Source organism: Gillisella vitis, from assembly GCF_021559775.1.
GTDB lineage: Bacteria > Pseudomonadota > Alphaproteobacteria > Rhizobiales > Rhizobiaceae > Allorhizobium > Allorhizobium ampelinum.
The window spans coordinates 287,735-403,077 of sequence record NZ_CP056047.1 but is presented as its reverse complement, the minus strand read 5'-3'; the positions used below and the strand labels follow the sequence as shown (position 1 = coordinate 403,077).

99 protein-coding genes, 2 tRNA genes and 1 pseudogene (1 of these 102 cut by a window edge) are annotated in these 115,343 nt (G+C 58.7%); 44 read left to right on the top strand and 58 right to left on the bottom strand.

The window, feature by feature from the left end; all coding sequences use genetic code 11:
* Window positions 1-323: the 5' portion of a BA14K family protein gene (locus AVCG78_RS01820; protein WP_015915118.1), read on the bottom strand. 136 nt of this gene lie to the left of the window's left edge; only the first 323 of its 459 coding nucleotides appear in the window; it begins with the start codon at window positions 321-323; its stop codon lies off the left edge, out of view.
* Between the two features lie 325 nt (window positions 324-648).
* Between AVCG78_RS01820 and AVCG78_RS01815 the strand changes: the two genes are divergently transcribed.
* The gene (locus AVCG78_RS01815; protein ID WP_071202547.1) at window positions 649-1,254 is read left to right on the top strand and encodes a DUF6656 family protein; all 606 of its coding nucleotides are present in this window, start codon (window positions 649-651) and stop codon (window positions 1,252-1,254) included.
* Window positions 1,255-1,279: 25 nt separating this feature from the next.
* Here the strand turns inward: AVCG78_RS01815 and AVCG78_RS01810 are convergent, their stop codons facing one another.
* The 4 genes from AVCG78_RS01810 to AVCG78_RS01795 form a co-directional block, all read right to left on the bottom strand.
* Window positions 1,280-2,359 (bottom strand): hybrid-cluster NAD(P)-dependent oxidoreductase, encoded by a 1,080-nt coding sequence (locus tag AVCG78_RS01810; RefSeq protein ID WP_071202545.1) that lies wholly within the window; start codon window positions 2,357-2,359, stop codon window positions 1,280-1,282.
* A gap of 2 nt (window positions 2,360-2,361) precedes the next feature.
* A complete protein-coding gene (locus tag AVCG78_RS01805; RefSeq protein ID WP_071202543.1) occupies window positions 2,362-3,618 on the bottom strand; it encodes an aromatic ring-hydroxylating oxygenase subunit alpha in 1,257 nt (418 codons plus the stop codon).
* A 471-nt stretch (window positions 3,619-4,089) separates the two neighbouring features.
* Window positions 4,090-5,925, bottom strand: a complete 1,836-nt coding sequence (locus AVCG78_RS01800; protein ID WP_071202541.1) for a methyl-accepting chemotaxis protein — start codon at window positions 5,923-5,925, stop codon at window positions 4,090-4,092.
* A gap of 875 nt (window positions 5,926-6,800) precedes the next feature.
* On the bottom strand, window positions 6,801-7,871 hold the full coding sequence (locus AVCG78_RS01795) for a GGDEF domain-containing protein (RefSeq protein WP_015915113.1): 1,071 nt from the start codon (window positions 7,869-7,871) through the stop codon (window positions 6,801-6,803).
* Window positions 7,872-8,079: 208 nt separating this feature from the next.
* Here AVCG78_RS01795 and AVCG78_RS01790 point away from each other — a divergent pair, with 208 nt between their 5' ends.
* The 4 genes from AVCG78_RS01790 to AVCG78_RS01775 all read left to right on the top strand — a co-directional run bounded on the left by AVCG78_RS01790 (window position 8,080) and on the right by AVCG78_RS01775 (window position 11,939).
* Complete coding sequence (locus tag AVCG78_RS01790; RefSeq protein ID WP_071202539.1) at window positions 8,080-9,051, top strand: L-threonylcarbamoyladenylate synthase; 972 nt, start codon at window positions 8,080-8,082, stop codon at window positions 9,049-9,051.
* Between the two features lie 55 nt (window positions 9,052-9,106).
* On the top strand, window positions 9,107-10,537 hold the full coding sequence (locus AVCG78_RS01785) for an FAD-binding oxidoreductase (RefSeq protein WP_071202537.1): 1,431 nt from the start codon (window positions 9,107-9,109) through the stop codon (window positions 10,535-10,537).
* Window positions 10,537-10,935 carry a winged helix-turn-helix domain-containing protein gene (locus tag AVCG78_RS01780; protein ID WP_071584984.1) on the top strand — a complete coding sequence of 133 codons (399 nt, stop codon included), beginning with the start codon at window positions 10,537-10,539 and terminating at the stop codon, window positions 10,933-10,935. Before AVCG78_RS01785 ends, AVCG78_RS01780 begins: the two co-directional genes overlap by 1 nt.
* Before the next feature lie 239 nt (window positions 10,936-11,174).
* Complete coding sequence (locus AVCG78_RS01775) at window positions 11,175-11,939, top strand: class I SAM-dependent methyltransferase (protein WP_139191238.1); 765 nt, start codon at window positions 11,175-11,177, stop codon at window positions 11,937-11,939.
* Window positions 11,940-12,021: 82 nt separating this feature from the next.
* Here AVCG78_RS01775 and modC read toward each other — a convergent pair whose 3' ends face one another.
* From modC to AVCG78_RS01755, 4 genes are all read right to left on the bottom strand, one after another.
* Complete coding sequence (gene modC / locus AVCG78_RS01770) at window positions 12,022-13,119, bottom strand: molybdenum ABC transporter ATP-binding protein (RefSeq protein ID WP_409065468.1); 1,098 nt, start codon at window positions 13,117-13,119, stop codon at window positions 12,022-12,024.
* Window positions 13,119-13,814 carry a molybdate ABC transporter permease subunit gene (gene modB / locus AVCG78_RS01765; protein WP_071202529.1) on the bottom strand — a complete coding sequence of 232 codons (696 nt, stop codon included), beginning with the start codon at window positions 13,812-13,814 and terminating at the stop codon, window positions 13,119-13,121. The genes modC and modB overlap by 1 nt, the downstream gene beginning before the upstream one ends.
* Before the next feature lie 31 nt (window positions 13,815-13,845).
* Window positions 13,846-14,664 carry a molybdate ABC transporter substrate-binding protein gene (gene modA, locus AVCG78_RS01760; protein WP_081355428.1) on the bottom strand — a complete coding sequence of 273 codons (819 nt, stop codon included), beginning with the start codon at window positions 14,662-14,664 and terminating at the stop codon, window positions 13,846-13,848.
* Window positions 14,665-14,796: 132 nt separating this feature from the next.
* The gene (locus AVCG78_RS01755) at window positions 14,797-16,980 is read right to left on the bottom strand and encodes a DUF1217 domain-containing protein (RefSeq protein ID WP_071202922.1); all 2,184 of its coding nucleotides are present in this window, start codon (window positions 16,978-16,980) and stop codon (window positions 14,797-14,799) included.
* Window positions 16,981-17,573: 593 nt separating this feature from the next.
* Here AVCG78_RS01755 and AVCG78_RS01750 point away from each other — a divergent pair.
* Window positions 17,574-18,155, top strand: coding sequence for a DUF6101 family protein (locus AVCG78_RS01750; RefSeq protein WP_015915105.1), 582 nt, complete (start codon window positions 17,574-17,576; stop codon window positions 18,153-18,155).
* Window positions 18,156-18,276: 121 nt separating this feature from the next.
* Here the strand turns inward: AVCG78_RS01750 and dmeF are convergent, their stop codons facing one another.
* From dmeF to AVCG78_RS01725, 5 genes are all read right to left on the bottom strand, one after another.
* Window positions 18,277-19,338 carry a CDF family Co(II)/Ni(II) efflux transporter DmeF gene (gene dmeF / locus AVCG78_RS01745; protein ID WP_071202527.1) on the bottom strand — a complete coding sequence of 354 codons (1,062 nt, stop codon included), beginning with the start codon at window positions 19,336-19,338 and terminating at the stop codon, window positions 18,277-18,279.
* Window positions 19,335-19,610 carry a metal/formaldehyde-sensitive transcriptional repressor gene (locus AVCG78_RS01740; protein WP_071202526.1) on the bottom strand — a complete coding sequence of 92 codons (276 nt, stop codon included), beginning with the start codon at window positions 19,608-19,610 and terminating at the stop codon, window positions 19,335-19,337. Before AVCG78_RS01740 ends, dmeF begins: the two co-directional genes overlap by 4 nt.
* A 74-nt stretch (window positions 19,611-19,684) precedes the next feature.
* Window positions 19,685-20,638, bottom strand: coding sequence for a 4-hydroxybenzoate octaprenyltransferase (gene ubiA / locus AVCG78_RS01735; protein ID WP_071202524.1), 954 nt, complete (start codon window positions 20,636-20,638; stop codon window positions 19,685-19,687).
* 72 nt (window positions 20,639-20,710) lie between these two features.
* Window positions 20,711-21,967, bottom strand: coding sequence for an SAM-dependent methyltransferase (locus tag AVCG78_RS01730; protein ID WP_071202522.1), 1,257 nt, complete (start codon window positions 21,965-21,967; stop codon window positions 20,711-20,713).
* 234 nt (window positions 21,968-22,201) lie between these two features.
* Complete coding sequence (locus tag AVCG78_RS01725; protein WP_071202520.1) at window positions 22,202-24,514, bottom strand: Tex family protein; 2,313 nt, start codon at window positions 24,512-24,514, stop codon at window positions 22,202-22,204.
* A gap of 232 nt (window positions 24,515-24,746) precedes the next feature.
* Between AVCG78_RS01725 and AVCG78_RS01720 the strand changes: the two genes are divergently transcribed.
* The 4 genes from AVCG78_RS01720 (at window position 24,747) to AVCG78_RS01705 (ending at window position 29,706) form a co-directional block, all read left to right on the top strand.
* A complete protein-coding gene (locus AVCG78_RS01720; protein WP_071202518.1) occupies window positions 24,747-25,814 on the top strand; it encodes an acyltransferase family protein in 1,068 nt (355 codons plus the stop codon).
* A gap of 53 nt (window positions 25,815-25,867) precedes the next feature.
* On the top strand, window positions 25,868-27,148 hold the full coding sequence (gene purD, locus AVCG78_RS01715; protein WP_071202920.1) for a phosphoribosylamine--glycine ligase: 1,281 nt from the start codon (window positions 25,868-25,870) through the stop codon (window positions 27,146-27,148).
* Window positions 27,149-27,244: 96 nt separating this feature from the next.
* Complete coding sequence (locus tag AVCG78_RS01710) at window positions 27,245-27,664, top strand: plant virulence effector HPE1-like domain-containing protein (protein WP_071202517.1); 420 nt, start codon at window positions 27,245-27,247, stop codon at window positions 27,662-27,664.
* A gap of 209 nt (window positions 27,665-27,873) precedes the next feature.
* Window positions 27,874-29,706: a methyl-accepting chemotaxis protein gene (locus AVCG78_RS01705; RefSeq protein WP_071202515.1), complete on the top strand. Its 1,833-nt coding sequence runs from the start codon at window positions 27,874-27,876 to the stop codon at window positions 29,704-29,706.
* A 246-nt stretch (window positions 29,707-29,952) separates the two neighbouring features.
* On the opposite strand, the gene AVCG78_RS01700 is transcribed toward AVCG78_RS01705, so the two are convergent.
* From AVCG78_RS01700 to AVCG78_RS01655, 10 genes are all read right to left on the bottom strand, one after another.
* Complete coding sequence (locus AVCG78_RS01700; protein ID WP_071584982.1) at window positions 29,953-30,444, bottom strand: DUF523 domain-containing protein; 492 nt, start codon at window positions 30,442-30,444, stop codon at window positions 29,953-29,955.
* Between the two features lie 17 nt (window positions 30,445-30,461).
* Window positions 30,462-32,999 (bottom strand): glycine--tRNA ligase subunit beta, encoded by a 2,538-nt coding sequence (glyS, locus tag AVCG78_RS01695; RefSeq protein ID WP_071584981.1) that lies wholly within the window; start codon window positions 32,997-32,999, stop codon window positions 30,462-30,464.
* Between the two features lie 107 nt (window positions 33,000-33,106).
* Window positions 33,107-34,378, bottom strand: coding sequence for a 3-phosphoshikimate 1-carboxyvinyltransferase (locus AVCG78_RS01690; protein ID WP_071585011.1), 1,272 nt, complete (start codon window positions 34,376-34,378; stop codon window positions 33,107-33,109).
* A 123-nt stretch (window positions 34,379-34,501) separates the two neighbouring features.
* Window positions 34,502-35,242, bottom strand: a complete 741-nt coding sequence (locus AVCG78_RS01685; protein ID WP_071202508.1) for a DUF4328 domain-containing protein — start codon at window positions 35,240-35,242, stop codon at window positions 34,502-34,504.
* A gap of 33 nt (window positions 35,243-35,275) precedes the next feature.
* Window positions 35,276-36,208, bottom strand: a complete 933-nt coding sequence (locus AVCG78_RS01680; RefSeq protein ID WP_041697566.1) for a glycine--tRNA ligase subunit alpha — start codon at window positions 36,206-36,208, stop codon at window positions 35,276-35,278.
* Between the two features lie 255 nt (window positions 36,209-36,463).
* Window positions 36,464-37,648, bottom strand: a complete 1,185-nt coding sequence (locus AVCG78_RS01675) for a PAS domain-containing sensor histidine kinase (RefSeq protein ID WP_234643795.1) — start codon at window positions 37,646-37,648, stop codon at window positions 36,464-36,466.
* A gap of 372 nt (window positions 37,649-38,020) precedes the next feature.
* On the bottom strand, window positions 38,021-38,209 hold the full coding sequence (locus AVCG78_RS01670) for a hypothetical protein (RefSeq protein WP_041696273.1): 189 nt from the start codon (window positions 38,207-38,209) through the stop codon (window positions 38,021-38,023).
* Window positions 38,210-38,335: 126 nt separating this feature from the next.
* On the bottom strand, window positions 38,336-39,202 hold the full coding sequence (locus AVCG78_RS01665) for a S49 family peptidase (RefSeq protein ID WP_071202506.1): 867 nt from the start codon (window positions 39,200-39,202) through the stop codon (window positions 38,336-38,338).
* Between the two features lie 106 nt (window positions 39,203-39,308).
* Window positions 39,309-40,112, bottom strand: a complete 804-nt coding sequence (locus tag AVCG78_RS01660; protein ID WP_071202504.1) for a tRNA1(Val) (adenine(37)-N6)-methyltransferase — start codon at window positions 40,110-40,112, stop codon at window positions 39,309-39,311.
* 21 nt (window positions 40,113-40,133) lie between these two features.
* Window positions 40,134-40,364 carry a putative signal transducing protein gene (locus AVCG78_RS01655; RefSeq protein WP_071202502.1) on the bottom strand — a complete coding sequence of 77 codons (231 nt, stop codon included), beginning with the start codon at window positions 40,362-40,364 and terminating at the stop codon, window positions 40,134-40,136.
* Between the two features lie 326 nt (window positions 40,365-40,690).
* Between AVCG78_RS01655 and AVCG78_RS01650 the strand changes: the two genes are divergently transcribed.
* The 4 genes from AVCG78_RS01650 (at window position 40,691) to moaB (ending at window position 45,521) form a co-directional block, all read left to right on the top strand.
* Window positions 40,691-41,707 (top strand): polyprenyl synthetase family protein, encoded by a 1,017-nt coding sequence (locus AVCG78_RS01650; RefSeq protein ID WP_015915086.1) that lies wholly within the window; start codon window positions 40,691-40,693, stop codon window positions 41,705-41,707.
* Window positions 41,708-42,081: 374 nt separating this feature from the next.
* A complete protein-coding gene (locus tag AVCG78_RS01645) occupies window positions 42,082-43,941 on the top strand; it encodes a tetratricopeptide repeat protein (RefSeq protein WP_071584979.1) in 1,860 nt (619 codons plus the stop codon).
* A 47-nt stretch (window positions 43,942-43,988) separates the two neighbouring features.
* Window positions 43,989-44,861: a 4-(cytidine 5'-diphospho)-2-C-methyl-D-erythritol kinase gene (locus tag AVCG78_RS01640; RefSeq protein ID WP_071202498.1), complete on the top strand. Its 873-nt coding sequence runs from the start codon at window positions 43,989-43,991 to the stop codon at window positions 44,859-44,861.
* 111 nt (window positions 44,862-44,972) lie between these two features.
* Window positions 44,973-45,521, top strand: coding sequence for a molybdenum cofactor biosynthesis protein B (gene moaB / locus AVCG78_RS01635; RefSeq protein WP_071202496.1), 549 nt, complete (start codon window positions 44,973-44,975; stop codon window positions 45,519-45,521).
* Between the two features lie 77 nt (window positions 45,522-45,598).
* Here moaB and AVCG78_RS01630 read toward each other — a convergent pair whose 3' ends face one another.
* Window positions 45,599-46,120, bottom strand: coding sequence for a glycosyltransferase family 2 protein (locus AVCG78_RS01630; RefSeq protein ID WP_071202494.1), 522 nt, complete (start codon window positions 46,118-46,120; stop codon window positions 45,599-45,601).
* A gap of 270 nt (window positions 46,121-46,390) precedes the next feature.
* Here AVCG78_RS01630 and AVCG78_RS01625 point away from each other — a divergent pair, with 270 nt between their 5' ends.
* Together AVCG78_RS01625 and AVCG78_RS01620 are read left to right on the top strand one after the other, a co-directional pair.
* Entirely contained in the window at window positions 46,391-47,548 is a 1,158-nt protein-coding gene (locus AVCG78_RS01625) for a PA0069 family radical SAM protein (protein ID WP_071202492.1), read from the top strand.
* 557 nt (window positions 47,549-48,105) lie between these two features.
* Complete coding sequence (locus AVCG78_RS01620) at window positions 48,106-48,786, top strand: ribonuclease HII (RefSeq protein ID WP_071584978.1); 681 nt, start codon at window positions 48,106-48,108, stop codon at window positions 48,784-48,786.
* Window positions 48,787-48,942: 156 nt separating this feature from the next.
* Here AVCG78_RS01620 and AVCG78_RS01615 read toward each other — a convergent pair whose 3' ends face one another.
* The 10 genes from AVCG78_RS01615 to AVCG78_RS01570 form a co-directional block, all read right to left on the bottom strand.
* Window positions 48,943-49,428 carry a F0F1 ATP synthase subunit B gene (locus AVCG78_RS01615; RefSeq protein ID WP_071202488.1) on the bottom strand — a complete coding sequence of 162 codons (486 nt, stop codon included), beginning with the start codon at window positions 49,426-49,428 and terminating at the stop codon, window positions 48,943-48,945.
* 4 nt (window positions 49,429-49,432) lie between these two features.
* Window positions 49,433-50,017 carry a F0F1 ATP synthase subunit B gene (locus tag AVCG78_RS01610; RefSeq protein ID WP_071584976.1) on the bottom strand — a complete coding sequence of 195 codons (585 nt, stop codon included), beginning with the start codon at window positions 50,015-50,017 and terminating at the stop codon, window positions 49,433-49,435.
* A 79-nt stretch (window positions 50,018-50,096) separates the two neighbouring features.
* Window positions 50,097-50,324 (bottom strand): F0F1 ATP synthase subunit C, encoded by a 228-nt coding sequence (locus AVCG78_RS01605; RefSeq protein ID WP_003588243.1) that lies wholly within the window; start codon window positions 50,322-50,324, stop codon window positions 50,097-50,099.
* Window positions 50,325-50,391: 67 nt separating this feature from the next.
* A complete protein-coding gene (locus tag AVCG78_RS01600; protein WP_015915077.1) occupies window positions 50,392-51,144 on the bottom strand; it encodes a F0F1 ATP synthase subunit A in 753 nt (250 codons plus the stop codon).
* Between the two features lie 77 nt (window positions 51,145-51,221).
* Complete coding sequence (locus tag AVCG78_RS01595) at window positions 51,222-51,569, bottom strand: AtpZ/AtpI family protein (protein ID WP_015915076.1); 348 nt, start codon at window positions 51,567-51,569, stop codon at window positions 51,222-51,224.
* A gap of 308 nt (window positions 51,570-51,877) precedes the next feature.
* A complete protein-coding gene (locus tag AVCG78_RS01590; protein WP_071202484.1) occupies window positions 51,878-53,782 on the bottom strand; it encodes a potassium transporter Kup in 1,905 nt (634 codons plus the stop codon).
* 15 nt (window positions 53,783-53,797) lie between these two features.
* Window positions 53,798-54,775 (bottom strand): magnesium transporter CorA family protein, encoded by a 978-nt coding sequence (locus AVCG78_RS01585; RefSeq protein WP_060719157.1) that lies wholly within the window; start codon window positions 54,773-54,775, stop codon window positions 53,798-53,800.
* Between the two features lie 359 nt (window positions 54,776-55,134).
* Window positions 55,135-56,301: an iron-sulfur cluster carrier protein ApbC gene (gene apbC / locus AVCG78_RS01580; protein WP_071202482.1), complete on the bottom strand. Its 1,167-nt coding sequence runs from the start codon at window positions 56,299-56,301 to the stop codon at window positions 55,135-55,137.
* A 586-nt stretch (window positions 56,302-56,887) separates the two neighbouring features.
* Window positions 56,888-58,135, bottom strand: a complete 1,248-nt coding sequence (locus tag AVCG78_RS01575) for a CmpA/NrtA family ABC transporter substrate-binding protein (RefSeq protein WP_234665094.1) — start codon at window positions 58,133-58,135, stop codon at window positions 56,888-56,890.
* A 107-nt stretch (window positions 58,136-58,242) separates the two neighbouring features.
* Entirely contained in the window at window positions 58,243-58,983 is a 741-nt protein-coding gene (locus AVCG78_RS01570; protein WP_409065487.1) for a LuxR family transcriptional regulator, read from the bottom strand.
* A 778-nt stretch (window positions 58,984-59,761) separates the two neighbouring features.
* Here AVCG78_RS01570 and AVCG78_RS01565 point away from each other — a divergent pair.
* Both AVCG78_RS01565 and AVCG78_RS01560 read left to right on the top strand, forming a co-directional pair.
* A complete protein-coding gene (locus tag AVCG78_RS01565) occupies window positions 59,762-60,658 on the top strand; it encodes an SMP-30/gluconolactonase/LRE family protein (RefSeq protein WP_071202479.1) in 897 nt (298 codons plus the stop codon).
* A gap of 249 nt (window positions 60,659-60,907) precedes the next feature.
* Window positions 60,908-61,441, top strand: coding sequence for a PRC-barrel domain-containing protein (locus tag AVCG78_RS01560; protein ID WP_071202477.1), 534 nt, complete (start codon window positions 60,908-60,910; stop codon window positions 61,439-61,441).
* Window positions 61,442-61,524: 83 nt separating this feature from the next.
* Here the strand turns inward: AVCG78_RS01560 and AVCG78_RS01555 are convergent, their stop codons facing one another.
* On the bottom strand, window positions 61,525-62,946 hold the full coding sequence (locus AVCG78_RS01555; protein WP_015915068.1) for a DHA2 family efflux MFS transporter permease subunit: 1,422 nt from the start codon (window positions 62,944-62,946) through the stop codon (window positions 61,525-61,527).
* Between the two features lie 398 nt (window positions 62,947-63,344).
* Here AVCG78_RS01555 and AVCG78_RS01550 point away from each other — a divergent pair, with 398 nt between their 5' ends.
* Window positions 63,345-64,322 carry an MBL fold metallo-hydrolase gene (locus AVCG78_RS01550; protein ID WP_071202473.1) on the top strand — a complete coding sequence of 326 codons (978 nt, stop codon included), beginning with the start codon at window positions 63,345-63,347 and terminating at the stop codon, window positions 64,320-64,322.
* A 55-nt stretch (window positions 64,323-64,377) separates the two neighbouring features.
* On the opposite strand, the gene AVCG78_RS01545 is transcribed toward AVCG78_RS01550, so the two are convergent.
* Window positions 64,378-64,827, bottom strand: coding sequence for a nucleoside deaminase (locus AVCG78_RS01545; RefSeq protein WP_071202471.1), 450 nt, complete (start codon window positions 64,825-64,827; stop codon window positions 64,378-64,380).
* A gap of 72 nt (window positions 64,828-64,899) precedes the next feature.
* Between AVCG78_RS01545 and AVCG78_RS01540 the strand changes: the two genes are divergently transcribed.
* From AVCG78_RS01540 to AVCG78_RS01530, 3 genes are all read left to right on the top strand, one after another.
* On the top strand, window positions 64,900-66,930 hold the full coding sequence (locus AVCG78_RS01540; RefSeq protein ID WP_071202469.1) for a pseudouridine synthase: 2,031 nt from the start codon (window positions 64,900-64,902) through the stop codon (window positions 66,928-66,930).
* A 6-nt stretch (window positions 66,931-66,936) separates the two neighbouring features.
* Window positions 66,937-67,497 (top strand): 16S rRNA (guanine(966)-N(2))-methyltransferase RsmD, encoded by a 561-nt coding sequence (rsmD, locus tag AVCG78_RS01535; RefSeq protein WP_071202467.1) that lies wholly within the window; start codon window positions 66,937-66,939, stop codon window positions 67,495-67,497.
* Window positions 67,498-67,666: 169 nt separating this feature from the next.
* Window positions 67,667-68,545, top strand: a complete 879-nt coding sequence (locus tag AVCG78_RS01530; RefSeq protein WP_071202464.1) for a patatin-like phospholipase family protein — start codon at window positions 67,667-67,669, stop codon at window positions 68,543-68,545.
* A gap of 150 nt (window positions 68,546-68,695) precedes the next feature.
* On the opposite strand, the gene AVCG78_RS01525 is transcribed toward AVCG78_RS01530, so the two are convergent.
* Entirely contained in the window at window positions 68,696-70,516 is a 1,821-nt protein-coding gene (locus AVCG78_RS01525) for a monovalent cation:proton antiporter-2 (CPA2) family protein (RefSeq protein ID WP_071202462.1), read from the bottom strand.
* A 211-nt stretch (window positions 70,517-70,727) separates the two neighbouring features.
* Between AVCG78_RS01525 and AVCG78_RS01520 the strand changes: the two genes are divergently transcribed.
* From AVCG78_RS01520 to lpxK, 6 genes are all read left to right on the top strand, one after another.
* Window positions 70,728-72,074: a TldD/PmbA family protein gene (locus tag AVCG78_RS01520; protein ID WP_071202460.1), complete on the top strand. Its 1,347-nt coding sequence runs from the start codon at window positions 70,728-70,730 to the stop codon at window positions 72,072-72,074.
* Window positions 72,075-72,116: 42 nt separating this feature from the next.
* Window positions 72,117-72,929, top strand: a complete 813-nt coding sequence (locus AVCG78_RS01515) for a 3'(2'),5'-bisphosphate nucleotidase CysQ (RefSeq protein ID WP_071202459.1) — start codon at window positions 72,117-72,119, stop codon at window positions 72,927-72,929.
* Window positions 72,930-73,043: 114 nt separating this feature from the next.
* On the top strand, window positions 73,044-73,280 hold the full coding sequence (locus tag AVCG78_RS01510) for a DUF4170 domain-containing protein (RefSeq protein ID WP_015915059.1): 237 nt from the start codon (window positions 73,044-73,046) through the stop codon (window positions 73,278-73,280).
* 166 nt (window positions 73,281-73,446) lie between these two features.
* The gene (gene waaA / locus AVCG78_RS01505; protein ID WP_071202457.1) at window positions 73,447-74,766 is read left to right on the top strand and encodes a lipid IV(A) 3-deoxy-D-manno-octulosonic acid transferase; all 1,320 of its coding nucleotides are present in this window, start codon (window positions 73,447-73,449) and stop codon (window positions 74,764-74,766) included.
* Complete coding sequence (locus AVCG78_RS01500) at window positions 74,763-75,503, top strand: HAD family hydrolase (RefSeq protein WP_071202455.1); 741 nt, start codon at window positions 74,763-74,765, stop codon at window positions 75,501-75,503. The genes waaA and AVCG78_RS01500 overlap by 4 nt, the downstream gene beginning before the upstream one ends.
* A gap of 10 nt (window positions 75,504-75,513) precedes the next feature.
* Window positions 75,514-76,554 (top strand): tetraacyldisaccharide 4'-kinase, encoded by a 1,041-nt coding sequence (lpxK, locus tag AVCG78_RS01495; protein ID WP_071584974.1) that lies wholly within the window; start codon window positions 75,514-75,516, stop codon window positions 76,552-76,554.
* 17 nt (window positions 76,555-76,571) lie between these two features.
* Here the strand turns inward: lpxK and AVCG78_RS01490 are convergent, their stop codons facing one another.
* Window positions 76,572-76,802, bottom strand: a complete 231-nt coding sequence (locus AVCG78_RS01490) for a DUF2093 domain-containing protein (RefSeq protein ID WP_015915055.1) — start codon at window positions 76,800-76,802, stop codon at window positions 76,572-76,574.
* Between the two features lie 116 nt (window positions 76,803-76,918).
* On the bottom strand, window positions 76,919-78,772 hold the full coding sequence (gene mutL / locus AVCG78_RS01485) for a DNA mismatch repair endonuclease MutL (protein WP_071202909.1): 1,854 nt from the start codon (window positions 78,770-78,772) through the stop codon (window positions 76,919-76,921).
* 363 nt (window positions 78,773-79,135) lie between these two features.
* Between mutL and AVCG78_RS01480 the strand changes: the two genes are divergently transcribed.
* Both AVCG78_RS01480 and AVCG78_RS01475 read left to right on the top strand, forming a co-directional pair.
* Window positions 79,136-80,800, top strand: coding sequence for a response regulator (locus tag AVCG78_RS01480; protein WP_071202452.1), 1,665 nt, complete (start codon window positions 79,136-79,138; stop codon window positions 80,798-80,800).
* A 260-nt stretch (window positions 80,801-81,060) separates the two neighbouring features.
* The gene (locus AVCG78_RS01475) at window positions 81,061-82,428 is read left to right on the top strand and encodes a putative bifunctional diguanylate cyclase/phosphodiesterase (protein WP_041696256.1); all 1,368 of its coding nucleotides are present in this window, start codon (window positions 81,061-81,063) and stop codon (window positions 82,426-82,428) included.
* A 27-nt stretch (window positions 82,429-82,455) separates the two neighbouring features.
* On the opposite strand, the gene AVCG78_RS01470 is transcribed toward AVCG78_RS01475, so the two are convergent.
* From AVCG78_RS01470 to AVCG78_RS01460, 3 genes are all read right to left on the bottom strand, one after another.
* Window positions 82,456-82,839, bottom strand: coding sequence for a VOC family protein (locus tag AVCG78_RS01470; RefSeq protein WP_071202450.1), 384 nt, complete (start codon window positions 82,837-82,839; stop codon window positions 82,456-82,458).
* 40 nt (window positions 82,840-82,879) lie between these two features.
* The gene (locus tag AVCG78_RS01465) at window positions 82,880-83,665 is read right to left on the bottom strand and encodes an RlmE family RNA methyltransferase (protein ID WP_015915050.1); all 786 of its coding nucleotides are present in this window, start codon (window positions 83,663-83,665) and stop codon (window positions 82,880-82,882) included.
* Between the two features lie 84 nt (window positions 83,666-83,749).
* Window positions 83,750-85,270, bottom strand: coding sequence for a Ppx/GppA phosphatase family protein (locus tag AVCG78_RS01460; protein ID WP_457548403.1), 1,521 nt, complete (start codon window positions 85,268-85,270; stop codon window positions 83,750-83,752).
* On the opposite strand from AVCG78_RS01460, the gene AVCG78_RS27285 reads away from it, so the two are divergent.
* From AVCG78_RS27285 to AVCG78_RS01445, 4 genes are all read left to right on the top strand, one after another.
* Window positions 85,193-85,510, top strand: coding sequence for a hypothetical protein (locus tag AVCG78_RS27285; RefSeq protein WP_409065495.1), 318 nt, complete (start codon window positions 85,193-85,195; stop codon window positions 85,508-85,510). The genes AVCG78_RS01460 and AVCG78_RS27285 overlap by 78 nt on opposite strands.
* Before the next feature lie 356 nt (window positions 85,511-85,866).
* A tRNA-Gln gene (locus tag AVCG78_RS01455) sits at window positions 85,867-85,940 on the top strand.
* Between the two features lie 163 nt (window positions 85,941-86,103).
* Entirely contained in the window at window positions 86,104-86,535 is a 432-nt protein-coding gene (locus tag AVCG78_RS01450; protein WP_015915028.1) for a hypothetical protein, read from the top strand.
* A gap of 30 nt (window positions 86,536-86,565) precedes the next feature.
* Window positions 86,566-87,588 (top strand): hypothetical protein, encoded by a 1,023-nt coding sequence (locus tag AVCG78_RS01445; protein WP_071202444.1) that lies wholly within the window; start codon window positions 86,566-86,568, stop codon window positions 87,586-87,588.
* 113 nt (window positions 87,589-87,701) lie between these two features.
* Here AVCG78_RS01445 and AVCG78_RS01440 read toward each other — a convergent pair.
* The 3 genes and pseudogenes from AVCG78_RS01440 to mqo form a co-directional block, all read right to left on the bottom strand.
* Window positions 87,702-87,854: pseudogene (locus AVCG78_RS01440) on the bottom strand (IS3 family transposase); the annotation flags it as partial.
* Between the two features lie 63 nt (window positions 87,855-87,917).
* Window positions 87,918-89,195 (bottom strand): NAD(P)/FAD-dependent oxidoreductase, encoded by a 1,278-nt coding sequence (locus tag AVCG78_RS01435; RefSeq protein ID WP_071202442.1) that lies wholly within the window; start codon window positions 89,193-89,195, stop codon window positions 87,918-87,920.
* A gap of 242 nt (window positions 89,196-89,437) precedes the next feature.
* Window positions 89,438-91,150, bottom strand: a complete 1,713-nt coding sequence (gene mqo / locus AVCG78_RS01430; protein ID WP_071202440.1) for a malate dehydrogenase (quinone) — start codon at window positions 91,148-91,150, stop codon at window positions 89,438-89,440.
* A 440-nt stretch (window positions 91,151-91,590) separates the two neighbouring features.
* Between mqo and AVCG78_RS01425 the strand changes: the two genes are divergently transcribed.
* Together AVCG78_RS01425 and AVCG78_RS01420 are read left to right on the top strand one after the other, a co-directional pair.
* A complete protein-coding gene (locus tag AVCG78_RS01425) occupies window positions 91,591-92,268 on the top strand; it encodes a response regulator transcription factor (protein ID WP_015915024.1) in 678 nt (225 codons plus the stop codon).
* Entirely contained in the window at window positions 92,246-93,625 is a 1,380-nt protein-coding gene (locus tag AVCG78_RS01420) for a sensor histidine kinase (RefSeq protein WP_234665095.1), read from the top strand. Before AVCG78_RS01425 ends, AVCG78_RS01420 begins: the two co-directional genes overlap by 23 nt.
* 97 nt (window positions 93,626-93,722) lie before the next feature.
* On the opposite strand, the gene AVCG78_RS01415 is transcribed toward AVCG78_RS01420, so the two are convergent.
* A complete protein-coding gene (locus tag AVCG78_RS01415; RefSeq protein WP_071202905.1) occupies window positions 93,723-94,121 on the bottom strand; it encodes a (R)-mandelonitrile lyase in 399 nt (132 codons plus the stop codon).
* Between the two features lie 188 nt (window positions 94,122-94,309).
* Here AVCG78_RS01415 and bglB point away from each other — a divergent pair, with 188 nt between their 5' ends.
* From bglB to AVCG78_RS01400, 3 genes are all read left to right on the top strand, one after another.
* The gene (bglB, locus tag AVCG78_RS01410; protein WP_071584971.1) at window positions 94,310-95,434 is read left to right on the top strand and encodes a beta-galactosidase BglB; all 1,125 of its coding nucleotides are present in this window, start codon (window positions 94,310-94,312) and stop codon (window positions 95,432-95,434) included.
* 134 nt (window positions 95,435-95,568) lie between these two features.
* On the top strand, window positions 95,569-96,816 hold the full coding sequence (locus AVCG78_RS01405) for an NAD(P)/FAD-dependent oxidoreductase (protein WP_071205721.1): 1,248 nt from the start codon (window positions 95,569-95,571) through the stop codon (window positions 96,814-96,816).
* A gap of 108 nt (window positions 96,817-96,924) precedes the next feature.
* Window positions 96,925-97,662 (top strand): CDP-diacylglycerol diphosphatase, encoded by a 738-nt coding sequence (locus tag AVCG78_RS01400; protein WP_071205671.1) that lies wholly within the window; start codon window positions 96,925-96,927, stop codon window positions 97,660-97,662.
* A 16-nt stretch (window positions 97,663-97,678) separates the two neighbouring features.
* Here AVCG78_RS01400 and AVCG78_RS01395 read toward each other — a convergent pair whose 3' ends face one another.
* The 3 genes from AVCG78_RS01395 to AVCG78_RS01385 form a co-directional block, all read right to left on the bottom strand.
* Window positions 97,679-98,224, bottom strand: a complete 546-nt coding sequence (locus AVCG78_RS01395) for a gluconokinase (RefSeq protein WP_071205673.1) — start codon at window positions 98,222-98,224, stop codon at window positions 97,679-97,681.
* Window positions 98,225-98,373: 149 nt separating this feature from the next.
* Window positions 98,374-98,844 carry an iron-responsive transcriptional regulator RirA gene (gene rirA, locus AVCG78_RS01390; RefSeq protein ID WP_015915017.1) on the bottom strand — a complete coding sequence of 157 codons (471 nt, stop codon included), beginning with the start codon at window positions 98,842-98,844 and terminating at the stop codon, window positions 98,374-98,376.
* Window positions 98,845-99,206: 362 nt separating this feature from the next.
* Complete coding sequence (locus AVCG78_RS01385; RefSeq protein ID WP_071205675.1) at window positions 99,207-100,703, bottom strand: CoA-acylating methylmalonate-semialdehyde dehydrogenase; 1,497 nt, start codon at window positions 100,701-100,703, stop codon at window positions 99,207-99,209.
* A gap of 102 nt (window positions 100,704-100,805) precedes the next feature.
* Here AVCG78_RS01385 and AVCG78_RS01380 point away from each other — a divergent pair, with 102 nt between their 5' ends.
* Window positions 100,806-101,687 carry a LysR family transcriptional regulator gene (locus tag AVCG78_RS01380; RefSeq protein WP_071205723.1) on the top strand — a complete coding sequence of 294 codons (882 nt, stop codon included), beginning with the start codon at window positions 100,806-100,808 and terminating at the stop codon, window positions 101,685-101,687.
* Window positions 101,688-101,701: 14 nt separating this feature from the next.
* On the top strand, window positions 101,702-102,130 hold the full coding sequence (locus tag AVCG78_RS01375; protein ID WP_071205677.1) for an OsmC family protein: 429 nt from the start codon (window positions 101,702-101,704) through the stop codon (window positions 102,128-102,130).
* 9 nt (window positions 102,131-102,139) lie between these two features.
* Here the strand turns inward: AVCG78_RS01375 and AVCG78_RS01370 are convergent, their stop codons facing one another.
* Genes AVCG78_RS01370 through AVCG78_RS01360 form a run of 3 tightly spaced genes read right to left on the bottom strand, consistent with a single transcriptional unit; the run spans window position 102,140 to window position 104,156 of the window.
* Entirely contained in the window at window positions 102,140-102,760 is a 621-nt protein-coding gene (locus AVCG78_RS01370) for a DUF1007 family protein (RefSeq protein WP_071205679.1), read from the bottom strand.
* A complete protein-coding gene (locus AVCG78_RS01365) occupies window positions 102,757-103,548 on the bottom strand; it encodes a hypothetical protein (RefSeq protein WP_071205681.1) in 792 nt (263 codons plus the stop codon). The genes AVCG78_RS01370 and AVCG78_RS01365 overlap by 4 nt, the downstream gene beginning before the upstream one ends.
* Complete coding sequence (locus tag AVCG78_RS01360; RefSeq protein WP_071584970.1) at window positions 103,548-104,156, bottom strand: HupE/UreJ family protein; 609 nt, start codon at window positions 104,154-104,156, stop codon at window positions 103,548-103,550. The genes AVCG78_RS01365 and AVCG78_RS01360 overlap by 1 nt, the downstream gene beginning before the upstream one ends.
* Window positions 104,157-104,442: 286 nt before the next feature.
* Here AVCG78_RS01360 and AVCG78_RS01355 point away from each other — a divergent pair, with 286 nt between their 5' ends.
* Window positions 104,443-105,111, top strand: coding sequence for a HupE/UreJ family protein (locus tag AVCG78_RS01355; protein ID WP_081355425.1), 669 nt, complete (start codon window positions 104,443-104,445; stop codon window positions 105,109-105,111).
* Window positions 105,112-105,174: 63 nt separating this feature from the next.
* Here the strand turns inward: AVCG78_RS01355 and AVCG78_RS01350 are convergent.
* Window positions 105,175-105,251 (bottom strand) — tRNA-His (locus AVCG78_RS01350).
* Between the two features lie 165 nt (window positions 105,252-105,416).
* Window positions 105,417-105,866: a phasin gene (locus tag AVCG78_RS01345; protein WP_071205685.1), complete on the bottom strand. Its 450-nt coding sequence runs from the start codon at window positions 105,864-105,866 to the stop codon at window positions 105,417-105,419.
* Between the two features lie 234 nt (window positions 105,867-106,100).
* On the opposite strand from AVCG78_RS01345, the gene AVCG78_RS01340 reads away from it, so the two are divergent.
* Window positions 106,101-110,321, top strand: coding sequence for a PAS domain-containing sensor histidine kinase (locus AVCG78_RS01340; protein WP_156582811.1), 4,221 nt, complete (start codon window positions 106,101-106,103; stop codon window positions 110,319-110,321).
* A gap of 157 nt (window positions 110,322-110,478) precedes the next feature.
* Window positions 110,479-112,374 carry an AsmA family protein gene (locus AVCG78_RS01335; protein ID WP_071205687.1) on the top strand — a complete coding sequence of 632 codons (1,896 nt, stop codon included), beginning with the start codon at window positions 110,479-110,481 and terminating at the stop codon, window positions 112,372-112,374.
* A gap of 10 nt (window positions 112,375-112,384) precedes the next feature.
* On the opposite strand, the gene AVCG78_RS01330 is transcribed toward AVCG78_RS01335, so the two are convergent.
* The 3 genes from AVCG78_RS01330 to AVCG78_RS01320 are packed head-to-tail and all read right to left on the bottom strand — an operon-like array spanning window position 112,385 to window position 115,304.
* Window positions 112,385-113,200 (bottom strand): ABC transporter permease, encoded by an 816-nt coding sequence (locus tag AVCG78_RS01330; protein WP_156582807.1) that lies wholly within the window; start codon window positions 113,198-113,200, stop codon window positions 112,385-112,387.
* A gap of 9 nt (window positions 113,201-113,209) precedes the next feature.
* Window positions 113,210-114,151, bottom strand: coding sequence for an ABC transporter permease subunit (locus tag AVCG78_RS01325; protein ID WP_071205690.1), 942 nt, complete (start codon window positions 114,149-114,151; stop codon window positions 113,210-113,212).
* 4 nt (window positions 114,152-114,155) lie between these two features.
* Window positions 114,156-115,304 carry an ABC transporter ATP-binding protein gene (locus tag AVCG78_RS01320; RefSeq protein WP_071205692.1) on the bottom strand — a complete coding sequence of 383 codons (1,149 nt, stop codon included), beginning with the start codon at window positions 115,302-115,304 and terminating at the stop codon, window positions 114,156-114,158.
* Window positions 115,305-115,343 lie beyond the last annotated feature (39 nt).

The following is a 115,343-nucleotide window of genomic DNA, read 5'->3' as shown; positions in this document are numbered from 1 at the left end:
GCAGCGGGTGCCGGGCGTGGCTGCGAGGCGATGGCGCCACCAATCAGCGCACCGGCGGCAAAGGCTGCCAGCGGATACCAATGACCGTCATGATGACGGCGATAGCCGGGGCGCGGGCCATCGTAACCCCGGTAGCCACGGTAATAGCCACCGCCTCGTCCATAACCATCGTCATAGCCGCGCCACTGAACCTGTTCCACTGGAACAGCAGATTGCGCCGTCGGCTGTAAAGTGTTCAGAGGCATGGCGTCGGCGGATATAAAAGAGGTTGCCAGAACTGCCAATGCCGTACCGGCCACTGCAATGCGCTTGGTAAGGGTCATGATCGTCGTCTCCATATGATCAATAGAGATAGGGAGGGGAAGCTCGCCTGTCCAGATCACGTCTCATCACACTTGTTGGACACATGATACGGAACGGCAATACTTGCCCTTATTGCCCTCACCCTAGCCAGGTGCGGATGAACCGGCGATTAATACATCTGCCACTCGCCTGTCCGCTGTCAGACAAGCCTCGCGAAACGCAGCCGGCCTAAAGCTTGGGAAAGTTTCTTTTAACAAGCATCCGGTAATTTACTTGTATCCGGTCATTCACTTGGGCGACAGCCAATGCGGCAGCTCGTCATCCTTTGTGTGGAGAGTGCGTTCGATGTCCAAACTGAGATATTATGCGGCCCCCAAAACGACGGCTCTCGAAAACAAGCCTCCCAAGGCCGTCCACAGCGAATTCCTGCGGACCGGCAAGATCATCCGCGACGAGGATGACTGGCTGGCCGACGAGAAGCGCTATCTGACCCACGAGGAAGTGGCAGTGCGCACCGCACGGCGGCTGGAAGTGGCGGCAGAGACCACCCATCAGCGCATCAACGGCTTTCACAAGTCCATCCGCTTTCCCAAACTGTTGTTTCATCAGACACTTCAGGATATTCCGCATCTGGGTTACTGTCATGTCACGGCATCGAGGTCAAATTTCGCCCAATATGCCGATGTGAAATGGGCTTTCTACTTCGCCAATTTTAATGCCGAGGTCGGCGGCGAGGATAGTTTCTTCCGCAAGATCACCCCGCAATATGGCCGGATGTATTTTGCCGTGGCGCTAAAACCCGACAGGGCCAAACGCGCAATGACCGTGGATCGCTCGATCCGCGAAGACGGCCTGCTGTTTCGCACCAGCGATCCGAAAGTGGCGCTGAAAAACGTGCTGCTCTTGGGCGCGCGCACCTCGGCACTGCGCAAGATCATCGCCAGCATGTGACACAAGCGAGGCCTGATCCTTCGGATCAGACCTCGATTTCAACATCGCCTGTCGGGCGTGAACAGCAGGCAAGGATGTAACCTTCCTCGATTTCGTCATCGAGAATGCCGCCATTGTGGTTCATTTCCACGTCGCCCGACAGCTTCATCACCCGGCAGGTGCCGCAGAGGCCGGATTCGCAGGCGGCACCGATGCGCACGCCGATAGAGCGGGCAGCTTGCAGCACGGTAAAGCCCGGCTCGCACAGCGCTTCCTTGCCCGCCAGCGTGAAGGCGACCTTATGCGGCTTCACCTCGCCCGTGGGATCGGCCACCACCACCATCGGCTCTGGCGCGACCGGCTGGAAGGTTTCCTCGTGGTAGCGGCTCATATCGAAACCGGCACCGGCCAGCGATTCCCGGACCGTTGCCATGAACGGTTCCGGCCCGCAGCAAAACACCGTGCGGTCCAGAAAATCCGGTGCCAACAGGCCGATTTTCGCCTTGTCGATAAAGCCGCGCAGGCCCGACCAGAGCTGTGAGCGCTGCAATTGCTCGACAATGAAGCCAAGCTGGAAGAAGGGCAGATAACGGGCCTTATATTCCAGTTCCCAGCGGAAAATAATGTCGTCAGGCGAGCGGGCGCAGTGGATGAAGGCGATGTCGCTATCGGGCTGGCGGTCGGCCATGTCGCGGGTCATCGACATCATCGGGGTAATGCCGGAGCCTGCCGAGATGAACAAATATTTCTCGCCCGGATGCTTCACATAGGAAAAATCACCGAGCGGCCCGAAGGCCTTGATCTTCATGCCCGGCTTGAGGTTTTCAAACATCCAGCGGGTGCCGATACTGTCCTTCTGCGCCTTGACCGTGACAGCCACCGTATAGGGCCGCGACGGGCTGGAGGACAGCGTATAGGTGCGCATCACAGGCTCCGGTCCAACCGGCAGTTCCAGCGTCACGAACTGGCCAGGCAGATAGCGGAACCAATGGCCCGGCCGGTCCGGCTTGAACGTGAAGGTCATCACGTCAGGCGCTTCCGGCGTCCAGGCGACGCATTCCAGCAGATGCTCCCGGTCCGACCAGGGCCGCATCTCATCGACATGCCGATAGATCTTGTCCACCATGGTCACGCGACGACCGACAAGGGGGATTTCTGCGCGGATTTATCGCCCTGCAAGCGATCCACCATGAAATTCGCATACCATTCGACGAACTGCATCACGCCGCCCTCATGATCGGGCGAATAGGGGCCGGGCTCGTAAGCGGGAGAGCGGATGCCGAAGGCATTTTCCTCGACAATCGACCGGTCCTGGTCGTTGGTCATGTTCCATACATGGGTGAGGTCGTGGAGATTGTAATCCACGCCTTCCACCGCATCCTTATGCACCAGCCAGGTGGTGGTGACGGCGGTTTCCTCGGCACTCAAGGGCAGAACGCGGAAGGTGATAGCGTGGTCGCCAAGCAGATGGTTCCAGGTGGTCGGGTAGTGGAACATCAGCATCGTGCCGATATGGGAGATGGTCACATCATCCGACAGCGGGCGCTTGACGGCCCGCTTGCCGTCCATCGTATAGCTTTCAGCATCCTGCACCAGCGGCATTCGGGCGACACGGAACTGGCCGCTCTGATGCATGGTGAAGGCGCTGGGCAGGTTAGCCGCCTCGCAACGCTGCCAGTGCTCAGTAATCACAGGATCATCGCCCGCGCCTTGAACACCGGTGGCGCTTGGCGCTTCCGGGTAGGTGCGGCACAGTTCCGGGTGATTGCCGGCGCAATGGTAGCATTCCCGGTTGTTTTCCCAGACCAGCTTCCAATTGCCCTTTTCGACAATGGTGTTGCGATGGGCAATCTTGGCTTCGCTGAGCCGGTGCGGCTGAAGATAGGGCAAGGCTGTGGCGCGGAAGCTGGCAAAATCCTCCGGCACCTCTGCCAGACAGACGAAGATATAGCCGCCAAAGCTTTCGCAGGCGACCGGCTTCATCCCATGCTGGCTCTTGTCGAAATCCTCGCCCATCTGGCGGGCAAACACCAGCGAGCCATCCAGATCATAGGTCCACTGGTGATAGGGACAGACGAGCTTGGCCGACGCGCCACGCTCCTGCGTGCAGACCCGGTGGCCGCGGTGACGACAGGTATTATGGAACGCACGGATCACTCCATCGCGCCCGCGCACGACCACGACAGGATAATCACCGATCTGCACGGTAAAATAATTGCCCGCTCTCGGAATTTCGCAATCATGGCCCATGAACAGCCAGTCACGATACCAGATCAGCTCCATATCGAGCTTGAAGTAATCTTTGTCGATATAGAAGGGCTGTTCCAGACTATAGCCTTCGCGGCGATTTTTCAGCTGGCGCAGAACGGTGCTGTGAATATCCATGATACCCTCGTTTTCCAACCGGCGCGGGAGCATCGAAAGAAAGGGGACATACCCGCCTACCTGCGACAGCACAGCGCGACCTATGCCTCATAACCCGCCCATACCTTCAAACCTCGATTCTAACCCATCAATCAGATCAGAACCATTGTTTTTCAGAGGATTTGAGCTTTTTCCCATCTAGCCACAAGCGCGCCACCCACGCCGCCTTGGGCTACGACATCGCAGATATGGATTGCGACATGGGGTGATTTGGGTGGGGAGTGTATTGGGGGGATAGGATTGCGGCCGCCTTAACATCCGCAAGATAGACATCACGAGACCGGCAAATATCAGCAGGCTACCCGCAACGACAAGACCCGCCAATCCGATAGCATCGGATAGCGAGTCAATTGTTGCCATTTTTGGGAACGTCATCAGCGCATTATAGCGGCATCAAAAAACGCCCCGACGTTTCCGCCCTTCACACCACCCTCACGCCGCATAGGACATGCCGGAATTCCCGGCACCGCGGCCAATCTGGAACTGCCCCAGCAATTGGCGAAGCTTGTTGACCTCACCGGCCAGTGATGCACTGGCGGCAGTAGTTTCTTCGACCATGGCGGCGTTTTGTTGGGTCATCTGGTCCATATGGTTGACGGCGCTGTTGACCTGGGTGAGGCCCACGGATTGTTCCTGCGCAGAGGTCGCGATGGCATCCATGTGGCCGTTGGCGGTGGAGACGTAATCCTCGATGGTCTTGAGGACATTGCCCGTATCACGCACGAGCGTAACGCCATTGCCCACTTCGTCGGAGGAATTGCGGATCAGTTCCTTGATTTCCTTGGCGGCCTGCGCGGAGCGTTGCGCCAGTTCGCGCACTTCCTGTGCGACAACCGCAAAGCCCTTGCCCGCCTCGCCTGCACGGGCGGCTTCAACGCCGGCGTTCAGGGCCAGAAGGTTGGTCTGGAAAGCAATTTCGTCAATCACCCCGATGATGTTGGAGATCTGGCTGGAAGATGCCTCGATGCGCTGCATGGCATCGACGGCGTTGGCCACCACCTGGCCGGATTGACGCGCGGCTTTGTTGGCCTCGATCACCACGGCGCGGGCTTCTTGGGTGCGCTTGGCCGAGTTGGAGACATTCACGGTGATTTCATCCAGCGCGGCAGAGGTTTCTTCAAGGGCTGCCGCCTGCTGTTCCGTGCGTTTAGAGAGATCACCTGCGCCAGACGCAATCTCAGTGGAACCGTTATTGATGTTGCTGACAGAGTCGAGGATAGCGCCCATGGTTTCACCCAGCGTGCGCACCGATTGATTAAAGTCCTGCCGCAGGCTTTCAAACTCTTCTGAAAAGGCTTCGCGCAGCTCAACCGTCAGATCGCCGCTGGCCAAGCGCCGCAGACCTGCGGCCAGACCGGAGGTTGCAATCATCAAGCGTTCGCGGGCATCTTCCTCGGCCTTCAGCTGCGTCTGGATACGCTCCTGTTCGGCACGGCGGCGGTTGGTTTCCGCCTCTGCCTCCAGCTGGCGCTTGGCAACGGCATCTTCGCGGAAAACCTCAACGGCATCGCACATCAGGCCAATTTCATCGCCCCGTGGGCCAAAATCCGCCCTACGGCTTGTATCGCCCGAGGAGAGCCTGTTCATGGCTTCAACCAGCAATTTGATCGGTATCACCACGGTGCTGCGCAACACAAAGGCCGTTGCAATCAGCACCAGCACAATCAGGATCTGGATCGTGCCATTGATGGTCTCGGAGCGTGCTTCCGTCGCTTGAAGAGAGTTGCGGGCATCCGTCGTTACCTTGCGGGACGCCGCAACCGCGCTTTGAATGGACTCGTTGAGTTTCGAGGTGATTGGTCTGGTATATTGGTCACGGCGGGCGGTCAGCGCGATGAGGTCCTGACTTTGTTGCGCCCGCTGCTCTTTGACGAAATCCTTGATCTTGATGGAAGCCGTTGCGTAGTCGCCGAGACCTGTCGAAATGGCCTGCAACGCGCTCGGATTTTCAGCAACGCGCATCGCCTCTTTCAGACTGTTTTGACCGTTGAGGGCTGATTTATTGACCGCGGCCAGCTCGTCATCCACCTCCTTGACGGTGGGTGCGAGCATGATGTTGCGTACACCGCTCTTCATCTCCACAAATGCTTTCTCGCTGGCACTAATACCATCGAGAACCGTCTGCTCACGCGCGACAATGTCCTGCGCTGCCTTGATCGTGCTGTTCGTCCACTGCTGGTTGGCAACCATGCCCACAACCATGGCCACGCCAAGCCCCGAGGCAATGTAGATCTTCTTTGCGATGGTGATATTTGATAAAAACGACATTGTCTCTCCCCGTATAGGGCTTTCCGCCCCCACCCATGATGACAAAAGCTAGCCCCGCGACTGCGACCACAGACGAACGGTGCGATGCGTGAAAGACCCGCAAAATCAGAAAATCACAGCATAGAGATATCCGCTGGCCCCCAGCCAAACGGATCATCAAACGCACATGATGGTTCAAGGCCGATAGAGCCTCTTTGCCGATTTGCCGTTGCGGGCTGGCTCTCATTCCATCCGGACAACAGGGTGCCTGCATTGTCATAAAGCAGGCCACTCAATTTCAAGAAACGCTCAAAACGTGCAGATGCATCTGCAACAACCCAATATTGGAAACATTAACTTAAGCATCTCTTAATTTAATGCACTCAAAACAGGAGATGCTAAATTATTTTGCACTTATAACGTTATTTGCTGCGGGAGCGATGCGCAGCAAACTGAATACCCTCTGAAATGAGGACGTATCGCGATACAGAAGAAACAAGCCGCAAATATCCGGGCGAATAGAGTTTCGTCGGGAAAAATTGGCAACCGGTCTTCTCGAAAAGACAACCGAAACAAAGAAACCTAAAGTCTGTCAGGTTCAATCTGAACCTGACAGACTTTAGGTTGGCACATCGACTTTTCAGCCTGATGCTATAGGCAATTGCTCTGTTACCCGCCGTTTAAGCGGGGGTTTTACAGTCTGTTCAAGAATTGCTGCTGGCCTGGCGAAAATGGTGATTTTGAGAACCGGAACGGAGCGTACTTAACGTACGTGAGTACAAGCATTCCAGGAAAAGTGCGAAGCGGTTTTCCGTTTGGAAATGCGAATGAAGCAATCAAGCGCAGAAATTGCCATTTGCAGACGGCCAGCGGCGATTCTTGGATAGACTGTTACATCACACCACATGCGGCTTGTAGATCAGCCAATCCTTCGGCACATAGCTGTTTTCTGTCACGCCATAGAGCGTCACCGTATCGCCACCGGAGGATTTTGAGGCCGTGAGGGCGCGTTCAGAATAGCTCATCAGATCGAAGGCATTGGGGGCCTGTTCGGAAAGGCAGATGCCGAAGGACATGGTGAGTGCGGCGAGTGAGCCGTTAGAGCCGGCATTGACCACGGCGGTGGCCTTCAGCTTGACGCGGACTGCGTTGACGATGCGGCTGATTTCGTCCTGGTCGGAGGTGTAGAACAACAGGCCGAAACGGCTGCCGTCGAAGCGGCAGGCGAGGTCGTCCTTGCCGGCCACGGCCTTCACCACCTTGGCGATCTGCTTGATGAAGCGCTCGGTCACCGTCGGGCCAAGATGATCGGCAAGCTTGGCGAAATCGTCGATTTCACCGACCGCCAGACCGCACAGCGTCGGCAGGGCCGGATTGGCATAGACCTTTGCCAAGGCTTTATTAAAGGCACGGCGGCTGCCCATGCCGGTCAGCGGATCGACGAATTTCGCCTGTTCCACCTGATCGGCCTCGCGCTGCACATCGGCGAGCTGCTCGGTCTTTTCCACCACGGTTTTGACGACATTGCTGTTTTCGGCAACGCGCTGGTCGGTGGCGGCTTTCAGCGCCTGGATGGAGCGGCTCAGTTCCGGGTTGCCGAGGTCGGTGTCGGTCAGGATGCCCTTGGTGGCATCGCCAATCAGGCGGCCATAATCGGTCAGCGACAGTTTTTCCTGGTTGAGCAGACTGATGAAGCTGCTCATTTCGGCACGTACCTTGTTATTATGACGGGCCAGAAGACCGTCTTCATGGTGATGGGGCAGGTATTTGCGACCGAGCGCGTCCAGCGCATCCTGGGTCTTGACCTTGCCGAGCGCAATGAACTCGCGCACCAGATCCGGGTTGCTGCCGGAATAGGCTTCATAGACCAGTTCGTAATTGCGTGGCAGACCCTCGATCCCCATCTGATGCATGGCTGTCGCTACACGCAGCGCAATGCTGGAGGCCGGATTTTTCATAGGCTGCATCGGATGCTTCCCCACATCGAATCATTGATTGAACGCAGAGTAGCGCGACACTTCTTTCTTTCGGTTACAGCTGTATTTAAAATTTTATGGATTGGTGAAGAGACTGTGAAAAGCAGGCCTGCAAGATGGAGGCACGTTCATAAAAGTCATTTGCTCCGGGGGCCGGGTCAGGCTATTTCACCGGGGAAACAGCGGTAATCAGGCAGGCATGGCACAGCGTCTCTCCGTCATCACATCCCCCGAACCGGCCATCCGCGCCGCCCTGCCCCTGCTAGAGGCCGGGGAAGTCATCGCAATGCCGACAGAAACCGTCTATGGCCTGGCGGCGGATGCCACCAATCCGCAGGCCATCACCCGGATCTATGAGACCAAGGGCCGCCCGCAGTTCAACCCGTTGATCTGCCATGTCGCCGATCTCGCCATGGCAGAGCGCTACGGCGTCTTCGATCCCTTGTCGCGGCAATTGGCGGAGCGGTTCTGGCCGGGGCCGCTGACGCTGATCGTGCCGCTTGCCCCAGACTGCGCCATACATCCGCTGGCAACTGCCGGGCTGAACACGGTTGGCCTGCGCATGCCCCTGGGCTTTGCCGCAAGGCTGATTGCCGCCTTTGGCAAGCCGCTGGCCGCCCCCAGCGCCAATACGTCGGGCAAGATCAGCCCGACAACGGCTGACCATGTCGAGGAAGATCTGGGGGCGAAAATCCCACTGATCCTCGATGCCGAAGCGGCAGGCGTCGGGGTCGAATCCACCATCCTGAAAGTGGAAGACGGCCAGATCCGGCTGCTGCGGCCCGGCGGGCTTTCCGTTGAAGCGGTGGAAGAGGCGACAGGATTGCGGGTGATCCGCCCGCAAAAGGCGGGCGCGATCATTGAGGCGCCGGGCATGTTGGCCTCCCATTATGCCCCGGAGGCTGCTGTCCGGCTGAATGTAACCTCGGTTTATGCCGATGAGGCGGTGATCACTTTTGGCTCCGCCGTCCCGCAAGGGCTTGAAAAGGCTGCCCTCGTGCTCAATTTGAGTGCAGATGGCGACCTCACTGAAGCCGCCGCCAATCTGTTCAGCTTCATGAAACGGGCCGATGCCAGCGGCGCTGCCCGCATTGCCTTCACCGCCATTCCCACCCATGGGCTGGGAGATGCAATCAATGACCGGCTGGAGCGAGCCGCTGCACCACGATGATGGCTGCACCACGTGATGATGGTGTGCGGCGATAGAATAACAAGGACGAGACGCCATGACTGACATGCCCCTTTCCGCCGCCCTGCTCGAGCGGTTCATCGCCATTGTCGGCCCCACCAATGCCTTGACCAATCAGGCTGACATCACCCCCTATCTCACCGAAAACCGTGGCCTTTACCATGGCGCCTCACCACTGGTGCTGAAGCCCGGCTCCACTGAAGAAGTCTCCAGAATCCTGGCACTGGCCAGCGAGACGAAAAGCCCGATCGTGCCAGTCAGTGGCGGCACCGGTCTGGTTGGCGGACAGGTGCCACGCGACAATTCCAGCGATATTCTTCTGTCGCTGGAGCGGATGAACACGGTGCGCGAGGTTGATCCGGTCGGCAATGTCATCGTCGCCGATGCGGGTTGCATCCTGGCCGATATCCAGAAGGCAGCCGCCGACGTCAACCGGCTGTTTCCGCTGTCGCTCGGTTCGGAAGGCTCCTGCCGGATCGGCGGCAATCTCGCCACCAATGCCGGCGGCACCGCCGTGCTGGTCTATGGCAATATGCGCCAACTATGCCTGGGGCTTGAAGTGGTGCTGCCAACCGGCGAGATCTGGAATGGCTTGCGGCGATTGAAAAAGGACAATAGCGGCTATGACCTGCGCGACCTGTTTATCGGCGCGGAAGGCACGCTTGGGGTAATCACGGGTGCCGTGCTGAAACTCTATCCGCAACCCCTTGGCCATGAAGTCGCCTTCGTCGGGCTGAAATCGCCGGTGGAAGCTTTGGCGCTGTTTGAAAAGGCCGGTGCGCTCTGCGGTCCGGCACTGACCGGCTTCGAGCTGATCCCGCGCATCGGCATCGACTTCACCAGCCGTCATATTCCAGGCGTGCGCGATCCGCTGAGTTCTGCCCATGAGTGGTATGTGCTGATCGATATCTCCACCTCCGATGCGGCGGAGACGGCGAAAACCATACTGCATGACGTGCTGGAACAGGGCGTAGAGGCCGGGCTGATTGAAGATGCCGTGGTCGCCGGTTCGGTCGCCCAGCAAAAGGCGCTCTGGCACATGCGCGAAAGCATGTCGGATGCGCAAAAGCCGGAAGGCGGCTCGATCAAGCATGATATTTCCGTGCCAATTGCCCAGGTTCCGGCCTTCATGCGGCAAGCGGAAGAGGCGGTGCTCGCCGCCATGCCTGGCGCGCGGGTCTGCGCGTTCGGCCATCTCGGCGATGGTAATATTCACTATAATATCAGCCAGCCGGTCGGGGCAGACAAAGCGCAGTTCATCAGTCGCTGGCGCGAAATCAATAAGGTCGTGCATGATATCGTCCGCGCCCATGGCGGCTCGATTTCCGCCGAACATGGCGTCGGCCAGCTGAAACGCCAGGAATTGGCGCAGACAAGGCCGGACATCGAAACCGTATTGATGACCCGCATCAAACAGGCCTTCGACCCGGCTGGCATCATGAACCCCGGCAAGGTGGTGCCCGGCTGATGGCGGACACAGTGCCTTCCCACGACGATCCGCACCCGGCATCAGACAAGGTGCTGTTTCGGATCGATCTGGCCAATGGCGCACGGCTTGGACCGGGCAAGGTGCAATTGCTGCGGCTGATCGGCCAGCATGGATCGATCCGCTCGGCGGGGGCTGCCATGGGCATGTCCTACCGCCGCGCCTGGCTTTTGGCCGACGAAATCAACCGGATGTTTAGGGAGCCGTCCATCGCCACCCGCCACGGCGGCAAAAGCGGCGGCGGCGCTGTTCTTACACCCTTTGGTGCGGCCCTGCTGGCGCGGGCGCAAGCCATGGATGCCGCTATCCGCAACACACTGGCTGAGGACCTCGCCTGGCTGGAAGCCATGGCGGCGAAGCCTATGCCAACGTCCGGGTGATGGAGACGCATACCCGCTATCGGTCATTGCCATTTTATACCGAACAACAAAGCTACCGCAGGCAAAGTCTAAATTTTCGTCAGCGACCTCAGTCAACTGATCCAATATCTCTTCTATATTCGTTCTTTTCACTTCAATGCAATTGATTATAAATCATAACTACACTTCAATTATCAAAAACCTCACTTCACCTCGAACCATTCGAATGATAAATCATCGGACAACAGAGGGGGATTGTAATGGGCTTGCTGAGAACATTGACTGGAAAACTCCGCGATACCGAAAATATGGAAACTATCTCCCAATCGCTTCGCGATGCCGGGCGCGAGGACGAAATTAACTTTTGGCGCGAGTTTTGCCGAAGCGAGAGGTTCATCGATAACTTTTGCGTCCGTGAACCTAACCCTGAAATTGATGCGGATGTAGAGCTGTTCATCAAAGGATACGCGGTTGCACAGAATGTGCACGGTCTTGTGCCGAAGGTGCTCGACATCGGGTCAGGTCCAGTGAGCATGTTCTCGCGTAGCTTTGCCGGAGAGAAGGTCGAGTTGCACGCGGCAGACCCTCTCGCAGATGATTATATCACGCTATGGGACCCGACCAAATATACGGGGCTCGTTCTGCCGGTGGCGTGTCCTGTCGAGGAACTCAGTCAGACGTTCGGCGCTGATGAGTTCGACGTCACGCATATTCGCAATGCGCTCGATCACGTCGCCAATCCTTTCGTCGGATTGAACGAGATGTTGGCTGTGACCAAGCCCGGAGGCTTCCTGATCGTCCACGGCTTTGCCAACGAGGCAGTCGAAGAGCAATGGCAGGGTTTCCACCAATGGAACCTGTGCTGGGCGGAAGGCAACGATTTTACTGTCGGCGGAAAGGATGGTGTAACCCATAGCCTCGCGCAGTTCTTCGGCAAACGGGCAAGGATCATGCGTCCATGGATGCGTTTCCCGAAAGAGGGTAAAGCGTTGTGTGGCTTCATCGCCCAAAAGACTGCGGTCTGAAGAACAGGTTCTGGGCAAAGCTAAGAAAGCCAAGGCCGTAAAGATCACCGAGGCGCTACAAAGGGGCAAGATCGCTACCAATTCAGCGATCATTTCCCTGTGCCGCCTCACGATAAAGACCTCCGGCATCCACCGAGACCGCCTTGAACAGCACTGAAACCGGCTTGCCGGGTGCCAGATCCAGGGCGGCCAGCGAGCGGCGGGTGATTTCGGCGTCGATGACCTGGCCGGAGCAGTCGACCCTGACGACGATGCCGGGGCCTGTCTCGAAAATCGCCTTCACCCGGCCTGACAAGCGATTGAGGGTAGAGAGCTGGCCTGTCTCGCCTGTCGCCAACACCAGATCGCTGGCGGCAATGAACAGGCGGATCGGGGTGCCGACCGGTAGATCGGCATATTTCAGGTAGAGCGGACCCGCAGGGCTTGTTGCCAGCGTCAGGCCTTCCTCGCGGGCGTGGCCGCTGACCTCTGCATGCAGGAAGCTGCCGGGGCGGCTGTCGCCGAGCCTAGGGAGATGAAGCAAAGCACCCTCGCCTGCGTCCACCCTTGCTGCGCGGCCTTTGCTCATCGTGACCACCCGGCTGGCCAGCCGGGTGACTTCCTCAACCGCATGGCTGACATAGAGGATCGGCACCCCCGCCTCATCGCGAATCCGCTCGATATAAGGCAGGATCTGTGCCTTGAGGGCGGCGTCCAGCGCCGAGAGCGGTTCGTCCATCAGCAGAAGTTTCGGGCTGGCCATCAGGGCGCGGGCAATGGCCACCCGCTGCTTTTCTCCACCCGACAGCCCATTAGGCGCACGGTCCAGCAAATCGGTAATCCCGAGCAGATCGCAGATCCGGGACAAGTCTTCGCGCCGTTCGGCTTTCGGGGTGAAATACCGGCCATAGGTGAGATTGGCCCGCACGCTCAAGTGTGGGAAAAGCCGCGCCTCCTGGAAGACATAGCCGATCCGGCGGCGATGCGGTGGCAGGAAAGTGCCGTTTTGCGCATCGCTCCAGACCCTACCGTCGAAGGTGATCCTTCCGTGATCGGGGCGGATCAATCCGGCCACGGCATTGATCATCGTGGTCTTGCCCGATCCGGATGGGCCAAACAGTGCCGTCAACCCCGGCCCCAGTTGAAGATCAGCTTCAAGGTCAAACGTTCCCTGGCGGTGGCGGATATCGATTTCCAGCATCAGCCCGCCATCCGCACGGTCAACCGCCGGGTCAGCAGCTCGGAGGCAAGCAGCGCCAGCAGTGACAGGACGACAGAGACCAGCGTCAGCCGCAAAGCCCCGGCATCGCCGCCAGGCACCTGGGTATAGGTGTAAATGGCGGCGGACAGGGTCTGGGTTTCGCCGGGAATATTCGACACGAAGGTAATCGTCGCGCCAAACTCACCCATTGCCTTGGCAAAGGCCAACACGGCACCAGCCGCGATACCAGGCAGGATCAGCGGCAGGGTCACGGTGAAGAACACCATGATCGGCGATGCGCCGAGCGTGGCTGCTGCCGTTTCCAGCTTGCGGTCCACCCCGTCCAATGACAGGCGGATGGCACGCACCATCAAGGGAAAACCCATAATGCCGGAGGCGAGCGCCGCCCCTGTCCAGCGAAAGGAAAACACCAGGCCGAACCATTGATCCAGAAAGGCGCCGACCGCGCCGCGCCGCCCAAAGGTGATCAGCAGCAGATAGCCGGTGACAACAGGCGGCAGGATCAACGGTAGATGCACCAGCCCGTCCAGCAGGCTGCGGCCTAGGAAAGAGGTGCGCGACAACAACCAGGCCATGCCGATACCAAGCGGCAGCGAGACGGCAACAGCCGTCAGCGCCACTTTCAGGCTGAGCAGGATCGCGGTGATTTCATCAGCGGAGAGCGCGTCAATCATGGCTCAACGGGCCACAGGTCGACAGGATTTGTCAATTGATCTTCGCCAACACCGTAAATCCGGCAGTCCGGAACACATTCGAAGCTGTCACCGATTGCAGATAGGCGAGAAACGCCTTGGCATCGGGATTGGTGGAGACCTTCAGCACCGCGGCTGGATAGACGATGGCCGGATGGGAATTTTCCGGGAAACGGTCGAGGATCTTCACGCCTGGATCAACCCTGGCATCTGTTTCATAGACAATGCCGAGCGGCGCTTCCTGACGCGACACCAGCAGCAATGCGGCGCGGACATTATCGGCCTGTGCAACCTTGTCCTTGACGCTTTCCCAAACGCCGAGATTTTCCAGCGCCGCTTTGCCGTAGACCCCGGCTGGCACGGAGGAAACATTGCCCATGGCCAGCCGCTCATCCCCCAAAAGCCCGGCCAGATCGAAACCAGGGGCAATTTTTGTCGTCACCGTGGAAGAAGACGCCCCCACCAGCACGATCCGGTTGCCCAGCAGGTTGACACGGCTGCCGGGCACAAGTTCGCCGCCCTTGTCGAGATGGTCCATCCAGTTGAGGTCAGCGGAGATGAACAGGTCGGCGGGGGCGCCTTCATCAATCTGTTTTGCCAGCGCCGAGGAGGCGGCGAAGGACAGCTTGACCTCCCGACCGGTCTCGGCTTTCCAGTCATCGGCAATCTTGCTCATCGTTTCTTTCAGGCTGGCGGCGGCGAATACCGTCAGGCTACGGTCGGCGGCAAACGCCTGGGGAGCGACAAAGAGCATCAAAGCCGTCAAGATTACTGGCAGCCGATCCATGATTGTTGTTCTGGCTTTGGCCATCATTTCCCAACCCACTTGCATCTCATGCTCCCTTTTGCTCGATATATCTGATGGGATATATCGAGTGCGACAGACGAGAGCAAGCGGGAACGACTGTATAAATCCCCTAAATCGGAAGGATCTAGGGGATTTACATAACAGATAGCGTAGTCTTTACAGGCTGTTGACAGATTCCAGCAGGCTGGCACTGATACCGCTGGTCGAGGAGCTGCCACCCAGAATGGTCAGCGCGGCATTGGCCGAGGAACCGGTATTGTTCTCCAGATCGTACATGGCCGTAAAGCGTTGCAGGAATTTCTTCTGCTTTTCAGGATCACTCAGATCCTTCAGGTCCATTTTCTTCTCGATGACCTTTTTCTGCTGCTCGATATCCATATTGCTCATGTCGCTGGGCAGACTATAGGCGGTGCGGAACACTTCCAGCAGCGCTGTATCGCCGAGAATGTCATAGGCCGAGGTAATGGTCGACGACATGCGATCCCAGTAAAGGGCAAGGCGCACACCCTGGTCGCTTTCGCCCTGTTCGTTTTCAAGGGTCTGGTGCAGATAGAGATTTTCGGTGTTAAAGGTCTCACTACGGTTCTGCACACCATCGGCATTTTCCTGGGAAATCTTGCCGCTACTGTCAAAATTATAGGAGGCGACGAATTTCGCATAGCCCTCGTCGGCCTGGGTGTTGGCAAAGCTCTTCGGATCGGTGAGATCAGATGAAAACAACTGCTTGAGCATGTCGTCGCTGACATCTTTCGGGTCAAGCCCCTGCGCTGTCAGGGCAAAATCCACCAGTTTGCGATCCTTGAGCAAATCCGTGACGGATGACACCTTGACGATGTTTTCCTGGTAATATTTGGAATCCTCCTCCGCCGCGGTCTTGGCGTCGGTCTGCTCCTTGCCTTCGAGAAAGCGGGTCTTCTGGACGATATAATCCTTGGCCACTTCGGTAATGGTGCGCTCCGATTGGGCCAGAAGCGGCACGTCAGCGGTCCCATCCTCCTTGAAATTGAAGGCGGAAGCCAGGCTGATCAGCCGCTCATCCCGGGTCTTGTTGGCATAGCTCTTGGGATCATTCATATCGCTGGTCAGAACCTTTTTCAGGTCCGCCTTGGAAAACTCGTCCGTTTCGATACCATAGGCCTTCATCACCATATCGTAGATTTTCTCATTGCCGAGCAGGTCATCAACCTTGGTAATGGATTTCATCTGCGTGGAATAATAGGTGGTCAGGGAACTGAGATTGGCCTGGTCCTCGTCATCGTAATTGGTCATGTAGGCAGTCGCCGTCTGGGAAAGCTGGGTCTCGCTCTGGGCGTTACCCGCGGTGGCATTACCGCTGGTGTCGAAGTTAAACATCGCGGCGATCTTGGCGTACTCTCCCTTCACCTTGCCCTGGGTATTGGCATAGCTGTTGGCATCGTTGAGATCGCTGCTGACGATGTTCTCAAAGGTGGATTTCAGTGTGTTCTTGTCCATGCCAAGGGCAGTCTTCACATAGCTGAACAGCCGCGAATCCCCCGTAATATCCGAGGACTTGGTGACGGTAGCAATCTTTTCCTTGTAGTAGGCGGCTTCGCGCTCGGCCTGGTAGGCGGTCTCGGTGCTGGGGACTTCCTCCAGATAAAGATCTTCCATCGCCGTTTTCTGATCGGAGGTCTGGGCCGTGGCATTTTTCAGCGAACCGTCGGTATTGAAGGAAAATGCTTTGGCGATATTCACGTAATCCGACTTGTTGGTGGTCAGCGTATTGACGTAACTGGTACTGTCGTTGACATCGCTGGTCAGGACCTTTTTCAAATGGTCGGTGGAATAATATTTGGTGTCGAGCCCATAGGATTCGAGCACGAATTTGGTCAGGCGGCTGTTCTTCAAGAGGTCATCGACATTGGTGACCTTGTCGATGGCGGAATCGTAATATTGCACCTCTTCCTTGGCATCGTCGCCTTCGGTGACAAGCGATTGCTTGTAAAGGCCAATCACATCCTCTTCCTGCTTGTCGGTCTGAATGTCAGCGGTCTCGGCGGAAAAATTGAAGGACCGGGCAAAATCGCGATAACGGTCGTCGGCCAGTTTGTTGGCATAGCTGTTTTCGTCGGACAGATCGCTTTCCAGCACCTTTTTCATGAAGGCCTTGGCATAGGTCATGTCTTCCAGGCCGTTGGCCTTCATCGTATATTGGTAGAGCCGGTCGTCGTTCATGAAGTCGTCGACGGTTTTGACCTTGCCGATATTCTCCTGGTAATATTTCTGCTCGCGGGCCACCTCAGGCTCCTGAGACACACGCTTCAGGCTCGCTTTCATATCGCGATTGACAAGATCATAACCGATATAAGTAGACACCATGGCACTGCGTTCCTCGATAAGCTCCAAAAGCGCTGCCCGCCACGTCCCTGGCTGCAACGCCCTCAATCACCGCATGACCCTGCCCCTGACCACCCCTGGCCGGTTGCGTCATGCGGATGTCGGGTAACCCATCATGGCCTACCTGCCTTGCTCCTGGCTTTTGCCGCAAGGCAGAATGGCGTCAAGCCAGAGATACTCACAAGCCCGTCGCCCGCCGCATTCCATTCGCGGCATTCACACTACAACCTGCCAAACACAACCCGAAAGCAATTTTATGGCAGTTCTACACGTATCGTAACATTCACCGATCATACCAATAAAGGTTGGTGACCGACGCAGGTTGTCGTAGCATTATCATTCAAACATAGTAGAATACTCTTAACTAATCCTTCACAATTTTACAAAAGCCGTTCACCAAATCGAAACCGTTAGCGCTGGCAATTCGATAACCATCTGGAACGGCAAAGTTTTCTTAACCGCGATTTTTAAGCGGTCCGGAACCCGGCAAGGCTATCTTTGGCCTCAGAGGACGAAAAGTCCCAGTGAAAAGAGCAGATGCAATAACGGCTCTCAGGTAAAACAAGGGTAGTAAGATGACGAACACGGTTATGAAGCCCGTCTGGGCTGGAGCAACGTTTCGACTGGAACCATCACGGTTTCCGCAACATGTGACTTATACGTTGCGCGATGCTTCCGGCCCTGGTGCTTCCGGAAATGTCTCCGTTACACTCGACGAGCGCGGTGCCGTGCTGCGCAAGATCCTGCCGGCCAGCGGCTTGCCAATGTCCTTTGCCCTTCCGGCCCGGGCTTTCAAAGGGATTGCCGCCCGTGCCATCGACCATGGCAATGGCGAAGTGACCGTGACGCTGGAACTGCATCACGCTGATCCGGATCTGTGCATTCCGCTGCTGGTTGCCCATGATCTCTGCGATATTGCCGCCGATTGGCGCAGCTGGGCTGAAACCTTCCGCATTCCGATGCTGATGGTCGAGGCCGATGGTGTTGCCCGGCCACTGGAAGAGCATCTGGGCGAATTGCGCGCCGAACCGCCGCGCAGCCGCCGCCGCCATTCCTATTTCGCAGAGCGCCGTCCGCGCTTCCTGGTCCGCCGCACCACCGGTTCGCTGGGTGTTGCGATGAAAATTTCCGGCAAGGAAATCATCGCCCGCCGTTAATAGAACGGTTGCCGATACGTGAATATTTTAACATGGCTCGCCGGAAAAGGCGGGCCATGTTTCGTTTTGAGGCGACGCACCCCGGAAAATGTCCTCCGCCATGTCTGAACGTTGGCGGCAATTATGCCGCCTCGGCGCGCTCAACCTCGACAGTCACATGGGATAGAGCGGCAATCTGGGACAATTTTTCACGGTACCAGGCTGGAGATTGCGGCTCGCGCGCCACCAGCGAAACGATGGCGCCGTGATGACCGGGGCCCAATTGCCAGACGTGGAGATCGGCAATATCGACCCCCTCCGCTTCGATCACCCGGCGGATAGTGCCGGAGAGGTCTTCGCCATCCGAGACATGATCAAGCAAAACCATGCCGCTATCGCGCATCAGGCCGAAGGCCCAACTGCCGATGACCAGCGCACCGACCACACCGATCAGCGGATCGAGCCAGAGCCAGCCGAAAAGACTGCCAAGCAGCAATGCCGCTATCGCCATCACCGATGTCAACGCATCCGCCAGCACATGAATATAGGCGGCGCGCAAATTACGGTCGCCGCCAGCATGGCTGCCGATGGCTTCTGAATGGGCGTGATGGCCGTGCTCGTGATGCCCATGGTCATGTTTATGCCCATGTCCATGCCCGTGATGATGATCTTCCTGAAGCAGCAGCGCGCAGACCAGATTAACGGCCAGACCGATAATCGCGATGACGATGGCTTCGCTAAAGTCGATGGCGACCGGCTGAAACACCCGCCAGAGGCTTTCCCAGGCAATGATAACAGCCACGAGGCCGAGAAAGATCGCGCTGGAAAAGGCGGCCAGATCACCAAATTTGCCGGTCCCGAAGGTAAAACCACTGTTATCAGCATGGCGCCGCGCCAGGCTATAGGCCAGCGCCGACACAAAAATCGCCCCCGCATGGGTGGCCATATGCCAGCCATCCGCCGTCAGCGCCATGGAGCCGAACAGATTGCCCGCGACGATTTCCACCACCATCATCACCGTAGTCACGCCAATCACAGCCCAGGTACGACGCTCATTGCGCTGATGGTTTCGGCCTAAGAAGACATGGCTGTGGCGATTGCCCGACCCATGCGGATGAGCATGACCCTCTTGCCCGTGTGGATGGTGCTCATGAGGGTGATGCTGATGAGAATCGTGGCCGTGAGACGTCGGGTCCGGGGTCATTTCAGGTAGCTCCTGATCACGTCGATAAGTTCGTCGGCGCCTTGATGACGCTCGGATGCATCGAGATTTTCGGCAACGATATGTTCGCGGATATGCTCTTCGGCCAGTTCGGTCATCAGCCCGGTCAGGGCTCCCCGCACCGAGGCCGTCAGGTTCATGATATCGCCGCAAGGCTTTTCAGCCAGAAGCGCGGTTTCGATGGCCTCCATCTGTCCCTTCATCCGGCGGATGCGGGCGAGAAGCTTGGCCTGGTGTTTGATTGTGTGACTCATAGCATAGGGGGGTACCCTATTTTGACATGGAATGCAAGAAGGTTCTTATATTCCGCAGCCGTCGGGCCGAGTGATCAGGCGAAGGGAATAGCAGCAACCAGACCGATGAACAGGATCAGCCCGACCTTGCCATTCAGCTTGAACAGCGCATGGCATTGCAGCGGATTATGGATATCCAGCACCTTGATCTGGTAGCCGAGCAGAACCAGCGCCACAAGCAGTCCGAGATAGGCGGGGAAACCGGCACCGGCCAGCACGAAGGACAAGGCCAGCAACAGGCCCATCGCGCCGTAAAATCCGGTGAGCCAGATCTTGGTGTCCTCGGCAAACAGCCTTGCGGTGGAGCGCACACCGATCAGGGCGTCGTCCTCCTTGTCCTGATGGGCATAGATCGTGTCATAGCCAATGGTCCAGACCACGGCGGCGACATAGAGCAGCACGGCCGCCAAAGACAGCGACCCTGTCAGGCCCGCCCAGCCCATCAACCCACCCCAGGAAAAAGCCAGACCAAGGAAAAACTGCGGCCAATCGGTAAACCGCTTGGCGAAGGGATAGATCACCACGATGGCCAGCGACGCCAGCCCAAGCAGGATGGAAAAGCCGTTGAAGCAGAACAGCACGGCAGCGCCCACCACCAACTGCGCGACGATGAACAGCTTGGCTTGGCCCCGCGTCACCCGCCCGGAGGGCAAGGGACGCGAACGGGTGCGGGCCACCTCCATATCGATCTTCTCATCGACCAGATCATTATAGGTGCAGCCAGCACCGCGCATGGCAACGGCGCCAACAAAGAACAGCAGGAGGTGGGCGATGAAGGTCCAGACCGGCAGCGCGCCGTTGGAGGCAAGAAAATTAGCTGCCAGCGCCGATGACCAGAAGCATGGCCACATCAGCAATTCCCAGCCGATTGGCCTGTCCCAGCGGGCCAGCTGCGCATAGGGCCAGACCGCCCGTGGCAGCAGGCGGTAGACCCAATTATCAGAAAGCGCGTCCTGGACGCGGGCGGTGGTGTCGCTGGCGGTGCTCATGTCTGACGTGATAGCCCAAATTCGCGACCAAGAAAACTGTCCTTAAGCCTTGGCCAACAGACACCCGCTCGTTCAGAACAGCACCTTTTCCAAGGGCGCACGCAACGCTTCCACCGCCCTCAGCGCCTCTTCACGTGCGGCGATATAGTCGCGATTGTCGGGTACGCTCATCCGCTTCTTGGTGATTTGCAGTTGGAAAATGAAAAAATCCTCATGGGTGAAGGCCATTTCGGAGCCTGCGAGGTAAAACTCCCACATCCGCACGAAGCGTTCGTCATAAAGCCGCGCCGCCTCTTCGCGGCGTGCCATGAACCGGTTTCGCCAATGGCGCAGCGTATGCGCGTAATGCATCGGCAGAATTTCGCAATCGGCCACCAGCAGGCCGGATTTTTCGATGGCCGGAAGGACTTCGGCAAGCGAGGGAATATAGCCGCCGGGGAAGATATATTTCTCGAAAAACGGATTGTTGTAGAGCGCCGGATAAGGCTGGCCGATCGAATGCAGGATCATCACCCCATCATCCTGCATCAACTCGTGGACCTTGCGGAAATAATGCCGGTAATGGGTTGGGCCGACATGCTCGAACATGCCAACCGACACCAGCCGATCAAAAGGCTGAGACTTCAGTGTGCGGTAATCCTGCAAGTCGAAACGCAATCTGTCACCGAGACCGCGCTTGCGCGCCCGTTCGCGCGACACCTTCAACTGTTCTTCACTAAGCGTGATACCGCTGACATCGACCCCGCAGGTTTCCGCCAGATAGATCGCCATGCCGCCCCAACCGGAGCCGATTTCCAACACCCGCTGGCCGGGCTCGGCCATCAGCTTTGCGGCGATGTGGCGTTTCTTCGCCAGTTGCGCCTCTTCCAGCGAAATGCCCGGCGGATTGAAATAGGCGCAGGAATATTGCCAGTCTTCGTCCAGAAACAGGTCGAACAGCTTGGCGCTGAGATCGTAATGGTGGGCGACATTGCGCCGGTTGCGATTGACCGGCAAAGCCCCCCGCGCTTTCGCCGCCACCACCCGCAGCAGGCCGCGCCAGACCATCGGAAAGGTCAGGTCGGAGACCAGCGTATTGGTTTTCACCAGCGCCAACAGATCGTAAATATCGCCTTTTTCGAAGGCCATCCGGCCCTGCATGTAGATCTCGCCCAGCTTCAGCTGTGCGTCACGATAGATCTCGTCTTCCGCCTGGTCATCGAAGAAATGGATCGCAATCGGCGATCCCGAACCATCTCCGAAACGCTGCGTCTGGCCATCGGCCCCGATGACCTCCAGCGTGCCTTTTCGGATGATTCTCGTCAACATGCCACGAAGAGACGATGCCATTGACACCTCCTGAAAGGAAAGAGATTGCCTGTCCGCTAACGGCAACCCTATCCTCTCCAATGGCGCTGACAAGTATGCTTTTGTCACATAATCTTCAAAAACCCAGGGAACTTTTCCGAAAAGCAAAACACGCGTTCACCTCAGGATGTGCGCGTGTTTTGTGTTCCCGCAATAGTTTACAGTCCATCGGATCGAAAAACGGACATCGGTTTGCGGGCGAATGCTGGTGAGGCGTTATTTCTTACGCATCGCCTCGGCCAGTGCCGCACCCAAGCCACCCATCGCGGGCTTTTCATCACGGGCCGGTTTCGGGTTGGCATTGCGCATAACCGCCGGGCCGCGATTGTCGCGGGCGGATGGCGGCGGGGCTTCGCCACCATCCTTGCGCATGGTCAGGGCAATCCGCTTGCGCTTCACATCCACTTCCACCACCCGGACCTTGACCACATCACCGGCCTTGACCACCTCATGCGGGTCCTTGACGAACTTGTCGGCCAGTTGCGACACATGCACCAAGCCATCCTGATGCACGCCGATATCGACAAAGGCCCCGAAGGCCGCGACATTGGTGACAGTTCCTTCCAGCAACATGCCGGGTTTCAGGTCGGTGATTTCCTCCACCCCATCGGCAAAGGTGGCAGTCTTGAAGCTCGGGCGTGGGTCACGGCCCGGCTTTTCCAGCTCGGCCAGAATGTCCTTCACCGTGGGCAGACCGAATTGCTCATCAACGAACTGGCGCGGGTCCAGCCCTTTCAACAGACTGCTGTCACCCATTAGCGTGCGCAGATCCCGCCCGCAGGCAGCAACGATTTTCTTGGCAACCCCATAAGCTTCCGGGTGAACAGACGAAGCATCCAGCGGCTCCTTGCCATCGGAAATGCGCAGGAATCCGGCGCATTGCTCAAACGTGCGCGCACCCAGCCGGGCCACTTTCAGCAATTCCTTGCGGCTGGAAAACGGACCGGTCTGGTCACGATGCGCAACGATTGCTTCGGCTATTGAGCCGCCGAGACCCGAAACCCGCGCCAGCAGCGGAGCCGATGCGGTGTTGAGATCGACACCCACCGCATTAACCGCATCTTCAACCACGGCATCCAGCGAACGGCCTAGACGGCCCTGATCGACATCATGCTGATACTGGCCAACGCCGATGGATTTCGGATCGATTTTCACCAGTTCCGCCAATGGATCTTGCAGACGACGGGCAATGGACACGGCCCCGCGCAAGGAGACATCGAGATTGGGGAATTCCTTGGCGGCCAGTTCCGACGCCGAATAGACCGACGCCCCGGCTTCCGAGACGATGACCTTGGTGGGCTTTTTGCCAGTCGCGGGCAATTGCGTCAGCATATCGGCCACCAGCTTTTCCGTCTCGCGGCTGCCGGTGCCATTGCCGATGGAAATCAGATCAACGCCATGCTTGCGGATCAAGCCCGCCAGTTCGGCCTGCGTGCCGCGAATGTCATTCTTGGGTGGGAAAGGATAGACGGTCGTCGTCTCCAGCACCTTGCCAGTGCCATCGACCACAGCGACTTTCACGCCGGTGCGGATGCCCGGATCAAGCCCCATGGTGGGCCGCGAACCAGCAGGGGCTGCCAGCAGCAAATCCTTGAGATTGCGGGCAAAAACGTGAATGGCCTCTTCCTCGGCCCGCTCCCGCAGATCACGCATCAAATCCAGCGACAGCGACATGGACAGTTTTACGCGCCAGGTCCAGCCAGCCACCTCCATCAGCCATTGATCGGCGGGGCCTTTTTGGCCGATCTGATAAGCTGACGCAATCATCCGATGGGTGGGCTTGATCAGTGAAGTGTCGTCCTTATCCGCCTCGATGGCCAGCGTCAGAATTTCTTCGTTCCAGCCACGCAGCATGGCCAAGGCCCGGTGGCCCGGCACCGTCGCCCATCGCTCGAAATGGTCGAAATAATCGGCGAATTTCTCGCCAGACGCCTGTTTGCCATCGACCACCTTGGCATAGAGAATGGCCTTGTCTTTCAAATAATTGCGCAGGCTCTTCAACAGGTCGGCATTTTCCGCCATGGCTTCAGCCACGATATCGCGCGCGCCTTCCAGTGCCGCTTTGACGTCCGCCACTTCGCCCTTCACATAGGCCTCTGCCAGCTTGGCCGGATCGCTGGTACGATCCTCCCAAATCGCATTGGCCAGAGGCTCCAGGCCTTTTTCGCGGGCGATTTCGGCGCGGGTGCGGCGCTTGGGCTTATAGGGCAGATAGATGTCTTCCAGCTCGGCCTTGGTGGTGGTGCGGGCAATCTTGATGGCCAGTTCATCGGTCATCTTGTCTTGCGAGGTGATGCTGTCGACAATCGCCTTGCGGCGCGCACCAAGCTCCCGCAGATAGGTCAAACGCTCGGCCAGATTGCGCAATTGCGTATCATCCAGCCCACCGGTGACTTCCTTGCGGTAGCGGGCGATGAACGGAACCGTAGCACCGCCATCCAGCAAATCCACCGCAGAGATCACCTGATCGGCTCGGGCATTGATCTCGCTCGCAATCAGTGCGGCAATGGATTTGATATCGTCGGCCATGAAACTTCCTTCTTGATCGTGCGGCGCGCACTGTAGCCAGCCAATCGGGCAACACAACAGCCAAGCAGCGCGACTCCACAGGAAAGCCGCCAGAAGATCAACCTGTGGGTTAACCATTCCGTCAGGAAAACACACACCGAATAAGGTTAACCATTTATGACCATTCACTTTTTCTCCGCTGCCCCTATAGTTCGAAATGGAGCAGGCACACCCTGCCAGGAACAGGTCAGCGATGAATAAAAGCCAATATATCCAGAGTCTTGACGGGTTGCGCGGCCTTGCGGCCTTTGCCGTGGTGCTCTCGCATATGCCCTTGCTGCTTGACGTCAGCCTTCCGGCCCTAATGGTCGGCGACCCCTCAGTGGCGCTGTTCTTCTCGCTCAGTGGCTTCCTGATGGCCCATCTCTACGGCACAAAGCCCTTCACCCGCGCCAGTGTGGCCGATTATCTCGTGCATCGCTTCGTGCGGATCTATCCGGTCTATCTGGTCGCTGTGCTGCTGGTCATCCTGCTGTCGGCCATTCCGGCGCTGCACTATATCCAGCCGGTTACAGGTCTGGTGGAGATCTTCCGCCATATCGCCATGATCGGCTCCAGCGGCGTGTTCTGGTCGGTGCCACCGGAAATCCAGTTCTATCTGTTTTTCCTGCTGCTCTGGCTGTGTTTCGAAAATCCGGCCAAGCGCCCCGGCCTTTGCGCGGCCATCGCTGGTGGGTTTGCCGTCGCCATGTATCTCGGCTTTCCCGGCCCCGGCATCGTGCTGCTGTCGAAAATTCCCTATTTCCTGTTCGGCGCTCTGGCAGGCCGGGTGTTTTCCGCTGGCTATTGTCGGCCCGCAACGGCGCTGTCCGGTCTCGTGGTCCTTGGGCTGATCGCCCTGTTCTTTCTCGGCCAAAGCTTTTATGCCGCCGCCAATGCCTTCTGGGGCACGTCAACGGCGCTGATTGCCACAATCATCGTCTATCTGGCCGCCTGTGAAGCCCCGATCTCCAAAGCGGTGCTGGCCTCGGCTCCGCTGCGCTTTGCGGGGCGGATCAGCTTTTCGCTCTATCTTTTTCACATGCCGGTCAGTTTCCTGACACTCACGGCGCTACGGCATGCATTTGACACCGCCCTTCCCGGCTGGCTTGCCGCCCTTGTGATGATTTTTGCCAGCCTTGCAGCGGCAACACTCAGCTATAGCGTGATTGAAAAACCTTCCCGCCGTGTCTTTCTCGGCCTGTGGAAGGCACGTTTTCCAGCCTTGTCCTCCGCAACGGGCAAACCGGACATTCCCGCTGCCACGCACCTTTCCTCTTGACCTTTTCGGCTGCCCGCCTTAACCGCCGGGCAGGTTTTCCAGAGGGCTGTGCCATGAATATTCTGCTGATCGGTTCGGGTGGACGTGAACATGCGCTGGCTTGGAAGCTTGCCCAATCGCCGCTGATCGGTGCGTTCTACGCCGCGCCCGGCAATCCCGGCATTGCCGAACATGCCGAACTGGTCAACGTCAATATCGACGACCACAGCGCTGTCATCGCCTTCTGCAAGGACAAGGCGGTGGATTTCGTCGTGGTCGGACCGGAAGCACCCCTGGTGGCCGGGCTTGCCGATGCGCTGCGCGCCGCGGGCCTCACCGTTTTCGGCCCTTCGGCGGCAGCCGCGCAACTGGAAGGCTCCAAGGGCTTTACCAAGGATGTCTGCGCCCGCTTCAACATTCCGACCGGCGCTTACCAGCGCTTCAACAATGCCCCGAAAGCCAAGGTCTATGTGCGCCAGCAGGGCGCGCCGATCGTCATCAAGGCCGATGGTTTGGCGGCTGGCAAGGGCGTGACCGTGGCGATGACGCTGGACGAGGCGCTGTCGGCCATTGATGATTGTTTCGAAGGCGCGTTTGGGGCCGCAGGCGCCGAGGTGGTGGTAGAAGCGTTTCTGGATGGCGAGGAAGCCAGCTTCTTCTGCCTTTGCGATGGCAAGACGCTGTTGCCGCTGGCCACCGCCCAGGACCATAAGCGGGTCGGCGATGGCGATACCGGCCCCAATACCGGCGGCATGGGTGCCTATTCCCCTGCCCCTGTGATGACGCCTGACATGGTGGAGCGCACCTTGCGCGAGATCATCGAACCGACCATGCGCGGCATGGCGGAACTGGGCATGCCGTTTTCTGGCGTGTTTTTCGCAGGGCTGATGATAACCGAAAAAGGCCCCGAATTGATCGAATACAATGTCCGCTTTGGCGACCCGGAATGCCAGGTGCTGATGATGCGGCTGAAAAGCGATCTCCTGCCGCTGCTGCATGCCTGCGCGTCAGGCACGCTGGATCAGGTTTCCGCCGAGTGGCACGACGATCCGGCGCTGACTGTGGTTCTGGCCTCGAAAGGCTATCCGGGCAGTTTCACCAAGAACACCCCCATCGCCGCCATCCCTGCCGCCAGCGACGAGGCAAAGGTGTTCCATGCCGGCACCGCCGTGAAGGATGGCCAATTGATTGCCACTGGCGGACGGGTTCTGAACGCCACGGCCCGCGGCAAGACGGTGGCTGAAGCCCAGGCCAAGGCCTATGCGCTGGCCCATCAGGTGGAATGGGACAATGGTTTCAGCCGCAGCGATATCGGCTGGCAGGCGATTGCCCGCGAAAAGCCGTCGGAATCCTGATCCAAAACGAGCAATCGATAAAATTTGAACATTCCAGATTACGGCGCGACAACATCCTTTGGCTAATCTCTCCCTATGAATTTGAGGAGCCAGTCAATGCGTGCCGTGATCGCCACTCTTGCCACCCTGTTGCTGTCACAGACGGCGCAGGCCTCGTCCATCGAAATAATCCGTGGTGGCGACGTGGCGACACCCAGCATTTCGGCTATGGCCTGCACAACCTGCCCGCCCAGCGTCCCGATAAAAGCGCCGGAACAGGCCCAGGAAATCCTAGCGGAAGGCACCCAGCGGATCGAGCTTCGCGATAGCAACGGCCATAAACAGCTGGTACGCACCGAGGCCTGGCTGGGCGGCTCGCCCGTCACTTACGTCCAGAAGGCGGATGGCTGGCTGGACCATGACAATCAATTGGTGGGGCTGGCCGGAGACGGGCTCGATACGGCAACGACCACCGCTGCCGTCGGCGATGATCATCACCCTCTCGATGCAGATAGAATGCAACTACGCCTGAAATAATCCCTCCGCTACCGGCCCCTTGGTGTTGATGAGGCGACAATCTGAGACTGTGACGTTGCGTTTGCCATTTGCGACATAACGAAGACCCACAACCCACTCGTCAGCCATTGATAAAATACAACCAAAAAACTGCCAAGGGACTGTCTTTAGGCTTTTTTTAGCAAATGCCACTATACTCCTTGAAAATTGATCGGGGCTGGAAGACACCTATGAAAAATCTCAGGATTTCGCTGCAACTGTTCCTGTTGGTTGGCGGATTGATGGCGGCTTTCGCAATCGCGACATTCTTCCAGATCCGCTCCTCAGAGCAAACCATCTATACCCAACGCTATGAAATGCTGCGCACCGAGGTGGAAACCGCTATTTCGGTGATGAAGCTTTACAATGCCAAGGAAGTGGCGGGCACCCTGTCGCGGGCCGATGCGCAAAAGCAGGCCTATGAGACGATCAATGCGCTGAAATTCGACCCGGACGGCTATTTCTTCGGCTACGACTATGATGTGAACATGCTGTTTCATCCCGATCCGAAGCGCGTCGGGCAGAATTTCAAGGGCAAGGCCGACAGCAAGGGCTTTGCCTATCGCGACGAACTGGTCAAGCTTGGCCGCGAAGGCGGCGGGCGCACCGATTTCTACGGTCCAAAGCCTGGCCTGGAGGGTAATGATTTCCGCAAGAGTTCCTACGCCAAGGCCTTTGAGCCCTGGGGTGTGGTCGTCGTGACAGGTCTTTACATGGACGATCTCGATGCGGAAGTGAATGCGGCCATCTTCAAGGCCATTTCCATGGGCCTGATCGTTTTCGTCATCGGTCTTGCCGCTGCTTATGTGGTGATCCGTGGCATTTCGCGGCCGCTGACGGCCATTCACGATGCGCTGCGAGCCGTGGCCGATGAAAATGTCACGCTGACCATTCCCCATACCAATATGAGCAATGAAGTGGGCATGATGGCCAAGGCCACCAAATCCTTGCAGGAAAAGGTGCGCGAACGCCATGCCATGGTGGCCCGCCAGGAGGAACAGCAGCGCGAACTGGACAGCGAGCGCCAGCAAAATGCGGACCGGCAGGCTGAAGAAGCCCGCGCCCAGGCGCATGTGGTCGCCACCATCGGCGCCTCGCTGGAAAAGCTGGCGACCGGCGATCTGACCGTGCGCTGCGCCGATCTCGGCGCCAAATATGAGGATCTGCGCCATAATTTCAACGATGCCCTGACCCGGCTGGAGCAGGCCATGGCCCGCGTCAACCTGAAGGGCAACGATATCAGCGTCAGCAAGGAAGAAATCCGCCGCGCCTCCGGCGAGCTTGCGACCCGCACCGAGCGCCAGGCCGCCAATCTGGAGGAAACCTCGGCAGCGCTGGACGAATTGACCGTGGCGATCCGCCAGACCGCCGATGGCGCCCGCGAAGCGGCAAGCCGGGTGAAATCGGTCAGCCAGGAAGCCCAGCAGAGCGACGGCATTGTCGGCCACGCCATCGAGGCGATGAGTGGCATCGAAAAATCCTCCGAGGAAATCACCAAGATCATCGGGGTGATCGACGAAATCGCCTTCCAGACCAACCTTCTCGCCCTGAATGCCGGTGTGGAAGCCGCGCGTGCCGGTGAAAGCGGCAAGGGGTTTGCAGTCGTCGCCCAGGAAGTGCGCGAACTGGCACAACGCTCGGCGGCAGCAGCCAAGGAAATCAAGGCGCAGATCGCTCGCTCGTCGGCCCAGGTCAATGAAGGCGTGCAGCTGGTGGGACGCACCGGCGAAGCCCTGAAGCGGATCTCCACCCAGATCACCGAGGCCAACGAGGTGGTGGCGCGGATTGCCGCCAGTGCCCAGGAACAGGATACCACGCTCCGCTCGATCTCGTCCGCGCTCAACGTGCTCGACACCACCACCCAGCAGAATGCCGCCATGGCCGAGGAAACCACCGCCTCAGCCGAGGTTCTCGCCAATGACACCGGCGACCTTCTCAACCTGATCCAGGGTTTTCGCGTCAACCAGCCGGGTGATGGCGGAGCGCTCAGTGGCATGGCCCAGCAGATGCGCCGGGCTGGCTGAAACAGATCACTCCCGAGACAAAAGCCGTCGGAGCAATCCGGCGGCCAGTTTATTGGCAAATCCCGATCTCGGCATTTCGTCACCCTCGGGCCTGTCCCGAGGGTCTACTATCGCTAAATAACTCATTGACGTTGTTGGATTAAATTAACCTGCTTAGATGCTCGGCACAAGGCCGAGCATGACGTCGAGGATAAACGCGGACTTTGTCAGCAGTCTGACCGCCAGAGCGATCCGGCGGCCTTTCTGTTAAGAGCCGCTTGAAATCCCTGCCTCCAGCGCCTCGATATCCCTGTCTGAAAACACTGCAACACCCGCCTGTTTCAACAGGGCCGCAGTCACGCCGAAGCCCGGATGGCGTTTTCCCGAAAACGAGCCGTCATAGATAAAGCCGGAGCCGCAGGACGGGCTGCCATCGATCAGCAGCGCGTAACGACAGCCCTGTTCCAAGGCCACATCCACCGCCTTGCTGCCCCCGGCGATAAACTCTGCGGTGACGTCGCCGCCGGTCACTTCCAGCACCCGGGCGCGGCCATGCAGCACATCCTCACCAGTGCCGCCCTGCTCGATTTCCGCTGGCGGACGCGGCGTCGGCAAGCCACCGGCCTGTTCCGGGCAAAACGCCACCAGCCGCCCCTCGTCTTGCCAGCGGGCAATAGCAGAATGATGCAACGGCTTGCCCTTGCCATCATAGCGCACCGGGCGACCCATCAGGCAGGCGCTGATCAGGATTTTATCCATGTCTGCGCCTGCTTTCCTTACCCGGCAATTTTGGAGAAATCCGCCACCGTGCCGGTTGCCTCGCGGATGGCCTTCAACAGCGCCAGGCGATTGGCGCGGATGGCGGCGTCCTCGTCATTGACCAACACATCCTCGAAGAATGTATCGACCGGGGCGCGCAGGGTGGAAAGCGCCTGCATGGCGGAGCGGAAATCCTCTTTTGCGACGGCCTCGGCTGCGGATTGGGTGGCTTGCACGATGGCGGCGTAAAGCGCCTTTTCGGCGTCGAGTGTCAGCAGCGCCTCGGACACGCCATCGGCCACCACCGTCCCCTTCTTCTCCTCCGCCGCCAACAGCTGCGTGGCGCGCTTGGTACCGGCCAACAGGTTCTTGCCGTCTTCGGAGGTGATGAAGGCGGTGAGTGCCTCTGCGCGGCGGGCGACCATCAACAGGTCGTCGGCGGCAGAGAAAGCCCCCTCACCCTGCGCTGTCTCGCCCTGCCGAACAGCCGCGTTGCCCTCTCCCCGCTGGGGAGAGGAGGCCGACACCACATCGCCAAGCTCCCTCTTCTCCCCAGCGGGGAGAAGGTGGCCCGCAGGGCCGGATGAGGGGGCGGCGAGCACAGCGTCTATGATGTCGTGACGTGCACCTTGGTCGCGGAGGTAGACTTTGAGGCGGTCGTGGAAGAACTCAATAATCGAGACACATACGTCAGATAAAGCTGCAATATTCCACCCACCCTGGGTCCCTGTCATGATGACGGTCGCTTTTTCTGCCCGCGCTCTAAAACGCTCATGTAGAACAGCTTCGGCGTACTCTTCCCACTCGGTTTCGTGAGACGTTATGTCATGCGGAACAACACTGGAATTGAAATAGACGAAACCCTCTTCTCGTCCAACGACCCACGTTGATTTCTGGACTTGGTGAAGCGCAACATATGCTGTTGTTATAACATCCAACAACGGCAACCGCACATTCTTCTCCAACAAAATCCGCACCACACCCAACGCAGCCCGTCGCAGTGCAAACGGATCCTTCGATCCCGTCGGCTTTTCATCAATCGCCCAGAAACCAACCAGCGTATCCAGCTTGTCGGCCAGTGCCACCGTAATTGCCACCTTGTCTTCCGGCAGGCGATCCGATGGCCCTTGTGGCTTGTAGTGATCCTCGATGGCTGCGGCGACGCTTTCGTGCTCGCCCTGAAGCGTCGCATATTTGCGGCCCATCAAGCCTTGCAGTTCGGGGAATTCGCCGACCGCTTCGGTGCGCAAATCGGCCTTGGCCAGCACCACGGCGCGGTCCACCAAAGCTTCATCTGCACCGACAATCGGAGCCAGAACCTTGGCCAAAGCGCGGATGCGGGCCACACGCTCGCCCTGGCTTCCCAGCTTGGCATGGAACGTGACGTTCAGCGCATCCAGCTTGGCCATCCGCTGGTCGAGCGGCTTTTTCAGGTCGAGGCCGAATTTTGCGGCAGAGGCTTCAAGCGTTTCCAGATCCGGCAGGTTGCCCTGGTCGCGTTTCCAGAAATGCAGGGCATCGGACAGGCGGGCGCGGACCACCTTGCCATTACCATGAATGATTTCCGCGCCGCCATCATGGGCAGCGATGTTGGAGATCAGGATGAAATGGTTGGAGAGCTTTTCACTCTCGCCAATTGGCCGGGTGACGAAGCACTTCTGGTTGGTCTTGATGGTCAGCCGGATGATTTCCGAGGGGATCGACAGGTAATCGGCCTCAAACGTGCCAAGCAGGACCTGCGGATATTCCACCAGGCCGGACACTTCTTCCAGCAGGCCCTCGTCTTCCACCAGATCCAGCCCGTTGGCAAAGGCGATGTCGCGGGCGTCGTGCAGGATGATGTCCTTGCGCCGCTCGGCATCGAGGATCACCTTGGCCTTTTCCAGGCTCGACACATAATCGTCGAAGCGCCGCACGGTGATGGCATCCGGCGCGTGGAAGCGGTGGCCATAGGTCACGTTGGAAGCGGTGATCCCGTCGATTTCGAAGGGAATGATCGCCACTTCGTCATGCTCGGAGCCGAAAGTACAGAGAATGGATTGCAGCGGCCGCACCCAGCGCAGGCTTTCCGACCCCTTGCCCTCGATGCCGCCATAGCGTGAACCCTTTGGCATGGACGCCGCACCGGAGCGCATGTCAACAGGCCAAGGGAAATTGCGGATGATACGCGGCATCACCTCGGTGATGATCTCTTCGGCTGACCGGCCCGGCTTGTCGATCATCGCGACGTAGAAATCACCCTTCTTGGGATCGGTCTTGACCACGGCCTGATCGATGGAGGCAAGCCCCGCGCCGCGCAAAAAGCCCTCGATGGCCTTTTCTGGCGCCGAGACGCTCGGTCCCTTCTTTTCTTCCTTCACATCGGCGGACCGGGCCGTCAGGCCGCGAATGTCCAGCACCAAGCGGCGCGGCGTCCAATATTCCCGCGCGCCTTCATAGGTCAGGCCCGCATCGACAAGTGCATCCGTGACCAGCTTTTTCAGATCACCCGCCGCCTTGCGCTGCATGCGTGCGGGGATTTCCTCGGAGCGAAGTTCAAGCAGAAGATCGGGCATATTAACTTTCCTTGCCTCAGCAGGATGAGGCGAGCGTTTTTACAGGTAGACACCTGCTAGCAAAATTTTCCGGGGGCTTACAATGGCAAACTGCCATCTTAAGCGGATCAGTCGTTCTGATAGTCCACCCCAAGCGAGGCCAGCGCGTCCCAATAGCCGGGATAGGTTTTCGCCACGCAGCCGGGATCGAGAATGGTGATGCCGGAGATTTTCAAGCCAGCCAGCGCAAAGCTCATGGCGATGCGGTGATCGGCGAAGGTGTCGATGCTGGCTGGCAGGGTCTGTCCCACCAGCGTCGGATCGGAGGCGATGATCAGGTCGTCGCCCTCTTCCGTGGCAAGGCCGGGGCGGATGGCGTTGAGGCCGGTCGAGAGCGCCCGGATACGGTCGCACTCCTTGACACGCAGATTGGCGATGCCGACGAAACGCACCGGCGTTTCGTTGAAGGCCGCCAGCACGGCGATGGTCGGAATGGCGTCCTGCATCTGGCTGCCGTCGATCACAGCGGGCATGGTCGGGAAGGCAGAAATGACAGCATGGGCCTTGGCATCGGGCTGGGTAAACTGCCCGGCGGGCGTGCCGATATCAACCTTGCCACCGGTCAGCACTTCCGCAGCCCAGAGATAGGTGGCGGCGGAGGCATCCGGCTCGATGTGGAAATCGCTTGCCTTGTAGCCGGTCGGCTCGACCCGCCAGATTGTCTCGGACGGCTGCTCAATGCGGGCGCCAAAGGCGCGCATGGCAGCAAGTGTCAGGTCGATATAGCCGCGCGCGCCGATCTCGCTGCCGGCCAGTTCCACCTCGAATGCCGCGCCCGCCATCGGCGCGGCCATCAGCAGCGCCGAAACATATTGGCTGGAGAGACCGGCATCGATCACCACCCGGTTTTTGGTAAACGCGCCCTTGGCATCGATGGCAACCGGCGGGCAGCCGCTTGGGGCGGCAATTGCCACGCCCAGCGAGTGCAGCGCATCGACCAGCGGCTGGATCGGCCGTTTGCGCATATGCTCGTCGCCGTCGATGGTGAAACGGCCATTGGCCAGCGCCACCGCCGCCGTCAGGAAGCGGGTCGCCGTACCGGCATTGCCGAGAAACAACGCCTCCTCAGGGGCGCGCCACAGGCCTGTGCCGGTCACGACGAAGGTGGTCTCATCCGGCTCCTCGACGGTGACGCCCATGGCTCTCAGCGCATCCGCCATATAGCGGGTATCATCGCTTTTCAGCGCGCCAGTCAACCGGCTGGTGCCATTGGCCAGACCCGCCAACAGCAGAACCCGGTTGGTGATCGACTTTGAGCCGGGCGGGCTGACATGGCCGGTTAGCGGCTTTGCGGGCGGCAGGATGGTGAGGGCGTCGGCGGTCTGGGCGGTAAGGGTCATGAGCATGTCCGTGGGTTTAACCGGGCTTTTGCCTGCTGCATAATTCCTTAAATCGTTTCCGGCTTAAGGGCTTATGCAAGTAGCGCGCCGCCGTTTCCATTGCAATCTTCAATGTGCCAACCTTCAAGCTTCAGGCAGATCGCGATCCAGGAACAACCGTGCCAGCCTGGTTTCCTGGGCTTTCGCCATCGTACGGGCATAGGCATCCATGGCCAAAAGCGACAGCAGGGTCGCAACACCACCGGCAGCGGCAAGATGCAGGATGTGTTGACTATGGGCCGAGAACTGCAACCGGTCGGCCACAGCCTGCGATACGACATTCATCACCGTCAGGCTCACCAGATTGCAGACCAGAATGGATGGGACGAGCCAGTACAAATCCCGAACATTCAGAGCTGGCAGATCATGATCCGGCGCTTGTCCTTCCGGCGGAGCGTGGTCATCGCGCATGGTGATGCGGGCAATTTCCATCATCACCACCTGGGGAAATATATATTTGATGATCGGCACGAACCAGCAGATCACCGAGACCCAGGGGCCAAGTCGTGGCGGCGCATCGGGTGAAAGACGGATGGCGAAGTGAACGGCAAACCACAGCCAGGCCAACCAGAAACAGGCGCTTGCAACCCGAAAGACGACGGCGCCAACCTCGATGAAAGCCGCCCACCGGCCAACACCCTGCGCCAGCCAGCTGGTGACGCCGGTATAGGTCGCAAAGCCGGTGGCCGCCACCACATATTGAACCCAGGCGGTGTAGAGAAAAAACGGCACCAGAATGAAATAAAACACCCCGCAGAGAGCTGCGAGAATCAGCCAGCCGCGCCGCATCCATGTCATTCGCCGGAGAAGGGTGTCCAGCGTCATGCCCGTGCCCTCTCCCCAGCCGTTTCCAAGCTCTTACGCGGCCTTGCCGAAATTCGCGCCACCGGCATCGGTCTGCAAAAACGCCTCGCCGCAGGCCTTGGCCAGCGTGCGCACCCGCAGGATATAGCTCTGGCGCTCGGTGACGGAAATCACCCCGCGCGCATCAAGCAGGTTGAAGACGTGGCTTGCCTTGATGCACTGATCGTAAGCCGGAAACACGCACTTGTGCAGAACCTGATTGGCGCTTTCGCCCGGCGCACCGGCATCCAGCAGCGCCTGGCATTCCTTCTCGGCATCGGTAAAATGCCGCAGCAACATCTCGGTATTGGCATATTCGAAATTATGGCGGGAATATTCCTGCTCGGCTTGCAGGAAAACATCGCCATAGGAGATCTTTTCCTCGCCTTCGCGGCCATTGAAGTTCAGGTCATAGACATTATCGACGCCCTGCACATACATGGCCAGACGCTCCAGACCATAGGTCAGCTCGCCCGCCACCGGCGAGCATTCGATGCCGCAGACCTGCTGGAAATAGGTGAATTGCGAGACTTCCATGCCGTCGCACCAGCATTCCCAGCCAAGCCCCCAGGCGCCCAGCGTCGGGCTTTCCCAATCGTCTTCCACAAAGCGCACGTCATGCAGCAGCGGGTCGAGACCGATGGCCTTTAGCGAGCCGAGATAAAGCTCCTGCAGGTTGGAGGGGTTGGGCTTCAGGATCACCTGATATTGGTAGTAATGCTGCAAGCGATTGGGATTTTCGCCATAGCGGCCATCGGACGGACGGCGCGAGGGCTGCACGTAAGCAGCCTTCCAGGGCTTGGGGCCAAGCGCACGCAGCGTCGTTGCCGGGTGAAACGTACCAGCACCGACTTCCATGTCATAGGGTTGCAGCACGGCGCAGCCCTTGTCGGCCCAGTAATTGTGCAGCGTCAGGATCAGCGCCTGAAAGGAGCGCTTCGGGTCCATATGCGGGGCGGAAGCCGAAGGAGCGAGAGGAAGCGTCATGAGAACCTGCATTTATCATCGAAATCAAAGGGTCAGTCTGACCTGCCATGCGCGGCCTTTGCGGTCAAGAGTGGCGTCGCTTGCTAGAGCATGTCGCGCAAAAGTGTGCAGCGGTTTTGCGGTAACGACATGCGTAAAAACAAAAACTTAAAGCGTGTTGCTTGAGGCTGATAAGCCGCAACAGGCTTTAGGAGCGGCGCGGCGGGCCTTGGCCGCTCAGTGACCGGCAACCTGATCCAATTGCCCGCGCAGCAGAAACACCACGCCTTCGGGCGCAAAATCAATCTTCGCCTCGCCGCGAAACAGATCCGCCACAACGCGCTCCGTCAGCTTGGAGCCGAAGCCACGACGCTCCGGCTCAGACACCGGCGGCCCACCGCGCTCGCTCCAGCGCAGGAAAAAACGGCCATCGTCATCCTTGCCCCATTCCACTCGCACCTGACCCTCCGTCACCGATAGCGATCCATATTTTGTGGCATTGGTGGCAAGCTCATGCAGGGCCAGCGACAGGCCAAGCGCCTGACGCGAAGACGCTTGTAAAGACGGTCCAACAGCCTGAAAACGGTCAGGCCTGTCACGATGCGGCTCGATGGCATTTTCGACCACTTCGGCGATATCCGCCGAGGCCACGCTTTTGCCGGTCAACAGGTCCTGCGCCTTGGACAAGGCCTGAATGCGGGCCGAAACCAGGCTCGCCGCCTGCGGCAGCGATTGCGCGCCGCGCATGGTCTGGCCGACTATGGATTGCACCATGGCCAGCATGTTTTTCACCCGATGCGCGAGTTCGCCGTTCAGCAGGCGCAATTCCTGCTCGAATGCTTCTTTTTGACGAAGATGCTGGCGGGTTTCCTCATGGTTCGTCTCCAACGCCTGGCGGTCAAGCACGGCCTGCGTGGTCTCCGTAACGATGTTCAGCAGCCCATGCACAGCACCATCATCGCCGTAAAGCGGGCTATAGGAAAATGTCCAATAGGTCTGTTCGGCAAAACCGTTGCGGGTCATCACCAGCGGCATATTTTCTTCCCATGTCGCCTTGCCGGCCAGGGCGCTGCGCACATAGGGCAGGACCCCGTCCCAGACATCCGCCCAGATTTCGGTAAAGGGAAGGCCCAGCGCCTTGTCCTTGCGCAGGCCCAGTATCGGCTCATAGGCATCGTTATAGAATTGTAGCAGGTCCGGCCCCCACCAGAAGCACATCGGCTGGCGAGAGGCTAACACCATTCGCATGGTGATTTTCAGCGATAGCGGCCATGTGTTGATCGGACCGAGCGAGGTCGCTGCCCAGTCGAAATGACGGATCATCTCGCCAATTTTGCCGCCGCCAGCCAGAAAATCATCGGTGCTGATAGAGACATGAGAGGATGGCCAGGCGTGTTTCGCCTCCGGAAAAGACAATGCCAAGATCCCCCAGGTTCATAATATTACATCATAGGATTACAGTGGCGAGCGCTCTTCGGGCGCATTCCGGTTCACTGTAACAGTTTATAGGCTTTGTATAATCCCTGTCCTGACCCATAGGGGATCAGGCAGACGCACCGCCAAGGCAGTGAAACAGGTTTCACCAACAGGTTGTTCCCGATTATAAAATCATAATTCCAGCATGATGCAAGCGGAGCTGCACAACCGACCTGTTTTTGGCACACTTTATCTTGGTCGATAAGTATCTTGGTCGATAAGTGTCCCTGCACCAAGGTCGCCGTCAACGCACCATGTATACAGGCTGGCATTTCATACCGGTGCCCGAATAGGGGGGATCACCTTCGCCCCTTCTTGTCAGTCGTCCTGCTTCACCCGGTATTCGCCGGTCTTCGGATCCTTGACCAGAGTGGTGACCGCATCGCTGTCGCGCCCACTTCGGCGATGGGCATTAACCGCCTTGCGTTGCGCCACCGACGCCGTCCAGCGCCGGTAATACCATACGGCAAGGCCGATCAGGATGATAAAAAAGAGAATGCGCGTCATGCTGCCTGCTCGCCCACGGATTACTACGTCCGTTGGAAAACCGACAGGACATCCCTCTCCTTTATCAGGTCACCCGCATGTCCGAAAGCCCCGGCTTTCCCAAAAGACAAAGGACATCAAGGATATCTAAAGCCCATAGCGCGCCCAGAGCGCCCGATCTTCCAGCGTCTCCACAAGGCCGGCGGCGGCGGCGCTGCCGATATCACTGGGAGCAGAGAGCGCCGTATCAACCCCCGACAGACGCCTGCCGAACAGGCCGCGCGCACCCGATATCAATTCCAGCCGGGCTGTCTTGCCGTAACGCGCCTTGATCTCCTCGCGCATACTGCCCAGTCCATCGACCAGACCAAGCTCGAAACCCTTGCGGCCCGTCCAGAACAGGCCGGAAAACAGCTCCGGATTGTCGCCAAGCCTGATGCCGCGCCGTGTCTTGACCATGTCGATGAAAACATCGTGAATATCCAGCTGAAGGGTCTTGAGATACTCGATATCGCTCTGTTTTTCCGGTTGGAACGGATCGAGCATCACCTTGTTTTCGCCCGCCGTATAAACGCGCCGCTCAACGCCGATCTTCTTCAGCAACTCGGGAAAGCCGAAACCGCCGGACACGACGCCGATCGAGCCGACAATCGAGGTCGGGTCGGCAATGATTTCGTCGCCGGCAAGGGCGATCATATAGCCGCCGGAGGCTGCCACATCTTCCACGAACACCAGCACGGTCTTGCTGTGTTCATCGGCCAGTGTCCGGATGCGCTGAAAGATCATCCGCGATTGCACCGGCGAGCCGCCCGGCGAATTGAGCGACAGAACCACAGCCGGACTGTCCTTCAACTTGAAGGCTTTTTCCAGAAGTGGTGCGATAGCCGCGAGGTTCAGCGCCGGGCGAAACCGGCTGCCGCCGCTCATGATCGCGCCATGCAGCCGCACGACGGGAATGACGATTTCCTGCTTGCGAAACCGCTTCGGCACCCACCGCTTCCATAGACCCGCCATGCGTCACATCCTTTGCTGTTTCAAACCAAACAGACATGTAAGTCCTGACGGCGCAAACGCAATGGCAGGGGTATTTTTTGCCGGATGATCCCGCCGCAGCGACCTGTCACATCGCCTTGATGTCCAGCCGCGGATAGGCACCTCGGCCATTGTTGAGCGCATCGACCTGCGGCAGGAAGGCATGGCCTTCAGGCCCATGCATGATCAGCGGGCTGCGGAAGGTGAGCCGGGCACGCGAGCCTTTAATCGCCGTCAGCAGCAGGCGGATCGCACTTTCGCCCTCCCTTGGATGGATGAGGGTGATCTCGATGCCGCCAAAGCGTTTGCCGCAGGCAGCGATGATCTCGGCCACCGATTGCGGTCGGGCAATCAGCGACAATTGCCCACCGGGTTTCATGATTGCACCCGCGGTGCGCAGCCAGCGCTCAAACATATCCCCATCCATGGCATGCGCCTCGGCCTTCAGGCTGTCAGGCGTTGTCCGGTCGCGCCCGTCATTGAAGGGTGGGTTCATGATCACATGATCGAAAGCATCGTCCGGCAATCCCGCCGCCCGGCGCGCCCGCCCCGTCAGCGTTACATCCGCCGCGACCAGCTGGACCCGTCCGGCCAGATGGGTGTTCTCCGCCAGGTCGAGGGTCTTTTGTGCAAAGGACAACATGTCAGGGGAGCGCTCGACCAGCGTCACCACGGCCGTCGGCAGACGCGAGGCAACAGCCAAACCCGCGCCACCGGCGCCAGCGCCCAGATCTGCAACCGTGCCACCCTCCCCCACCAACGCTGCCAAGAGCATGGCATCCATGCCAGCGCGATGACCACGGCCTTTTGGTTGCACAAGGAAAAAGCCGCCGCGATGAAAGGCATCGACGGTTTCGTTGATGATATCGGAGGCAGTCCCCTCAAACGCCATGGGCTTCTGTCCCGATCTCGCTTATGCCGTGCCGTCGCGCAATTCTGCGCCAAGACCGGCATCGATCAGGATGCGCCGCGCTTCCTCTGCCCGGCCCGGCTCGACCAGGAAACGGCGTGGCAAAAGCCCGAGCGATCCTTCCAGAATGCTCATCGACTGGTCGGCAATCAGGCTCTCGATACCGGCATCCTTCATCAGGCTCTGGGCAAAGGACAGTAAAACGGCGTCATTGGTGCGAATGAGTTCATGCATGCGATGATGAGTCCTATCAAATCTGCGGGATAGAGAAATTCCGCTCTTGCCGGGTCGCCAACGGCTTTTTATGTTTGTTTGAGCATTATGTCTCGAATTTTCGCGCAAACACCGCTTGATGACGCGACAGTCAGGCAAAAAAACCGTAAGTTGGGTCGAAGCGACGACAATTGCCCGATCCGGTTAGGCCAAATCCGGTTGGGCTAGGCCCGGTTGGGATTGAGATGACATTGAGCCTTGGATATAAGGGGCCAACGCGGTCTTGTGGTGTGTTAATCCACACGCTATCGCAGTCCTGATACAGGAATAAACAGGAGTCCGGACAGTTGGGCGCAGTGATACCGCTTGGTGACAAGAAAAACAAACAGGCCTCGGTGCAACCCCTGGTGGACCTGACCCGCAACGGCATGGAGCGGGTCAATCAACTGATCCTGTCCAAGGCAGGCTCCGATGTCCAGATGATCCCGGAAGTCGCCAATCACCTGATTTCCTCTGGTGGCAAGCGCCTGCGCCCGATGCTGACGCTGGCCTCCGCCGCGATGTTCGGCTATGAAGGCGAAGGCCATATCAAGCTCGCCACCAGCGTCGAATTCATGCACACTGCCACGCTGCTGCACGACGACGTGGTGGATGAGAGCGACCTCAGGCGCGGCAAATCCACCGCCCGGATGATCTGGGGCAACCAGGCCAGTGTGTTGGTCGGCGATTTCCTGCTTGGCCAGGCCTTCCGGATGATGGTCGAAGTCGGCTCGCTGGAAGCGCTGGATGTCTTGTCAACGGCAGCCTCGGTGATTGCCGAGGGCGAAGTGCTTCAGCTTTCGGTCGCCAAGAATATGGAAACCACCGAGGACGACTATCAGGCGGTCATTCGTGCCAAGACGGCGGCGCTGTTTGCCGCCGCTGCCGAGGTCGGTCCTATCGTGGCGGGAACGGACAAGGCCGCGCGCAACGCGCTCAAATCCTACGGCATGAATTTGGGCCTGGCCTTCCAGCTGGTCGATGATGCCCTGGATTACGGCGGCAAGGTCGCCGATCTCGGCAAGAATACCGGTGACGATTTCCGCGAGGGCAAGATCACCCTGCCAGTCATTCTCGCCTACCGGCGCGGCAACGAGGCCGAGCGGGGTTTCTGGCGCGAAGCGCTGGAAGGCGGCAGGCATGACGATGCCAATCTGGAAAAGGCCATGGGGCTGATTACCAAATATAACGGTCTTTCCGATACAGTGGCGCGGGCCATTCACTATGGCGACGTCGCCCGCGATGCCTTGGCGCCGGTGCCTGACGGCGTCTGGAAAGATGCCCTGATGGACGTGATCGATTTCTGCATCGAACGGGTCAGTTAAAACATTTCCAGCCAGACCATGTTGCGGTTTGGCATCTGGAAATACATCCACCAAAGACACCCGGTTTTCTTGAAACGCTGAAATGCTCCGACGTTCCTCCGGAAAACCGGGAGCCATTGCCGCTAACACGTTCCGGGAGGTTTTTATGTCACTTACGCAAAAAAGCCATTCTGTTGCCATCACATTGACTGGTCACGTGGGGGCAAGGCTCTTACATATCATGTTCCGGTCTCAGCGACCTGGCTGGCAGCGAGCCTCGCAGCCTTCTGATTCGCTGGCCTGATGTTGAATTTTCCGATCCGGCCAGAATGGCCGGTGACCCTGGTTGCCCGATCCGGTCGAATGACCGGTGATCTTGGTTGAAAGGCTTCTTCATGCGGCAGATCTTTGCCAAACGCTTCCTCTCGGGCACAGCGCTCCTGCTTCTGGTGTCCTTCAGCGGGGGCGTCCTCCCGTCCTTCCTGGCTCCGCCGGTAGCGATGGCGGCAGAAACGGCAAAACAGCCGGTCGATGGCTTCGATCTTGATGAGGTCGATACTCTGTCCGGCGCGTATCTGGCGGCCCGCACGGCCAATACCGACCGCGATTTCACAACCGCCGTGACCCTTTACGAGAAGGCGCTGCGTTTCGAACCGCAGGATCTGGAAATCCGCGAAAGCCTGATGCTGTCGCTGCTGATGGCTGGCCGCTTCGAGGAAGGCGCGAAATACGCCAACGAGCTGCGCAAGGATCAGGCCGTTGAGCGCATTACTGCCATTGTCCGCGGTCTGGAGGCTATCAAAGGCAAGAAATACCGCACGGCGGAAAAAGTCCTTGCCTATAAGGGGCCGAACGATCTCGACCGGTTGACCAATGCGCTGCTGACCGCCTGGGCGAAAATGGGCGCCGGGCGTGGCAAGGAAGCCCTTGCCGATCTCGACAAGATGAAAGGCCCGGACTGGTACGGCATTTTCAAAAACTACAATGCGGGCGTGATGGCTGCCGCCATTGGCGACGAGACCAAGGCCCGCAGCTATCTGAGCGGCGTTATCACCGACCGCGAGGGCGGCGCGACCGCGCCCGACACGTTCCTGCGGGCTGTCATGGCCCTGGCGACGCTGGAAGCCAAGACCGGCAACAAGCAGAAAGCGCTCGATGCGCTGGCGGCTGGCGACGAAGTGTTGAACAATTATCCGCCCTTCAAGGCGATGCGCGAGCGGATCGAAAAGGGCGAGGTTCCCAAGCCGCAGGCGGCCACCGCCGATGAAGGAGCAGCCTCAGTGCTGTTTTCGATCGGTGGCGCCCTGAACCGCCAGGGAACCCAGGACACCGTTGCGCTCTATCTGCAATTGTCGCGGGCGCTCGATCCCGACAGTGCCGATACGCTGATCATGCTGGGTGGCATTGCCGAGGGCAACAAGCAGACTGATCTGGCCATTTCCTTCTACAAGCAGGTGCCGGCCGAATCGCCGATGCGGCGGATTTCCGAAATGCAGCTGGGTCTGGCGCTGGCCGAAACCGGCAAGGTCGAGGAATCCAAGGCCCATCTCAAATCGCTGATCGCCTCCGATCCGCAGGATATCCGCTCCTATCTGGCCTATGGCAGCGTGCTGTCGGATGCCAAGGACTACACCGAAATGGCCGCCAATTACGACAAGGCAGCGGAGATTCTTGGTTCGGCCCCCGGAAAGAACCAGTGGCCGGTGTTTTTCCAGCGCGGCATTGCCTATGAACGCCTGAAGAAATGGGACCAGGCCGAGCCAAACTTCCGCAAGGCGCTGGAGCTTAATCCCCAGCAGCCACAGGTTCTCAACTATCTCGGCTATTCCTGGGTGGATATGAACCGCAATCTCCAGGAGGGCCTGGAGATGATCAAGAAAGCCGTCGAGCTGAAACCTGATGATGGCTATATCGTCGATTCGCTCGGCTGGGCCTATTATCGGCTGGGCCGATATGACGAGGCGGTCGAGGAATTGGAGCGCGCAGTGCAGCTGAAGGCCGGTGACGCGACGATCAACGACCATCTGGGCGACGCCTATTGGCGGGTTGGCCGCAAACTGGAAGCCACCTTCCAGTGGCGTCAGGTCCTGGCGTTCAAGCCGGAACCTGAGCTGATCGCCACGGTGCAGGAAAAGCTGGAAAAGGGATTGCCTGACCTGCCCGCCGGGCCGGGGGCAGCCGAAGCCACGCCGCCGGTCGCCCCGGCGCCCGCACCCACGCCGCAGACCCCGGACCAACCTGAAAAGAAATCCTGAGTATCGCCGATACCTTGGTTTTCAAGCAGGGCGAGGCAGGAACCCCAATGACCGTATTTCGTGAAATTGCAGCGGCAAAGATCAATCTTGCCCTGCATGTTACGGGAAGGCGGGATGATGGCTACCACCTTCTCGATACGCTCGTGACATTTGCCGAACATGGCGACGTGATCACCGTTGAAACGGCCCGACAGGATGAATTTACCCTGTCGGGGCGCTTTGCAGGCCAGCTTCAGTCGGAGAATCCGGCTGGAAACCTGGTTATTCGGGCGCGGGATCTGTTGCGAACAGCCACTCTGGCCAAGGGCATGCCTGCGCCGCCCGTTGCCCTCTCCTTACAAAAAAATCTGCCAATTGCGTCCGGCATTGGTGGCGGTTCAGCCGATGCCGCAGCCACGCTGAGGGCTTTACAGCGCCTATGGGTCAGCCATCTTGAGCCAGCCGCCCTGGAGGATCTGGCCCTAAAGCTGGGAGCAGATGTGCCGATGTGCCTTGCAAGCACATCCTTGCGCGCCACAGGCATTGGCGAAGCCCTGACACCCCTGCCGGCCTTGCCACGCTTTGGCCTCCTGCTCGGCAATCCGTTGCAGGCGGTGTCCACACCAGCGATCTTCAAGGCGATGACCAGGCGCGACAATCCACCGATTGGCCCGCTGCCAACGCTGATGGACCAAGACCCATGGATAGAGACGCTCCGCCGATTGCGCAATGATCTGCAACCCGCCGCCGAAACCTTGTGTCCGCACATTGCCGAGCTTTCCCGGATGATCGAAGCAACCAGCGCGCTTGTCACCCGGATGTCCGGCTCCGGCGCCACCTGTTTTGGCCTTTACCCCACCTATGACGCTGCATTTGCCGCTGAAAAAGCGCTTCTCACGGCGCGGCCGGATTGGTATTTTCAGGCGAGCCAGACCCTATAGCCTGTCGCGTATTTCGGAATTCACCTGACATGCTATAGACTTGTGTTTTCGCATGTCTTTTCCCGAAGCCTCTGCACGCTTTCGGAAAACATGCTGTATCGGAGACCTCACATGCCCGGACTGGACGAAACACGCGCTTTTATTCCCCTCGGCTTCGCCGTTCTGACGGTGTCGGACAGCAGGACATTGACCGACGACCGCTCTGGCGATGTGCTGGTCGAGCGGATCGAGACGGCTGGGCATCAGCTCATCGACCGCGCCATCGTCCCCGACGATGCCGATCGGATCGCCAACCAAGTGCGCGCCTGGAGCCAATCGCAGGATGTCGACGTGATCATCACCACCGGTGGCACCGGTTTTACCGGTCGGGATGTCACGCCGGAGGCGGTGGAGCCGCTGTTCGACAAGCGGATGGACGGATTTTCCGCCGTGTTTCACCGAATTTCCTATGATAAAATCGGCACCTCGACCATCCAGTCGCGCGCCACAGCCGGGCTTGCCAATGGCACGTTCGTTTTCGTCCTACCCGGCTCTCCCGGTGCCTGCAAGGATGGCTGGGATGGTATTCTCGCGCAACAGTTGGACTATCGCTACCGGCCCTGCAATTTCGTGGAAATCATGCCGCGGCTGGCCGAGCATCTGAAGCGGGACAAGGCGTAAAACGAAACACTGGCTGGGCCAATATGGCAGTAGGCCCATCAACACTATCTAAGCCATAGTGAATTAAGCTGGCAATGTTAAGCCCGTGCCTGGCGGACAGCCCAAGCTGGCACCATTTCACTGGACAGCGCCCTGCCCCTCAGCCCAGCGACCAGATCAGCGAGCTTCATGCCCGTCTTGACCAGGGATTGAGCTTGGCTCTTTCGCAGCAGAAATCCATGTTCCAACGGCGGACCGCGTCGGGTGAAGCGCCGAAAAAATGGACGCTTATGATGCCGTGAGGGTGAAAACCGGGCCGGCGCGCTGTTCAGTGCCACATATTCCGCTACTTCCTCGATCCATCCAGAGGATGGCCGGGCGCCTGGCTCGACCAGGAGCAACCACTCGCCCCTGGCTGCCGCAACCACATCTCGCAAATCCCAGATCATGTGAAATCGGCAGCCCGCTGCATCGGCCAACCGCGACGTCCCATCGCTGGACCCATGATCCAGAACAACCACGTCACAAATAATACCCTGCACCGCCCCGGCGACAAGGGTGGTCAAGGTTTGCGCCAATTCGCTTTCCTGATCGCGGCATTCGATAATAACAGTCAACATGCGTTACTCATACCGCAATGCATCATGCTTTACCACGGGTGAACCGTGCTTGACTGGAATTTGATCGAGGACAGATCGGCAAGTGGATAGAGCAGGACATGCTGTTTTTTACTTCTCATTGCGACGACTTAATATATTTTTTGGTGTATTTTTTATTTTATACAATCCTTGATTACGTTTTCGAGATTGGTATTTTGTTCTTGCATTGTTCTCATTTTAACGCTAGATCTGAGCTCATGAAAGGGCCGGTTGGCTCGTCAGGAGTTCCAAATGACCGTACTGTCTGATGTCAGGCAGGCTGCCTTTCAGCCTGCCAATACGGCGGATATTGCCGACGCGCTACTGGTAACCTCGGGGCTTCGGGTGGATGGCGCACGCAGGCGTGGACGCGGCGCGGGTCTCAATCCCTCCGGGCGTTTCGAGACGCTGGAGCGGCAGTTGGAAGACGATGGCTGGGCAAGTCTCGAAGACATGCCGCCTTTCCGCACCGAAGTCCAGGTGGAGCGGCCAAAGACGGTGATTACCCGCAATGATTCGCCGGACATTCCCTTTGATCGTTCGGTCAATCCGTATCGCGGCTGTGAGCATGGTTGCATCTATTGTTTTGCCCGGCCGAGCCACAGTTATATGGGCCTGTCTCCAGGGCTTGATTTCGAAGCCCGGCTGTTTGCCAAGCCGGATGCGCCGAAGCTGTTGGAGCGCGAACTTTCCAAACCCGGCTACAAGCCCCGCACCATCGCCATCGGTACCAATACCGATCCTTACCAGCCCATCGAGCGGGAATGGCGGATCATGCGGCAATTGCTTGAGGTCTTGAAGGAGGCCAATCATCCGGTTGCCATCGTCACCAAGTCGGCAATGGTGCTACGCGACATCGATATTCTGGCCGATATGGCCGAAAAGGGCCTGGCCAAGGTCGGTATTTCAGTCACCACGCTGGACCGCAAACTGGCCCGGACCATGGAGCCCCGCGCCTCGACTCCAAGCCGTCGGCTGGAGGCGATCAAGGCCCTGAGCGAGGCTGGCATCTCGACAAGCGTCTTGGTGTCGCCGATCATTCCCGCCCTGAATGATCATGAAATTGAGCGTATCCTCGACGCTGCCAAGGCAGCCGGAGCCTCGGAGGCGAGCTATGTCCTGTTGCGCCTGCCGCTGGAGGTCAGCCCGCTGTTTCGTGACTGGCTGCTGCAACATTATCCTGACCGCTATCGCCATGTCATGTCGCTGGTGCGCTCAATGCGCGACGGCAAGGATTACGATGCGGAATTCGGCAAGCGGATGAAAGGCACCGGCCCCTATGCCTGGCAGATCAGCCGCCGTTTCGAGATAGCCACCAAACGTCTCGGCATGGGCCGTCGGAGCATGCAATTGCGCGACGATCTGTTCATCCCGCCTATGGGCAATGGTGTGCAGCTATCGCTGCTGTAACGAACCATTGTTCGGCTTGGCAGCGCGGGCGCAAGAAAGTGAAAGCTTTGGCGTCTCCGCCCCGGACCTCGGACTATCCATCCAACCCGGCACCACGCACATAAATTTCAACCTTCTCTTTCCGAGGCCACACCGCCTACCGCAAGGGCGGCCCTCGGAAATGCCGGAAGCGGTTTCCTTGACCGCTTGTCCGGCGCGGCGTCGCGTCTCGGGTAGAAGGATCGACCCCTTTCGATCCTTCTACATCAAGGCGACGCCGAAGCCTTTTACCAACAGCCATTAACAGTGGCTGTTGGTATTCTGCCGTCTTGTCCATTTGAGATAATATTACTGGCCGCCAAAGCAGGGATGCATGAGGTTCTTCCAACATTGGCAGTTGTCATAGCCTGACCCTACCTATGCTTGTTACGATCTCGGTCCGATGCAATAATGTCGCCATGGCAGGCATGGCTGTCACACTAAGACATGACGCTGTAGCTCTTTATGCCTGTTGCATAATTCTTTCAGCCGATTCTGGTTTCAAGAAGTATGCAACGGGCTTGCAAGCCAGGCGGATGATGTGCGAGGTCTGCCGCATGCCAAAACGTTCTCCATCCGACATGCCCAATCTTTTCACCCTGCCCCAGACCGGGCCGGATTTTTCGCTGGAAGAGAGTTTCAGAGCCAAAGGTTGCTGGCCAGTGGCTGGCACAGATGAGGCCGGACGCGGCCCACTGGCCGGGCCGGTGGTGGCCGCAGCAGTCATTCTCGACCCCGAGGCCATTCCTGATGGTCTCAACGATTCGAAAAAGCTTACCGCTGCCAAACGCGAGGCGCTTTTTATTCAGATCCTGGCAACGGCAACGGTCTCTATCGCCTCTTCAGGCTCCGATCATATCGACCGGCGGGATATTCGCAAAGCCAGCCTCGACGCCATGCGCCGGGCCGCAGCCGGGCTTTCACTCGCCCCCGCCCATCTGCTTTGCGATGGCCGGGACGTTCCCCCAGGCCTAATCTGCGGAGGCACTGCCGTCATCAAAGGCGATGCAAGATCGCTCTCCATTGCCGCCGCATCGATTGTCGCCAAGGTCATGCGAGACCGGATGATGACGCGCGCCGCCCTGGTCTTCCCCCAATACGGATTTGATGCCCATGCGGGCTACGGCACCAAGGTCCACCAGAAAGCCATCGCCGATCATGGTCCCTGCCCCCTTCACCGGATGAGTTTTAGTCCTCTGCGCCTACAGGATGAACGGTGAAGAAATAAGAAGATGTCCGGTACAGATTGCAATGGAGATAATTTCGTTTTTCTTTTCGAAAAACGGATTCGATTGTCGTCTGAGTAACACTGCCAACACCCGAACATAAAAAAGCCGGGCTTAACCCGGCTTTCAATTCATCCTTGATGAACAATCTCAGTTCAGACGGCTTTTCACTTCGCTTACAGACGAATTAAACAGGCCTGACTGCAACTGGGCGTCGACTTTCTGCTTCAACAGGATCTCTGCAGCCGAGATTGCAAGATCGACAGCAGCTGAGCGAACCGCATTGATGGCGTCGGTTTCGGCCTGCTTGATCTTCTGTTCCGACAGCGCATTGCGGCGCTGAACGAATTCCTCGGTCTTCTGACGGGCTTCTTCCGTCAGGGCGGCTGCTTCGCGCTCGGCGGCAGCAACGATGGCCTGAGCTTCCGCTTCAGCCTGTTTGCGCTTGGCACGATATTCCGCCAACAATTGCTGGGCTTCTTCCCGCAGGCGCTTGGCTTCCGCCAATTCGTCACGGATATTGTCTGCACGTGCATCCAGCGACTTAGCCATCATGCCCGGGACTTTGAGATAGGCAATCAGTGCCAGAAACAGCACCAGGCCAACAAAAGCGAAGAAAGTTGCATCATATTGCATCGGCTCAGCCCCTCTTGCCAGCGGCAACAGCCGATTGCGCATCTGCTACGGTGACATTTGCACCGGTCAGCTGCTCAACGATGACGGCAACGGTTTCCGTGGCAATCGTATCGACCTCGGCAAAAGCCTTGGTCTTGATTGCTGCAATGCTAGCTTCCGCCGCAGCAACCTTGCTGGACAGCTCAGCCTCGACAGCAGCGCGGTCGGCGGCAGCCTTGGCCTTGGCGGCTTCCCGCGCGGCAGAGGCGATCTGGTTGCCCTTCGCCTTAGCGGCGGTCAATTCTTTTTCATAGGTCTCGACTTCGGCATCCGCTTCCGCCTTCAGGCGGCTGGCCTCATCGATATCCTTGGCGATCCGGTCGTGACGATTTTCGAGGATACCGCCGACGCGTGGCACGATGACCCGCTGCATCAGAATGTAGAACAGGCCAAAGGTGATGACCAGCCACAACAGCTGCGATGGGAAGGTAGAATGGTCGAAGGGCGGAAATACGCCTCGTCCATGTCCGGCTTCCGCGGGAACGCCGGTTTCCGTGTGGGTCTCAGCCGTTGCCGGGACTTCCTCGGCATAGGCGGGGGTAACGAACATACTCGCCTCCAGTATCCTGCTAATACAAAAGATCACGGCCGACATCGAAGGCCGGCCGTGATCCTGAATTGCGCTGAAATCAGACAGCGAACAGGAGCAGGAGGGCTACGAGCAGCGAGAAGATGCCCAGAGCTTCCGTAACGGCGAAGCCGAATACCAGACGGCCGAACTGGCTGTCAGCGGCAGACGGGTTGCGCAGTGCGCCCGACAGGTAGCTGCCGAAAATGTTGCCAAGGCCGAGAGCCGTGCCGGCCATGCCAAAGCAAGCCAGACCTGCGCCGATGAACTTTGCTGCTTCCGCTTCCATGAGAGTACTCCTTTGAAATGGTTATTGCGGCGAATGACTGACGCTTGTTACGCCAATGTCGATATCCTTAGTGCCCACCGGGATGGATTGCGTCGTTCAGGTACATGCAAGTCAGTACCGCGAAGACGTAAGCCTGAAGGAAGGCAACCAGGAACTCCAGACCGGTCAGTGCGACGGTCATAGCGAGAGGAAGGAGCGCGCCACCGACGCCAAGGGCGCCAAGGCTGCCAAGCGAGGCAACGAAGCCCGCAAACACCTTCAATGTGATGTGGCCTGCCAGCATATTGGCAAACAACCGGATCGACAGAGAAATCGGGCGCGACAGAAACGAGATCACCTCGATCGGCACCACGAGTAACAAGAGAGCGCCAGGGACGCCAGAGGGCACGAACAAATTGAGGAAGCCAAGGCCGTGCTTATAGAAACCGTAGACCAACACCGTGCCGATCACAAAAATCGCCAACGCAAAGGTGACGACGATCTGGCTGGTAATGGTGAAGAAATAGGGCATCATGCCGAGAAGGTTCGCGGTCAACACGAACATGAAAAGCGAGAACACCATGGGGAAGAATTTCATCCCGTGGCTGCCCGCCCCTTCCCGCAGCATCGACGCCACGAATTCATAGGACATTTCCGCGACCGACTGCGCCCGACCGGGAATCAGGCCGCGATTGGATGTGGCGAAATAGAGGAAGCCAGCTGCGCAGGCCACCGTCGCCACCATGAACAGCGAGGCGTTGGTGAACGAGAAATCAATGCCGCCAATCTCGATCGGAACAATCTTGTGGATCTGGAACTGATGGGTCGGATCGTTTGACACCTGGTGATCTCTCTCGCTTTTGCCACCCTCAGGCAGCGTTCCTTACCTCGTCCGCCGGATGCCAGGCATCCGCCGTGTTATTTCCCTTTGCCGTCCGAGCTGCGATCCGCAGGATGGGGCGAAGCCACCTTTCCTGCCGCACGCAACACGTTCAGCACACCGGCGCAAAACCCCAACAGCAGGAGGACGATAAGCCCCCAAGGCGAGGTTCCCGCAAAATGATCGATCAGGAAACCCAGAATGATACCGACGATGATGGCGGAAAGGAATTCGCTGGAGAGCTTCATGGCCTGGGCATAACCTTTTCGGCTTGCCTGCGCCCGCTCGTCCTGTGCGGCCTCTTCCCCCGTCCGCAGATCCTTCGCAGCCAGCTTGGCTCCGAGATGGCTGCGACGCCGTTCCAATTCTCTTTCCTGATCGTCCATGCGCCCTCCCCGTCCGATCCCAGTCCGGCTGCTAAAGCCTTGTCCGAGTATGCAAACAGCTCGGATTTACACATGGTCCGACCGGTTCTTAATTTGGCCGCACCATAATTTTGCGAGCTTTGATAGTCAAGGCATTGCCAAGGGTTGTTTCACGACAAATTAACCGAATAAAATCAGTTCCTTAGACGAAATTTTCGAATTCCCCACAGAAAGTGGCATTAAAAAGCCGCGTTCCGGGCGGTGAATTCCCGGAATCGGTGCGGCTTTGCGGCGATGCCCGTCACGCGAAACACCGCCACAAATAACGATCAGATGATCACATGCGAGCCAAGCTCGACGACGCGATTGGCCGGAAGCCGGAAGTAATCCGAGGGGTCGGTTGCCGAATTGGCCAGCGCGATGAACAGCCTGTCCTGCCAGTTTGGCATGCCTGCCTTGGCGTCCGGCACCAGCTTGCGGCGGCCGAGATAGAAGGAGGTGGACATGATGTCGAATTTCAGCCCGCCCTTGCGCAGCTTGGCCAGCGCCTGCGAGACATTCTGCTGTTCCATATAGCCGAAGCGGATCTCTACCCGGCTGAACCGCTCCGAGAGGCTCTCGGCCACGAAGCGTTCCGCTTCGCTGGCGCGGGGCCGGTTGACGGTCTTGATGGTCAGGATGATGTTTTTCTCATGCAGAACGTGATTGTGCTTAAGATTATGCAGCAGGGCAGCAGGCGCCGTTTCCGGGTCGCTGGTCAAAAAGATTGCCGTGCCCGGCACGCAGACCGGAGCATGCTCGCTCTTGCGCTCCACCGAGGAAATGAACGAGGACAGCGGAATATCGGCATGGCGGGTCTTGGCAAACAGGATGGCCGTGCCGCGCCGCCAGGTCCACATGACGATGGTAAAGCCAGCCGCAAACAGCACCGGAATATAGCCGCCATCGTGGATCTTCAGCAGGTTGGCGCCAAGGAAAACCGTTTCCAGAGCCAGAAGCGGCACAATCACCAACAGCGCCACGAAAACCGACCATTTCCACTTCTTGCGCACGAATTCAAACGCCATGATTGTCGTGACGACCATGGCGCCGGTGACGGAAATACCATAGGCGGTCGCGAGTGCATCGGAGCTTTCAAACAGTAGCACCAGGCTGAGAACGCCGAGTAGCAGCAGCGTGTTGACGGCAGGAAGATAGATCTGTCCGGTGTTGGTTTCCGAGGTGAACAGGATTTCCATGCGCGGCAGGAAGCCGAGATGGATGGCCTGGCGCACCATGGAAAACGCCCCTGTTATCACCGCCTGGCTGGCAATGACCGTGGCCGCCGTCGCCAGGATGATGACCGGCAGGATGGCCCAGCTTGGGAACATCAGATAGAAGGGGTCCGATGCCATCGCCGGGTCCTTCAGCACCAGCGCGCCCTGGCCCAGATAGTTCAGCACCAAGGCCGGAAACACCAGCACGAACCACGCCCACTGGATCGGACGACGGCCAAAGTGGCCAAGGTCGGCATAGAGTGCTTCGGCGCCGGTGACGGTCAGGAAGACCGCGCCCAGCACGACGAAACCGAGAAACTTTTCCTGAAACAGGAAGGTCACGGCATGAATCGGATTGAAGGCCCGGAAAATCGCCGGATCGTCGAAAATATGGCCGATACCGCCTGCCGCCATCACCAGGAACCAGACCACGGTGATCGGCCCGAAGAAATTGGCAACCGCGCCCGTACCACGCGATTGGACGGCAAACAACATGATCAGGATGACCACCGAGATCGGCACGATGAAGCCGGAGGATTGCGGCGCCACCAGTTTCAAGCCTTCCACCGCCGACAGAACTGACAGCGCAGGCGTGATCATGGCATCGCCCAGAAACAGCGCTGCGCCGACCAGGCCCAACACCATCAGGACAACGGTATGACGCCCCGCCGATTTGCTGAGCAAGGCCAGCAGCGACAGGGTGCCGCCTTCGCCGTCATTGTCGGCGCGCAGCAGAAACAGCACATATTTCAGCGTGACGATGATCGTCAGCGTCCAGACGATCAGCGAAGTCAGGCCGATCACCTCAAAACGGGTAATGCCGTCATGGGCAATCGGCTTCAGCGCCTCGCGAAACGCATAGAGCGGGCTTGTGCCGATATCGCCGTAGACGACGCCGACCGAACCGAGCGCCAGCAGCATCAGACTGCGCAGGTCTTTCTTTTCAGCCGGTGCGGCGTGGGTGTTTTCCTGGGACATCAATCTTACAGGCTCTCAGAGCCAGCCTTTCGAGCGGAAGAACAGGAAGGGAATGATCGCAGACAGAACCATGACGATCAGAGCAAATGGGTAGCCAAGCAGCCACGTCAACTCCGGCATGACCTGAAAGTTCATTCCATAGATGGAAGCGACCAGCGTCGGCGGCAAAAACACCACCGATGCAATCGAGAAAATCTTGATGATCGAATTCTGTTCGACATTGATCAGGCCAAGCGAGGCATCGAGCATGAAACTGATATTGCTGGCGATGAAACCGGCATGTTCGGACAGGGATTGAATATCGTGAGAAATGACCTTGCACAGATCACGCGGCTCACCACTCGTCTTGAACGGCTCCACCGACAGCAGGAAGGACGACAACCGCGACAGGGATGCAAGACTATCGCGCGTCTTGCTGACAAGCCGGTGATGGCTGGCGATATCGAACAGCCGGTCTTCCAGGAATCGCGCCGCGCGGCGCTTGGTCCGGCTGCGATCGACGAAAACATCGCCGGACAGCGCATCGACCCGCATACCGGCAATTTCCAGGATTTCGGCGGTGCGATCGACCACCGTTTCCAAAAGTCGCGCCAGCATGACGGCGTTGGAGGTGCAATGGGCATGATTGCGGCTGAGGGCCGCAGTAAACAGGCCAAAGGCGCGGGGCTCGGCGTAGCGCACGGTAACCAGCCGGCCACCGCCCAGAATGAAGGCGACATCGGCCAGATGCGGCAGGTCCGATTCGGCCTTGCAGAGCAGCGATGCGGTCATGTAAACGCCATGATCGTCCATATACAATCGGCTGGACGGCTCGATATCCTTGAGGTCGTCACGGGTGGGAAGCGGCAGGCCCAGCAAGCGCTCGGCCAAAGCCTCCTCGGTCCTGTCAGGATTGAGAAGATCGAGCCATAGAACATCTTTGTCCAGCACCGCTGGCGCATCGCTGGGCAGGATCATATCCGCCGTCCCGTCACACCTGTAAGCTTTGATCAAACGTTCGACACCTTTGCCCGATGACGGACATCGCCGCCAGCCGCAGCACTCCCATGGACACCCATGAAAACCTGCGATGATTTACCCTTGCCGGCATGCATAAGGACCATCCCGCCGCCGCAAGACTGTTGCCTGCCCATGATCCATGCTCAGCGGGCAAGCAATAGCACCTGCCGTCAGGATGGCAAGGGCAATTGCGCGCAGGCATTTGATCCTGATCAATGCAACCTGAGGAAACATCACCTACAAAGCATCCGCCAGGGTAGCGAGATCCTGTTGCATTTCCGCCGGAACCCTACAACCGTGCGGTCCGCCGTTGCAGTATCAATCTGCAACGGCGGCTCTATCCTGTGCTGATCTCATTCAAAGGTAATGGTCGGCGCCTGTCTTGTTGAATGCCGTTCGACCTCGCGCCAGACGCGGGTGGCGATCTCACGATACACCAGCGCCTGGGGGCTCTCCGGCTCGGAAACCACGACAGGGGTTCCGGCATCGGAATGCTCGCGGATGGAAATGGTCAACGGCACTTCACCCAGGAATGGCGCACCAATGGCTTCGGCTTCGGCCTTCGCACCGCCATGACCGAAAATATCGTAACGAGCGCCGGTATCGGGAGCGATGAAATAGCTCATGTTCTCGATGACGCCGAGCACCGGCACTTCGACCTTCTTGAACATGTTGATACCCTTGCGGGCATCGATCAGCGCCAGATCCTGCGGGGTCGAGACGATCACCGCACCGCTCAACGGCACCTGCTGGGCCATGGTCAATTGCGCATCGCCCGTACCCGGCGGCATATCGACCACCAGCACGTCAAGCTCGCCCCAGGCCACTTCGCGCAACATCTGCATCAGCGCCGATTGCACCATCGGGCCGCGCCAGATCATCGCGGTGCCCTCATCCACCAGAAAGCCGATGGACATCGCCTTCAGGCCATAATTTTCCATAGGCACGATAATGCGCCCGTCGATCTGCTGCGGTCGCCCGGAAATGCCAAGCAGGCGCGGCATGGACGGACCATAGACATCGGCATCGAGAATGCCGACCTTCAGGCCATTGGCCAGCAAGGCCAGCGCCAGATTGACCGCCGTGGTGGATTTGCCGACGCCACCCTTGCCGGAAGCCACCGCGATGATGGCGCCGATGCCGGGAATACCGGCCTTGGCCGGGCGGGCCGGCTGGCTTGGGGCCGGTGCATGAGAATGCCCGTGTGAATGGGAATGCAAGTGGGAAGGATTGGGTGCCGAGGGTGCAGGTGGCGTTGACGGCGATCCGGCCTTGCGCTCGGCTGTCAGGCTGACAAGCGCTCCCTTGACGCCGGCAAGCGCCTTGACACTGCGCTCCGCCGCCTGGCGCAAAGGCTCCAACTCCCGGGCGCGCTCAGCCGGAACATTAATGGAGAGATAGACCTTGGCGTCGGAAATGAACACGTCCGATACCATGCCGAGATCGACAATATTGCCCTCGAGATCGGGGCCGCGCACGGTCTTCAAGGCTTCAAGAACAGTGTTTTTATCGAGCGTCATGGATCCGCTTCCTTGGTGAAGGCCGGGACACTCGACTGGAAATTGTCCGCGCCCGACGAAACGTGTGAGTGACGCTCAAATAAGGTTTTATCGCCTGCAACGGAAGAGCCAAAAACAAACGCCGCCAAAACCATTGCCCTGAGGCACGGTTAAGGCGGCGTTTTGTGAGGGCGATTTCCAGACCGCCCTTCTCCAAGTCCCCTCTGGACCCTGTTGCTGTATTGAAAGCACAAACCGTGCCAACTCGAAAGATTGGGCTTTTCACTCGGTAAATCCTGTCAAATCACTGGAGATGCCGCCAATTGGCTGAAGAAATCACCACAATCCAGCCGCGCCATTCCGGCAATTGCTTAAAAAACAGCCGCGCCACCGCTTTGAGCGCTCACGTCATAGGGTTTCTGTGCTGCAATCTCAATTTCTCGGAACCGCTAGTGGTCCGATTCCGACATTTGCATCCGTTTGCAGCACCCTCGAGAGCAAATGTCGGAATCGTCAGGACCACGAGCAAGTCTCTGTTTCTAGTGGAATTTAAGAATTTGACATTTGATCCTCGAGGGTGCCGCAAGGGGGATATCAAATGTCAAATTCATTCCACTAGCGAAGCGGCAAGATAATCATCAAGCCGGTCAGGGTCGAAGACCCGTCCATCGAAAAATCCGTCCGGCCCAAGCAGCAAACGGCCATTGCTGGCGCCGACATAATCGGCTGCTGCCATCGCCCCCTCCACCTTGATATTGGCGCCTGGCATGGCGGCGAAGACCGGCCTGAGGGCGCGGCGATAAAGATCCGGGCGATAGGTTTCGAGCACCGTGGCAATCCGCTCGCGGGCATGGACAACGTGACCGCCAAGCACCATCTGGCTATAAAACCACAGGGCATGGCTGGCCCAGGGGAAATTGGCGGCCTTGCGCTCCAGCACCAGAAAATCCTCAAGCGGCTGAACCTCTCCCGGCGCGGTTACCAGATCGCCGGTCAGGCCGGGTAACAAAAGCCGGCCTTCGACACCGAGATAGCGGGGGGCCGCCATGATACCGGCCAGTTCCTCGGTATTGCCGGGATTGCCGCACCATTGCGCGGCGCGGTAAAGCGCTCGGATCAGCGCATCGAGCGCGGCGGGATTGTTCTCGCCCCACTGCCTGCTAATGCCGAGAACCTTGTCCGGACCGCCGCGCCAGATAGCAGCGGTCGCAGCAACAATGCGTCCGACCTGCCGGTCCACTGCGACACTGCTCCACGGTTCCGCCGCGCAAAATCCGTCGAGCACGCCCGCGCCAAGCCCATCCGCCATCAGCGGCGATGGCAATGAGACCATTTCGACCTCACTGCCGCAGTCCAGATTGCAGGCAGCAAGCCAGTAGCGCAGATAATAGGCCTGGCTGGAATGGGTATCGCCGACGGCAATCCGCAAAGGCGGCAGGGACTTAGCGCGGCGTTCCTCCACCACTCGTTTCAGTGCAGCGCCCGCCGCCGTCGGCTCCAGAAGGTGGCTTTCCCAGCCTGCCCGTTGCATGGCTGTTGCAAGCGCATTCGACACAGTAAACGCGCCGCCACCCAAATTGAGGGCCATGGGGACCAGCAGAGCGGGGCCCAGCGGCGAAAACCCGAGATTGGCTGCCAGCGCAAAGGGGGCCGGCAGGTGCGCGCCATCGAAATGGCCGACCGTCAGGCGGTCGCGGATCTGAGCCCAGGAAGTTTCGCGCACCAGGCGCAGGGTCAGGCCTTCGTCGGAGGCAAAGCCTTTTTCCACCGCAGCCACCAGCGGGGCGCTATCGAGACATGGCATGTAGCCAAGAGTGACATGCAAAGAGATGTGCTGACCCATTGCAGCATACATGCCGCAAACCGCCGCCTCAGGCAAGTTGCACCTGCCGGAGAAGGCCGTCCTTCGGATGCATTATTCAAGACATCGAAGATGTCTCACGCATTCCTATTTGATCAGGCCTATTTGATCAGGCTCAACCGTAGCGCCTTCGCGACCGCCTGGGTGCGGTTCACGGTATCCAGCTTGCGGGTGGCGCGGTTGAGATAATGATTGATCGTATGTTCTGACAGGCCCATGATCTCAGCGATTTCAACGGAGGTCTTGCCCGCCGCCGTCCAGGTCAGACATTCGATCTCGCGCTCCGTCAGCGTTTCGGTGACCCGTGCATCCAGTTCGCGAATTTCGGCAAGTCGGTTGAACACATGCCCGGCCAGATAGTGCAGCAGCACCATGTCAACGAAGGAAAAGGCTGGCATTTCACCGCAAATATTGACAGCGCCCCGGTTGCCATGGGCATCATGAACCGGAAAACAGGCGCCGCGCGGCATGCCAAACCGCAAAAACAGGTCCGTCGCCAGCTCGACAGTCTTGGGATCGCGTTCACGGGCGACCACATGCACATCGAAAACAACAGGTATAGAGGTGTTGCGCAACCGGTTGAACATCGGGCTGGACGACAGCAGGGACGCCATGTCGTATTCGCTGAGAAAATCAGCAGGCCAGTTGGTGATGACCGAGCTGCCGGTCAAAGTTTTTGCACCAGCCGAAGGCACATTCATGACCATGAAACCCTTGGCGCCGAAAAAGTCAGTCAACCGCTTCATCAGCCTGAAAACGTCAAACTGGGTCTTATAGCCACTTAATTCGCGCACATAGCGTTCTGCCGTCGCAAATTTCGAGGCCGCATCTTCGGCAACCATTGCCATATGGACCAGATCGTCACCCATCGATAAAAAGCCTTGTTCTCTTTACATATCGCGACCGCGTCGCAACCCGTTGCAGACCTGCTATAGCCGGACATTGCGAAAATTGAATGCCGACTGCATTCCGGCAGTTACAGCCAAAAACATTGATAACTAAAAAAGCCAGTCCTGAATAATTTAACGAAGCCCTCTATCCATTCACTTATCTTCCGGCCATTCATTTATTTTCCGGTCATTTATTTAAGTCCTGCCGTAACAGAAAAAGGCTCCCGGTCTTATCGTTTGGCGATAACGATGCCCACCCGAACGCAATTGCCCATCCTATAGATCGACCATCCTGCCAATACCAAGGGCTGAAACCAGGTTTTTAGAAAATTCTATCGTCTAAGCCGCGAAATAGGCCAACGCCACAAAACAGGTTCGCACATCAAGTATTCCCTGTTTTGCTTGCGCGACGTTGACCAATACGACGGCCATGCCGGCCTGGATGTGAAACCGCCGTCATCGCACGCAGTTTATTTTGCCTGGCATTGCCATTCGTACCAAATCGGCTGTCGTGGAACCATCCGAGCGGCTCGAATCGCGTTCTCTGCGGTCTAGATGAAACGCGATTGGCAAAACCGGTTTCCACTTTCCCTGGAAGGCACTACAGCGCCGTGCGCCCTATATGGCGGCAAAGATTCGCTGTAGTGCTTTATATCCGCTGCATAATTTCTCCTTAAATCGATTCCGATTTCAAAAATTATGCAGTAGACAAGAGAGCCACAGCGATTGGATGAAGGAGACCATCTTGCAAACAGCGTATTCCAGCACCGTCCTGGTCGATACCCGCCTGCATCTGGGTGAAGGCCCGACCTATGACGTCGCGCGTGACACCGCCTGGTGGTTCGACATTCTCGGCAAGGGGCTGATCGAGCATCGGTTTGCCACGGGCGAAACGATCCGCCACGATCTGCCGATGATGGCCAGCGCGTTGGCGACAATCGATGCTGAACGCCAGATTCTGGCGACAGAACAGGGTATTTTCATCCGCGCCATTGCCAGCGGCGAACTGACTTTGCTGACCGCGCTGGAACCGGAACGGCCCGGCAATCGCTCCAATGACGGGCGGGTCCATCCTTGCGGCGCGCTATGGATCGGCACGATGGGCAAGACGGCAGCCGATGGGGCTGGTGCGATCTATCATGTGGCGGGCGACAAGGTGACCCGTCTTTATGATAGCATCAGCATTCCCAACGCTATCTGTTTTTCGCCGGATGGAAGCCTCGGTTACTATGTCGACACGCGGGTCAATACGCTGATGAAGGTCAGTCTCGATCCGGCAACCGGCCTTCCGACCGGGACGCCATCCGTCCATATCGACGGACGCGGCAAGGATGGTGGCATCGACGGTGCGGTCTGCGATGCCGAGGGCGGCTTGTGGAATGCCCGTTGGGGCGTTGGCGCCGTCGATAACTACGATAGAACAGGACAGCACCTGGCGCGCTACCGGCTTCCCGCTGCCCAAACCACCTGCCCGGCCTTTATCGGTGCCAAGGCCGACCGCCTGTTGGTCACCTCCGCCACCGAAGGGCTCGACGCCGATGGCCTGGCCGCAGATCCCCATGGTGGCAAGACCTTCGTCCTCGATATCGCGGTCAAGGGCAGACAAGAGCCAAGCTTCCGCTTGTAAAGCCCAGCCTCACACTCCTCAACCCTTGGTCTTTGAACGAGGCGCGCCCCAACTCATTTTTATGCCTAAAGTTCCGTCAATTTGCAGAAATAAAATGCAGAATATTATCGGAACTCCTGCCTCTTTCGGGCATTTCACTACCGAGCCGAGCAGAGAGCCAGTCACTCACGCTCATGAAAACACACTTTTCATGAGCGACTAGCTCTCCCTCAGTCCGACACGAAACAAAGACCGAAAGGCAGGTTTAAGATGAACAAGACCCTTAATTTTGTAGCAGCAACCGTACTCATGGGTTCCACTGTTGTCGCGCCAATGGCCTTTGCGCAGAGTGCAACGACACCAGCAACGCCCGGCACCACCACAACTGCTCCAAGCACCGGCACCGCCCCTGCAATGACCACGCCTGGCGCGTCGGCTGCCATGGATACCTATCTGACCCAGCAGGGCAGCGACCAGTTGGCCGCATCCAACTATGTCGGCCAGAACGTCTATGCTGGTGACAAGAGCATCGGTGAGATCAAGGATCTGATCATGCAGCAGAATGGCGGCCTTGTCGCAGCTGTGATCGGCGTTGGTGGCTTCTTGGGCATCGGCGAAAAGAATGTCGCCGTTCCCGTTAGCAAGATTACAGTGACCCGTGATGCGCAGAATGCAGACAAGCTGCGTCTGACAACGACGGAAACGGCTGAGACGCTGAAGTCCGCTCCGGAATTCAAGACGCTGGAAGAGCAGAAGGCCGATTCAGGCACCACTGCCTCCACGCCGGCAACCGTTACCAAGTAAGCATTTCACAGTGGCCCCACAGGCCAGCGTCAATAGAGAGAAGGCGGGACCGAAAGGCTCCCGCCTTTTTTATTGCCCACACTTTATTTGGCGCTCAGGTTTTCCGCAGTGGCGGCCCCACCTGCCAAGGGCTGCCGATGGCCGGACACATCGGCACCGGCATTCTTGTCCATGAAGATATAGGGAATGACGGCGGCCAGCGACAAAAAGGCCACGACGGCAAAGGCCACATGAAAATCGGCAAGATCCAGATGACCACCGGTCAGCATGGTGCTGATCTCCAGAACGAAGGCCGCGCAGGCAACGCCGAGCGCCAGGCTGATCTGTTGCAACACCGAGGCAATTGAGGTTGCCTGACTGGCCTCGTTATTGTCGATATTGGCATAGCCCAGCGCATTGGTGCCGGTGAAGAAAAACGAGCGGCAGAAACCAGCCATCAGCAGGAAGAACATCAGCAGCGCATGCGGGGTCTGCGGCGTGAAAAAGGCATTGAGAAAGGTGGTCGCGGCGCCGCAGACGCCCGCCACGATAAGGACGCTGCGAAAACCGGCAGCGGCAAACACCCGGCGCGCCAGGAATTTGGTGCTGATCGCCCCAATGGCGCCGACAAAGGTGGTCAGCCCGGATTCAAACGGTGTCATGCCAAAGCCCAGTTGCAGCATCAGCGGCATCAGAAAGGGAATGGCACCCGCCGAAATCCGAAACAGCGTCCCACCGATCTGGGCGGCGCGAAAGGCCGGTTTGCGAAACAGGGTGAGATCCAGAAGCGGTGCTGGATGGCGCCTGGCATGCACTATATAAAGAACGCCGCACAACAGGCCGATAACAGTTGCGGCAGTACCGACAATCGGCGGCAAGGCTGGCAGGCTCATGACCGACAGGCCGAAAACGACGCCCGCCGCCGACAGCGAGGTCAGGGCAAATCCGGTCCAGTCGATCGGCGCGGTTTCGACCCGCTCGATTTCCGGCAGGAAAATTGTCGTCAAGACGACACCCAGCACGCTGATCGGCACATTGATCAGAAAAATCCAGTGCCAGGTGAAATAGGTGGTGATAAAACCACCGACCGGCGGCCCGGCCAGCGGACCGACAAGGCCGGGAATGGTCAGCAGCGCAATGGCCGAGACCAGATCCTCGCGCTTGTTGGTGCGCAGCAGAACCAAACGGGCGACCGGCGTCATCATCGCGCCGCCCATGCCTTGCAAAAACCGGGCGGCGACGAATTCCACCAGCGAACCGGACATCGCGCAGCAAACGGACCCGACGATAAAAACCCCAATCGCCGCCCGGAAGATTTGCTTGGCCCCGAATTTATCCGCCATCCAGCCGCTGACCGGAATGAAAATGGCAAGCGCCACCATATAAGACGTCAGAGCCAGTTTCAGCGTGATCGGCCCGACGCCGAGATCGTTGGCAATGGCGGGCAGCGCGGTCGCAATCACCGTGGAGTCCATGTTTTCCATGAACAGGGCCACGGCCAGGATGAGCGGAACGATGCGATTCATGATGAGCACTCTTTAAAGATGGCAGCCATTGGAAATGAAGTTGATATCCCCTTGCGGCATCATCGAAGATCAAATGTCACAAACAGACCACCAGGCGTACATATCAAGGCCCGACGAAAAGCCTCACCCGGCGCGTCCTTCTAGTCCTCTCATCCCATACCTGACAATCGTTATCGTCCCGATAAGCCTGCCGATCACGTACACGTTACGCATTTCCACTCATCGCTTACAAGCCGTCAACTTCGTCGCAATTCATTCTGTTTGCTGGATAATTTTTCCCCGAAAATCTGGCGAGCCGGAGAAAACATCCCCGACGCCATTGAAACGGCACAGACCCGCCGCTACCTGTTGAGGCTGTAAGCGATGAAAATGGGGACGAGGAGGTTGTAATGGTTTCAATGAACAGGCGAACAATGATCGCGGGGGCTGCCTTGGGCGCCTTGTCGGCCCCAGCGCTGATGGCGCGGGCAGCTTTCGCGCAAGCGGAGACATCGATGGATATCAATCATGCCATGCCCCCGGAGACCCACAGGTTCCAGCTCGGCGGGTTTGAAGTCGTGGTCATCAAGGACGGCACGCGGGTTTCCGAAAAGCCGGGCGAGACCTTTGGCACCAACCAGAGCCCTGAAACGGTTTCGGCGCTGCTGGAGAAGAATTTCCTGCCGACCGACAAATTCGTCAACGGTTTTTCGCCGGTGCTGATCAATACCGGCTCAGATGTCATCCTGTTTGATACCGGCATGGGCGAACAGGGCCGCGCCAATGGTATGGGCAGGCTCAGTGAAGGCATGATGGCCGCGGGCTATTCGCCCGAAGATGTCACCATCGTCGTCCTCACCCATATGCATGGCGACCATATCGGTGGGTTAATGGAAAAGGGCAAACCGGCCTTTGCCAAGGCGCGCTATATCGCCGGGCAGCGCGAATATGATTTCTGGACCAATACCGCCCGGGCTGGAACACCAGCCGAAGGTGCACAAAAAGCGGTTCTGGCCAATGTGAAGCCGCTGGCTGAAAAAATTACCTTCCTCGGCGATCAAGGCGGCGATGTGGTCTCCGGCATTCGCGGCGAGGCGGCTTTCGGCCACTCTCCCGGCCATATGATTTTCCATGTCGAATCCAAGGGCAAGCGCCTGCTGCTGACCGCAGACACCGCCAACCATTTCGTGCTGTCGCTGCAACGGCCCGATTGGGAAGTGAAATTCGACATGGACAAGGCTCAGGCCGCCGCCACTCGCAAACGGGTGTTCGACATGGCAGCAACCGACAAGGTCGCCTTCCTGGGCTATCACATGCCCTTCCCCTCGGTCGGCTATGTCGAAACGCTCGATACCGGCTACCGATTCGTGCCGAAGAGCTACCAGTTCGATCTTTGATCGCTTGCGCCGCGCCGCCCGCCGCGCGCCCATTCGGGGCGCGGCGATATTTCCGTCACCGTTTGGCGGTGAAAAAATCCTTCAGCAGAGCGGCGGCCTCAGTCTCGCCGATCCCGGCATAGACATCCGGCGCATGATGGCAGGTGGGCTGGCTGTAAAAACGCGCACCATGGTCGACGCCCCCGCCCTTTTCATCGGGCGCGCCATAATAAAGACGGCGGATGCGGGCAAAGGATATCGCTGCCGCGCACATTGTACAGGGTTCCAGCGACACATAGAGATCGGCGCCTGCCAGCCGCTCATCCTCCAGAATGGCGCAGGCACGGCGGATCGCCAGGATTTCCGCATGGGCCGTCACGTCTTGCAAGGCACGGGTTTCATTGCCAGCTTGGGCAAGAATGACGCCGTCCTTGACCAGCACAGCACCAATTGGCACCTCGCCGCGCGCGCCAGCCAGCCGGGCTTCTTCCAGGGCAACATCCATGAAACGGGTTGTCAGCGTCATGATGCATGAACTTTCCACTTAACCAAGCCTTCGCGAACTGATAGGACACAGCAAACGACAGGCAAGCAAAAAATGACCGATAAAGAAAAGTTCAAGCGGCCGGGCAGCAAGCCCGCTGGCCGCCCCTTCAAGACATCTGCCGAAAAACCCGGCAAATCCGGCCCAAAAAGCTTTGGTGCCCAGAAAAAATTTGGCGAAAAGGCCGATGCGGCACCGCGTGACAAATCGGATGCGGCACCGCGCCCTAGACCTGATGCGGCTCCGCGCAAAAGCGCAACACCTGCTGCCAAGACCGGCAGCGAGGATACGTTGAAGCCGGAACGGATTTCCAAGCTGCTGGCGCGTGCCGGTATCGCTTCGCGCCGCGACGTGGAACGCATGATCATGGAAGGCCGCGTGGCCGTCAATGGCAAGGTGCTGGACAGCCCGGTGCTGAACGCCACGCTGGCCGACCGGATCGAAGTGGATGGCGAGCCCATTCGCGGCATCGAGCGCACACGGCTCTGGCTCTATCATAAGCCGTCCGGCCTGGTGACGACCAATTCGGACCCGGAAGGACGCCCGACCGTATTCGACAACCTGCCGGAGGAATTGCCCCGGGTGATGTCGATCGGACGGCTCGATATCAATACCGAAGGCCTGCTGCTGCTGACCAATGATGGCGGCTTGGCGCGGGTGCTTGAACTGCCGACCACCGGCTGGCTGCGCCGCTACCGCGTGCGCGCCTATGGCGAGATCGATCAGGCCAAGCTTGACACACTGAAGGACGGCATCGCCGTTGACGGCGTGCTCTACGGTGCCATCGACGCGGTTCTGGACCGCAGCCAGGGCCACAACGTCTGGATCACCATGGGTCTGCGCGAAGGCAAGAACCGGGAAATCAAGAATGTGCTCGGTGCGCTTGGCCTTGAGGTCAACCGGCTGATTCGCATCTCCTACGGTCCGTTCCAGCTCGGCGACCTGCCCGAATCGCAAGTGCAGGAAGTGCGTGGCCGCATGTTGCGCGACCAGCTCGGTCCGCGCCTGATCGAGGAATCCAAGGCCAATTTCGACGCGCCGCTCTATTCCAACGCCCCCGCCGAGGAAGACGATGCGCCTGCGCCGAAAGCCAAGGCGAAAGCCGAGGAAGGCAATTGGAAGAAGGACACACGGCCAGCCAAGCCGCGCGGCTTCGACAACCGGGAGGACGCCCGCGAAAAGGCTCTCAGCCGGCTCGACACCCGCCGCGACGGTGCAAAGCCTGCCTTCGGCAGCAAACCCGGATTTGGCGGCAAGCCCGGCTTCAAGGGGAAACCTGCGGCTGGCCGTGACGGTGACGATGCAGCCCGCGATGGCAAGCCGAAGCGCATGCCACTTGGCCAGAGCCGCACCGCCAATGTCTGGATGGCACCGGGCGCACGTCCAGTGTCTGAAAAGAAGACGGCAAGTGATGAGGCCCGCAAAAGCGGACCCCGCGCCCGCCCCGATGGCGCACCGCAGACCAAGCGTTATGGCCGCACCAAGGACGGCGCGCCGACCAAGAGCCTTTCGCGTCACGACCCGGATCGTGGACAGTATGCTGGCAGCGACGATAAGGATTTGCGCGTCAAGGTCAGCCGCGCCCGCGATGCCGAGGGCGAATGGATTCGCGCCGAAGGCCCCGACAGCAAACCAGCCGGACGCGGCGGACGCGCTGGCGAAGGCTTTGGCGGCAAGCGGGATGGCGCAGATCGTGGTGCCCGTCCCGCATATGGTGACAAACCTGCCTATGGTGATCGGCCAGCGCGTGGCGAGCGTGCAGCGCCCAGTGACCGGCCTTCGCGGGGCCAGTGGCCCACACGGGCAGATCGCCCGGACCGGGGCGAAAGACCTGCTCGCAGCGATGCTCCGGCCCGCAGTGATCGCCCCTATTCCGGACGTCCCACTGGAGAAAGAGCCGAGCGGCCAACCGGCGACCGGCCTTATGACGGACGGCCAAAATCCCGTTCCGCTTCCGGCGACAAGCCGTCCTTTGGTGGCAAGCCGGGCGGGAAGCCCGGTTCTGCCAGACCCGGCTCTACCAGATCAGATGCAGGGCGTGGCCCATCGCGTGGCCCTTCCTCTGGCCCCAAAGGCAAGAGGTAAGCCGACATGCGGATCGTTGGTGGAGAATTTCGGGGGCGTAGCCTTGCCACGCCCAAGACCGACGCCATCCGGCCGACCATCGACCGGACACGCGAAAGCCTGTTCAACATCCTGATGCATGCCCATCCCGAATGTCTTGATGGCACGCGGGTTCTCGACCTGTTTGCCGGAACCGGCGCCATCGGGCTGGAAGCCCTGTCGCGGGGTTGCCGTTCGGCGCTGTTTGTCGAAAACAGCGTCGAGGGTCGTGGCCTGCTGTGGGAAAATATCGACAATCTTGGCCTGCATGGCCGCGCCAAGATTTTGCGCCGCGATGCCACCGACCTCGGTTCGGTCAGCACGATGGAACCGTTCCATCTGCTGTTTGCCGACCCGCCCTATGGCAAGGGCCTGGGCGAAAAGGCCTTTGCCGCTGCCCACCAAGGCGGCTGGCTGGTGCCTGGAGCTTTGGCTCTCCTGGAAGAGCGCGCCGATGTCCTGGTCCAGGCGCCCGAAGCCTTCGCTCTGCTGGAAGAGCGGATCTTCGGCGATACAAGAATTTCATTCTTTACCTATAGACCGGGTTGAAACGGCAGCGCGATTTCTTAAATCCGCTGCGATATAGAGTTTGTCAGAGAAAAGCAGTCTCCGATGTCACAAGACGCTTCGGGCTGCTTTCTCGCATTTTTCTTGCATATCTGACAGAAAGCCAATCGATGCTTGTGTTGGAAATGCTCCAAAAGGTCCGTTTGAAATCATGCCGCAGGATGTCCAATCCCATAAATCCCTCGTTGAGGTAGGACCCAGCACGCCGACGGTTGCCGTGGCGCTGGGGGCTGGCGGCGCGCGGGGCCTTGCGCATATTCATGTGCTGGAAGCCCTTGAGGAAATGGGAATCGAACCTGTGGCGATTGCCGGTTCCTCCATTGGCGCGATTATCGGGGCTGGCAAGGCGGCAGGCATGTCGGCAGCCGAAATGCGCGACCATGCGCTGGAAACCGTCGGCAAGCGCAATGAAGTGTTCAAGCGGATCTGGGGCCTGCGCCCGCCGACCATGCGCCACGCCATCGGCGGATTCCGGTTGGGACAGTTCAATCTGGAACGTATTCTGCGCGCCTTCTTGCCATCCCGGATTCCCGATGATTTTTCGGGCCTTGGCATTCCTCTGAAAGTGATCTCCACCGATTATTACGGCCATTGCGAACAGGTCAGCGAAGACGGCGATCTCTATCAGGCGCTGGCGGCTTCCGCCGCTATTCCCGCCCTGTTCATGCCTGTCATGCTGAACGGGCGGCTGATGATCGATGGCGGCATTTTCAATCCCGTGCCTTATGAACATCTGATGGGACTTGCCGATATCGTCATCGGCATCGACATCGTCGGCGGCCCGGTCGGAGTGGACGATATCCCGAACCGCATCGACAGCCTGTTCGGCGCCTCTCAGCTGATGATGCAATCGCATCTGGCCCTGAAACTCAAGCTTGGCCCACCGGCAATTTTCCTGCGCCCGCCAGTCAATGGGTTTGGCGTGATGGATTTCATGAAGGCCAAACAGATCTTCGAGGTGTCAGCCCCTGTCAAAGACGAGGTCAAGCGGGCGCTGGAGGCGCAATTTGCGCTTCTCGCCCAGCGCTAGAGCATGTCGCGTTCAACTGGGATCAGTTGAACGATAACGTACATGCGCAAAAAAAGATAAAGCGCGGCTCTGCCGAATCCAATAAAACGCGCCGCGCTTTAGAGTCCGCCTTTTCGGGAAAACCGGGTTCCACTTTTCCGAAGGCAAACTCTAAGCAGCCGTATCCCGGTCTTTTTCCCTCTCTTTGTCCTGATCTTTCTCCGTCTCATGTCCCCGCTTGGGTTTGATCAGCGGTTCCGGCTGGACCGGCCTGTTATACAGCATATGGGCGCCGCCCTTGATGCCTTCCACCGCCTGAATGCGCAGGCGCTCATCGTCCCGGCGGCGGATATCTGCCTCGATGGCTTCTGCCATGTCCTCATCGACACCCAGCGCCTCAATGGTCTTGCGACCAAATTTCAAGCCGGATTCCACCGTTTCGCGCAGTTCATATTCGACATTGCGGGCCCGAAGCGACAGGCTGTGAACACGATCATAGGAGCGTACGAACAGCCGCGCCTGGGGAAATTCGGAGGCGACCAGATCGACGATCCGGTCGGTGACTTCACGCTTCTGGGTGCAGACCGCCACCACCTTGGCCTTTTCGATGCCAGCGGCCCTCAACATGTCCAGCCGCGTGCCATCCCCGAAATAAATGCGAAACCCGAAGGAGGCGGCCTGGCGAATACGGTCGGCGGAATCGTCGATGATCGTCACGTCCCGGCCACTGGCCAGCAAGACCTGGGCGGCGATCTGGCCAAAACGCGAAAAGCCGATCATCAACACATCCGAACCGGCACCATCGAAATCCTCGTCCAGTTCCTCGTGCTGGTCGCGCGACAACAGCCGTGAGGAGAGCGCCGCGACCACCGGCGTCAGCGCCATGGTAAGTGTGACGATGGAAATCAGCAGCGAGGACGTCGCACTGGAAAACACGCCCGCAGAAACGGCGGTGGTAAACAGCACAAACCCGAATTCACCGCCCTGCGGCAAGATGGCGGCAATACGAATGGCGTCATCATGGCGGGAGCCTGCCAATCGGCACAGGCCATAGATGCTCAACGCCTTGATCAGCATCACCACCGGAACGGCGACAGCCAGCAGCCATAGATTGGCAAAAATCACGTCAAATTGCACGGACAAGCCCACCGCCATGAAGAACAGCGCCTGGAGAATGCCGCGAAACGGCTCGATATCGGCTTCCAGCTCATGACGATAGGAGGATTCGGCCAGCATGACACCGGCCAGAAAGGCCCCCATGGCCATGGACAGGCCGACCGCCTGCATCAGCATGGCCGATCCGAGCACGATGAACAGGGCGGCGGCAATCATCACCTCGCGGGCGCCGGTACGGGCCATGACCTGGAACAGCGGATTGAGCAGGTAGCGCCCTGCCAGGATCATCGCCAGCGTCGCCGTGACGGCCACACCGATATCGATCCACAGTGAGCCGGGCGCAGGTGCCGCCTGAGCGCCGAGAATGGAAATCAGCGCCAGCAACGGCACGATCGCCAGATCCTGAAACAGCAGGACGGAAAAGGTGCGCTGGCCATATTGGCTGTTCAAATCGCTGCGATCATTGAGAATCTGCAAGGCAAACGCCGTGGAAGAGAGCGACAGGCCAAAACCGGCAATCACCGCACCACGCCAGTCAAGAAGGTCAAAGGCCAGCGCCACCCCTGTCAACAATGCACCGCCCAACACTACCTGAGCTGTGCCCAGGCCGAAAATATCGGCGCGCATTTTCCACAAGGTCGAGGGTTTCAGCTCCAACCCAATGACGAACAGCAGAAAAACGATGCCAAGCTCGGCCACCGAGAGGATTTCCTCCGCCCCGGTGATGACATGGGCGACAGGACCGATAACGGCACCTGCTGCCAGATAGCCGAGCACCGTGCCGAGGCCGAGCTTGCGGAAAATCGGTGCGGCGACCACGGCACCGCCCAAAAGTACGAGAGCCTCGGTAAACAACAGGGTCGGTGCGGTGCTCATCTTAGCCTTTCCGGTGCAAGCCTTCTATCGCAGGGTTCGACTGGTCTGCCCTTGATGCGGAAGGGAATGCAAACTATAGCGACCTCATCGCACCCTATCGAGTGCAATCAGGTCGCCATAGCACTTTATCCCTGCTGCATAATTTTCTCCTCAAACCGATTCCGGTTTACGGAATTATGCAGTAAAGGAAGGTGACGAGAAAGGCCAAGCCATGTCATCTGAAAATTCCCCCGAACATCTTTTGTCGCGCGCCCATCAACTGGTCGATCTGGCCCGCAAAGCCGGAGCAGAGCGGGCCGATGCCGTCGTGGTGCGCTCCCGCGCCCATTCGGTCAGCGTGCGCCTCGGCAAGGTCGAGCAGACCGAATCCTCGGAAAGCGACGATTTTTCGCTGCGGGTGTTTATCGGCAACCGCGTCGCCTCCGTCTCGGCCAATCCGGGCTTCGACCTGACGGCGCTGGCCGAACGCGCCGTTGCCATGGCGAGGGTTTCGCCGGAAGACCCTTTTACCGGCCTTGCCGATGAAGAGGATCTGGCCCGGACCTATCCGGATCTGCAACTTTATGACCCAACCGAAGTGTCGAGCGATGCGCTGCGCGACGCGGCCCTTGCCATGGAAGAGGCGGCTCTTGCCGTCAATGGCGTCAGCAATTCACTGGGGGCCAGCGCATCAGCAGGCATGGGCGGCTTGGTCCTCGTTACCTCGCACGGCTTTTCCGGCCACTACCAGGCCTCGCGGTTTTCCCGCTCGACCGGGGTCATCGCTGGCGAAGGCACGTCGATGGAGCGCGACCACGATTATGACAGCCGCCTCTATTTCGCCGAACTGGACAGTCCTGAAGAGATCGGCAGACGCGCAGGCGAGCGCACGGTGCGACGGATCAATCCGCGCAAGGCCGACACCGCCAAAAACCTGACGGTTGTGCTCGATCCGCGCGTCGCACGTGGCTTTGTCGGCCACATCGCCGGTGCTATCAATGGCGCTGCCGTGGCCCGTAAAACCTCCTTCCTGCGCGACCGCATGGGCCAGCAGGTGCTGAAATCCGGTCTCAGCATCACCGACGATCCGACCCGGGTGCGTGGTTCGTCCTCGCGTCCCTTCGATGGCGAAGGAGTGATGGGCAAGCCGCTGACGATGATCGAGGATGGTGTTTTGCGCCATTGGTTCCTATCGACCTCGGCGGCGCGCGAACTGGGCTTGAAAACCAATGGACGCGGCGCGCGCGGCGGCACGTCCGTCTCGCCCTCTTCCTCCAATCTGGCGCTGGAGCCTGGCGATATCACGCCGGAGGCGCTGATTTCAGGGATTTCCAGTGGATTTTACATTACCGACATGATCGGCCATGGGGTTGACATGATCACCGGCGATTACAGCCGGGGGGCCTCCGGTTTCTGGATCGAGAATGGCGAACTGACTTATCCGGTGTCGGAAGTGACGATTGCTTCCAACCTGAAGCAGATGTTCATGGCGATGACGCCAGCCAATGACATCGACCGCAAATTCGGCGTCGCGGCTCCGACCCTTGCCATCGAAGGCCTGACGATTGCAGGGAAATAACTACATCGACAAGGACCGTAAAGGGTGAGCAGCACAAGCCAAATGCCGGATCTTCAAGCCGATCTCGACCTCATTGCCGAGGCCGCACGACAGGCTGGCGAGGTGGCGCTGACCTATTTCGGGGCTGATCCGGATGTCTGGTGGAAAAACGAGGGCCAATCACCGGTCAGCGCCGCAGACTATGCCGCCAACAGCCTGCTGGAAAAAATCCTGCGCGAAGCACGCCCCTCCTATGGTTGGCTTTCGGAGGAAAATGACGACGATGAAAGCCGGCTGAGCCGCGACAGCGTCTTTGTGATTGATCCGATCGATGGCACCCGCGCCTTCCTGGCCGGTCAAAAGACTTGGTGCGTGTCCGTCGCGGTCGTTCATCGTGGCCGCCCGGTGGCCGCTGCTCTGGTCGCCCCTGCCCTTGGCGAAACCTTTCTGGCGACAGCCGAGGGGCAAGCAACCCTAAACGGCAAAGCAATCACCGTTGCCAACCGCCTGCCCCATCAAAGCCTGCGGGTCGCGACACCGGCCGAATTGCTCAAGGCCTTTCGGGACGGCGTGCGCGAACGGCTGGAACGGGTCGCCCATATTCCTTCGCTCGCCTACCGTCTGGCACTGGTGGCGGACGGCCGGATCGATGCTACGCTGGTGATGAAAAACTCCCATGACTGGGACTTGGCCGCCGCCGATCTGATTCTTGAGCGGGCGGGCGGGGCGCTGACCGACATCCACGGCAAGCCGCTGCTCTACAACCGGCCACAGGTGCGCCACGGCCATCTTCTGGCCGGATCAAACGCCGTCCTGCCGGAACTGCTGACCGCCTTTTCGGCAGGACCGGAGACTGCATCCGACAAGGGCCGATAAGATACAGGATGAACAACCCAACGCTCGGCATGGCAGGTCGGGCGGCGGCGGTTGACCTTGCGGTAAAAATCAAGCAGATGACATCTGCGGGACAATGATGATGGAAAAGATGAGATGACCGAGACAAGCGACAAGAAACAGCTTCTGCATCTGGTGTTCGGTGGTGAGTTGAGCAATCTGGCTGAGGTTCAATTCCGGGATCTGAAAGAATTGGATATCGTCGGGATCTTTCCTGACTATGCAACAGCGCTTTCCGCATGGAAAAGCAAAGCGCAGCAGACAGTCGACAATGCCCATATGCGGTATTTCATTGTGCATATGCATCGCCTGCTGACCCCTGGCGAACAATAATACCAAGGCTCGAAGCGTCATCTTCCATGGCGCTTCGGATGAAGCGTAGACTTGACTGACATTTGGTGCCGCCACGGACCATGACGGTTTGCGGATAAAAACACGCCTGATGACGGATCGCGGCCTCACAGCCATGACCCTTTGGCGTATTTGAGGTTGGAGAAGGATGAGCGCATTGGCACGCATCGCACTGACCGCCTATCGCTGGGCAGGGATCGTCGCCTTTCCGTGTGCAGGGCTTTTCCTGTCCATTCGCGCCGCCAAAGGCAAGGAAGATCGCACCCGGCGGCTGGAACGGGTCGGCTATGCTGCCGCTAACCGTCCGCGCGGACCGCTGGTCTGGGTTCATGCCGCCAGCGTCGGCGAGATGATGGCGGTGACGGCCCTGATGCGGGAACTGCGCCGCTGCGAGATTAATGTTCTGCTGACCACGGGTACGACAACCTCGGCCAAGATTGCCAGCGACCGTCTTCAGGACGGCGTCATCCATCAATATGTGCCAATCGATGCCCTGCCCGCCGTGCGACGGTTTCTCGATTATTGGCAGCCGGACATGATGATCGGCGTCGAATCCGAGATCTGGCCGATCATGCTTCAAGACCTGCATGACCGGCAGATCCCGCAGATCCTGGTCAATGCCCGGATTTCCGACCGCTCCTTTGCCCGCTGGAAGCGACACCCCGCTGTGGCGGCCTCGCTGTTTTCCAAGCTTGCCATGGTCGTGGCGCAATCGGATGTCGATGCCGAACGGTTCCGCGATCTCGGTGCCTGGCCGGTCAGCGTCTCCGGCAATATCAAGGTGGACACCGATGCTCCCCCCTGCGACAGCAGCCTCCTGACCAGCTATGAGCGGCAGATTGGCCATCGCAAGACCTGGGCGGCCATTTCCACCGCCGAGGGCGAGGAAAAGATCGCCGCCATGGTGCACCGCGCTTTGAAAGCCCATATGGGCCAGCTCAGCATCGTTGTGCCGCGCCATCCCGAACGGGCCGATGCGATTGAGGCGATGATGATCGAGCAGGGGCTGACGGTTGCCCGGCGCAGCCGCAACGATCCGATCACGCCGCAGACCGATGTGTTTCTGGGCGATACGATCGGCGAAATGGGGCTTTATCTGCGACTGACCGATATTGCCTTCGTCGGCCGCTCGATGATGAAGGAAGGCGGCGGCGGCAACCCGATGGAGCCTGCCGTGCTGGGCTGCGCGGTGCTGAGTGGCCCACATGTGGAAAATTTCCGCGAAAGCTACCAGCGCCTGGTGCGCCATGGTGCCGCCCGCGTTGTGCGCGACGCCGAAACCCTGGCGAAAGCCGTACATTTCCTGATGAATAACCACCTGGCGCGTCACAAAATGTCCGATTCCGGCATGGAAGCCGTGCAGGACATGCGCGGCGCGCTGACGGCGACCATCAAGGCGATGGAACCCTATATCAATCCCTTGACCGTCAAGGCACGCCTCGAACCGAAGACGGCAGCGGGCGAATGATAGGACGCGGCACTGTGACTGATGACCTTGCCCGATCAGCCCCTAAAATTGGCGGAATTCTGTTCGACAAGGATGGCACGCTGTTGGATTACGACGCCAGTTGGGCGCCGGTGAACCGGCAACTGGCACTGATGGCCGCCGATGGCGACCAGACGCTGGCCGATCAATTGCTCGGCGCCTGCGGCATGGACCCCGAAAGCGGTTATGTCGTCCCCGACAGCCTGCTGGCGGCGGGCAATGCCCGTGAGATCGCCGAGGGACTGGCCAAGGCGGGGTCGCCCTTCGATGCCGATTATCTCACCGAAGCGCTGGATGCGATTTTCGCCAATGCCGCCGAGCTTTCCGTGCCGGTGACCGATCTTGGTGCGCTGTTTGCAAAGCTGCGACAGCGCGGCCTGAAGCTCGGCATCGCCTCCTCAGACAACGAACGCTCGATCCGCGCCATCGTCCAGCGGTTCGGGCTTGAGCCGCATGTGGATTTCATTGCCGGTTACGATAGCGGGTTCGGCTGCAAGCCGGAGCCGGGCATGGTGCATGGCTTTTGCCAGGCGACCGGCCTTGCCCCCGCAAACGTAGCCGTGGTCGGCGACAATAATCACGACCTGTTGATGGGCCGCAATGCAGGCGCCGGGCTTTCAATCGCCGTGCTGACTGGCACCGGATCGCGTCTGACGCTGGAAGCTGGCAGCGATTTCTGCCTGAACGACATTACCGGACTTGAACAGGTCCTGGGTTGAGGGGCAGCCGATGAAGCTGCATGCACCCTCTTTTTGGTGGAAAAAGACCGACTGGTGGAAAAAAGCCGGCTTTCCTGCCCTGGCGCTGTGGCCACTGTCTTTCCTCTATGGCCGAATTGCCGCCCGGCGCATGCGCGGGTCTTCAGCCTATGCTCCCGCGTTACCGGTGATCTGTATCGGCAATGTCACGCTTGGCGGCGCTGGCAAGACGCCGACGGCCCTGGCTCTGGCCAAGGCCGCCCTTGCCATGGGCCTGAAGCCCGGCTTTCTCAGCCGTGGCTATGGTGGAACGGTCCGCCGCCCGACCTTGGTCGATCCGGGCCACCACACCGCCAAGGATGTCGGTGACGAACCGCTACTCCTCGCCTCAGTGGCGCCAACAGTGGTGGCATCGCGTCGCCGCGAAGGGGCCAAAGAATTGGAGCGCCAAGGCATGGACCTGATCATCATGGATGACGGATTTCAAAGCGCACAGATCCGCATCGATTGCGCCGTGGTGGTGACCGACAGTTACAAAGGCGACGGCAATGGTTTCGTCTTTCCCGCCGGGCCATTGCGGGCGCCGCTGGCAATCCAGTTTCAAAAGCTGGACATGCTGCTGGTGGTCGGCAAGGGCGATGCCGCCATTCCGATGGTGCGGCGAGCGGCCCGAATGGGCAAGCCAGTATTGACCGCTCAGCTTCATCCCCTGCCCGGCCCAAACCTTAGGGGTCAGCGCCTGCTGGCCTATGCAGGCATTGCCGATCCGGAAAAATTCTACCGCACCCTGCGCGAAATGGGTGGAGACATCGTCGTGGCCAAAGGGTTTGGCGATCACCAGCCCTTGTCCGCTGCAGCGATTGCCGAGCTGATCGAAGAGGCTGAGGCCAACGATCTTCTGCTGGTCACGACCGCAAAGGATCAGGCCCGGCTACGGGGCGCAAGTCAGGACCGGGCACAGGAACTTCTGGCCAAATCCACCGTGATCGAAATCGAGATGATCTTCGACGATCCGGCTGTGCCAGCACGCGTGATAGACCAGGCGCAGGATCGTTTTCGCAGGTCTCGGTAATGGCGCGGCGCTTGCCCTTACCGCTTCTGGTTCGGTAGGTTTCCGGCGCGCTTTTCCGCTTCCAGTGAGGCCGCCGCATCGACATAGGCTTCCTGACGATCGACGCTCCAGTATTTCAGCTCATCAATGGTGATCGGCCGTCCGGTGATGGCGCAGACCACGTAGGAGCCGGGAAAGGTAATCTGGAAATCCGCATCCAGATATTTCACCGTGGCCTCGCGATTTCCACGGCTTTCGAAGCGATTCATGGAGTGGTCCTAACTCTCTTCTTGTTCTTGTCGTTTTGTACTGCTTGCCGTTACGTGCCAAACCGGCGGTAGCATGCCGTCTATAAATGCACACAAACTGCCCTTGCAATCAACCGTCAACTGCGACCGAACAGCCGCTCGATATCCGACAGTTTCAGTTCAATATAGGTTGGACGCCCGTGATTGCATTGGCCTGAACCGGGCGTTTCCTCCATTTTTCGCAGCAATGCATTCATTTCCTCGACCCGCAGCAGACGACCGGAGCGTACCGATCCGTGGCAGGCCATGGTGGCGGCCACATGTTCCAGCCGGGCAAACAGGCTGCCCGCCGTTTCCCATTCGGCAATTTCATCGGCCAATTGCCGCACAAGTCCGGGCACATCCACTTCGCCCAGCATGGCAGGCGTTTCGCGCACCGCAATCGCTCCTGGCCCGAACCGCTCGATAGCAAGGCCCAACCGGTCGAGGTTTTCGGCGTGATCCATCAGACGGTCACAGTCTTCTTCCGGGAGGCCGATAATTTCGGGAATGAGTAAGCCCTGGCTGGGCAATCTGCGACCCGATAGCGCCTTGCGCATATCCTCAAACACCAGACGCTCATGGGCAGCATGCTGATCGACGATCACCAGTCCGTCCTGCGTCTGGGCAACGATATAATTGGCGTGAACCTGCGCCCGGGCCGCGCCGAGGCGAAACCTCCCGCTTTCCATCGCCATCGCCACCGGCTCGGAGATCTGCGAGGGCAAAGCATGGGCATCCGCCCGGGCCGCTGGCTGCGTCAGACCATCGAACCGGCTCTGACCGCCATCTAGCGGCCTGTGCGGAGACGTATCGACGCTCCACCCCGCAGGCTGTGGCGGCCGTGCGCCATAGGTGGGTGCATAAGAATTGTTCGCAGCCGCCTGCGCGCCTTCGGCAAAACCGCCATTTGCACCAGGGCGAAAGGCCCGCAGCATGGCACCGGCCCCCGCCGTCGATGACCGGTCGCCTTCGCGCGTCAAGGCCTGGCGGATCGCCCCGACGATCAGGCCGCGCACCAGGCCGGGATCGCGAAACCGCACATCCGATTTGGCCGGATGGACATTGACATCGACCAGAGCCGGATCGACCGTCAACGCCAGCACCGCCACCGGATAGCGGCCATGCGGCACGGTTTCGGCATAGGCGCCGCGAATGGCCGAGAGGATCAGCTTGTCCTGCACCGGACGGCCATTGACGAAGGCATATTGATGGGCGGAATTGCCACGGTTAAAGGTCGGCACACTGGCATAACCGCCCAGGTGAACGTCCTCGCGCTCGGCGTCGAGCGCAATGGCGTTATCCCGGAAATCGGGGCCGAGCACCTGGGCAATTCGGGCGAGATGATCGTCGCCGGTGGCGGGCAGTTCCAGCGTCGAGCGGTCGGAGCCGGACAGGACAAAGCGGATCTTCGGAAAGGCGATGGCCATGCGCTTGACCATTTCGGTAATCGCGGCGGCCTCGGCCCTTTCGGTTTTCAGGAATTTCAGCCGGGCTGGCGTGGCAAAAAACAGATCGCGCACCTCGACCACCGTGCCGGGATTGCCGGGTGCCGGGCGCACCTCTCCAACCTTGCCGCCTTCCACCACGATCTGGAAAGCACTGGCACTGTCTGCTCTGCGGCTGGCAATGGTCAGGCGCGCCACCGAGCCGATGGAGGGCAGCGCCTCACCGCGAAAGCCGAGGCTCTTGATGTCCATCAACGACTCATTGAGCTTGGAGGTGCAATGACGGCGAACCGCCAGCGCCAGATCCTGCCCATCCATGCCGCACCCATTGTCGGTGATGCGCAGCAGCGCCTTGCCGCCACCCGCCGTGGCGATCTCGATGCGGCTTGCCCCGGCATCGATGGCGTTTTCAATCAATTCCTTGGCGGCACTGGCCGGGCGCTCGATCACTTCGCCAGCGGCGATCTGGTTGATCAAGGTTTCCGAAAGCTGTTTGATGCTCATACGCTTATTGTCGCCAATTGTCGGCCAAGAAGAAAGCCCGGCAAGGGCGCAATTCACCGCGATCTTTCCCGACCTCTTGCCCCCGTCATTAAGGGGGCATTAATCGAATACCAATAGGCTTAATTCAACTTTAATCGTTTTTGATCGTGGTCGCCGAAGAAAACCCGCTGCTCCGGTTGGCGTGACCCACTCCTGCACTGTTTGGTATCATCGACGCACGACGAAAACGCAAGAAAGTTCTATAGGCTGCATGTTTCTACCGGGAGTCGATTCCGATCCGGCTGGCCATGCAGTAAACATAGGTTGGTAGGATAATGCGGCCGATGCTTATCTTGAACGAGATGCAACGCCTTGGAGGCGAAGATGCATAAGCAACCGGGCGACAGGCAGGCAACGGACCGGACCTGGGCAAGCGCCCTGGTTCTGGAGCATAGCCTTCTCGATGCCGTCTGCGATGCGCAGGGCAGCGCGATTCTGGTTGTCGATAGCGACGATATTATCGTCTATGCAAGCCCGCAATTGCTGAACTTCTTCGAAATTCCGGAATTCTACCTGCAAGCGGGCACCAGGCTGCGTGACTGCCTGGGCGCAATTTACGATCACTGCATCCGCGCCATCCTGTCCCCCAACCCGCCGTCAAGAGAAGAGTGGCTGGCCGAGCGGGTTGCCGCCCATTGGCGCGAGCGGTTCGAAACACTCGACAAAACCGTCAAGAAGCGCACAGTGCGCCAACTCAATCGACGGCTCGCCAATGGCTTTGGCATTTGCGCGATTTCCGATATTACCGAACAGAAAAAGCGCGAAGAACAATGGCGCACCGATCTGGAACGGGTCGAAGTCACGGAAAATATTCTCGACAGCCTGCCGCAACCGGTCATGGTCTGGGATCGCCAGCACATCGTGGTTGGCATCAACAAGGCATTCGTCGCCATGATGGGGACAAGTGAAGACGCCATTCTGGGCCGCCCTGCCGCAGATCTGCTTGAAAGCCGCTTCCTCGCCAGCTTGCAGCAGGCTGAGCAGCAAGTCGGTGTTCGCGAGCGCTTCATCCGGATTGCCGATCCCGGCTCGCAGAAAGCTTCACCCGCCGCTTATATCAACCGGATCGGCAAGACCGACCGCAGCTTTTGCGTGGTGACCTTTGCAAGCGTCGACGGCGCCGCCCATCTGCTTCGCCCGACGATCCGGGCGGAAAGCAGAAACGCACCAGGCCCGGCAGCTCACATCACCTCACCGCTATCTCCGCCGCAACAACAACCGCACCCGGCAATCGAGCCTCCACGAGAAGACAGCCTGCGGCAACGTGTGTTGATTGCCAGCAGCGATCCGATTTTCCTCGCAAATGCCGTGGGCGTACTGCCGCAACAGGCAAGCGATCGCTGCATCGTTCATAGCCCTTACGAATTGCGCGCCGTCATTGAACTTGCCAGATCGATGGCCATGTCCATTGACCTGATCATTACAGACAGAGCCATGTCTGTCAGCCGGGAGCAGCTTGCACTTGATGATATGACGCGAACCCTCGTCGCTGATCGCAACAGCGTCGCAGAGCGGCTGACCCAGCATCTTCAGCCACGGGCCGCGACGTCTGCGCGGACAGGGTCTCACCCGGCAGGCATCACCCGCGCGCCAAAGAAGACGGTGGAAATCCTTGTTGTCGAGGACAATGAAGTCAACCAGATCGTGTTTTCGCAAATCCTCGAAGGACTTGGCCGCAGCTACAAGCTGGCGGTCAACGGTGCGGATGCCTTAGCGATCTGGCAGGTCGAACGTCCCCCCATCGTGCTCATGGATATTTCGCTGCCTGACATCAATGGCATGGATCTCTGCCGCCTGATGCGGCAAAGGCAGCGGGCCGGAGATCCCCGCTCGGCCATTATCGGCGTGCTGGTGCCAGCCTTCGACCATGACCGTGGCCGGTGCCTCGACGCGGGCATGGACGATGTCATCGTCAAGCCGCTCAGCCCCGACATGATCGAACAGCTTCTGGACCGCCATCTCGAAACAAGCCGTCATGCAACGGCGTGATGGCCTCCTCGAAAGCTGAAGCGGCTGGGGAAGAGACAGGCAGTCCGCTGTGTTCGACACCAATGCTGATTATGACGAAAAGCAAACCGCATTGAGGATAGCAACCGTCTGACGGGTTTAATGTGAACCTAACGGATTCGGGCTGTATGCAGTAAATCACGGGTAAAAATCCACAGTCCTCCTCGGCTAAACGCTAGAATTTTATTAATTTTTTATGCGCATGGTAATTCCGTGATCTATGACTTTTTTTGGGATAATGAATGGGTGCGGCCAACACCATAGTGCCAGACATCGATCAGGGAGAGGCCAAGGCTTTTACCGATCCGCTGACGGGGCTTGGCAATCACCATAGGCTGCAGGAGCGAATCCGCAGCCTATCGGCGGAGCGCGCCGCCGATCCCGCACCATTTACCGTGGCTTTGGTCAATCTGGACGGTTTCAAGCCAATCAACGACCTATTCGGGTCGTTGGCGGGGGATGAAATTCTGTGCCAGGTCGCCCATCGTCTCAAAGCCTGTATTCCCGATGGCGCCATTGTTACCCGTCACGATGGCGACGAGTTTGCCGTGGTCCTGCCGCTGATTTTCGAACAGATCAGCGCCGAGCGAATCGGCAATCTGATCAAGGACGTGCTATCGGCGCCCTACGACCTCGGCGACCGCAATGTCCGGCTTTCGGCTTCGCTGGGCTTTGCAATCTTTCCCTTTGCTGGCGACGATTTCGAGACGCTGATGAAGAGTGCGGAGACGGCTCTTTATCGCTCAAAACGGCGCGGACGCGGCCAGATAACCGTCTATTCGCGAGAAATTGCCCAGGAAATGCGCCGCTCCACCCAATTGGAGCAGGCCCTGCGCAATGCGATCATCAACGATGCCGTCGATACCCATTTCCAGCCGATCGTCTCGCTTGTCGATGGCAAGGTTCTGGGTTTCGAAGCGCTCGCCCGCTGGATCGATCCAGATCTCGGCTTTGTTTCGCCAGCGATCTTCGTGCCACTGGCCGAGGATAGGGGCTTTATCGACACACTCTCGGAAACCCTGTTGCGCAAGGCTGCGGAAGCGGCGCTGACCTGGCCGCGAGAACTGTTTTTGTCGTTCAACCTTTCCTCGGTGCAATTGACCGATTCCGGCACGGCCTCACGCACGCTGTCCATCATCAACAGCGTCGGCCTCGACCCGTCGCGGCTGGAACTGGAAATTACCGAGACCGCTGTGATGAGTTCCGCCGACATGGCCGGGCGGATCATCGCCGAACTGCGTGCGGCAGGCGTGCGTATCTCGCTCGACGATTTCGGCACCGGCCAATCCAGCCTTGGGCGCTTAAGGGAATTTACTTTTGACAAGGTCAAGATCGATCGAGCCTTCGTCTCGGCGATCACCACCGACACCACCTCCGAACATATCGTCCGGGCGATCATCACCATGTGCGAAGGCCTGAAGCTGGAAGTAGTGGCCGAAGGCATAGAAACCCTAAGCGAAGCAACAAGGCTCCTGGCCCTCGGCTGCACCATGGGCCAGGGCTATTATTTCGGCAGGCCTGCCGATGCGATGGCCACGCTGCGCTATCTATCGCGCCAATATTCCGACTTCGCCGCTCGCAGGCAGACGGGGCCGTTTTCAGGCTATTGAGTCGATGGAATGATAATCAGCGGCCAATTATTCAGGCCGCTCGCAGACGGCCGATAATTTATTACCGTCGGGATCACGGACATAACAGGCATAGAAATGCGCATGAAAAGGCCGCAGGCCCGGCGCACCTTCATCTGAACCGCCATTTGCCAGTGCTGCTGCATAGAAAGCCTCGACATCCGACCGGCTTCCGGCATCCAGCGCCACCATGGAACCATTGCCGAAGCTGGCGGCCCTGCCGTCATAAGGGCTGACGAGCCAGAACCGGCACCGCACATCCGAGGACGCAGAGTATCCAACTTCGTCTTTTTCCGTCACCCGGCGGATGAAACCAAGCGCACCGAGACAGGCATCGTAAAACCGTCCGGATCGTTCCAAATCGTTGGAGCCAAGCGTGATATAGAGCACCATTGACTATCCCCGCTCAATCCAGGAACCGAGTTTCCGGTTCTCAATCCTGATCCTCGTCAGCCGTCGCATCCTCACGCGGATCATGCGGCATAGGACCATCGTCCTCCACTTCATGACCCAGCGCATTGCCGGACCGCCTGCCCTTGAAGCCCTTGGCAAGCAAGAACATTTCAACCGATTCCTGACGTGAAGACGCGGGCTTGATATGGATGACCTGCTTGAAATTCTGCTTGAGCATGTTGAGCAGGTCTTTTTCCGTGCCACCCTGGAAGGTTTTCGCCAGAAAATGCCCGCCTTCAGCGAGAACTTCCACGGCGAAATAAGCGGCCACTTCGCAGAGATGCATGGTGCGAATGTGGTCGGTCTTCTGGTGGCCGGTAGTGGGCGCCGCCATGTCGGAAATCACCACATCCGGCACGCCGCCAACCGCTTCCATCAGCAGGGCGGGCGCCTGGGGGTCGAGAAAGTCGAGTTGCAGGATCTTCACGCCCGGCAATTGGGTCATTTCCAGAAAGTCGATGGCCGCAACCCGGATGTCACTATCGGTGGACCCGGTAACATTCGCGGCAATCTGCGACCAGCTGCCGGGTGCAGCACCCAGATCGATAATGCGTCGGGCACCTTTGAGAATATTGTGCTTCTCATCGATCTCCAGCAGCTTGAAAGCCGCACGCGCGCGGTAGCCTTCCAGTTTGGCCCGCTGCACATAGGGATCGTTGATATGCCGCTCCAGCCAGCGCCGCGACGACGCTTTCAACTTGCCCTTCTTGACCTTCTGGCCCAGTTTTCGTCCGGTGCGGTTGCCGCCAATAGGTGGTTTGGTCATGCTTGCTGCTCAACTCCTGACAGCGCCCTGTGCATCCGCACTTCGATCCGCTGTAACACTTTTATGCCTCAATATTACGTCCGGTCACAAATGCGGGACACGATCCCGGCTGTTCGCTGGACGACGGGTGCGATTGCGTCGCCAGACACCATCATCGGCCATCATGTCCGTCAACAGCCCTTCTCTTAAGCCCCGGTCCGCCACCCGCATGCGGCTGGAGGGCCAACGCCTGCGGATCGCTTCCAGAATGGCGCAGCCGGCCAGAACCAGATCCGCCCGGTCCGGGCCGATACAGGGATTGGCGGCGCGGCTCTGGTAATCCCAGGACAGCAACTTGGCCTGCATGGCCGAGACCTCATCATCGCTTAGCCATAGCCCATCGACCCGGCGGCGATCATAGCGCGGCAGATCGAGATGCACGCCCGCCAGCGTCGTCACCGTGCCGGACGTGCCGATCAGGTGGAAATCGACATCGGCAGCAGAATGACCAAGCGCCTCAACCGAGGGGCAATCGAATTGATCGAGCATGCCCGACACTTCGGTAATCATCGCTTCAAAGACCGTGGGCGAGACATCGCGACCGCCATGGCGCTCCGACAGGGTGACGACCCCGACCGGCAGCGAGGTCCAATGGGTGATGTGATTGGCCAGACGGCTGGAACGGTTGTCGCCGATGCGAATCACCGCGATTTCCGAGGACCCACCGCCGATATCAAACAGCACGACAGAGCGCGTTTCGCGCCCGACCAGTGATGAACAACCTGATACCGCCAACCGCGCCTCCGTCTCGCGGTTGATGATTTCCAGCTCAAGCCCGGTCTCCGCCCGCACCCGCTCCAGAAAGGCTTCGCCATTCTCCGCGGCCCGGCAGGCCTCCGTGGCAATCAGCCGTTTGCCGCGCAGTTCCACCCCATGCAGTTTGGAGGCGCAGACCTTCAAGGCCTCAATGGCGCGGTCCATCGCCTCCTGCGAGAGGCGCCCCGTCGCAGCCAGCCCCTCGCCCAGACGCACGATGCGCGAAAAGGCATCCACCACCCGGAATTGGCCGGGCCGGGTCGGCTGAGCAATCAACAACCGGCAATTATTGGTGCCGAGATCAAGCGCCGCGTAGAAATCGGCGGGATGGTCGTCGGAAGGCCCATGGCTGGAATGATGCCCCTTATGCTGTCCGTGATGTGGGTGATGGCCCTGTCCACCATGAGCATGTCCACCATGGGAATGTCCGCCATGGCCATGGCGGCTGCGGCCATGTGGTGCCTCACCAGAGCCAGCAACCGACTTCTGGCCCTCGACAGCAGGCGGGCAATAGCTGGCAGAGGCCGGCTTGGCTTCCACGCTGCGGCCAGGCTGCAAGGGACGCACCTGGACGTTCTGCCGGCCCCGGTTCTTACGCCGCTTCCTGGTGGATTTTTTGGCCGCACCACCAGTTTCGCCAGCAAGGGCATTTCCCTGGATATGGGATTCTTTGGTATGATGCCCCTGAGCATTAGACCCTTGAGTATTGGATAAACCTGCCTCGCGAGGCGCATGCCCGGCAGAGCCCTGATCGCGGTGATGGTGCTCTGCCTGCCGTTCAGCCTGAGCCACTGTCTCTTGCGTTTCCACGCCCTGATGCGACACCGCCTGGCCCTGCCCCGGCGATGTGTTGCCGCGGCCTTTCCTGCGACGCTTTCGCTTTCGGCCCGGCGCCTGCTGGGCCGCCTGCTGATCTTGTTGTATGGGACGTCGATCCGGCTCGGCCAAAGCCGTCCGGTCTTGCGTCACGGGGTGAGCTGGCGGCCCGGATTTCCGGCCTTTCCGCTTGCCCCTACCGCGCCTCGAGGGCTTGCCCTCGGTACGGTTTGACGTTGACGCCCCGTTTTCTGGCGGAAATCCGCCATTGCCAGGGTCTACCACTGATGTCTTCCATAGCGCCGCGCAAAGTCTGATGGGAAAACCCGAGAGGAAATTCCGTTTCAGATATGCCGCTGGCGATCCTTAGATTTTCGTTGGTAAAATTGTAGCAGGCCCGGCAAGCTTCTCCAAATGCTTTTTAAGCCCCCCTCCCCGACCAACCAAGGCCGAAACCAGCTTCACTCAAAGTGCGGAACCGCTGCAAAACCGATTTGTCTGAACCGGTTCACTTTTTTGCAAAAAGACAGTTGCAATCAACCAGCTTTTGTTTATAAGCCGCATCCATCAGACGGCAACGCCGCCCCTGCTGGGGAATAGTTCAACGGTAGAACGACGGACTCTGACTCCGTTAATCTTGGTTCGAATCCAGGTTCCCCAGCCAATCTCTCTTTTATCAATGCAATCAATTACTTAGAGAAGATCTGAAAAGAGTAACCGGAACACTTTTCCGGGTCATTCTTGCGGATCAGCACGCGATATTCTTTCCCTTGCGAATCCCTTATAATCTGCGCAACTTGGCAATGGGACATTCCAGGGGGGGGCGCATGGATTTTATTTCGTGGCTGCTTACGCTAATCGGCATGGGTAGCGATCAAGCGATGCGCCGAAGCGATAAACGCGCCGAGGTATCCCGATTGAACGCCGAAGTCGCCGGTGAGGTCGGCAGAGCGCTTGATATCCTCGCAATGGCTTCACCGCGCCTCAAACGGCTGGCGTCACAGATCGCAAGCGAACACCCTGAGTTACATCTTAGCATCGTGAAATTTCTGGATGAACAGCAAGCGATTGCTTTGACAATGCTCAAGACAACCGAAGACAATAAAACGAAAATTGCTACAGCGAGTGGCTTTCCCGATTGGGACAAAGCAGTTCGCGATTTTCAGGAATGGCGCATCACTGCGTCACGCATACCCCCTTGGATACAAGGAATTGTAGACAGGTTGGACGCGGTCTTTCTTGAGAACGGGATACGATAGCACCGCCGATTAGTCGTTAAAGGTAGGCTCATGACGGAAGAAAAGTCAGCGAAGCGCAGAATAGACCGCATTCGAGAGGGTGGCGGAATGCTGATGGTTGGCGACGAGAGCGACGGCGCAGTAGTGTCCGCTGAGGGGATAGGTCACAGACTCTTTGCGATTAAAGAAGAGGCAATTTACGTTATCGCGCTTGCTGATCAGATCGATCCAGGTCGCACGAGAGAAGATATACCAAACACAGTACAGAAAATCGCTGATGTTGGTGCGAAATCCGATGTAGTTCAGAAGACGCTTCTAACAGGTCTAGAACTATTCAAGAAGGAACGGCTCATCGACTCAGTGTCACATGAGTCTGCCCTCTTGTCAGTCATCGACATTATGAATGACCTTGTTGCAGCGGATAGCGTGGCCGGAGAGATCAAGCGCGTGCTGCTGCACAACCGTGAAACGACAATTCAGCCGAAACAGGGCGCGCTTGCTCTTCCATCCTATCCAAGACTTCACGCTGAGACAAAGACGTTTATCCAGAAGATGGATCACGCAATGCAAGGCGTATTCGATCTTTGTTGTATTTTCTACAGTGAGGAGACATTGAGGAAATCTGGCAAGTGGTTTGACGGTTTACATAACCATCTCGTCAAGACGCTCCCAGAGGATGACGAATTCATTGGATTTGTGGAAGGTCTAGCTCACTTCGGCAAACTTGTGAGAAATGTCCGGCACTGTATTGAGCATCCCAAGAGGGACAGACAGATAATTGTGAACGACTATCGCCTAACCGCAAACAAAGAGCTTCTAGAGCCTGAAATCGGTGTGCTTCATGAAGCCACGCCACTCGACATAGTTAGAGCCGATGAGTTCTTTCGTTTCTTTATAGAGAGCGCATTGGTTTGGTGTGAGACTTTGATGGCATTCCTCGCCGGTCGGCACATGGCCGAGTTAGGTGGCTTTGAGATCGTGGTAGATGAAATACCCGAAGCCCAACGGCACTATGCTGGCGTCCGCTTTGGATACCTTGTAAATGTTGGGGGAAATTTTTCGAGGCTAGGTTGAGACCTACGCTACGACTTTGCATAAATGCGTTGCCATCGCCGTGATGGTATCTGGTTGCATCCTACACGAAACCTCTGAACCGCGCCGGGTTTGCCGGGGCCATTTTGTTTAAGTTATGCGGCCATGGCTGCTTCGTCCAGCATGGCGTAATATCGCTCTTCGGCTTCGGCTGGCGGTATATTCCCCATCGGCTCGAGAAGTCGTCGCTGGTTGAACCAGTCGACCCATTCAAGAGTAGCGAATTCCACTGTCTCGAAGCTCCTCCATCCGCAACCTTAATCTCGGTCTAGTCGCTACGCTTCTTAAAATTACGATATCATTTATTAATTTTATTTTTTCGCCTGCCCATCATCCCTCATCGTCTCTTTTTGAGTAATCAGGCGGGCACTATGCTGGCCGCTGAGATAAATCCACAACCAGCTCCAGGCGACCGCAAGTCTTGAGCGCGTGCCGATGAGAAAATAGATATGGGCGAGACCCCATATCCACCATGCGAGACTACCTGTTAGCTTTACCTTGCCAAAATCAACAATGGCAGCACTCTGGCCGATAGTGGCAAGGCTGCCTTGATGCCGGTAATGGAATGGTGCGGGAGCGGGTTTGCCTCTCAGTCTCGCCTTGATCACTTTGGCGACATAGGCGCCCTGTTGTTTGGCTGCAGGCGCAATACCCGGTACGGGCGTGTTATTGCCTTGCATGACCGATGCCGTATCACCGATCACAAAAACATCTGGCATTTCTGGCGCGGTAAGGTCCTTCCCTACAACCACGCGACCCGCCCTGTCGGCAGGAACACTGAGCCAGCGCGCGGCGGCTGATGCCTGAACACCAGCCGCCCAGACGATCGTCCGGCTTGGAGTGAATTGTTCACCAATCTGAACGCCCTCACTTGAGCACTGTGTAACAGGCTGTCCAAGACGAACTTCGACGCCGAGTTTTTCCAACACGCCTTGTGCATAGGCGGACAGTTCCGGTGCAAAGCTTGGCAGCACACGTTGGCCCGCCTCGACCAGGATCACCTTTGTCCTGCGGGTATCGATGGCGCGAAATTCCTTGGGGAGGGTCTTGTGCGCCAGCTCGGCGATAATACCGGCAAGTTCGACGCCTGTTGGGCCGGCCCCAACAATGGTAAATGTCAGAAGCGCCTCACGCATCACTGGGTCAGAGGTGGTTTCTGCCTGCTCGAAGGCAAGAAGAAGGCGGCGGCGAATTGTCGTGGCATCCTCAAGCGTCTTCAGGCCCGGTGCCACAGGCTCCCATTCATCGCGTCCGAAATAGGCATGGGTCGCTCCGGTGGCCAGAACAAGCGTGTCGTAGGATATGGATGCCCCACTGCGTAACATCACCTGCTTTGCAGCGACATCGACGCCACCGACTTCACCCAGCAATGTCGAAACCTCCTGCCGGTCGCTATAGAGATGGCGAATGGGCCAGGCGATTTCCGAGGTGGAGAGAATGGTTGTTGCAACCTGATAAAGAAGAGGTTGGAAAAGGTGATGGTTTCGCCGATCGATCAGCGTTATCCGTGCTCCGCTGCCTTTGAGATCATGCACCAGCTGAAGCCCGCCAAAGCCACCGCCAACAACCACGACGTGATGATCACTCATGATCGATCTTTCTCTTTCTAAACCGGATGAAATTCAGCTCAATATAATCGCAGACCATGTGCAGAAAATTACAGTTGAAATTCTGGCCGATGGTCTGGCATGCAACTCATCGCCTTTGCGTGGATGCTACAGTATTGTGTGCTTCACAAAACACACAATACTGCATTCAACGACATATATTTCCACCAGGATCCGCCGAATGCCCGCCACGGCGCGCATTCATTCTCGCGTAAGGCCAGAACTTACAGAGCCATGTCCGGCACACGCTTGATGTCTCCCGCCGGTGCGCTGACGCCTGGCTTTGTGATTGCGGACATGTCGATTGCCGGTGGTGCGAGCGTCAGTTGAAGGCGCTCTGCCGTCGCCGCCCATTCCTTGGCCAGCATATCGGGGTTTTCATTGAGGTTGACGCCATAGCTTGGCACCATGGTGCGCACCTTCTCCTGCCATTCCGGTGTCGCCAATTTCTCGGCAAACACTTTCTGGAGCAGATCCAGCATGATCGGTGCAGCCGTTGACGCGCCCGGAGAAGCGCCGAGCAGGGCGGCAATGCTGCCATCCTTGGCCGCCACAATTTCTGTTCCGAGCTTGAGAATGCCGCCCTTTTTGGCGTCTCTCTTGATGATCTGAACTCGCTGGCCTGCCTGCCAAAGGCGCCAATCCTCGGCCTTGGCATTGGGAAAATAGGCGCGCAGAGCCTCTAGCCGATCTGCGTCTGACAGCAAAAGCTGTCCGGCCAGATATTCGACCAGATCAAACTCATCATAGCCAACTTTCAGCATGGGCCAGATGTTTTCGAGCGTGATTGTCGCAGGCAGATCGAACAGCGATCCTTCCTTCAGGAATTTTGTCGAGAAGGTTGCGAAGGGGCCAAACAACAGGTGGCGCTTGCCATCAAACACGCGGGTGTCGAGATGCGGAACCGACATTGGCGGCGCACCGGTGGAAGCCTGCCCGTAGGCCTTGGCAAAATGCCGGTTTGCGATTTCCGGCTTGTCGCAGACCAGGAACGAACCGCCGACGGGGAAGCCCGCGTAGTCATCGCCTTCAGGAATGCCAGCCATCTGCAGAAGGTGCAACGCACCACCGCCCGCACCGATGAACACGAACTTCGCCTTGACGGTGGTTGACGATCCATCCTTGCGGTTCGCGTAGCTGACGTTCCATGATCCGTCTGTGTTCTTTTCAATCGCCTCCACTTCACTGGAGGTGTGCAGCGCAAAGCTCGGATGGCTCTTTAGATGCGTCACATATTGGCGGGTCACTTCGCCCCAATCGGCGTCGGTGCCAAGTGGGCTCCAAGTGGCCGCAAGCTTCTGGGCGCGATCACGCCCGTCCATCATCAGCGGCACCCATTCGGCAATCTTGTCATGATCGGTCGAAAACTGCATGCCGGAAAACAGCGGGCTGGCTTTCAACGCTTCAAACCGCTTGGCAAGAAACGCCGTATTCTCATCGCCCCAGACGAAACTCATATGCGGTGTCGAGTTGAGGAACGAGCGCGGATTTTTCAACACGCCAACATCAACCTGATGGGCCATGAACTGACGGGTGATCTGGAAGGCCGAATTGATTTCGATCGCCTTTTCGATATGGACATTGCCTTTCGCATCCATCGGCGAATAATTCAGCTCGGCCAGGGCCGAATGCCCCGTGCCGGCATTGTTCCAGCCGTTGGAGCTTTCCATGGCCACGGCGTCGAGCCGCTCGAGCATTTCAATCGTCCAATTCGGCTCAAGTTGGCTGAGCAAAACACCCAGCGTCGCACTCATGATGCCGCCACCGATCAACAGGACATCCACGGTTTTTTCCGGTGCTTGCGCCCAGCTTGGCACAGAGGTCGCACCGAGAACGACCGCCCCTGTGGCCGCCGATCCCAAAAGCTGACGGCGGCTCAAAACCGGGCCTTGAATGCCTGCGGCAATGGATGGGTTGTCTTTACGATGAACGGGCATCTGGCACCTAATTGAGGTTAAGGGCGACTGCCATGACCTTTGACGATCGCACCCTACAGCGCCGTGCGTTTTATAAAACGCACAAAGGACGCTGTAACGTTTTAAATGTGCTGCATAATCCCTGAACCGATTCCGGTTTGAGGGAGGATTATGCAGCATTGTGACAAGTCAGCACGCGACTTTCTGTCGCGCAGTTGCTGGGGTTTGACGCAGTGACATGACAAAAGCCATTAAATAGAAATTTAAGAACGGTCGTCACGGTCCCTGACGGCAAGCCTGGCTATGGCGGGCGTGCGTTGAATCACACACCGCACAATTGCGCTATTTTTTGAAAAACCGTAGGATTGAAACAGTAAATCGGCATTTGAAACGCGTGTGCTCTGGCAATAATGGATGACCTGCAACATCTATGGAGGGACCGACGCACCAAGGAATAGGCCATGGCGAAAGTTATCCTTATTGAGGATGATGAAGATACGGCACAAGATATCTGCGCTGAGCTGAAAGATTACGGATACGCCGTTGACTGGGAATCCGATGGTGCCAGGGGCCTTGAACGCGCAAGGAATGGCGGGGCTGACATCCTGATCGTTGACCGTATGCTGCCTGGTATGGATGGCCTTGCTGTGATTGATACACTGCGGCGCGAACAAGTCCGCACGCCTGTGCTTGTCATCAGTGCCCTCAGCGCCGTCAATGACCGTGTGCGCGGCCTGCGGGCCGGTGGCGACGACTATCTCACCAAGCCCTTTGCGATCCTCGAACTTGTCGCCCGCGTAGAAGCCCTTCTTCGCCGCCCCGCTGACATGTCGGCAAAAGTGCTGCGGGTTGGACCGCTTGAGCTTGACCTTCTGGAGCGCAGCGCTTGCCGCGGCGAAAGAGAGATTGAGCTTCTTCCCCGAGAATTCAAGCTGCTCGAATATATGATGCGCCATTGCGAACAGCTTCTGACGCGCGGAATGCTGTTTGAGGAAGTCTGGAAATATAAATTCGTTCCCGATTCAAACCTCATCGATGTGCATATGGGTCGGCTCAGGCGAAAAATTGATCATCCGGGAGATCACCCCATGATCTCGAATGTTCGTGGAGAAGGTTTTGTACTTCGCGCGCCCGATTGAATGGGTCCGGCAATCCCGTTTCCGCTATGTGGTGGTGTTGGTGACGGCGATAACCGTTCCCATGGTGCTGAGCTTTAGCTTTGCCTATGTCCAGACCACTGGCCGCGAGTTGATCAATCAACTGGATGAGCTGGTTTTGCAAGAAGCAAGCGTCATCACGCAAGGTGCTCTTCTGGGGCGGATGGATGCCTATGAGGAACGCGTAAGACAAGACCCGCGACGGGTGAAGCCAACGGGTATTTTCACAGCCAATGGCCACCGTGTGTCGGGAAATGTCCAGGAATTTCCGTCGGGACTGGCGCTGGATATGCCGCCCAGACAGGTCTCCATTGTTCGCACGGATCAAACACCACCGCGACAACAGCGGGCGCGCGCGGTTGCGCGACGCCTGCCAGATGGCAATATTCTGTTCGTTGGCTGGAGTACGGCCGATAATGAGCAGGCCGCATCCATGGTGGAAAGGGGCCTGCTGTTTGGCCTGGTTCCGGTGCTGACGTTTGGCCTGGCGGCGGCGGTGTTTTTTGGCTTGAACGCTCACAGGCGTGTCAACGAAATGCAAATCCGGATCGCACAGATTGTTGCGGGCGATTTGAAACAGCGCCTGCCCTACCGCAATGTGCAGGACCCCCTCGACAACCTTGCCCAAATCGTCAACGGCATGCTCGACGAGATGCAGGCCTTCATTGAGGACCTCGCAGCCGTCGGTGACGATATAGCCCACGATTTGAGAACACCTCTGGCCAGAGTGCGCCTCGGCCTGGAAAGGGCTCGGCGCAATGCGACCTCCGTTGAGGACATGCAGCTCGCCATGGATCGGGCGATTTCAGGAATTGACCACGCGATCTCCATCGTCACAGCCATTTTGCGTGTTCGAGAGATTGAACAAGCGCGCAGACTTCAGGCATTTGACAAAGTGGAACTCGCGGAGCTCGTGCTGGAAGTCGGGGACCTCTATGAGCCCATTGCTGAAGAGAAGCTGCTGACACTGACAGTGAGGGCAAATGTCGACATTGTCGTTCACGGAGATCGGGATCTGATTTTCGAGGCCGTCGCCAATCTCGTTGATAACGCTATAAAATTCACGCCCGAGGGCGGCAGGATCGATGTTTGCCTTGTCGTGGAAGACGAGCGAAAAGCGCTCCGCGTGAGCGACACTGGCCCAGGCGTGCCTGAGAGCGAGAGAAATCTCCTTGTTCAGCGCTTTTACCGCTCAGACCGAAGCCGCCACACAAGAGGGTTGGGGTTGGGATTGACCTTGGTGGCCGCGATTACCAAATTGCATGGCTTCCGGTTCGACGTGCTGCCAACCAAGGGCTTCACGACAGAGATCACCTTTCCACAAAATGCAACCGACTAGGACCAATGACGTCGCCGTCACAGGCATGCGGTCTGGCGCAGGTATGCGCCCGGGCGTCTCGAATGCAGCGCATTGTTGTGGCGGAGCGTAAACCCGATCACACGGATCGATACTGCTCGTCCGTCACCTGCTCCAGCCAGTCGACCACCTTTCCATCCAATTGCTCCTGAATGGCGATATGGGTCATGGCTGTGGTCGCGGAGGCACCATGCCAGTGCTTTTCGCCGGGTTCGAACCAGACGACGTCACCCGGATTAATGGTTTCGATCGGGCCGCCCTCGCGCTGCACGAGGCCGAGGCCGGCGGTGACGATCAGCGTCTGGCCGAGGGGATGGGTGTGCCAGGCGGTGCGTGCGCCGGGCTCGAATGTCACGCTGGCTGCGGCGGCGCGGCGGGCATTGTTGGGCGAAAACAACGGATCGATGCGGACCGTGCCGGAAAACCAGTCCGATGGACCTTTGGTAGACGGCTGGGTGCCGTTTCTTTTGATGTCCATGGACATGAGCCTTTCGATTTTCCGCTACTGCAAACTAAATGGTGTACGAACGTCAGTATAGCAATGATAATAGCGCGGTCTGTTTAGGTCAGTACTCTCAAGCCACCAATCTCCCCCACTCTTGCAATCCCCTCCTGTCTATGCTCCCTTCACCCCGACGCTGTGGAGGGCGTCGAGGAGGAGTAACCATGACCATGCATCCTTTGCTGGCGCAGCCGGAGCGTTTTGTGACGCGCAATGAGGTTGTCGGGCTGATTAGCCGGTTGACGGACAATCTGATCAACATCACGGACACCACAGGGGAATTCCTGCTGCGGCTGGACGATGGGCGGGTGATCGACACCAAGGGCTGGGCCGGGTGGGAATGGACCCATGGTATCGGGCTTTACGGCCTGTTCAAATATTGGCAGCAGACCGGCGATGCCAAGGCGATGGCTGTTATCACCGACTGGTTTTCGGCACGGCTTGCCGAGGGCACGCCGACCAAGAATATCAACACGGTCTGCCCGTTCCTGACGCTCGCCTGCCTATATGAACATGCGCCCAACCCGGCCTTTATCCCCTATCTGGAAACCTGGGCCGAGTGGGTGATGCATGAGATGCCGCGCACGCGCGAAGGCGGTTTGCAGCATATCGTCTATAACAGCGTCAACGATCAGCAAATGTGGGACGATACGCTGATGATGAGCGTCATGCCGCTCGCCAAGATCGGCCTGCTGTTGAACCGCCCGGACTATGTGGAAGAGGCGAAGTATCAGTTTCTGATCCATAGCCAATATCTCGCCGACCGCGCCTCCGGCCTGTGGTTCCATGGCTGGACCTTCGATGGCAATCATAATTTTGCCCGCGCACTCTGGGCCCGTGGCAATTCCTGGGTGACCATTGCCATTCCGGAATTCATCGATCTCTTGCAATTGCCGGAAGGCGACGCGGTGCGGCGTCATCTGCTCTCGACGCTCGACCGTCAGGCCGCAGCCCTTGCCAAATATCAGGACCCTTCCGGCCTCTGGCACACGCTGGTCGATGACGAGGGCAGCTATCTGGAAGCCTCGGCCACCGCCGGTTTTGCCTATGGACTGATGAAGGCGGTGCGCAAACGGTATATCAGCGCGGACTATCGGCACGTGGCGGAACGCGCGGTGCGCGGTGTCATTGCCAATATCGACGCCAAGGGCGAGTTGAACCAGGTGTCCTTCGGCACCGCCATGGGTTCGGATCTTGATTTCTATCGCACTATCAAGCTGACCTCGATGCCCTATGGGCAGGCGATGGCCATTCTGTGCCTTTCGGAATATCTGAGATCCTTTATTTGAAACCGGGAGTAGAGAAAGACCGAAGCACCGCAATGGCAGGATAAAAATCCTGCCATTTCAGAAAGTTTTCATTTGCGCATTTCCCAGCGCTTTTGCATGGTCGTGGCAGTCAATCCTTGACCGTGGGTCTTTTCATGTCTGTCGATGCAATTGTTCTTGGCGCCGGTATTATCGGCGTGTCCACCGCTGTTCAGCTGGCGCGGCGCGGCAAATCTGTGGTGCTGGTGGACAGGCGGGGCGCAGGCGAAGAAACCTCCTACGGCAATGCCGGGCTGATCCAGCGCGAAGGCGTCGTGCCCTACGGCTTTCCGCAGGATCTTGGCTTGATCCTGCGCTACGGTCTCAACAACCGGATCGATGCGCATTATCATCTGAAAGCCCTGCCGAAGCTTGCCGCGTTCCTCTCCTCCTATTGGTGGCATTCCAACAAGCCGCGCCATGAGGTGATCGCCAGGGCCTATGCGCCGCTGATCGAGCATTCAATCACCGAACACAAAGAGCTGATCGAGGCATCGGGGGCCGAAGCGCTGATCCGCAAGGACGGTTGGGTCGAGGCGTTTCGCACCCAGGCCGTGCGCGACAAGGAAGTGGCTGAGGCCGAACGGCTGGGGCGTGAATACGGTATTCAATTTCAAACCCTGACGGCAGCGGATCTGGCCCGCGAAGAGCCGCATCTGAGCCAGGATTTCATCGGCGGGCTGAAATGGAGCGATCCCTGGTCGGTGCTCGATCCGCTTGGGCTGACCAAGGCCTATCTCGCCACGTTCGAAAGCCTCGGCGGACGCTTCATGCACGGTGATGCCATGAGCCTGAAACAGGCAGGCAGCGGCTGGCAAGTCGCCACCGACGATGGTGTGATCGATGGCAAACAGGTCGTGGTGGCCCTCGGCCCGTGGTCGGATGGGGTGACGGCCAAGCTCGGCTACCGGTTCCTGCTCGGCGTCAAGCGCGGCTACCACATGCACTATGCCAGCACCGGCAATGCAGTGCTGAACAACTGGATGATGGACAAGGAGCGCGGCTATTTCCTAGCGCCAATGACCCAGGGCATCCGGCTGACGACCGGGGCGGAATTCGCCTTGCGTGATGCGCCGAAAACCCCGGTACAATTGGCGCGGGCCGAAAAAGTCGCCCGCACCATTTTTCCGCTGGCCGAGCGGCTGGACGCGGAACCCTGGATGGGCGCGCGGCCCTGCACGCCGGATATGATGCCGGTGATTGGCCAGGCGCCGCGCCACAAGGGCCTGTGGCTGGCTTTTGGCCATGCCCATCATGGCTTGACACTGGGTCCGGTGACGGGGCGGTTGCTGGCAGAAGCGATGAGCGGCGAAACGCCGTTTCTGGATATCTCGGCCTTTCGCCCAGAGCGGTTCAGGGCCTGATAAAGATCCCGAAAATGTGATCTGCGGACAAACCGGGCGTCACAGGAAATCGGCAGACGGGCCTTACAGTCGGGTGCTTGAAGTCAATGATTTGCTCAAGGGATCACTATGACCAGCCGCCCGCTTTCCTCCCTCGCCCTTGGTCTCATCGGCCTGCTTGCCGCCAGCGCGATTGCCCATGCCGATCCCGACGCGCTGTGGAAGATCGTTCACGACAAATGTGTTGTCGCGACAGCGCCTTGCGTCAGCGTCAATGCCGGCGAACATTACGCGCTGCTGAAGGACCAGCGCGGCGTGGCGCAACATCTGCTGATCCCGACCGACAAGATCACCGGCATCGAAAGCCCTGCCCTGCTGGATGCCAAGACGCCGAATTTCTTTGCCGATGCCTGGAACGAACGGGCCGCCGTCAATGCCAAACTGCCGCATCCCTTGGCGCGCGATATGCTCAGCCTGGCGGTCAACGCACAAAACGCCCGCTCGCAGAACCAGTTGCATATCCATATCGATTGCCTCAGCCCGGATGCCCATGCGCTTTTGACCAAGATGGCCTATGACATCGGCACCGACTGGGCGTCCCTGCCGGTCGCGGTGGCCGGACACCATTTCATCGCCATGAAGGTCGAGAGCGATACGCTGGCGGGCTACAATCCGTTTCTGGCGCTGGCCAAGATCTTGAAAGACCCGTCAACGGAGATGGCAAGCCACAATCTGGTGGTGGTTGGCGCGAGCTTTGCCAGCGGCCCTGGCTTCATGATTCTCACCGATGTTGTCCCTGCCGCGACCATCGGTTTTTCCGGCGGTGAAGATGTGCAGGATCACAGCTGCCGGATCGATCCGGTCTGATCACCGCAAATCGTTGTTATTCCAGCTCCGACAGCCCGACTGCTGCGGCCTCGACAATGGCGTCAATGCTGCGATCGATATCGACTGTCACCACACAAGGCTCATCTTTCGGGCTTTCCAGTGTCGCAAGCTGGCTTTCCAGTAGGCTGACCGGCATGAAATGTCCGGTGCGTTCACCCATGCGGCGGGTCAGCAGCTCTTTCGAGCCTTCCAGATAAATGAACGCGGTGCGATTGCCGGTCGCTTCGCGCAGCAGGTCGCGATAGCTTTTCTTCAACGACGAGCAGGAGACGATGATGGTCTGGCCCTCCTGCAAGGCGGCGGCCATTTTATCGCCGATCGCTTGCAACCAGGGCCAACGGTCTTCATCGGTCAGCGGCGTGCCCTTGGCCATTTTCTCGACATTGGCGGCTGGATGCAGGCCGTCTCCTTCCAGGAAGGGGACGTCAAGCTTTTTCGCCAGGCCCTCGCCAATCGAGCTTTTGCCGCAGCCGCTGACCCCCATGACGATGATCGCCCAAGGTCTGGTAGGAACGGTGTTGGCTGTCTGATGGGCGGTCATGCTGATCTCTCCGGGCGGATACGTCACTTACTTTCAAGTAGCGTATTGCCGTCCCTGGTCAACCGCCTCATCCCAGCCTCTCCACAAACGAAAAACGCCCGGACCGGAGGTCAGGGCGCTCTATATCACCACTTTTAAAACAAACAGGCTCAGGCAGCCGGTGCAGCTGCCAGACGGGGCAGATCCTCGATACCCAGCAGAAAATTGATCTGCGGGCGGGCCTTGACCAGATCATCGATGGAATATTCCGCCAGCACCGCAAAGAAAGCGTTGAGCGCCTTGCGCAGCGCCGAATTCAGGCCGCAGCTGTCGATCAACGGGCAATCGACCTCGCCATCGTCCTCGAAGCATTCAGCCATCGCAAAACTGTCTTCCGTCACCTTGACCACGTCAAACAGGCTGATCTTTTCAGGCGCACGGCCCAGGCGCACGCCGCCATTGCGGCCACGCACGGTTTCCACCAGACCCGCCTTGTTGAGCGGCTGAAGGATTTTGAACAGGAACAGTTCGGAGACACCATAGGCCTTGGCAATTTCCGGAATACGGCTCAGGTGGTCCTTGTTCGCCGCGCAATACATCAGAATGCGTACCGCGTAATTGGTCTGCTTCGTCAAGCGCATGCGCCACTCCTTAAGCTGGTCCAGCGAACCTTAGCCGCTTGGCGGTCCTTGGCAAAGCGCCAATTTTGTCCGTCCATATCGGCATATATAATGGCTTTTGTACTTTTGAACAATTCCAAATTAACATTTTTTGAGCGTGTTTCTCCAGAAAAGATTTTCATGCTTGGAGTGTTGATTTTGGCTTTTTATCACGAAAAAAGGCGGGCCGCTGGAGACCCGCCTTGGTGATAATTTTTGGTACGACGTCTTACGTCATCACTTCATCGTTGGCATGACGAACTCGGCACCGTCTTTGATGCCAGCCCGCGCAACCGCAGCAAACGGAGTGCCGCGAGGACGCGCAGACAGAAAAACCGCAGGCATCATTTCATCGTCGGCATAACGAATTCAGCGCCGTCCTTAATGCCGGAGGGCCAGCGGCTGGTAACGGTCTTGGTGCGGGTCCAGAACTTGATCGAGTCCGTGCCATGCTGGTTGAGGTCGCCGAAGGAAGACGCCTTCCAGCCACCGAAGGAGTGATAGGCCAGCGGCACCGGAATCGGCACATTGATGCCGACCATGCCGATATTGATGCGGCTGGCAAAATCACGGGCCGCATCGCCATCGCGGGTATAGATCGCAACGCCATTGCCATATTCATGCTTCATCGGCAGATCGAGGGCGTCCTCATAGTTTTTGGCGCGCACCACCGAAAGAACCGGTCCAAAAATCTCGGTCTTGTAGATGTCCATATCAGGGGTCACGTTGTCGAACAGGCAGCCGCCGACAAAATTGCCGTTTTCATAGCCCTGAAGCTTGAAATCTCGGCCATCGACGACCAGCTTGGCACCGGCGTCCACGCCGCCATCAATCAGGCCCAGAATACGATCGCGCGCTTCCTTGGTAATGACAGGGCCCATGTCAGCCTTGTCATCGGTATAGGGTCCGATGCGAAGGCTCTCGATCATCGGGGTCAGCTTGGCGATCAACCGGTCGGCGGTTTCATCACCAACAGGAACGGCCACGGAAATCGCCATGCAGCGTTCCCCAGCCGAGCCATAGCCTGCGCCCATCAGCGCATTGGCGGCCTGATCCAGATCGGCATCGGGCATGATGATCATGTGGTTCTTGGCGCCGCCAAAGCATTGGGCGCGCTTGCCGTTGGCTGCTGCCGTGCCATAAACGTAACGGGCAATCGGGGTGGAGCCCACGAAGGAAATTGCACCGATATCGGGATGAGTCAGCAGGCCATCGACAGCTGATTTGTCGCCATTGACGACGTTGAGAATGCCAGCAGGCAGGCCCGCTTCGATCATCAATTCGGCGAGGCGCATCGGCACGGACGGATCGCGCTCGGAAGGCTTGAGGATAAAGGCATTGCCGCAAGCGATGGCCGGGGCAAACATCCACATCGGAATCATCGCCGGGAAATTGAACGGGGTAATGCCAGCGCCGATGCCCACGGCCTGACGGATCGAATACATATCAATGTTCGGGCCTGCGCCTTCGGTAAACTCGCTCTTCGACAGATGCGGAATGCCGATGACGAATTCACAAACTTCCAGACCACGGACGATATCGCCCTTGGCGTCTTCAATGGTCTTGCCATGCTCGCGCGACAGCATTTCGGCCAGCTCATCCATATGGGTATTGAGCAATTCCACGAATTTCATGAACACGCGGGCGCGGCGCTGCGGATTGGTGGCGGCCCATTTTGGCTGGGCGGCCTTGGCATCTGCCACCGCTGCATTCAGCTCGTCTGCGCTGGCCAGAGCCACTTCGCCCTGAATATCGCCCGTGGCCGGATTGAAAATCGGCTGCTTGCGACCAGAAGTGCCAGCCACGGCCTTGCCGCCAATAAAATGCCCGATCTGATACATGGGTGATCCTCCTGAGTGTTTTTGATAGGCCACTATCGCGCTTTAATTTGCACAACGCAACGCGATGATTTACGCATCCGTTGTGCATAAATGGATGCTGCTATGAATTGGGATGACGTTCGCATTTTTCTGGCCATTGCCCGCACGGGGCAAATTCTGGCCGCCTCAAAACGGTTGGGGCTGAACCACGCCACGCTCTCACGCCGTTTGACGGCGCTGGAAGATGCGCTGAAAACACGGCTGTTCATTCGCCGCACCAATGGCTGCGAACTGACCGCCGAGGGCGAGACGTTTCTCACTTCTGCCGAGCGGATGGAAACCGAAATGCTGGAAGTCCAAGCCCGCCTTGGCCGCACCGATGCCAAGGTGGCAGGCACGGTGCGCATTGGTGCGCCGGATGGGTTTGGAGTGTTCTTTCTGGCCTCCCGGCTTGGCGGATTGATCGAGCGACACCCGGAACTGAAAATCCAGCTGGTGCCGGTGCCACGCTCGTTTTCGCTGTCGCAACGCGAGGCCGATATTGCCGTAACACTGGAGCGGCCCGATCAGGGGCGCCTCGTCTCGGCGCATCTGACCGATTACAGCTTGGCGCTTTATGCCTCCCGCCAGTATATTGAGCGCCACGGGTTGCCGGAGACGGTGGAAGCCCTCAAGGATCATCACCGCATCGGCTATGTGGAAGACCTGATCTTCACGCCATCGCTGAATTTTACCGGCGAAATCATGCGCAACTGGAACGCCAGTTTTGAGATTTCCTCCGCCATCGGCCAGACGGAAGCGGTGCTGGCAGGCGCTGGCATCGGTATTTTGCACAGCTACATCGCGCGACAGCATCGTGACCTGGTCCGCATTCTGCCCGACATCACCTTGCACCGCGCCTATTGGACCACCTATCATGAGAGCCTGCGCGATCTGGCCCGCATTCGCACCGTGGTGGATTACCTACGCGAGCGGGTCGATCAGGATCGCGGTATCTTTTTATAACCAGGATAAGCACCATGGCCGAGATCAAGATGAAAACCCGCCCGGTGGGCGCCACCGCCGTAATTGGCCGCACCGGTTTTCCGCAAATCACCTCGGCCACCGGCGGTGAGCTGGCCATCGTCACCGGCCCGTCACAACCGGGCTTCAACCCGCTGGACCTGCTCTACGCCTCGCTGGCCGGTTGCCTGACGATTAGCGCGCGCCTTGCCGCCAGCGAGATGGGGGTGATGGACAAGATTACCGGCATTACCGCCTCCGTCACCGGAGAAAAGGCAAAAGACGGCCTGTCTCGGGTTGAGCGTTTCGACATCACCCTGACCATCCAGGGCGAGATTGACGCCGAGACCCGCAAGGCGATTGCCGACCGGGCCGAGCACGAGATCTGCACCGTCAGCAACACCCTTTCCGGCAGCCCGGAATTTGTAACCACAGTGCTTGCGTAAACTGGTTATTTATAAGGGAGGACCGCAGGTCAAGGTTATCCGCTCCGGCACGACCAGCCCGGCGAAATAGGCATGGGCCGGGTTCGGCACGCGGCTGGTCCGGCACTGGCCACCATCGCCGCGAATCTGAAGCCCACCGGCCTCGGCCAGACGGAAAGCGGCGACATAGTCCTTGTCCTTGACCTCCAGATCAAGGCTTTTACCGCGCAGATCCACCGGTCCGGCCAGGCTGAAAGCAAAGGTGACAGTCACGACATTCCCATGGATCTCAGCGGTAAAGCCCACCGGCTGCAACCGCGCCGCCTGCCTGCCATCCACCGACAATTCCGTGAAAAACCGCTTGCGGCCAAGATCGGCAATCAGCTTGTCGCGCAGGGCCGAGGCCTCCTCGGCGGTAAACTGGCTGTTGCGGTCCCGGTCATAGCGATCCAGCAGAACACGGCTATAGGCCGCATCGAAGGACCAGCTTTCCCCGACCCCCGTCAACACCCCATGATGCATGTCAAAAAGCACCCTCAGCGTGATGGCGATGTCGGGATGCGCCAGCACGGGAGAAGCAGACAGCAGACTGAAAGCCAGCGTGGCTGCAAGCGCGGTCTTCCGGCGAAAGGCAAGTGGCAAACGGCTCATGGCAACCTCCCCTCACCCGCATCCGGCCCCAGCACCGGTCTCTGGGGACCATAGCGGTCCAGGGATTTGAACAGAGGCTCAAAACCTGAAAAATCATCGCTGGCCGCCGGAGGGTCCGCGAAGGGCGGCGGGGTGAGTGTGGTCTGTTTCGAGGCCATGTAAGCACCGCCGTACAGCATGCCGATGGCAAGCAACCAGCTGCCATAAACCCGCGAGGCAATCCTGGTCCAGGCAGCGGTGACGATACCAGCGACAAGACCGGACACCAGCAACAGCCAAAGCGCGGCAGACAGCGCCAAGGGCAGATAGAGCCGGTCATGCAGGCTTGGATCGGAAAAAGAGATCGCCAGCGAAAGAGCGATCCCAAGCACCGGCAACAGCGCCAGACCGGACCAGAACCGCAGCGGCAATGGTAAGACCAGAATTGCGCCCGCCAACAGACAGGCCAAGGGGCCAACCAGAAAGAAATGGCTGGGCGCTGCGGGCAAAGGCGCCAGAAGCTGCATCCACATATCGCGCCAGACAAAACCGGCGACAAAGCCTGCCGCCAGCACCAGTAGAGCCAGCGGCAATCGCCGTCTCGGCAATTGCCCCAGAATGAAGCCTGTGCCGATCAAGGGCAGCAGGCGTTCAATGGTAAACGTGGTCGATAGCAGCCACTGGTCCAGCGTCTCCTGGTCAAGCCAGGTCCACACTGCCGACGCGCCTATCCCAATTGCTCCGAGCAGCGCCACAAGGGCTAGACCCGTCGTCAGATGACCAGCAAGGGGCGTGCCCGGCTTTGCCATCAGGTCACAAGGAAATAAAGGCCGCCGATGGCGATTAGCCCGCCGGGAATACGAACCATGCGCTCGCCCAAGGCCCGCGACACACCAAGCCCAACGGCAATACCAGCCAGATGGATCAGGCCGGTGGCAATCACGAAGCCGATGGCAAAATCGGCGGGATCGGCGGCAATTGGCAATTCGGCGCCGTGGGCATAGCCGTGGCAGATGGCAAACAGGCCGATGACCGTCAGCGCCAGCCATTCCGGCGGCCGCCAGACCAGCGCAATCGCTGCGCCGAGCACGACGATGGAGAGCGCGATTCCGGTTTCAATCGCCGGCAGCGGCACGCCAGCAATGCCGAGAATGCCACCCAGGACCATGATCAGCGGAAAGGTGATTGGCAGCGCCCAGACATTGCGGCCACCCAGTTGCGCGCCCCAGAGACCGACGGAAAACATCGCCAGAAGATGATCGGCACCCGACAGGGGATGCTCGAAGCCTTGCAGGAACCCACCGGCACCGCCCTGGACGATATGCGCCTCGGCAATGCCCGGCATCAAGGCGACAAGGGCTGCGACAGCAGCAAGCCGCCCCGCCCCGACGATCTGACGTTTAAAGTTTTCTTGCATATCCGATCTCCCGAATTGAATGGCTGTGCTGCTTCAGCCCTGCCTTGGCTGCCACCTTATGCAGACTGTTTCTGCGACCAAATTGTGGTCGCGAAATGCATGGAACCTGTTTGCACCTGATCAAGCCAGAAAGAAAGCTTCGACGATAACAGCCGGACGTTGTCAGCGCTCAGGCCGTCACTTATACCCCATATTTTACAGCTACAGGCCAATCTTCCTATAAACGGGCTTCCCAAAAACGGGCTTCCAAAAAGTCTTCGAGAAAAACGGCAAGGGCAAAGCGACAATGACCCCATTTCATCCAAGGAGAATCCCGGACCATTTCCAAGGGTATTTTCTGAAACGTTCCAGCACGATCAACGGATTACCCCTGCGCCTGGCCGTCACGTTCCTGGGTTTTGCAGGCAGCGCCGCACCGGCCTTTGCCCATGTTCTGGGTGGCCCCATGGGCGGCTTCGGCAGTGGTTTTGAACATCCGCTACTGGGGGCCGATCACTTCCTGGCCATGCTGGCCGTCGGTCTCTGGGGCGCGCAAATGGGGGGACGCTCTGTCTGGACCCTGCCCGCCACCTTCCCGCTGATCATGTGCATCGGCGGCGTGATTGGTATGTTGGCCGACATTCCCGACCCGGTGATTTCTGGTGGCATAGCGCTCTCGCTACTGGCACTGGGTGCTGCCATCGCCGCCAACTGGAAAGCCCCCGAATTCGCCTCGCTTTCGATCATCGCGCTGTTTGCGCTGTTCCATGGCTATCCACATGGCAAAATGGCCCCCAACGCCACCGACCCCGCCGCCTACACTGTCGGCTTCGTCGTCGCCACCGGCATGATCCACATCCTCGGCATCGCCATCGGCTACGGGCTGGGCCGTCTCTATAACGGCATGGTGGTGCGCGCACTGGGCGGCCTTATCGTGGTCGCGGGCGTGTATTATCTGGTGACGGGACAGATGTAATATTCAAAACGAAACCGAACAAACGGTCCGCAAGCAGATGATCTGAAAATATTGTGGAAGAAATGGTACGGTTGGGGGGTCTCGAACCTCCGACCTCAGGTGCCACAAACCTGCGCTCTAACCAACTGAGCTACAACCGCACATCAAGCGCTAGCGCTTTCGAGGGGTCACATACGGGGCGTGGGAGAATTTTTCAAGCCCCTTTTTGCGCTTCCCCATTTATTTACAGATCACTGGCCGCGACGGCAATAAAAAGGGCCGGACGAACCGACCCTCTCATCTTCATCAATATGTGACCGAAAAGATCAGGAGACCTTGAAGGTGGACATTGCCTTTTCAGCGGCTTCCTTGCCGGGCTTTGCCACGGTTTCGGCAACCTTCTTGACAGTTTCCTGCATGGCCTTGGCCTGCTCGACGGTGACTTCAGCCTGCTTGCGGATGAAGGCGGTCTGCAATTCGACCAGCTCAGCAACAGACTTGACGCCCATCAGGGCTTCCATGTGCGACAGGGACAGCTCGGCATTGGTGCGCAGGGCGTCGATTGCCTTGAGGCCAAGTTCCATGCCGCCGCTCTGGGCGCTCTGCAAGGTGGCTTCAACCGTCTTGGTGGCGTCTTCGGCAGCGGTCTTCATCTTGGCATAGGCTTCCTTGGACTGAGCAGCGCCCTTCTCGGTGAAGTCGCGCAGGCTGTCGGAAATCTTTGCAGGGTCGAAGGCAGCAGCAGAGAAAGGGGTGGATTTCGAATTGGTAGCCATGATGGAACTCCTTGGAAGGGGCCGATCGTTGCAGCCCGGTGTTTTTCGATAAAGGCCATATAACAGCGTTTATTGTGCATTGCAATATTATGTTGCGATGCACAATAAAATAATTGTCGAGATTAACCCTGTTTAGCGATAGAGGCGCTCTTCGCTGGACCCGAAGGGGGTGCGAAGTTATTAAAAATCTGTTAATTCAGAACAGTGCCGGCGAAAAAGCTCGACAGGTTGACCATGCCCGCTATCCAATACCCTTTCATTGATATCGCCGTGCACAGCGCGGTCAGGGCCAGGTTTGCGCGTGGAGATGCACTTGCGCTGTTTTCACTGGATCTGGAGCGGGTGCTTTGGGCCAATGGCGCCGGAGCGGGTTTCTTCGGAACGGCTTCTGTTTACGATTTCCTCGACCAGGGGCCACCGCGCCAGGATGTCACCTTCCGGCAGATCGCCGCCATGGCCCGGCAATTGAAGACAACGGGCGAAGCGCGCCGGTTGGTGGTGCGGGCCGGTTCGGGCTTTCGTCTTGTGCCTGTCGAAGCCCAGCTGGAACGGCTCGAGATCCGCCCCGGCGAAGTGGTCATCCTGTTTTCCATGCCGGTCAGCTACCGGGACGCCTCGGCCCGCAGCGAAGCACTGCTGCGCGGCTTCGAGGACCCTGATACCCATATGGCTCTTCTGGACAGCAAGGGCGCAGTGATCCGTGCATCCGGCAATTTCGACCGGCTCGGCATTACGCCACGCACCATTGAAACCATCGTGCAGATGGCGCAAGTCCAGCCCGGCGGCCTGATGAAGCGGCCTATTCCGACAGCACGCGGCAACCTGCCCGCAGCGCTGGGCAGAATTGCCGACGACCCTGCGATGTTCCTACTGTTTGCAGTGGAAACCCTGCTGGGAACGCTGGATGCGTCGGATGGGTTTACTGAGGAGCAGCCCACCCCGGCTTCCGTAACCGCTCCACAGGTCCACGAACCGCAGGTTTCGATAGAACCAGCAGCGACCGCTGCTGAGTCTCCACAGTCAGAGACTTTTCCAGCCGCAGATACAATCGCTGTTGAGGTTGAAGAGGCGGAGCACGAGGAAGCCAAGTCCGAGGAAACAACGCCCCCAGAGACTTTCGAGGATGTGGTCGAAGCCCTGGGCAGCATCCACGAGTTGGAACCTGAGCCGGAAGACCTGTCCCAAGCGGATGCGCTGAGCCCGCAGCCGGACGATCATGCCATTGGCGAGCCCGCGCCTGAAGACGAGAACTTGCCTGAAGAACTGTCCGTTCCCGAGGAAAGCCCCGCTGACACGGAACAGCGTGACACGTCCGACGCGACATTGACCGAGGATCATCAAGCCAGCACGGATCTGCCAGATTCGGATCTAAATGCCGGTGTCGAACAGGATGAGATCGAAGCCAAGGACGATGCCCGCCTAGAGGAACCCGCAGAACCGGAGGCCATCGCCGCCGCAGCTGACCCCGCTGATCAGTCTGAGGAGAGCCAAGCCGAGACCAGCACATCCTCTTCGGACGCTTTTGAGCAGGAAGAGGGCGAGACGGACTCCGCGCCGCATTCCGAGGAAGAAACGCCCGAATTGCCGGAGACCGCCAGCGGACAGACCGCATGGCAACAGGAGAACACCCAGGAGGATTTTGCCTTCGCACCGACCATGCGGGCGGCGCGGTTCGTGTGGAAGGTCGATGCACTCGGCTGTTTCAGCGAAGTCTCGCCGGAATTTGCCAAGGCGGTCGGCCCGCGGTCGGCGGCCATCGAAGGCCAGACCTTTGCCGATCTGGCTGCCCTGTTCAATCTCGATCCCGATGGCAAAATCGTCGAATTGCTGAAAAAGCGCGATACCTGGTCCGGCAAAACGATCTACTGGCCGATTGAAGGCACCAGCTTGAAAGTGCCGGTCGATCTGGCCGCCTTGCCGACCTATACCCGCAATCGAGATTTTGATGGCTTCCGGGGCTTTGGCGTCGTGCGGCTGGCCGATTGCATCGAAGATACCGACAAGGTGGGACTGACCTTAAGCACCCCTCTCGATCAGACCGGCACGACCGAGCAAGCGGCGCAAGCCGATCCTCAGGAAAACATGCGTGACGATGCCTCGGCCGCTCCGGCAGAGGTCGAAAAGGCTGATACCATCTCTGCGCCAGAGCGGGTGGAAGAACAGGAGCCGGAACGCGAAGAGGTGCCGGCCTTGGTCATCAGCGCCCCAGCCCCCCTTCCTCAGGCGGAAAACATCGTGCAACTCAAGCCTCGCCATTTCGGCCGCGAAGGCTTGAGCCCCGCCGAACATGCGACCTTTCAGGAAATTGCCCGCAGATTGGACGCACTCGGCGCAAAATCCGCTGACGGCAGCCGCGATCTATCGTCCAAGAAGGGGCATACCGACACGGGGCGTGACGACAAAGCCACTGTCGAAGACCAAAACCCATCCCCTGTTGCCGCAGCAGATGCCGAAACGCAGACGCCGGATGCCAACGCCGACCATGCGACACCCGAAGCAACGGATACAACAGTGCCTTCGCCACGTGCCGAGCGCGACAGCCTGCCTGAGAATGACAATACAAAACCAGATCCAGACACCGATCTATCGGCATCGCAGGCCAGTGAAGAGGTCAATGCAGAGGCCAATGCGGAGGTAAGCGACGAGTCAACAAGCGCCGAAGATGGCGACCAGCCGGCTGACGTCGTTTCTGAACAGGAAGGAGACGAGCTGGATGAGACCGTCGTCGATTTCCCTGCTCCCTCTGCTGGTGATGAGGTTTTCGCCAATACAAACGATGACGCAGAGGATGTAAAAAACGCTGCGGACGAGATGATCCTGCCGTTCGCATCCGTGCCTGGCGCTCTCCTGCCACGTCCGCCACGTGATGTGGTGTTTTCGCCTGATGTGCTGGACATGCTGCCCGTGGCATTGCTTGCTCATCGCGGTGATACCCTGATCCATGCCAATCCGGAATTTCTGGCGCTGACCGGCTATGCCGATCTCGACGCATTGGCTCAGTCCGGTGGGCTGGACGCACTTTTACAGCGCGACGACAGGGTGCAGGGTGATAACCCGCAAGACGATCAGCCTGGAACGGGCGACGCGCGCCGGGATGGCAGGCTCGTCGTGGTCAGGGCCGATGATGCGCTGGTGCCGGTCTCGGCGCGGCTGCAATCGATCCGCTGGGAGGAGGCAAGCGCCTTGCTGCTGGCGCTGGTGCCGCAGGCTGCGACAAAGCCTGCCGAGGCGGTCATTGTGGATCATACGCCTCGTCCGGTTGCCGATGCGGGTGACAGCTCACAGCCTGGATTGGACCATCCGACCCGGCTTGACGCGGTGGAGCATACCGGCCTGCGCATCGAGGTGGAGGAGCTGCGCTCCATCCTGGAAACGGCAACCGATGGCGTGGTGACCATCAGCACCGATGGCGAGATCCGCACGGTGAACGGCGCGGCCAGCGCGCTGTTCAACTATGACGAAGACGATATTCGCGGTAAGCCGTTCGTGACGCTGTTTGCCCATGAGAGCCAGCGAGCGATCCTCGATTATCTGGGCGGGCTGACCGGCCATGGCGTTGCCAGCGTGCTCAACGACGGACGCGAAGTGATCGGCCGGGAATCCTCCGGCGGCTTCATTCCGCTGTTCATGACCATTGGTCGCCTCTCCTCTTCCAACGGCTTTTGCGCTGTTATCCGCGACATCACCCAATGGAAGCGCACCGAAGAGGAATTGCGCAGCGCCAAACGCGCCGCAGAAACCGCCAATGCCCATAAGACAGACTTCCTGGCACGGGTCAGCCATGAAATCCGCACGCCGCTGAATGCCATTATCGGCTTTGCCGACATCATGGCGGATGAGCGCTTCGGGCCGATTGGCCATGGTCGCTACGCCGAATATGCCGCGGATATCGGCCGTTCCGGCCGGCATGTGCTGGATATCGTCAACGATCTCCTGGATATTTCCAAGATCGAGGCGGGCGAAATGGATCTCGACTTCATCGCGGTCGGCTTGAACGAAACGGTGTCCGAAGCCGTGGCTATCGTTCAGCCGCAGGCAAATGGCCAGCGGGTGATCATCCGCACGGCGCTGTCGCAATCGGTGCCGAATGTCGTGGCCGACATGCGGTCGATCAAGCAGATCGTGCTCAACATCCTGTCGAATGCCATCCGGTTCACGCCTTCAGGTGGGCAGATCATCGTTTCCACCAATTACGAGCCAAATGGCAGCGTAACCCTGCGCATCCGCGATACCGGGATCGGCATGACGCGGGCGGAACTGGAACAGGCCATGAAGCCGTTCCGGCAAGTGTCTCCCGGCGGCGCACGGCTGCGCGGCGACGGCACCGGTCTTGGATTGCCGCTGACCAAGGCCATGGTGGATGCCAATCGCGCCAGCTTTGCCATTCAATCGACACCGAACGAGGGAACGCTGGTGGAAATCACCTTCCCATCGCCAAGAGTTCTGGCGGGATGATCAGCAAGGCATCCCAGTCCGGACATTTCCTATCCTGCGTAGCCTCCCCATGATTGCTACTCGATGATTGGCCAAGGAAATTGCCAGGCAAAGACCTTTGCTGTATCGGAACGGCGGCAGTGGACTTATTCTTCGCACCGGATGTGAAAGGCCTGATGTGACGCTCGGTTCAAAACGGAAATGGTCAGGGCCCGGGCGTTGGCGCGGTCCCCGGCTGGCCCGCACAGCGATTGCCGTCATCGCGGTTGCACTTTGCGTTTTTGTCGCATCCCGGCTGGCGGCACCCTATATCGTGTCCAGCAGCCTGGTGCGGGGCAGCATCGAAAAAGCCATCAGCCGCTGGAGCGGCCATGACGTAGAGATCGCAGGAACGCCCAGCCTGCAATTCTGGCCAGAGCCGCGCATTACCCTGCCCGATGTTACCATTACCGACCGAGATCCCGCTCAATCTGGTGGGACGGCTGGCAAGGCCAAGCGCGTTCTTGCCCATATCGACGTGCTGTCGGCTTCGTTCGGACTGGTCCATGCAGCCATGGGCAATCCGGTCTTTGACGATTTCCATCTCAGCCGGCCCCACATCTACATGCGGCGCAACACGCAAGGCCATCTCGATTGGGCGGGACAAGGCCTGCTCTCCGATGCCATTTCTCATGTCCAGGAGAGCATCAAGGGCGGACAAAGCCTGGACAAGGCCTATGATGCCCGGATCGGATCGATCACCATTGAAAACGGCCGGATCGACATCGAGGATCAACCGTTACAGCGCCGGGTGGTGATCGACAGCATCTTTTCCCATCTGTTCTGGCCAGTGATGTCGGCACCCGCGATCGGCAATGCCAATATGATCATCGGCGGTGTTGCCACCCAGCTGGATTTTGCCTCCACCCAGCCCTTGATCCTGCTGGGCGGCGGGGTTGGTCAAGCGGAGTTTTCGCTGACCGCACCGACCCTGAAGGGTAGTTTCAGCGGCAAGACAGGGCTTGCGCCCGCCCGTTTTGCCTCCGGCCAGCTCAGCTTAACGATTTCCAACGTGCCGGGGCTTCTGGCTTGGACAGGCGCGACACTACCGGGCACGGAAGCGCTGCACACAGTCTCTGTCAACGCCACAGTGACGGCAGAGACCGACAAGGTGAGGCTGGACAGCTTGTCCTTTACGGCCAACGATACCAGTGCAACCGGACTGATGGAAATGGCCCAGGCGAAAAGCGGCAAGCCGAAGCTGAGTGGCACACTGGCCTTTGAGCAGATGGATATTCCGACCTTTCTTGGTGCCTTCTCGCTCTCGGCGCCCGACACCAGTCATAATAACGGGAAAAGTGGACTGCTGGACTGGCTAGAATTCGACCTTACGCTTTCGGCCCGCAAGGCGACCTATGCGCCCTTCACCCTCACCGATATGGGTGCCAGCATTCTGGCCACCGATGGCACCGTGGTCTTCGACATTGCCGACAGCACGCTGGCCGATGGAACATTGATTGCCCATCTCGAAGGTCGCAATGGCGGCTTTGACGAAGGCGGCCATCTCGATTTGTCGCTGACCAATGCAGATCTTTCCGATATCGAGGGCAAACTGGCGCTGAATGGCCCCCTGCCGCTGGGACCAGGCTCCCTGACGGTCTCGGCCGCGACCAGTCGGGCGCTGTGGGAGACCCGTGCAGCGGATATTACCGGCACATTGGACCTCAGTGCCGGACCGGGGCGGATCACCGGCGTCAACCCGGAGGGCATCCGGCGCAAGGCGGCGGAACAGAAGTTTTTCCGATTGCAGGATGCTGGCACTGGTGAATTGCCGTTTGACAGTCTGACTGTCTCAGCAACGCTTGATGATGGCAGTATCAATATTGGCAAGGGTGATCTGCTGGGCAGTGTGCAGTCCTCCTCTTTCTCCGGTGTCATTCCCTATAATTTCAAGGGATTGGCCCTCTCGACGGAAGTCCGCCCCGGCACTGCCTATGCCAGCAGCGCCAATGATGCCGCAGGCAATTTTGCGCCACTGCGGATGTTCATCGGCGGTTCCTGGCCGGATCTGATCCTGTCGTCAGCCCGACCTTGACCTTTCGCATTCACCGCCCGGCGGCGGCAATGTGCTCATCGCGCTGGCGCTGCAACTCCCGCCGCTTGGTGCCGATGGAGGCGATGATCACACCAAGCGTCACAACGGCAATCAATATGGTGCAGACCGCGTTGATTTCCGGGGTCACACCCAGCCGCACCTGCGAATAGATCTTGATCGGCAGCGTCGTCGCGCCCGGCCCGGTGGTGAAGCTGGCAATCACCAGATCGTCCAACGACAGGGTAAAGGCCAGCATCCAGCCGGAAACGACGGCTGGCAGGATTAGCGGCAGGGTGATGCGGAAGAAGGTCTTGACCGGCGGGCAACCCAGATCGAGCGCCGCCTCTTCCAGACTGCGATCAAACGTCACCAGCCGCGATTGCACGACGATGGCCACATAGCACATGGTAAAGCTGGTATGGGCCAGCGTAATGGTCATCAAGCCGCGATCGACATTCAGCGCAACGAACAGCAAAAGCAGCGACAGGCCGGTGATGACATCGGGCATGACCAGCGGCGCATAGACCATGCCGGAAAACAGCATACGGCCACGAAACCGCCCGAACCGCACCAGCGCCAGCGCCGCCATGGTGCCAAGCACTGTGCCGAGGCTGGCCGAAATGACGCCAACCCGGAGCGTGACCCAGGCGGCATCCATCAGGCTGTCGTTCTGCCAGATCTCGCGGTACCAGCGCAGCGAAAACCCGCCCCAGACCGTCACCAGCTTCGACGCGTTGAACGAGAAGATCACCAGAATCAGGATCGGCACATAGAGAAAAGCGAAACCGAAGGTGAGAAAAACAGGATCGAAACGGCCAGATTTCATGACGGTCCCTCACACTTTGCTTTGCTGATTCTGGAAAATCACGATCGGCACCACCAGCAGGAGCAGCAGCACGATGGCAACGGCGGAGGCGACGGGCCAGTCTCGATTGCCGAAAAACTCCGTCCACATGGTCTTGCCGATCATCAACGTATCGGCACCGCCCAGCAGGTCGGGAATGACGAATTCGCCTGTGATCGGAATGAAGCAGATCATTGAACCGGCAATCACCCCCGGCAGGGACAGCGGAAAGGTAATCCGCCAAAAGGCCGTGATTGGCGGGCAACCGAGATCGCTTGCCGCTTCCAGAAGCGAGCCATCCATCTTTTCCAGAGCCGAATAGAGCGGCAGGACCATGAAGGGCAGGTAGGAATAGACGATGCCGATAAAGACGGCGATATCGGTCTGGTAGATATGCACCTGCTGGTCTGGACCGTAGATATGCAAGCTTTGCAGCAGCAGCGTCAAAAGCCCTTCCGGCTTCAAGATGCCGATCCACGCATAGACGCGGATCAGGAACGAGGTCCAAAACGGCAGGATCACCATCATCACAAGGGTTGGGCGCAGTTCCGCCTTTGCCCGTGCCATGGCCAGCGCCATCGGGTAGCCGATCAACAGCAGCAGCAGGGTGGAGATCGCCGCGATCCTCAGCGACGACAGATAGGATTCGATATAGAGCGGATCTTCACCGAGGATCTGGAAACTCTCGAAATCCAACTGCGACAGGAAATCGCCCAGCTGCGAAAAGCCCTGGAAGACCGGCGTATAGGGCGGCATGGCGCTGGCCGTATCCGACAGCGCGATCTTCACGATGATGAAGAACGGCGCCAGGAAAAACAAACCCAGCCAGAGGTAGGGGAGGACGACAATCAGCCATCGAGCCCAGCTTGCCTTGGAAAGCGCTGGGGGAAGTGCCGGAGGAACGGCTTGCGGAAGGGTTGCGGGCTCTGCCATGGCGCTACCTCGTCAACAACAGGCCGGCATCCGGCGTCCAGGAAAACCAGACCTGATCGCCGAACGTGATCGGCCGGTCTACCAGGCGCGCGACATTGGCCTGCGCTGCCCGGAAGGTGAAGCCATCCTCGCGCCGGATGATGAACACCGAAAAATCGCCGAGATAGCCGATATCCCAGACCTCACCGGAAAGCGCATTGACGCTGGTATCGGCGGGAGGATCGATGGAGATACGAACCTTTTCCGGGCGGATAGCAAAGGCAACCTCGGCGCCGTCAGCGAGATCGCAGGGCTGATCGACGATGCTGGTGAAGCCGTCACAGGCGATGGCCACAGGGCCGCCAGCGCTATCGCTTCGCAGCAACCGGCCTTCGACAATATTGATATCGCCAATGAAATCCGCCACGTAACGGCAATTCGGCGCCTCATAGATTTCGGCGGGCGTCGCCACCTGGACGATTTCGCCCTTGTCCATGACAGCGATCCGGTCCGACACCGTCATCGCCTCTTCTTGGTCATGGGTGACGATCAGGAAGGTCAGGCCAAGCTCTGTCTGGAGATCCATCAGCTCGAACTGGGTTTCCTCGCGCAGCTTGCGGTCCAGCGCGCCGAGCGGTTCATCCAGCAGCAGCACTTTCGGACGTTTGGCGAGCGACCGAGCTAGGGCGACACGCTGGCGCTGGCCGCCGGAAAGCTGATTGGGCTTTCGCCTGGCAAACTCCTCCAGCTTGACCAGTTTCAGCATTTCCTCGACCCTCGCCTTGATTTCGGCCTTGGGCAGATTGTCCTGTTCCAGACCGAAGGCGATGTTCTTTTCCACCGACATATGCGGAAACAACGCATAGGACTGGAACATCATATTGGTCGGACGACGATAGGGTGGCACACCGGCGAGATCGCGGCCCTGCAACAGGATGCGACCCTCGGTCGGCTCCTCGAAACCGGCCAGCATCCGCATCAGCGTGGTCTTGCCGCAGCCCGATGGCCCCAGAAGCGAGAAGAACTCCCGCTCGTAAATGTTCAGAGTAAGGTTATCGACCGCCGTGAACGGCCCAAAGCGTTTAGTGACATTTTCAAACCGGATGAAGGGCAATTGCCCCCGCTCCGTCCAAGGTGCGAATTTGCGTTTCACCGGCCCCAAAGTCTTCGCCATCGGTCCCCTTTCCCGCCTACCTCTTGTTTTGCAAGGTTC

What these genes read in the sequence shown, in the direction of transcription:
- AVCG78_RS01815 (WP_071202547.1), top strand. Translation starts at nt 649, where the DNA reads ATGTCCAAACTGAGATATTATGCGGCCCCCAAAACGACGGCTCTCGAA.
- AVCG78_RS01810 (WP_071202545.1), bottom strand. Translation starts at nt 2,359, where the DNA reads ATGGTGGACAAGATCTATCGGCATGTCGATGAGATGCGGCCCTGGTCG.
- AVCG78_RS01805 (WP_071202543.1), bottom strand. Translation starts at nt 3,618, where the DNA reads ATGGATATTCACAGCACCGTTCTGCGCCAGCTGAAAAATCGCCGCGAA.
- AVCG78_RS01800 (WP_071202541.1), bottom strand. Translation starts at nt 5,925, where the DNA reads ATGTCGTTTTTATCAAATATCACCATCGCAAAGAAGATCTACATTGCC.
- AVCG78_RS01795 (WP_015915113.1), bottom strand. Translation starts at nt 7,871, where the DNA reads ATGCAGCCTATGAAAAATCCGGCCTCCAGCATTGCGCTGCGTGTAGCG.
- AVCG78_RS01790 (WP_071202539.1), top strand. Translation starts at nt 8,080, where the DNA reads ATGGCACAGCGTCTCTCCGTCATCACATCCCCCGAACCGGCCATCCGC.
- AVCG78_RS01785 (WP_071202537.1), top strand. Translation starts at nt 9,107, where the DNA reads ATGACTGACATGCCCCTTTCCGCCGCCCTGCTCGAGCGGTTCATCGCC.
- AVCG78_RS01780 (WP_071584984.1), top strand. Translation starts at nt 10,537, where the DNA reads ATGGCGGACACAGTGCCTTCCCACGACGATCCGCACCCGGCATCAGAC.
- AVCG78_RS01775 (WP_139191238.1), top strand. Translation starts at nt 11,175, where the DNA reads ATGGGCTTGCTGAGAACATTGACTGGAAAACTCCGCGATACCGAAAAT.
- modC (WP_409065468.1), bottom strand. Translation starts at nt 13,119, where the DNA reads ATGCTGGAAATCGATATCCGCCACCGCCAGGGAACGTTTGACCTTGAA.
- modB (WP_071202529.1), bottom strand. Translation starts at nt 13,814, where the DNA reads ATGATTGACGCGCTCTCCGCTGATGAAATCACCGCGATCCTGCTCAGC.
- modA (WP_081355428.1), bottom strand. Translation starts at nt 14,664, where the DNA reads ATGCAAGTGGGTTGGGAAATGATGGCCAAAGCCAGAACAACAATCATG.
- AVCG78_RS01755 (WP_071202922.1), bottom strand. Translation starts at nt 16,980, where the DNA reads ATGGTGTCTACTTATATCGGTTATGATCTTGTCAATCGCGATATGAAA.
- AVCG78_RS01750 (WP_015915105.1), top strand. Translation starts at nt 17,574, where the DNA reads ATGACGAACACGGTTATGAAGCCCGTCTGGGCTGGAGCAACGTTTCGA.
- dmeF (WP_071202527.1), bottom strand. Translation starts at nt 19,338, where the DNA reads ATGACCCCGGACCCGACGTCTCACGGCCACGATTCTCATCAGCATCAC.
- AVCG78_RS01740 (WP_071202526.1), bottom strand. Translation starts at nt 19,610, where the DNA reads ATGAGTCACACAATCAAACACCAGGCCAAGCTTCTCGCCCGCATCCGC.
- ubiA (WP_071202524.1), bottom strand. Translation starts at nt 20,638, where the DNA reads ATGAGCACCGCCAGCGACACCACCGCCCGCGTCCAGGACGCGCTTTCT.
- AVCG78_RS01730 (WP_071202522.1), bottom strand. Translation starts at nt 21,967, where the DNA reads ATGGCATCGTCTCTTCGTGGCATGTTGACGAGAATCATCCGAAAAGGC.
- AVCG78_RS01725 (WP_071202520.1), bottom strand. Translation starts at nt 24,514, where the DNA reads ATGGCCGACGATATCAAATCCATTGCCGCACTGATTGCGAGCGAGATC.
- AVCG78_RS01720 (WP_071202518.1), top strand. Translation starts at nt 24,747, where the DNA reads ATGAATAAAAGCCAATATATCCAGAGTCTTGACGGGTTGCGCGGCCTT.
- purD (WP_071202920.1), top strand. Translation starts at nt 25,868, where the DNA reads ATGAATATTCTGCTGATCGGTTCGGGTGGACGTGAACATGCGCTGGCT.
- AVCG78_RS01710 (WP_071202517.1), top strand. Translation starts at nt 27,245, where the DNA reads ATGCGTGCCGTGATCGCCACTCTTGCCACCCTGTTGCTGTCACAGACG.
- AVCG78_RS01705 (WP_071202515.1), top strand. Translation starts at nt 27,874, where the DNA reads ATGAAAAATCTCAGGATTTCGCTGCAACTGTTCCTGTTGGTTGGCGGA.
- AVCG78_RS01700 (WP_071584982.1), bottom strand. Translation starts at nt 30,444, where the DNA reads ATGGATAAAATCCTGATCAGCGCCTGCCTGATGGGTCGCCCGGTGCGC.
- glyS (WP_071584981.1), bottom strand. Translation starts at nt 32,999, where the DNA reads ATGCCCGATCTTCTGCTTGAACTTCGCTCCGAGGAAATCCCCGCACGC.
- AVCG78_RS01690 (WP_071585011.1), bottom strand. Translation starts at nt 34,378, where the DNA reads ATGACCCTTACCGCCCAGACCGCCGACGCCCTCACCATCCTGCCGCCC.
- AVCG78_RS01685 (WP_071202508.1), bottom strand. Translation starts at nt 35,242, where the DNA reads ATGACGCTGGACACCCTTCTCCGGCGAATGACATGGATGCGGCGCGGC.
- AVCG78_RS01680 (WP_041697566.1), bottom strand. Translation starts at nt 36,208, where the DNA reads ATGGACCCGAAGCGCTCCTTTCAGGCGCTGATCCTGACGCTGCACAAT.
- AVCG78_RS01670 (WP_041696273.1), bottom strand. Translation starts at nt 38,209, where the DNA reads ATGACGCGCATTCTCTTTTTTATCATCCTGATCGGCCTTGCCGTATGG.
- AVCG78_RS01665 (WP_071202506.1), bottom strand. Translation starts at nt 39,202, where the DNA reads ATGGCGGGTCTATGGAAGCGGTGGGTGCCGAAGCGGTTTCGCAAGCAG.
- AVCG78_RS01660 (WP_071202504.1), bottom strand. Translation starts at nt 40,112, where the DNA reads ATGGCGTTTGAGGGGACTGCCTCCGATATCATCAACGAAACCGTCGAT.
- AVCG78_RS01655 (WP_071202502.1), bottom strand. Translation starts at nt 40,364, where the DNA reads ATGCATGAACTCATTCGCACCAATGACGCCGTTTTACTGTCCTTTGCC.
- AVCG78_RS01645 (WP_071584979.1), top strand. Translation starts at nt 42,082, where the DNA reads ATGCGGCAGATCTTTGCCAAACGCTTCCTCTCGGGCACAGCGCTCCTG.
- AVCG78_RS01640 (WP_071202498.1), top strand. Translation starts at nt 43,989, where the DNA reads ATGACCGTATTTCGTGAAATTGCAGCGGCAAAGATCAATCTTGCCCTG.
- moaB (WP_071202496.1), top strand. Translation starts at nt 44,973, where the DNA reads ATGCCCGGACTGGACGAAACACGCGCTTTTATTCCCCTCGGCTTCGCC.
- AVCG78_RS01630 (WP_071202494.1), bottom strand. Translation starts at nt 46,120, where the DNA reads ATGTTGACTGTTATTATCGAATGCCGCGATCAGGAAAGCGAATTGGCG.
- AVCG78_RS01625 (WP_071202492.1), top strand. Translation starts at nt 46,391, where the DNA reads ATGACCGTACTGTCTGATGTCAGGCAGGCTGCCTTTCAGCCTGCCAAT.
- AVCG78_RS01620 (WP_071584978.1), top strand. Translation starts at nt 48,106, where the DNA reads ATGTGCGAGGTCTGCCGCATGCCAAAACGTTCTCCATCCGACATGCCC.
- AVCG78_RS01615 (WP_071202488.1), bottom strand. Translation starts at nt 49,428, where the DNA reads ATGCAATATGATGCAACTTTCTTCGCTTTTGTTGGCCTGGTGCTGTTT.
- AVCG78_RS01610 (WP_071584976.1), bottom strand. Translation starts at nt 50,017, where the DNA reads ATGTTCGTTACCCCCGCCTATGCCGAGGAAGTCCCGGCAACGGCTGAG.
- AVCG78_RS01605 (WP_003588243.1), bottom strand. Translation starts at nt 50,324, where the DNA reads ATGGAAGCGGAAGCAGCAAAGTTCATCGGCGCAGGTCTGGCTTGCTTT.
- AVCG78_RS01595 (WP_015915076.1), bottom strand. Translation starts at nt 51,569, where the DNA reads ATGGACGATCAGGAAAGAGAATTGGAACGGCGTCGCAGCCATCTCGGA.
- AVCG78_RS01590 (WP_071202484.1), bottom strand. Translation starts at nt 53,782, where the DNA reads ATGTCCCAGGAAAACACCCACGCCGCACCGGCTGAAAAGAAAGACCTG.
- apbC (WP_071202482.1), bottom strand. Translation starts at nt 56,301, where the DNA reads ATGACGCTCGATAAAAACACTGTTCTTGAAGCCTTGAAGACCGTGCGC.
- AVCG78_RS01575 (WP_234665094.1), bottom strand. Translation starts at nt 58,135, where the DNA reads ATGTATGCTGCAATGGGTCAGCACATCTCTTTGCATGTCACTCTTGGC.
- AVCG78_RS01570 (WP_409065487.1), bottom strand. Translation starts at nt 58,983, where the DNA reads ATGGTTGCCGAAGATGCGGCCTCGAAATTTGCGACGGCAGAACGCTAT.
- AVCG78_RS01565 (WP_071202479.1), top strand. Translation starts at nt 59,762, where the DNA reads ATGAAGGAGACCATCTTGCAAACAGCGTATTCCAGCACCGTCCTGGTC.
- AVCG78_RS01560 (WP_071202477.1), top strand. Translation starts at nt 60,908, where the DNA reads ATGAACAAGACCCTTAATTTTGTAGCAGCAACCGTACTCATGGGTTCC.
- AVCG78_RS01555 (WP_015915068.1), bottom strand. Translation starts at nt 62,946, where the DNA reads ATGAATCGCATCGTTCCGCTCATCCTGGCCGTGGCCCTGTTCATGGAA.
- AVCG78_RS01550 (WP_071202473.1), top strand. Translation starts at nt 63,345, where the DNA reads ATGAACAGGCGAACAATGATCGCGGGGGCTGCCTTGGGCGCCTTGTCG.
- AVCG78_RS01545 (WP_071202471.1), bottom strand. Translation starts at nt 64,827, where the DNA reads ATGACGCTGACAACCCGTTTCATGGATGTTGCCCTGGAAGAAGCCCGG.
- AVCG78_RS01540 (WP_071202469.1), top strand. Translation starts at nt 64,900, where the DNA reads ATGACCGATAAAGAAAAGTTCAAGCGGCCGGGCAGCAAGCCCGCTGGC.
- rsmD (WP_071202467.1), top strand. Translation starts at nt 66,937, where the DNA reads ATGCGGATCGTTGGTGGAGAATTTCGGGGGCGTAGCCTTGCCACGCCC.
- AVCG78_RS01530 (WP_071202464.1), top strand. Translation starts at nt 67,667, where the DNA reads ATGCCGCAGGATGTCCAATCCCATAAATCCCTCGTTGAGGTAGGACCC.
- AVCG78_RS01525 (WP_071202462.1), bottom strand. Translation starts at nt 70,516, where the DNA reads ATGAGCACCGCACCGACCCTGTTGTTTACCGAGGCTCTCGTACTTTTG.
- AVCG78_RS01520 (WP_071202460.1), top strand. Translation starts at nt 70,728, where the DNA reads ATGTCATCTGAAAATTCCCCCGAACATCTTTTGTCGCGCGCCCATCAA.
- AVCG78_RS01515 (WP_071202459.1), top strand. Translation starts at nt 72,117, where the DNA reads ATGCCGGATCTTCAAGCCGATCTCGACCTCATTGCCGAGGCCGCACGA.
- AVCG78_RS01510 (WP_015915059.1), top strand. Translation starts at nt 73,044, where the DNA reads ATGACCGAGACAAGCGACAAGAAACAGCTTCTGCATCTGGTGTTCGGT.
- waaA (WP_071202457.1), top strand. Translation starts at nt 73,447, where the DNA reads ATGAGCGCATTGGCACGCATCGCACTGACCGCCTATCGCTGGGCAGGG.
- AVCG78_RS01500 (WP_071202455.1), top strand. Translation starts at nt 74,763, where the DNA reads ATGATAGGACGCGGCACTGTGACTGATGACCTTGCCCGATCAGCCCCT.
- lpxK (WP_071584974.1), top strand. Translation starts at nt 75,514, where the DNA reads ATGAAGCTGCATGCACCCTCTTTTTGGTGGAAAAAGACCGACTGGTGG.
- AVCG78_RS01490 (WP_015915055.1), bottom strand. Translation starts at nt 76,802, where the DNA reads ATGAATCGCTTCGAAAGCCGTGGAAATCGCGAGGCCACGGTGAAATAT.
- mutL (WP_071202909.1), bottom strand. Translation starts at nt 78,772, where the DNA reads ATGAGCATCAAACAGCTTTCGGAAACCTTGATCAACCAGATCGCCGCT.
- AVCG78_RS01480 (WP_071202452.1), top strand. Translation starts at nt 79,136, where the DNA reads ATGCATAAGCAACCGGGCGACAGGCAGGCAACGGACCGGACCTGGGCA.
- AVCG78_RS01475 (WP_041696256.1), top strand. Translation starts at nt 81,061, where the DNA reads ATGGGTGCGGCCAACACCATAGTGCCAGACATCGATCAGGGAGAGGCC.
- AVCG78_RS01470 (WP_071202450.1), bottom strand. Translation starts at nt 82,839, where the DNA reads ATGGTGCTCTATATCACGCTTGGCTCCAACGATTTGGAACGATCCGGA.
- AVCG78_RS01465 (WP_015915050.1), bottom strand. Translation starts at nt 83,665, where the DNA reads ATGACCAAACCACCTATTGGCGGCAACCGCACCGGACGAAAACTGGGC.
- AVCG78_RS27285 (WP_409065495.1), top strand. Translation starts at nt 85,193, where the DNA reads ATGCCCGGCAGAGCCCTGATCGCGGTGATGGTGCTCTGCCTGCCGTTC.
- AVCG78_RS01450 (WP_015915028.1), top strand. Translation starts at nt 86,104, where the DNA reads ATGGATTTTATTTCGTGGCTGCTTACGCTAATCGGCATGGGTAGCGAT.
- AVCG78_RS01445 (WP_071202444.1), top strand. Translation starts at nt 86,566, where the DNA reads ATGACGGAAGAAAAGTCAGCGAAGCGCAGAATAGACCGCATTCGAGAG.
- AVCG78_RS01435 (WP_071202442.1), bottom strand. Translation starts at nt 89,195, where the DNA reads ATGAGTGATCATCACGTCGTGGTTGTTGGCGGTGGCTTTGGCGGGCTT.
- mqo (WP_071202440.1), bottom strand. Translation starts at nt 91,150, where the DNA reads ATGCCCGTTCATCGTAAAGACAACCCATCCATTGCCGCAGGCATTCAA.
- AVCG78_RS01425 (WP_015915024.1), top strand. Translation starts at nt 91,591, where the DNA reads ATGGCGAAAGTTATCCTTATTGAGGATGATGAAGATACGGCACAAGAT.
- AVCG78_RS01415 (WP_071202905.1), bottom strand. Translation starts at nt 94,121, where the DNA reads ATGGACATCAAAAGAAACGGCACCCAGCCGTCTACCAAAGGTCCATCG.
- bglB (WP_071584971.1), top strand. Translation starts at nt 94,310, where the DNA reads ATGACCATGCATCCTTTGCTGGCGCAGCCGGAGCGTTTTGTGACGCGC.
- AVCG78_RS01405 (WP_071205721.1), top strand. Translation starts at nt 95,569, where the DNA reads ATGTCTGTCGATGCAATTGTTCTTGGCGCCGGTATTATCGGCGTGTCC.
- AVCG78_RS01400 (WP_071205671.1), top strand. Translation starts at nt 96,925, where the DNA reads ATGACCAGCCGCCCGCTTTCCTCCCTCGCCCTTGGTCTCATCGGCCTG.
- AVCG78_RS01395 (WP_071205673.1), bottom strand. Translation starts at nt 98,224, where the DNA reads ATGACCGCCCATCAGACAGCCAACACCGTTCCTACCAGACCTTGGGCG.
- rirA (WP_015915017.1), bottom strand. Translation starts at nt 98,844, where the DNA reads ATGCGCTTGACGAAGCAGACCAATTACGCGGTACGCATTCTGATGTAT.
- AVCG78_RS01385 (WP_071205675.1), bottom strand. Translation starts at nt 100,703, where the DNA reads ATGTATCAGATCGGGCATTTTATTGGCGGCAAGGCCGTGGCTGGCACT.
- AVCG78_RS01380 (WP_071205723.1), top strand. Translation starts at nt 100,806, where the DNA reads ATGAATTGGGATGACGTTCGCATTTTTCTGGCCATTGCCCGCACGGGG.
- AVCG78_RS01375 (WP_071205677.1), top strand. Translation starts at nt 101,702, where the DNA reads ATGGCCGAGATCAAGATGAAAACCCGCCCGGTGGGCGCCACCGCCGTA.
- AVCG78_RS01370 (WP_071205679.1), bottom strand. Translation starts at nt 102,760, where the DNA reads ATGAGCCGTTTGCCACTTGCCTTTCGCCGGAAGACCGCGCTTGCAGCC.
- AVCG78_RS01365 (WP_071205681.1), bottom strand. Translation starts at nt 103,548, where the DNA reads ATGGCAAAGCCGGGCACGCCCCTTGCTGGTCATCTGACGACGGGTCTA.
- AVCG78_RS01360 (WP_071584970.1), bottom strand. Translation starts at nt 104,156, where the DNA reads ATGCAAGAAAACTTTAAACGTCAGATCGTCGGGGCGGGGCGGCTTGCT.
- AVCG78_RS01355 (WP_081355425.1), top strand. Translation starts at nt 104,443, where the DNA reads ATGACCCCATTTCATCCAAGGAGAATCCCGGACCATTTCCAAGGGTAT.
- AVCG78_RS01345 (WP_071205685.1), bottom strand. Translation starts at nt 105,866, where the DNA reads ATGGCTACCAATTCGAAATCCACCCCTTTCTCTGCTGCTGCCTTCGAC.
- AVCG78_RS01340 (WP_156582811.1), top strand. Translation starts at nt 106,101, where the DNA reads ATGCCCGCTATCCAATACCCTTTCATTGATATCGCCGTGCACAGCGCG.
- AVCG78_RS01330 (WP_156582807.1), bottom strand. Translation starts at nt 113,200, where the DNA reads ATGAAATCTGGCCGTTTCGATCCTGTTTTTCTCACCTTCGGTTTCGCT.
- AVCG78_RS01325 (WP_071205690.1), bottom strand. Translation starts at nt 114,151, where the DNA reads ATGGCAGAGCCCGCAACCCTTCCGCAAGCCGTTCCTCCGGCACTTCCC.
- AVCG78_RS01320 (WP_071205692.1), bottom strand. Translation starts at nt 115,304, where the DNA reads ATGGCGAAGACTTTGGGGCCGGTGAAACGCAAATTCGCACCTTGGACG.